The organism is Streptomyces dysideae, from assembly GCF_001514305.1.
Lineage (GTDB): Bacteria > Actinomycetota > Actinomycetes > Streptomycetales > Streptomycetaceae > Streptomyces > Streptomyces dysideae.
This window is the reverse complement of sequence record NZ_KQ949075.1, coordinates 401,922-515,852: the sequence shown is the minus strand read 5'-3', so window position 1 is coordinate 515,852 and position 113,931 is coordinate 401,922. Positions and strand designations below refer to the sequence as shown.

Here is a 113,931-nt window from a genome sequence, read left to right as displayed (position 1 = left end):
CCGGTGCGCACCGCCTCTACCTTCATCTCCGGCAGCCCGCTCTCCCGCCGGTCGACCTTGCCCTGCTGTCCTCCCCCACCGGGCGTGAAGTCCAGGTAGACGACCCCGCGCAGTTCGTCCGAGGCGGCCTTCTTCGCCGCCGCGTACGCGGGTACGGCACCGCCGGGCAGGTCCTTCGGCGGAACCCCGACCAACCCGAGCGCCACCACGTCACCCGGGGACACGCTCGCACTCGTCCGGTACGAGCCGTCCGCCCCCGCCCTCAGCCCCTGGCCGTCGCGCGCCCGGGCCGTCGGATACGCCGACGTGCCCGTGAAGGCGTCGTGCACGGAGACCACCGCCGCGTTCAGCACGCCCTTGTCCGGGTCCTCGTCGTAGGCGAGCCGGAAGACGATGCCCGCGGCGAGGAAGGACACCGCCATCGGCATGAACAGCAGCAGCTTGAAGGCCGTCGCCCAGCGGACCTTCTCCACCAGCACCGCGAGGATCAGCCCGAGGCCGGTCAGCAGGGCCGGTGCCACGACGACCCAGACGGCCGTGTTCCGGACGGCCTTGAGGGTCGCCGGGTCGCGGAACATCTCGGTGTAGTTCTCGCCGCCCACGAAGCGGGTGCCGGACGCGTCGAAGAAGCTGCGCCCGATCGAGAACAGCACGGGGTAGACGACGAGCGCGCCCAACAGGAGCAGCGCGGGCAGGACGAACAGCACGGCCATGATCCGCCCGCGCCGTCGCAAGCGCCGCGCACGGTCGGCGAGCCCGACAGGGGGCGGACTCGTCTCTTTCACAAGCGTCGCGGTCATGGCCGGTCAGCCCTTGTACGCCTTCGCCGCCGCGTCCTCCAGCCGGGCCGCGGTCCCCTTCGGGTCGGACGGGTCGCGCAGGAAGTCCTGGAGCAGCTTCCACTCGCCCGCGCCCTTGGTGCCGCCGAAGGCCGCCGGCGCCTGGTCGGACATGTCGAAGCGGACCGAATCTCCGGCCGTGACAAGGGACTTGGCGGTCGCCCGCGTGACGTCGTCGCCGTACGAGGCGAGGTCGAGCTTCTTGTTCGGGGACAGGAAGCCGCCCGCCTCCGCCCACACGGCCGCGGCCCCGGGGGTCGCGAGGTACTCCAGGAGCTTCATGCCGGCATCGGCGTTCTTGCCGTCCTTCAGGACGACCGCCGCGTCACCGCCGCTGACCACCGGCGCCTCACCGCCGCCGACCGCCGGGAACGGGAAGAAGTTCGCGTCCTCGCCGATCGACTTCCCGAACTGGTCCTTGGCGACCCCGGCGACGAAGTCCCCCTCGTAGACCATGCCGGCCTCGGGCTTGGGCCCGAACACCTTCTCCACCGAGCCCGGGAAGTCGGTGTTGAGGGCCCCCTTCTGGCCGCCGGCTATCAGCTGCTTGTCCTTGAAGAGCTTGCCGAGCGTCGTGAGCGCCTCGACCACGGACGCGTCGGTCCACTTCAGCTGGTGGGCGGCGAGGGCGTCGTACTTCTCAGGTCCGGCCTGGGAGAGGTAGATGTTCTCGAACCAGTCGGTGAGGGTCCAGCCGTCCTGGCCGGCGACCGAGAAGGCGGCGAGTCCGGAGTCGGAGACGGTGTGCCCGGCCTTCAGCATGTCGTCGTACGTCTTCGGCGCCTCGACGCCCGCCTGGGTGAGCGCGTCGGGGCTGTACCAGACCGTCGACTTGTGGGCGGCCTTGAAGTACAGGCCGTACAGCGTGCTGTCGACGCTGCCGTACGTCTTCCACACGTTCGCGTAGTTGGCGTCGACCGACTGCTGCGTCGTCTTCGACAGCGGTTTGAGCCAGCCCTTCTGCGCGAACTGCTGGAGCACGCCGACCTGCGGGACCATCACCACGTCGGGGGCGTTACCGCCCTCGATCTTGCTGCCGACGACGGTGGAGACGTTGTCCCCGGTGGACACGAACTGCGTCTTGGCGCCGGTCTGCTCGGCGAACGCTGCGAGCACCTTCTGGAAGTTCTTCTGCTCACTGCCGGACCAGACACCGGCCACGGTGACCGTCTGGCCGCTGAGCGCCTTGTCACCGCCGCCCGCCTCGACCGGTTCGCCGCCACCGCAGGCGGTCGCGCCGAGAGTCAGGGCGAGGGCGGTGCAGCTGGTGAGCAGGGTCGTACGTCGTTGCATCATCGTTGATGTCCCTTCCGGGGATGGGGAGTTGACGGGTGGGGGTGGGTCAGAGGGTCGTGCCGTCGGCGATCCACCAGGCCGCCGTCGAACCGGGGAGCACCCCGGCCGGGCAGGGGCCGCTGGACAGCAGCGGGGTGCCTGAGACCGGCGCGGGGGTGGGTGCCGTACCGAAGTTGACGGCGCACACGAGGTCGTCGCCGCGGACGAAGGCCAGGACGCCGGGCGGGGTGTCCAGCCAGCGCAGCGCCCCTTCGCCCAACTGGGGCAGTGCGGCGCGGAGTTGGAGGCCGTCGCGGTAGAGGTGCCAGGAGGAGCGGGTGTCGGCGAGGGCCCGGTCGGTGGCGTGCTCTGCGAACCACTCCGGCTGCGGCAGCCACGGCTTGGCACCCTCGGCACCGGAGGTGAAGCCGAAGGGGGACGCCTGCCCCGACCACGGCAGCGGGACGCGGCAGCCGTCACGTATGCGGGCGCGGCTTCCGGTGCGGTGGAAGATCGGGTCGGTGAGCACGTCGTCGGGCAGGTCGACGACCTCGGGCAGCCCCAGCTCCTCGCCCTGGTAGATGTACGCGGCTCCGGGCAGCGCCAGCATCAGCAGCGCGGCGGCGCGGGCGCGGGCGACGCCGAGCCCGCCAGGGGGTGTCTTCTGGATCAGGTCGGCAGGAGGTGGTGGTGCGTTGTGGCCGACCTGAGCGGGGTCTGGTGCGTGCGGCTGCAAGGCGGAGGAGGGCGTCGACGCGGAGCATGGGCAACCGACGACAACGCCGCAGATGTGCGCGCCAGACCTCGCGTCGCCGGCCTGATCCAGAAGACACCCCCTGGCCTCGGTGGCGGGTTCGCCGTAGCGGGTGACGGTGCGGACCTGGTCGTGGTTGTTGAGGACCCAGGTGACCGTCGAGCCCGTGCCGGCTATGTCCTGCATGGCCTCGGAGATGACCTTGCGGAAGGCGTCGGCGTCCCATGGGGCGCCGAGCAGGTCGAAGAAGAAGGCCTGGTGGAGTTCGTCGGCGCGGACGTACTGGGCGTGTTCGCGGGCGGTGGGCACGGACACCTCGCCGACCAGCAGCCGTTCGCGGCCGTCGCGTGCCGTGTACTCCTCGCACACCGCCCGCCAGTGCCGCCACACCTCGTGCACCTCGGGCTGGTTCCAGGCCAGCGGGTTGACCGAGTCGCGGGTGCGGGCGTCGGCCTCCGGGTCCGGGGAGTCGGGCAGCTCCGGGTGCTTGTAGAGGCCGGCGGCGACATCGATGCGGAAGCCGTCGATGCCCCGGTCCAGCCAGAAGCGCAGGACCCGGTCGAACTCGGCGCCGACCTCGGGGTTGCGCCAGTTCCAGTCGGGCTGCTCGGGCGCGAACATGTGCAGGTACCACTGGCCGGGCCGTCCGTCCGCCTCGGTGACCCGGGTCCAGGCCGGGCCGCCGAACATGGAGTGCCAGTTGTTGGGCGGCTCGGTGCCGTCCGGGCCGCGGCCGTCGGCGAAGTGGAAGCGGGTGCGGGCCGCGCTGCCGGGAGCGGAGGCGAGCGCCTCCTGGAACCACGGGTGCTCGCTGGAGCAGTGGTTCGGGACGATGTCCAGGAGCACCTTGATGCCGAGCCGCCGGGCGGCCGCCATCAGCAGCTCGAACTCGGCGAGGTCGCCGAAGAGCGGGTCGACGTCGCAGTAGTCGGCCACGTCGTAGCCGTGGTCGTGCTGCGGCGAGGGGTAGAAGGGGCTCAGCCAGATCCCGTCGACACCCAGCTTCTTCAGATACGGCAGCCCGGCCCTGACCCCGGCGAGATCGCCGATGCCGTCGCCGGTGCTGTCCAGGAAGCTGCGGACGTACACCTGGTAGATCACCGCGTCGCGCCACCAACGGCGGACGGTGTGGGTCTCGTTGATCACCCCATGGACCTGTCTGTGCGAGTGACGGTTATGCATGCATGTTAAGTAGGCATGTCGCACGGGTGTCAACGAGCGGGCAGAAGTTGCCGAGGAGTTGGTCAGTAAAATCCGGACTTATCCGGGCAAGCAGAGCCTCAATGAGACGTCCGCGTTACTTAACAGGTAACTATCGACGGGGAATGGTCGCAAGCTCGCGCGCCAGCCGTCGCACCGCGGCCTCGGGCGTCTCGCGCCCGGTCATCGCGTCGTGCACGACCGCCTGCACCACCAGGCTGACCTGGTCGTAGCGCGGGCTCTTGGGGCGCGGCTCGGCCGTGACCACGCTGGCGCGCAGGGTCGGCAGATACGGGAACTGCCGTATCAGCTCGGGATCTTCGTACAGCGCGGCCCGTACGGGCGGCAGCGCGCCCCGCGTGAGGACCTGGCGCTGGACGGGCTCACTGGTGAGGTACGCGATCAGACGCGCGGCCGACTCGGGGTACCGCGAGTGCGTGCTCACGGCCAGGTTGGAGCCGCCGAGCACACTCGTCCCCGGCCCGTCCGGCCCCGGCAGCGGTACGGCGCCGATCTTGCCGGCGACCGGGGAGCCCTTGGCCGACGCGACGACATAGGCGTACGGCCAGTTGCGGAGGAACAGCAGGCGCCCGTCCTGGAAGGCCTGCTTGGACTCCTCCTCCTTGTACGTCAGCGCCCGCTTCGGTATCCAGCCCTCGCGTACGCCACGCGCCAGGAACTCGATGCCCTCACGGGCGGCCGCCGAGTTCACGGTGACCCGCTCGCCCTCGTCGCCGAGGATCGTGCCGCCCGCCGAGTAGACGGCCTCGGCCGCGTTGACGGTGAGACCCTCGTACGGCAGGAACTGGCCCGCGTAGCCGTCGAGTCCGTACTTCGGGGCGATGGTCTTCGCGTCCCGTTCCAGCTCGGCCCAGGTGCGCGGCGGCGGGAGGCCCTCCTTGGCGAGGATGTCCTTGCGGTAGAGGAGCAGTCCGGCGTTGGTGACGTACGGCACGGCGTACAGCTGTCCTTCGTACGTCGCCGTGTCGACGACCGGTGACAGGAAGGCCTGCTTCGGGACGGCGTCGCGCGGCAGGCGCCGTATCCAGCCCGCCGCGGCGAATTCCGAGGTCCAGTTGACGTCGATGTTGAGGATGTCGAAGCGCCCCCGGTCGCCGTCGCGCAGGTCGGTGATCATCTGCGCGTGGGTCTCGTCGGCGGAGTCCGGGAGTTCGACGAGGGTGACCCTCTCGGCCGGGTGCCTGCGGTTCCAGCCCTCCAGCAGGGGGCCGAGATAGCCGGTGAGGTCACCGGCGGTGGCGAGGGTCAGTGGCCCCCGGCCGCCCGCGGCGCCCTCGTCGGCCCGGGCGCCCGCGGCGACATGACCCGTCAAGATCACGACGAGAACGAGGAGACCCCTACCGGCGGCGTGTATCCACCGCATAGGTTCCTCCTTGCACCCCGGCCCCGGGCACCTTCGCCCGGAGTCAGAGGCCATGTATACCTGTTAGGTATGGGCGATACTAGGGCCTGCGGCACATTACTGAGGATGCGAGGAGGAGAGCACGAGTGCGGCTTGCCCTCCTGGCCCTGCTCGCCCGCGGCCCGGCCCACGGCTACGAGCTCAAGCAGGACCTTGAGCAGACGCTGGGCTCCGCGTACCCTCAGCCGAACGTCGGCCAGATCTACGTGACCCTCGGCCGCCTCGAGAAGCAGGGACTCATCGAGGGCGAGGACGTCGAGCAGTCCAGCCGGCCCAACAAGAAGGTCTACCACCTCACCGACACCGGGCGGGAGGCGCTGCGCGCCTGGTTCGAGGAGCCCGAGGACGAGCCACGGGTGCGGGACGAGTTCTTCATGAAGCTGGCCCTCGCCCCGCAGACCGGTCTCGCCGACCGGATCGCCCTCATCAACAAACAGCGGCGCCAGTACCTCAACACCATGCGCAGTCTGTCGAAGCTGGCCGCCGCCGAAGACCGGGACAACCGCATCGCCCACCTGCTGATTGAGGGCGCGATGCTGCACCTGCAGGCCGACCTCGACTGGCTGGAGCGGTGCCAGGAAGAGCTGGAGGAGCTGGAGTGAGCGCTGGAACGAGCGACCGTCCCGCTCCTGTGCTGCGCGCCGAGGGCCTGGTCAAGACGCACTACGGCGAAGGCGCCCCAGCGCATGCCGTACGCGGGGTCGATCTGTGCGTACGGCAGGGCGAGTTCGTGGCGATCACCGGTCCGTCCGGCGCCGGCAAGTCGACGCTGCTGCACCTGCTGGGCGGGCTGCAGCGGCCGGACAGCGGCAGCCTCCACCTGGACGGTGAGTGCACGGACGCCTACACCGAGTCGCGCTGGGCCGTGGAGCGCAGGAAGCGCATCGGGATCGTCTTCCAGTTCTTCAACCTGGTGTCGAACCTGTCGGTCGCCGACAACGTGGAGCTGCCCGCGCTGCTCGCCGGGGTCCCGCCGAAGCGGGCGCGGGCCGAGCGGGAGGAACTGCTGGCCGAGCTGGGCCTGGCCGGCAAGGAGCGGAGCATGCCGGGCGAGCTGTCCGGCGGCGAGCAGCAGCGGGTCGCCCTCGCCCGCGCCCTGGTCAACCATCCGCCGCTGCTGCTGGCCGACGAGCCCGCGGGCAGCCTGGACAGCAAGGGCACCCGCGAGGTGATGCGGCTGCTGTCCCGCTTCCACCAACGCGGCCAGACCATCCTGCTGGTCACCCATGACGCCCGGCTGGCGAGCGCCGCGGACCGGGTGATCAGCTTCTTCGACGGCCGGATCGCCGACGACGCGGAACTGGACGGCACACCGTCGCACCGCACCGGCATATCCGGGGTGCTGGAGCTCAGGGACTGAGATGCGCCCGTACGACCATTCCGTCGCCGCGCGCGAGCGACAGCCCGAGTGCCGTTCGGCCCCGCGCGGACCAGGAGGCTGAGGCCCGTGCGAGCCACCCTGCGCTGGGCGCACTCCGATCTGCGCACGCACCGCGGCGAGGCCCTGTTCCTGGTGCTCGCCACCGCCGGCATCGTCGCCTCGCTGCTGCTGGCCACGGCGCTCTTCGGATACGCCACCAACCCCTGGCAACGCGTCTTCACCCAGGCGCACGGCGCGCACGTGTGGATCCACACCGGCGAGTCCGCCGAGGCGCGGAAGCTGGCGGGGCTGGACGGCGTCGAGTCCGTCGCCGGCCCCTACCCCACCGCCTCCGCCACCCTCGCCTCCCGCGGCGCCCGCGCCTCCGTCGAACTGCGCGGCACGCCCGAGCGGCCCGGCGTCGGCCGCCCGCTGATCACCTCCGGGCAGTGGCTGGACCCGGCCACCCGCGACGGCGTGGTCCTGGAGAGCCGTCTCGCCCGCGCCCTGCTCGCCGAACCCGGCGACACCCTCACCTTCCCCGGCACGGCCCGGTCGCTGACCGTCCTGGGCGTGGCCGACAGCGCCGAGCCGCGCTACCGCCCGGGCGAGCAGCCAGGGCTGGTCTGGGCCCTCCCGTCCGCCGTGCGCGACCCCGGCGGCCAGGTCACAGGGCTGCGCCTGACCGACCCCGGCGACACGGACTACGCCGTCCAGCGCGCCGTCACCGTGCTGGGCGCCGGTGCGGTCAGCGAGGTCTCCACCTGGCAGCAGGCGCGTGCCGAGGCACAGGGCGACAACCGGCTGCTGGGGCAGGTCCTGGGTCTGTTCGGCCTGGGCGCGCTGGTCGCCGCCGGGCTCGCCGTGCACGGGGCGATCGGCACCCGTATCCGCGGCCATCTGCGTGACATCTCCGTCCTGAAGGCGATCGGCTTCACGCCCGGCCAGGTCGTCCGCGTCTTTCTGCTCCAGCACATCGCCTACGCGCTGCTGGGCGCCGTGGCCGCGGCGGCGCTCACCCAGGCCCTGGGCAGCGGGATCCCCGGACGCCTCGGAGACGCGGTCGGGGTGTGGCAGGGGCTGCCCGGGCACACGGCGGCACTGTTCGCGGTGCCGGTGGCCGCGGTGCTGTTCATCGGGGCGACCACCGGGCTCGCGGCCTGGCGGGCGGGACGCGTGCCTCCGGTACCCGTACCGCGGCCCGCGGCGGCGCCGCTGGGAGGACGGTGGTCGGGAGTGGCACGCCGAGCCCTCGGACTGCGGCCCAACCGTCGGCCGGTCGAGCGACTGTGGGACGTATTGCGCCGGGTCATCGGGCTGCGACCTGCGCCGCAGCCCACCAGCCGATCGTCGGACGGGGCGCACGAGGTCCTTGGCGTTCAGTCCGTTCCTCGGCCGGCCGCACAGCCGACGGGCGCGGTACGCCAGGCCCCCGAACCCCGGCCCACGCCTCGCCCGCCTCGCCCGACCGGTCAGCTGTCCGGTGTGGCGCAGTGGGCGCTCGGGACAGGAGTGCCGCCCGCGCTGGTGCTGGGCTGGCACCAGGCGTTCACGCGACGTCGGCGCTCGCTCGCCACGGTCGCCCGGCTCGCGCTGCCGCTGCTGCTGATCGTGGTGGCGATGAGCGCCTGGACCACCATCGACCGTTTCCACAGCAGCCCCGAGCAGATCGGCCTCCCGACCGCGCTGACCGTCCACGCCGACGCCGGCCTCGGCGACCGGGACACCCGTGCCCTGCTGGAACGCGACCCGCAGGTCGCCGTCGCCCACCCGGGCGTCGAGGTGGCGGCCCTCGTGCCGGGCCAGACGGCCACCATCGCCCTGCGCGGCCTCGGCACCCGCCAGGACCCGTATCCGTACAGCCTCGCCGAGGGCCGCCCCGCCCGTGGCCGCGACGAGGCAGTGGCCGGACAGGGACTGCTCGACCTGTTGGATGTGCGCGTCGGCGACTGGGTGCGGATGACCGTGGGCGACCAGCCGCAGATCCTGCACATCGTGGGCCGCAGCATCGAGCCGGAGAACGCCGGCCGCGTCATCTCCACGTCGCTCGACACCCTCCGCGAGAACGACCCGAAGCTCGCCCCCAGCCTCTACCAGCTCCGGCTGCGCCCCGGCGCCGACCCGCACGAGGTCGCCGACCGGCTGGCCATCGCCGGGCACGGCCACCTGGACGTGCACGCCGTGACCAATCCGGCCGACGGGCTCTCGCCGCTGCGCGGAGTCGTGGTCGGCCTGATCGCCGTCCTCGCCCTCATCGGGCTCATCGAGCTGCTGACCTCGATCGGCGGTGCCGTGCGTGAGGGCGAGCGGGATCTGCTCGCCCTCAAGGCCATCGGCCTGTCCCCGAGCCAGATCACCGCGATCACCGTCACGGCCACCGCCTGCACCACCCTGGCCGCGGTCCTCGTCGGCACGGCGCTGGGCGCACCCCTTGCGCACTGGCTGATCGATGCGCAGGGCAGGTCGAGCGGCATCGGCGCGGGGATCGCGCAGGGTCCGTCGCCCATGCTGCTCGTGCTGTTCGGCGCTGCTGCGGTGCTGGGCGCGGCCGGACTCGCCGCGCTGCCGGCGGCACGTGCGGCCAGGCGTCGGCTCGCGGACACGCTGAGCGCGGTGGCCTGAAACGCGGTGGCCTGACCGGTGCGGCCCTGCGGATCAGCCGCCGTATGGGCCGTGGGGGTTCTGCGGGTTGTACGGGCCGTATGGGTTCTGGGGCCCGGGCGGGTACGGAGTGCCGTAAGCATTTCCTTGCAGCGGGGCGTAGGGATGGCTTGGCGGGGGCCCGTAGGTATTGCCCTGCGGGTTCACCTGCGGCGGGCCGTACGGGTTCACCTGCGGCGGCATGAAGCCGTTCGGCGCGTGCGGCGGCGGTGGAGGGAGCGGCGGCAGGGTGGCCGGGTGGGCCATCAGCCGGATGCCGTAGGTCCGTCTGAGGCGGCCCATCTCCACCAGCGCGATCCACGAGACCGTCGCCGGCGCGCACAGGATGAAGGGGACGCCCAATGCGAGCCCCAGACCGTGCAGGTCGCCCGTGACAAGGTCGGTCAGCGCCATCACCCAGGACGCGGCCATGGCGAGCAGCGGCGGCAGACAGCGGTGCACCACGGCCAGCCCGAAGAAGTTGCCGGAGATCTGGTAGGCACCGGCGATCCCGAACAGGGCCATCCACATGCCCGCGAGCATGAACGGCAGCCTCGCGAGGGTGGGGAGCGGCGCCGACAGGTTGATGAGCCCCATGGTCGCGAGGTCCGCGGCGACCAGCAGCAGAAGCAGCTTGAGCGGGTTGGCGAGCGGCGCCCGCAGCTCGCGCACGGTCCCGGCGCCGGAGCGGCGCCAGAGGTGGAGCATCACGCCGACCACGACGGGAGTGACGCACACCAGGAGCAGACAGGCGACCGCCGCGTTGTCCATCATCTCCGTGAAGGCGAATCCGCCCTCGACGTAGGTGTAGACACCGAGGGCCGCGACCAACCCGGCGATGACACGGAGGTGCTTGAGCCGGTCCAGCGACGGATCCAGCGACGGCGGCACCCAGGCCGGATGGAACAACGCCCGCGCCGCTTTGTGAGGCAACCACAGCATCGACTTGCACTCCCCCGAGTGATCGTTCACATGATCGACGGAGTCTACGGGAAGCGGACGTAACGCGCCGCCCGCTTCCCGTATCCCCGGTCATCAACGGCCGCGCAGCTCCCGGTACTTGGCGACCAGGGCCTGGGTGGACGCGTCCAGGCCGGGCACGTCCGCGCCTTCGGTCAGCGCGGGCTCGACGCGCTTGGCGAGGACCTTGCCGAGTTCGACGCCCCACTGGTCGAAGGAGTCGATGTTCCAGACCGCGCCCTGCACGAACACCTTGTGCTCGTAGAGCGCGACGAGCTGGCCGAGCACCGACGGCGTCAGCTCGCGCGCGAGGATCGTGGTCGTCGGGTGGTTGCCCTGGAACGTCTTGTGGGCCACCAGCTCCTCAGGCACCCCCTCCGCGCGCACCTCGTCCGGCGTCTTGCCGAAGGCCAGCGCCTGCGTCTGGGCGAAGAAGTTCGCCATCAACAGGTCGTGCTGTGCCTTCAGTTCGGCGCTCATCTCGGCGACCGGCTCGGCGAAGCCGATGAAGTCCGCCGGGATCAGCTTGGTGCCCTGGTGGATGAGCTGGTAATAGGCGTGCTGACCGTTGGTTCCCGGCGTGCCCCACACCACCGGACCGGTCTGCCAGTCGACCTCCTGTCCGTCCCGGCCGACGTACTTGCCGTTGGACTCCATGTCCAGCTGCTGCAGGTAGGCGGTGAACTTGGAGAGGTAGTGGCTGTAGGGCAGCACGGCGTGCGACTGGGCGTCGTGGAAGTTGCCGTACCAGATGCCCAGCAGGCCCAGCAGCAGCGGCACGTTGGACTCGGCGGGAGCGGTCCTGAAGTGCTCGTCGACGAGCCGGAACCCGTCGAGCATCTCCCGGAAGCGGTCGGGCCCGATGGCGATCATCAGGGAGAGCCCGATGGCCGAGTCGTATGAGTACCGCCCGCCGACCCAGTCCCAGAACTCGAACATGTTGGCCGTGTCGATGCCGAAGTCGCCGACCTTCTCGGCGTTGGTCGACAGCGCCACGAAGTGCTTGGCGACCGCGTCCTGACCGGCCTTCAGCTCGGTGAGCAGCCAGTTGCGCGCCGAGGTGGCGTTGGTGATCGTCTCGATCGTGGTGAACGTCTTGGAGGCGATGACGAACAGCGTCTCCGCCGCGTCCAGATCGCGGGTGGCCTCGTGCAGGTCGGCACCGTCGACGTTCGACACGAAGCGGACGGTGAGGTCGCGGTCGGTGTAGCTGCGCAGCACCTCGTACGCCATCGCCGGGCCCAGGTCGGAGCCGCCGATGCCGATGTTGACGACGTTCTTGATGCGCTTGCCGGTGTGGCCGGTCCAGGCGCCGGTGCGGACCCGCTCGGCGAAGCCGGCCATCCTGTCGAGGACGGCGTGCACCCCGGGGACGACGTTCTCCCCGTCGACCTCGACCACCGCGTCCCGTGCCGCCCGCAGCGCGGTGTGCAGCACGGCCCGGTCCTCGGTCGTGTTGATCTTCTCGCCGCGGAACATGGCGTCCCGGAGCCCGAACACGTCCGTCGCGGCGGCCAGCTCGCGCAGCAGCCGCAGGGTCTCGTCGGTGACGAGCTGCTTGGAGTAGTCGATGTGGAGGTCACCGACCTGCAGTGTGTAGCCGGCGCCGCGGCCCGGGTCCGCGGCGAACAACTCCCGCAGCTGCACCGCGCCGAGCTCCTCGCGGTGCTTGGCGAGAGCGGTCCACTCGGGCATCTGGTTGAGCCTGGTACGGCCGTCTTGGTTCACTTGGACTTCAGCCTCTTTCCTACTACCTGTCCCTGCTGCGCACCTTGCCCCGCTGCCGGTCCCAACCTAATTGATCAGCGCTGGACATGAGCCGTCGTGGCGTCGTCCGGCGCAACAACAGGTACGTCCGGCTTGCGTGCCGGTATCAACGAGGTGACCGCGAGGGCGAACACCACCGCGGCCAGCAGGGCGGGTGCGTTCAGGCCGTACGCCCCCGCGACGGCTCCGCCGAGGAGGGCGCCGAGCGGGGCGCCGGAGGTGGACGCCGTGCGGAAGGCGGCGGCGATGCGGCCCAGCATGGACTCGGGGCTGCGCTGCTGCATCAGCGTGACCTGGTTGACGTTCCACACCATGCCCATGGCACCGAGCAGCAGCATGCCCACGAGCAGGGCGGCCAGGTGCGGGACGGTCCCCATCAGCACCAGGGACGCCGTCTGGACACTGCCGCCCAGCAGCAGAGCCCGGACCCGCCCGGTCCGCCGTGCGATCCGCTGGGCGAGGAGGCCGCCGGCCAGGCTGCCCGCGGCGTACACGGTCATCGCGGCCGCGTACGCCGCGTTGCCCGCGTGCAGCCAGCCCGTCACATGCAGCACCAGCGTGGCGATCAGGGCGCCCATGCCGATGTTGCACAGCAGGGTGGCCACGCAGACCGCCCGCAGCGCCCGGTCCCGCCACAGCGCGCGCACCCCCTCCCCTGTCTCAGCGCGGAGTGTGCTGCCGGCCGGACGTGGCTCCCGCTCGGGCGGCCGTACCCGCAGGGACGCCACGAGGGCGGCGGCGAGCAGATAGGTGCCCGCGTCGGCCACGAACGGCATCGCCGCCCCGATCGTCAGCAGCAGCGGCACGAACGGCCCGGCCAGCAGGCCGCCGGCCAGCTGCTGCCCGGTCATCAGCCGGGCGTTGGCGCTGCCCAGGGCCTCCTGGGGCACCAGGGAGGGCAGCAGGGCCGTGGCGGCATTGTCGAAGAGAGTCTGGAGGGTGGTCAGCGCGAAGGCCAGTGCCAACAGCAGCAGGATGGAGGCGTGCCCGAGGCCGACGGCGAGCGCGAAGCAGGCGACGAGCATGCCGCGTACCAGATCGACGGCCCACATCGCCCGCCGCTGGTCCACCCGGTCCGCGACGGCCCCACCGATCAGCCCGAAGAGCAGCCAGGGGACGTAACCGCAAGCGGTGACGGAGGCGACGACCAGCGGATCGTCCGTGAGCTGCACGGCGAGGAGCGGCAGCGCCGCCGTGCGCAGCGCGTCGCCGAAGCGTGAGACCACGGCAGCGGTCCACAGCCGCCCGAATCCCCCACGCCACGCGGGCGCATCCACGCCCGCCGCCCCTGCCGTCGCCACACGTCCCCCTCGCGGTTCGTCGATTCACAGAACCGATGAACAAACCGTAGAGGGCGCCACTGACAATCGGCCCCGGAGCGGGGGTCCGCAGGTGCGCGAAACAGCTCCGCCCAGGCACCCTCTCGGTGCCTGGCCGGCTCTCAACTCCTAGATCTCGCCCCGCAGTTTGGCGAGCGCCTCGGCGAGGATCGCCTCGCCGTCCGCGTCGCTGCGCCGTTCCCGTACGTACGCGAGGTGCGTCTTGTAGGGCTCGGTGCGCGGCGGGTCCGGCGGGTTGTCCCGGTCCTGCCCTGCCGGAAAGCCACAGCGCGGGCAGTCCCAGGTATCGGGAACCTGCGCGTCGCTGGCGAAGCTGGGCTGCGTCTCGTGCCCGTTGGAGCACCAGAAGGAGATGCGCAGCCGCGGCGCGGACTCGCCGCGCTCGGCCTCACCCATCGGCCCCGCCCCGACCCGGCTTCCTCGGATCGCGTTGCCACTTGCCACGGTCGTAACTCCCTGCGTGATGGTGCCGCGAAACGAGTCGGCGTTATCGCTTCGCCGCGAGCGCCTCAGTCTACGTAAGGCCCAACGCGCGTCCAGTGATTGGAGTTACAGCCCCCATACCTAGACGCAAGCCCCATGATAGGCCGCGCTCAGCTGCGCGTACCGAACATGGGGCCTTACGTACGGATTGTGCGTGCCGGTCAGTTGTTCACCTTCATCATGATGCCCAGCACGACAATGCACGCGAACCAGAGCAGACCGACCACGACGGTGATCCGGTCGAGGTTGCGCTCGGCGACCGAGGAGCCGCCGACGGACGACTGCATGCCGCCACCGAACATGTCGGAGAGACCGCCGCCCTTGCCCTTGTGCATCAGCACCAGCAGCATCAGCAGCAGGCTGAAGACGATCAGGGCGATCGAGAACCCCATAACCACGGCTGGACCAACTTCCTCGGATCTGGATAGACGACGGGGGCACAGCGCCACCGCTATGCCCCCGCCAGGGTACGACGGATCGCCGCTACCGCATACTCACTGGTCGCGGAAGCGCACGATCTTGACGAACTCGTCGGCGTCCAGCGAGGCACCGCCGACCAGGGCGCCGTCGATGTCGGCCTGCGCCATGATCTCGGCAACGTTGCCGGCCTTGACGGAGCCGCCGTACTGGACGCGGACCTTGTCGGCCAGCTCCTGGGTGTACAGCTCGGCGAGCTTGCCGCGGATGGCGGCGCAGACCTCCTGCGCGTCCTCGGCGCCGCAGACCTTGCCGGTGCCGATGGCCCACACGGGCTCGTAGGCGATCACGACTGACTCGGCCTGCTCGGCCGGGAGGTCCTTCAGACCGCCCTCGACCTGGGCAAGGGTGTGGGAGACGTGGTTGCCCGCCTCGCGGATCTCCAGCTCCTCGCCGACACACAGGATCGGGGTCAGGCCGTGCTTGTAGGCGGCCTTGACCTTGGCGTTGACGATCTCGTCGGTCTCGGCGTGGTACTGGCGGCGCTCGGAGTGGCCGATCGCCACGTACGTGCACTTCAGCTTGGCCAGCATCGGACCGGAGATCTCGCCGGTGTAGGCCCCGCCGTCGTGCGCCGAGATGTCCTGGGCGCCGTACTTGATCTTGAGCTTGTCGCCGTCGACCAGGGTCTGCACCGAGCGCAGGTCGGTGAAGGGCGGCAGGACGGCGACCTCGACGGCCTCGTAGTCCTTGTCGGCCAGGGCGAAGGCGAGCTTCTGGACGTGGGCGATGGCCTCGAGGTGGTTGAGGTTCATCTTCCAGTTGCCCGCCATCAGCGGCGTGCGCCCAGAGAGATTAGATGCAGCCATTAGGGGTCAGTCCTCCAGTGCGGCGAGGCCGGGGAGCGTCTTGCCCTCGAGGTATTCGAGGGAGGCGCCGCCGCCGGTCGAGATGTGGCCGAATGCAGTCTCGTCGAAGCCCAGGATGCGGACGGCCGCGGCGGAGTCGCCACCGCCGACGACCGTGAAGGCCGGGGAGTCGATGAGGGCCTGGGCTACCGCCTTGGTGCCCTCGGCGTAGTCGGGGTGTTCGAAGACGCCCATGGGGCCGTTCCAGAAGACGGTGGCGGCGTCGGCGAGCTTCGAGGCGTACAGCTTGCGGGACTCCGGACCGATGTCCAGGCCCAGCTGGTCGGCGGGGATGGCGTCCGCGGCGACGGTGTTGGGGTTCGCCGGCGCCTTGGTCTTCAGGTCCGGGAACTCGGTGGAGGTCAGCACGTCGACGGGGAGGACCAGCTCGACGCCGTTCTTCTTCGCCCGCTCGATGTACTCCTGGACGACCGGGATCTGGTCCTCCTGGAGGAGGGATGCGCCGACCTCGTACCCCTTGGCCTTGAGGAAGGTGAACACCATGCCGCCGCCGATGAGGAGGCGGTCCGCCTTGCCGAGCAGCTGGTCGATGACGGCGAGTTTGTCGGAGACCTTGGAACCGCCGAGGGCGACGACGTAGGGCCGCTTGACGTCCTCGGTGAGCTTCTTCAGGACACCGACCTCGGTGGCGATGAGGTAGCCGGCGTACTTCGGCAGCCGGGCCGGGAGGTCGAAGACCGAGGCGTGCTTGCGGTGCACGGCACCGAAGCCGTCGCCCACGTACGCGTCGGCGAGTTCGGCGAGCCGGTCGGCGAAGGCGCCGCGCTCGGCGTCGTCCTTGGACGTCTCACCGGCGTTGAAGCGCAGGTTCTCGATGACGGCGACCGAACCGTCGGCGAGGCCGGCGACCGTGGACGTGGCGGACTCGCCGACCGTGTCGGTCGCGAACGCCACGTCGGTGCCGAGGAGTTCACCGAGGCGCGCGGCGGCCGGCGCGAGTGAGAAGGCGGGGTCCGGGGCGCCCTTGGGGCGGCCCAGGTGGGAGGCGACGACCACGCGGGCGCCCGCCTCGGCGAGGGCCTTGACGGTGGGCAGGACGGCGCGGATGCGTCCGTCGTCGGTGATGACGCCGTCGGCCAGCGGGACGTTCAGGTCGGCGCGGACGAAGACCCGCTTGCCGGCGACGCCTTCGGAGAGGAGTTCGTCGATCGTCTTCATGAGTAAGGCTCCTGGGAGGGCTCGTGATCCAAGAGGGCTGATCTGTACGTGAGTCAGGGCTCGGGCAGCGCGTCCCTGCGCTGCCCGAGCCCTGCGATCACATCAAAGTGCCTGCTCTGGTGATCAGAGCTGGTTGCCGACGAAGACCGTCAGGTCGACGAGGCGGTTGGAGTAGCCCCACTCGTTGTCGTACCAGCCGAGGATCTTCACCGACTTGCCCTCCTGGACCATGGTCAGGGAGGAGTCGAAGGTGCAGGACGCCGGGTCGCTGACGATGTCGGAGGAGACGATCGCGTCCTCCGTGTAGGCCAGGTAGCCCTGCAGCTCACCCTCGGAGGCCTTCTTGAACGCGGCGTTGACCTCGTCCTTGGTGACCTCGCGCTCCAGCTCCACGACCAGGTCGGTGGCCGAGCCGGTCGGGACCGGGACGCGCATCGCGATGCCGTCCAGCTTGCCCTTGAGCTGCGGGAGGACCAGGGCGGTGGCCTTGGCGGCGCCCGTGGTGGTCGGGATGATGTTCTCGGCGGCGGCGCGGGCGCGGCGCAGGTCCGAGTGCGGGAAGTCCAGGATGCGCTGGTCGTTCGTGTACGCGTGGACCGTCGTCATCAGGCCCTTGACGATGCCGAAGTTCTCGTCGAGAACCTTCGCCATCGGCGCCACACAGTTGGTGGTGCAGGAGGCGTTGGAGATGACGTGGTGGTTGGCCGCGTCGTACTTGTCCTGGTTGACGCCCATCACGATGGTGATGTCCTCATCCTTGGCCGGAGCCGAGATGAGGACCTTCTTGGCGCCGCCGGTGATGTGCTTCTCGGCGTCGGCCTTCTTGGTGAAGATGCCGGTCGACTCGATGACGATGTCGACGCCCAGCTCGCCCCACGGGATGTCGGCGGGGTTGCGCTCGGACAGGACCTTGATGGTCTTGCCGTCGACGGTGATGGTGTCGGCGGTGTGCGACACCTCGGCCTTCAGGCGGCCGAGGATGGTGTCGTACTTGAGCAGGTGAGCGGTGGTCGCGGTGTCACCCAGGTCGTTGACAGCCACGATCTCGATGTCAGCACCCTGCTCCAGCAGCGCGCGGAAGTAGTTACGACCGATGCGGCCAAAGCCGTTGATGCCTACGCGGATCGTCACGAACCGATCTCCTCGTTGGTACGCCGGTTTCGAGACCGGCGAGCTGTATGGGATGTCCCCGACCGCCTACGACCCTACCTCTCTGAAGCGTCCGGGGTGACATCGAGATGTCCCATACCCGGCAGGGCGGTCCGTACCTGCCAGTAGGGGTACGGACCGCCCAGGCCGGAAGACCCCGTCACTCTTTCTGATTACGGAGAGTCGGCCCCTTGTGACGTCGCCGGATCACCCTTCGAGGGCCATGAGCGCCTTGCCCATCAGGGCCGTGCGGTCGGCCGCCGCGGTGACGTGCTCCAGGCCGAAGCCCAGCAGCACGGTATCGTCCGTGGTGACCGCGCCGTACGTCTGGAACAGCGCTCCGGTGCGCGCCCAGTCCTTGAGGACGGGCGGGCTGCCCGCGGGCGGTCCGGCGACGCTCCAGGCGCCGAGCGAGGTCTCGAAGCCCTCGGTCCCGGTGGCCGTGCCGCCGACGACGAGCGAGGTCTCGTCGGCGAGGACGCCGTGGCCGCCGCTGCCCGGGTCGGTGACATAGCTGATCGAGATCTCGACCGACTTTCCGGCGTACGCGCTCAGGTCGAAGCCGACCTGCTGCCAGCCCGCGGAGGAGCCGGTGAGGGCGTTCCACGAGCCGCTGGTCCCGGTCGCGGTGCAGCCACTGGCCGCCACGGTCAGGTAGTGCGTCAGCCAGGGGTGCCCGGCCGCGTAGTACCCGGCCTCGCATTCCGCCGGCACGGTGGTGCTGGTGGCGCCGCCCGCCTCGGGGAGCGTCGTCCAGTCGTCGGCGCCGGTCGTGTGGGCCTCGACCAGGACGTTGTCGTAGCCGGGCTCGGTGTCCCACAGGAGCTGCGTGCGCAGTGTGGGCTGGTCGGCGGCGCTCACCCCGGTGAGGTCGACGGTGCGGGTGAGGCGCTTGTAGGCGTTGTCGGTGTGGACGGCGGCCGCCATGTAGGAGCCCGCGTACGGGCCGTACGGGTTGACGGTTCCGGCGAACTGGCCCGCGCCCGCACTGGCGAACTGGGGGTAGGTGTCAGCGGGCAGCTCGTCCGACGTCACGCTGTACGTGCCGGCCCGGTCCAGCGGATTGCCGGTGACGTCGCCGAGCGCGCCGGTGAAGCCGCCGAGCTTGCCGGCGCCGGTGAAGCCGGTGGCTCCGGGTGTCGAGGTACGGGTGTAGGCGCCCAGGTAGTACTGGCTGAAGTCGTTGGACAGGGTGCCGCCGCCGAGGTCGACGCTGCCGCCGGCCTGCTCGCCCGCCTCGATCAGCTTGCCGCCCTCGTTGAGGAAGGCACGCAGCTGGAGCTGGGTGGCGACGCCGGGGACGCCGGCGCCTGTGTAGTGGACGACGGTGTCGAAGTGGCTCAGCACGCCGAGCGCGTCGGGTGCGCCCTGGGTGGCGACGTCCCAGACGATGGCCTTGCGGCCGTTGGCCTTGAGCGCGTCGACGTACTTCTGCGCCTGTGTGGCGGTCGCGCCCTCCTCGGCGACCACGAGGGTGCTCGCCTTGGGCCGTTCGGCCACGGTGTAGGTGAAGTGCTCGCTGGAGACCGGCTTTCCCCTCTTCGTCTCGCCGGTGAACCACACCTCGACCTTGTCGCCGGGGTCGCCGTCGGCGGTCCTGGCCCGGTACTCGTCGAAGTAGAGGTTGTCCTCACCGCCGTACGTCTCGCCGCCCTTCCAGTGCCTGAGCGCCATGTCCTCCGTACGGCCGCCGTTGACACGGTACTTGAGCTCCTTGTCGCGCACGGACTTCCGTACGACGACGGAGATCTCCTGGTCCGCGCCGCGGGAGTACGAGGTGGTGAACGCGGCCGGGGTGAAGTCGGCGGCGCTCAGGCCGACCGCGGAGGACGGCCGGTCGGGGTGGGCGGCGGTTTCGGCGACGGAGAGCGCGAACGGGATGTTCTTGGCGAACTCCTGCTGGATCAGCTTCTCGTCGTCCGGGAAGTTGAACACCGACTGGCAGTCGGCCGCGTTCCACTGGTCGTCCGGGTCGAGGCCGGACGCGGTCTGGCAGGTCGACATCTCGGGGGTGAACATCGCCATGCCGTTGACGTTCGAGGCATGGCCGTCGGCCTCGCCGTTGGTGGTGTACAGCTCCGAGGAGACCTGCGGGTGGTAGCCGGGGACCGCGGGGTTGTCCGGGGTGCCGGCGAGCGCCTCGTAGATGACGTCGTCGGGGGTCTCGGTGGCCACCTGCCAGCCGACGCCGTAGAGGATGAGTTCGGCGGCGGAGTGGTAGTTGATGCCGTACTTGAAGCCGATCCGCTTCTCGAAGGCGTCCAGCGCCTGTGTCTCGGGCTCGGAGCCGGGGACCGCGCCGCGGTAGGTCTGGCTGGCGGGGTTGGGGGACGAACCCTCGTTGTCGTAGCCCCACTTGTAGGCGAAGTTGCGGTTGAGGTCGACGCCGTCGCCGGTGCCGATGGTGCCGTCGCCGTTGTTGTCGCGCATGTTCTTGCGCCACAGGCGGGTGTCGGTGTCCTGGAAGGTGTAATCGTAGCCGTCCGGGTTGGCGGACAGGACGAACCACAGTTCGGTGGAGTCGACGACCTTCTTGATGCGCTTGTCGGTCTTGTAGTTGTCGATGTAGTGGTGCATCAGGCGCCGGGTCATCTCCGGCGTGATCCACTCGCGCGCGTGCTGGTTGGAGAGGTAGAGGACGGCTGGCTTGGAGCCGTCCTTGGTCCTCTTCGCGCCCTTGGTGAGTTTCAGGGCGAGGATGTCCTGGCCGTTGACCGTCTTGCCGATGGAGACGACCTTGGTGAGGCCGGGGTTCTGCTGGCCGGTCCTGACGATCTCCTCCTTCAGGCCGCCGCTGCCGCCGTACGGGCGGTAGACGCCCTCGGCGGCGTCCTCGACGCGGTTCTCGGCCTTGGCGGAGAGGGTGTGTTCGGTGAGCTCGACGCCCTTCTTCTCGAGCTTCTCGGCCTGGTCGTCGGTGAGGTAGACCTCGACGGTGGCCGTGCCCTTCTCGGGCGCCTGTTCGCTGAGTTCGTGGCCGTCCTGGCCGGCCGCCAGCAGCAGGGGTACCTGCTGCTTGGTGACTTCCGCGTAGAAGACCTTGACTTCGCCGGGATCGGGAGAGCCCTCGCTCTCCGCCGCGAGTGCGATGGGTGCGAGTGCCGCGCCGCCGATCAGGAGTGCGCCGACAGCGAGGATCGATCTCGCTCTGTGTCTCATGAACCCCCCTAGCAGTTGTCCGCCACAGCAGCGAACAGAAGCCAGGCTCATGACAGTTCATGATCGAGTCAAGGGTGCCCGAAGGACGGAGAACGCCGGTGCCGACCACCCAAGTGGGCGTCGGCACCGGCGTGTTGAGGGACTGTCAGGATCAGCCCGCGAGGTTGTCCGCCATCTCCTCGGTGAGGCTGGACTCGGTGCCCGGGATACCGAGGTCCTGGGCGCGCTTGTCGGCCATCGCCAGCAGACGGCGGATACGGCCGGCGACGGCGTCCTTGGTCAGCGGCGGGTCGGCGAGGGCGCCCAGCTCCTCCAGGGAGGCCTGCTTGTGGTCCATCCGCAGTCGTCCGGCGGCGGCGAGGTGCTCGGGGACCTCCTCACCGAGGATCTCCAGGGCGCGCTGGACGCGGGCGCCGGCGGCGACGGCCGCGCGCGCGGAGCGGCGGAGGTTGGCGTCGTCGAAGTTGGCGAGACGGTTCGCCGTCGCCCGCACCTCTCGGCGCATCCGGCGCTCCTCCCAGGCCAGCACCGACTCATGGGCGCCGAGCCGGGTGAGCAGCGCGCCGATCGCGTCGCCGTCCCGGACGACCACGCGGTCCACGCCGCGCACCTCGCGGGCCTTCGCGGCGATCGACAGCCGGCGGGCGGCGCCGACCAGGGCGAGCGCGGCCTCGGGGCCCGGGCAGGTCACCTCCAGGGAGGACGAGCGGCCGGGCTCGGTCAGCGAGCCGTGCGCCAGGAACGCCCCGCGCCAGGCCGCCTCGGCGTCACAGGTGGCGCCGGAGACCACCTGCGGGGGCAGGCCGCGGATCGGGCGGCCGCGGCCGTCGACCAGGCCGGTCTGCCGGGCCAGCTGGTCACCGCCGGCGACGACGCGCACGACGTAGCGCGAGCCGCGGCGCAGTCCGCCCGGTGCCATCACGATCAGTTCCGAGCTGTGGCCGAAAATCTCCAGGATGTCCCGCTTGAGGCGGCGGGCCGCCATCGCGGTGTCCAGCTCCGCCTCGATCACGATGCGCCCGCTGACCAGGTGAAGGCCGCCGGCGAACCGCAGAATGGCGGAGACCTCCGCCTTCCTGCAGCAGGTCCGGGTGACGGGGAGCCGGGAGATCTCATCCTTCACCGCTGGCGTCATCGCCATGGGCCGATCCTTCCATGCATCCGAAAAATACGGTCGTACGCGGCGGCCAGCAGCTCCGGGTCGTGCCGCGGAGTTCCGTCCCTCCGGGCGACCGGAGCCAGCTCGACCGCGGCACCGAACCGCTTGGCGGCCTCGGTGAGCACATCGCGGTCGGGCACGGCGGCCTCGTCGGCCAGCACCACGTCCAGGGCGAGTTTAGGGGCGTGTCGTCCCAAAACCTCCAAATGACGCTGCGGGGAGAAGCCTTCGGTTTCTCCCGGCTGCGGAGCGAGGTTCAGGGAGAGTACCCGGCGTGCCTTCGTCTGCGTGAGCGCGTCCAGCAGTTCGGGCACCAGCAGATGCGGGATCACCGAGGAGAACCACGATCCAGGTCCGAGGACCACCCAGTCCGCGTCGAGGACGGCGGCGACGGCCTCGGGGACGGCGGGCGGGTCGTGCGGCACCACGTGCACCGACTGCACCTCGCCCGGGGTGAGGGCCACGGTCGCCTGCCCTCGTACGGTGTCGACGTCGTCGGGGCGGGCCGGGTCGTGGCCCTTGACCAGGGCCTGGAGCTCCAGGGGCACGGCGGACATGGGCAGCACCCGCCCGTGCGCGCCGAGGAGCCTGCCGACCAGGTCGAGGGCCTGGACGTGGTCGCCGAGCTGCTCCCAGAGGGCGACGATCAGCACATTGCCGACCGCGTGGTCGTGCAGGTCGCCCTTGGACTGGAAGCGGTGCTGGATGACGCGGGCCCAGGTCTGGCCCCAGTCGTCGTCCCCGCACAGCGCGGCCAGTGCCTTGCGCAGGTCGCCGGGCGGCAGCACGCCCAGCTCGTCGCGCAGGCGGCCGCTGGAGCCGCCGTCGTCCGCCACGGTGACGACGGCGGTGAGGTCGCCGGTGATCCGGCGCAGTGCGGCGAGCGAGGCGGACAGGCCCATGCCGCCGCCCAGGGCGACGACCTTGGGCTGGGCGCCACGGCGGCGTGGTCTGGCGCCGCGGGCCTCGGCGGGCCGGCCGGCGCGTCCCTCGGGCGCCGCCCGGCGCAGTCTGCTCAGCCGCGGACTACGTTCTGTCATTCGCGTCCCATGTCCCGGTGGACGACCACCGTCTCCACGCCCTGGGAGGCAAGGCGGGCGGCGAGCTTCTCGGAGGTGGCGACGGAGCGGTGCTTGCCGCCGGTGCAGCCGACCGCGATGGTCACGTACCGCTTGCCCTCGCGACGGTATCCGGCGGCGATGAGCTGGAGCAGTTCGGAGTAGCGGTCGATGAACTCCTTGGCGCCGGGCTGGTTGAAGACGTACGCCGAGACCTCCTCGTTGAGGCCGGTGAACGGGCGCAGCTCCGGAACCCAGTGCGGGTTGGGCAGGAACCGCATGTCCACGACGAGGTCGGCGTCGACCGGCAGGCCGTACTTGAAGCCGAAGGACATGACGGTGGCCCGCAGCTCGGGCTCCTCCTCGCCGGCGAACTGGGCGTCCATCTTGGCGCGCAGTTCGTGGACGTTCAGGCTGGAGGTGTCGATCACCAGGTCGGCGTCGCCACGCAGCTCGCGCAGCAGTTCACGCTCGGCGGCGATGCCGTCGACGATGCGGCCGTCACCCTGCAGGGGGTGCGGGCGGCGCACCGACTCGAAGCGGCGCACCAGGGCGTCGTCAGAGGACTCCAGGAAGACGATGCGCCGGGTGACGCCCCGGGTGTCGAGGTCGGCGAGGGACTCGCGGAGGTTGTCGAAGAAGCGGCGGCCGCGGACGTCGACGACGACCGCGATCCGGGCGACATTGCCCTGGGAGCGGGCGCCGAGCTCCACCATGGTGGGGATCAGCGCGGGCGGGAGGTTGTCGACGACGAACCAGCCGAGGTCCTCCAGACACTTGGCGGCCGTCGAGCGGCCGGCCCCGGACATGCCGGAGATGATCACCAGCTCGGGGATGGCCGCCTCGGGGACCCCGGCCGTCTCGTTGCCCGTACTCACTTGTGCTCCGTCTTCCTGGCGTGCGTCCTGCTGAGCTTGATCCTCGCCGGTTTCCTCGGGTGTCTGGTCCGGATCGGTTGTGGGCTGTGTCTCGTGCTCGGTCATCTCTCCTGCCCCCGTCGTTCGTCCGGGGCGCCCGCGGACACGGGCTCCCCCGAGGAATCCACCGTCGTACCGGGTTCCTCGTCTTCCATGATCTCTCCAGTCGCCGTGTTCACGGCGGGTGCGGCCGGGGCCGCCCGGGCGAAGGCCGCGGCGATCGTCTCGGCCGTCTTGCGGCCTATGCCCGGGACCTCGCAGATCTGGTCGATTGTCGCGGACCGGAGCTTCTTCACCGACCCGAAGTGCTTGATCAGCGCCTGCTTGCGGGTCTCGCCGAGCCCGGGCACCTCGTCCAGGGGGCCGGCCCGGAAGCGCTTGGCGCGCTTGGCGCGCTGGTAGGTGATGGCGAACCGGTGGGCCTCGTCGCGGACCCGCTGGAGCAGGTAGAGGCCCTCGCTGGTGCGGGGCAGGACGACCGGGTCGTCGTCGCCGGGCAGCCAGACCTCCTCCAGTCGCTTGGCGAGGCCGCACACGGCGATGTCGTCGATGCCGAGCTCGTCCAGGGCCTTCTGGGCGGCCGCGACCTGCGGCTGCCCGCCGTCGACGACGACGAGCTGGGGCGGGTAGGCGAAGCGCTTGGGGCGGCCGTCGTCGTCCTTGAGGCCGTTGGTGAGGACGTTCCCGGAGGCGTCGGTGAGGGTCGTGGCGCCGTCGGTGAGGGTGTTCTCGCCGTCGGCCCACTCGCCGGTCTTCTCCTTCTCGGCGAGGTAGCGCCGGAAGCGGCGGGTGATCACCTCGTGCATGGAGCGGACGTCGTCCTGCCCCTCGAAGCCCTTGATCTGGAAGCGGCGGTACTCGCTCTTGCGCTGCAGCCCGTCCTCGAAGACGACCATGGAGGCCACCACGTCGTCGCCCTGGAGGTGCGAGATGTCGTAGCACTCGATCCGGAGCGGGGCGCTGTCCAGGCCGAGGGCGTCGGCGATCTCCTCCAGGGCACGCGAGCGCGTGGTCAGGTCGGAGGCGCGCTTGGTCTTGTGCAGGGCGAGCGCCTGCTGGGCGTTGCGCTGCACGGTCTCCATGAGGGCCTTCTTGTCGCCGCGCTGCGGGATGCGCAGCGAGACGTTCGAACCGCGCCGCTCGGTGAGCCACTCCTGGACCGGCTCGACCGGGTCGGGCAGGGCCGGGACGAGGACCTCCTTGGGGACGGCGTCGCCCGTCTCCTCGCCGTAGAGCTGCTGCAGCGCGTGCTCGACGAGGGCGGCGGTGGTGATCTCCTCGACCTTGTCGGTGACCCAGCCGCGCTGGCCGCGCACGCGTCCGCCGCGTACGTGGAAGATCTGGACGGCCGCCTCCAGCTCGTCCTCGGCGACCGCGATGAGGTCGGCGTCGGTCGCGTCGGCGAGCACGACCGCGCTCTTCTCCATGGCCTTCTTCAGGGCCTCGATGTCGTCGCGCAGGCGCGCGGCCCGCTCGTACTCCATCTCCTCGGCCGCCGCCGTCATCTGCTTCTCCAGCCGGCGGAGGTACGTCCCGGTCCGGCCGGCCATGAAGTCGCAGAACTCCTCGGCCAGTTCGCGGTGCTCCTCGGCGGAGACACGGTCGACGCAGGGCGCGGAGCACTTGCCGATGTAGCCGAGCAGACAGGGGCGGCCGGTGCGGGCGGCGTTCTTGAAGACACCGGCCGAGCACGTGCGCACGGGGAAGACGCGCAGCAGCAGGTCGACCGTGTCCCGGATGGCCCACGCGTGCCCGTAGGGTCCGAAGTACCTGACGCCCTTCTTCTTGTGCCCCCGCATCACCTGGACCCGCGGGAACTCCTCGTTCATCGTCACCGCGAGATACGGATAGCTCTTGTCGTCGCGGTACTTGACGTTGAACCGGGGGTCGTACTCCTTGATCCAGGAGTACTCCAGCTGCAGCGCCTCGACCTCCGTGGACACCACCGTCCACTCCACGGACGCTGCGGTGGTCACCATCGAACGGGTGCGCGGGTGGAGGCTCGCCAGGTCCTGGAAGTAGTTCGCCAGGCGCTGGCGAAGGCTCTTCGCCTTTCCGACGTAGATCACCCGGCGGTGCTCGTCGCGGAACCTGTACACCCCGGGAGTGTCCGGGATCTGTCCCGGCTTGGGGCGGTAGCTGGAGGGGTCGGCCATGTCTCACACCCTACTGGCGGGGGGTGACAACGCGACGAGGCTGTGGATAACCCCCGGACCGGGGGCGCTCACGGATCGTGCGGGCCGCCTTTTGGAGGGCGACGAGCCGCTGCTGGACGCCGTCGTGCAGATCGTGTTCGATGCGGCGCCGGGAGGCGTCCCCGGCGGCCACCCCGCGTGCGCGTGAGGCGGTCAGCTGGGCACGGCTGTCGGCGTTCGCGACGGCGGTGGCGATGAGTTCGGTGAAGTCGGCCAGGCGTGACTCGGTTCCGCCGGGCAGCGGCGCCAGCAGCGAGGACGCGACGATGACGCCCCACAGGCGGCCGTCGATGATCGGCGCCCCACTCATGCCCCGCCCGGGCCGCACTCCGGGTGCGGGCGGCCTCCCGGGCCGCCGCCCCGCCCTCGTCCACGGTCCCGTGCGCGGCGCCGAGCACGGTCAGGGGGCCGTCGGACTCGTACCGCAGCACGGCCGCCGCTCCCGCGCTCAACAGGTCCCCGACCTCCTCGGCGACCACCGCGAACACCCGCTCCGGTGGATCGCCGGGTGACCTGCTCGCGAGCGGCGGCGTAGATCAGGCCCCCTCAGGGACCGGCCGGGCGCTCCACTGGAGCCAGCGCTCGGTGCGGTCCGCGCGCAGGTAGCGGTTCTCGAACTCGGCCACCTCGACACCTCAGCGTCTCGCCCGGCGGCGCCGGCCCGCAGCGTCTCGTCCATGGTCATCCTGATCTCCACGCACTCCCCCCGAGGACTTCGAGGAACTCGTCGCCGCCGGTCCGGCCCGCGGTCTTCTGTACAAGTCGGCCTGTCCGCCGGTGCGATCAAGGACGTACTGGACAACGATGGTACGTGCGCGGCGAGTTGAGGTCCACGGATCGCGACTCGGCCAGGAGTGCGCCGCTGTTGGGCATCAAGTGTTGTCGGGACTTGGTCAACACGCTTCAATGCGGAGGAACTCGGGGCCGTGAACGACGGCGCACTGATGTGACGACGCCCCCTGCGCCGACGGGGTGGCCCCCCGACAACCCGCGCGAACGGTCTGACCAGCCGATGTGAACAGTCACAGAAAGGCCCCTGCATGCCGCACGCCACACAGCACGCGGACATCGCCGCCGCCAGCACCGCGGAACTGGACACGGCCCTGCGGGGCGGCCCCTTTCACGTCGCCCTGCGCGCCGCCATCGCCGCCCGCGGACTGCCACTGCAGCGCGTGCAGCACCATCTGTCGCGCCACGGCGTCAAGGTCGGTGTGACAAGTCTGAGCTACTGGCAGCAGGGTGCCCGGCGTCCGCAGCGCCCCGAGTCGCTGCGCGCGGTACGGGCGCTGGAGGAGATCCTCCAGCTACCGGAGGAGTCCCTGATCCGGCTGCTCGCCGAGAGCGACGACCACTCCTCCTCCCGGCAGCCCGCCGCCCGCTCCTACCGCTCGCTGGTGGCGGCCTCGGGCGTGCTGGAACGACTGCTGGCCGAGCTGGACTGCCCGGTCGACGGCGGCCTGCACACCCTCGCCCACCACGAGCAGATACGGATCGGGGGGCGCCGCGAGCTGGCGGGGCGCGAGTCGCACCACATCGTGCGCGCCCACCGGGACGGCGTCGACCGCTTCGTGGCCGTCCACCACGGCGACCCCGGGTGCGCGCCCGACCGTATGAGGGTGCACGCCCAGGAGAACTGCCGCACGGGACGCGTCCGGTGGCACCACGACACCGGGACACTCGTCGCCGAGCTGCTCTTCGGCACCCGGCTTCGGGCCGGTGACACCTTCCTCTTCCGCTACGGCGTCGAGGACGGCACGGCGGGGGTGTGCCGCGAGTACGCCCGCGGTTTCGACCTGGCGGGCGGCCAGTACGCGCTCCAGGTGCGGTTCACCGGGAACGCCCTCCCCTTGCGCTGCCACCGCTTCACCCAGCACTCGGCGGCGGCACCCCGTAGCGGCCGCCAGGAACTGGCCCTCAGCGGGCTGCACCACTCGGTCCACCTCGTCGAGCCGCGGATGCGGACGGGGATCGTGGGCATCGGCTGGGAGTGGGAGTGAGCCGGCCTTCCTGACGGCTCAACCGGTGGTCAGGCGGTCGGTCCCACGACGATCTTGCCGTTCTTCTCCTCCACCGACAGCTCCGTCAGCGGCACGGTGGCCGGCGCGCGCAGCACCTCGCCGGTCGTGGCGTCGAACTCGCTGCCGTGGCACGGGCAGATGAGCCTCGTCCCCTCCAGCTTGTTGACGGGGCACCGCGCGTGCGTGCAGAGCGTGCTGTAGGCCTTCAACGAGCCGTTCTCGGCCCGGCTGACCACCACGTTCTGGTCCCGGTACAGCTTGGCGCTCCCCTTGGCGACCTCGCTCCGGGCACCGAGGTCGACCGGCGCGGTCGGTGTCGTCGACGTCTTGTTCTCGCCCGGTGAACACGCGGCGAGGCCGAGCCCTGCGACGGGCGTGAGGGCCGCTCCTCGAAGGACGGTACGACGGCTCGGGGAGGGGCGGCCGGGCATGCGGGTCTCCAATCGGGGTGCTCTGCAGGCCGACCATACCGGCAGGGATCTTTCCGCATTGGGCGGGGTTGGGTGGACGTAAACGCTTGCGCAAGCGTTTACGTCTGGCGTCGGATGGGATACGTTCCGGGCCAGAAGAACCGCGGTGGGCGGGTCTCGGGTGCGGCACAGGGAGGGACGGCATGCCGACCATGGCCGACGTGGCACGGAGCGCCGGTGTGTCTGTGGCGACCGTCTCTCATGTGCTCAACGGCACCCGGCCGGTGCTGGCCCACACCCGCCAGGCTGTACTGGACGCCATCGACGAACTCGGATACACACCGAACACCCTGGCCCGCTCCCTGGTGACCTCCCGCACCCGCTCCATCGGGCTCGCCGTGTCGGCGATCAGCAATCCGTACTTCACGGAGATCCTCCAGGGTGTGGAGGCCGGTGCGCTGGAGCACGGCTACAGCCTCCTCATCGCCGATCCGCACGACGACCCCGAGCACGAACGCAAGGTCGTTCAGCTCCTGCACGAGCGACGGGTGGACGGCCTGATCGTCGCGCCCTCTGCGGACCCGCGTGAACTCCTCGCCTACCTCGGACGCCACAACGTGCCCACTGTGTTCCTCGACCGGATCGTCGGCACCCCGGCGGCGGGCGCCCCGCTCTTCGACCAGGTCTGCGCCGACAGTGCCGAACCGATGGCCAGGGTGGTCACCCACCTCGCCGGGCTCGGCCATCGCCGGATCGCGCTGGTCGCCGGTCTGCCTGGGCTCAGCACCACCAGTGAGCGGATCAGCGGATACCGGCAGGGCCTCGTGGCAGCGGGACTTCCCTACGACGAACGTCTGGTCGTGCACGGCGACTCCGAGGCGGCCGGCGCCGAACGGGCCACCGCCGCTCTGCTCTCCCTCGACGCGCAGCCCACGGCACTCGTCACCGCCAACAACGCGATGACCATCGGAGCTCTGCGCGCCCTGCGCGACCACTGTCTGTCGGTGCCCGGCGGTATGGCGCTGTGCTGTTTCGACGACTTCGCCTGGGCGGACCTGTTCTCCCCCCGGCTCACCGCGATCGCCCAGCCCAGCAAGGAGATCGGCGCCCAGGCGGTGCGGGTGCTCCTGGACCGCCTCGCCGCGCCGGACCGGCCCGCCCGGACCGTGCGCCTTCCCTGCACGTTCGTCCACCGCACCTCGTGCGGCTGCGCCGAGCGTCCGGGACCTCCGGAGCTGTCCGAGAGAGCCATGAAGCCGGCCGGCCCCGAGTCAGGCGTGCAGGATCCGGCGGGGCGTGACCCCGGCCGCGTCCGGCCGTCGGCACAGCCCCTGAAGTCCGCGAAAGGAACCGTCTCGTGATCGTCGTCGCCGGTGAGGCCCTGATCGACCTGGTACCGCAGGGCACGGGCGCCCTCGCGGGTCTGCAGCCGGCGCTCGGCGGCGGCCCGTACAACACCGCCGTGGCTCTGGGCCGCCTCGGCTCCCCCACCGCCTTCTGCTCCCGCACCTCCTACGACGCCTTCGGGGAGGCCCTCCTCGACGGGCTGCGGGGCGCGGGGGTGGACGTGTCGGCGGTGCAGCGCGGCGTGGAGCCGACGACCCTGGCGGTCGCCACGATCGACGCGAACGGCTCGGCCGCCTATTCCTTCTATGTCGAGGGCACCGCCGACCGCCTGTTCACGGCACCCGCGGAGCTGCCCGCCGCAACGCGCGCGGTGTCCTTCGGTACCTGCTCGCTCGTGCTCGAGCCGGGCGCGAGCGCCTACGAGGAGCTCCTGCGGAGCGCCGCCGAGCAGAGTGTGTTCACCGCGCTCGACCCGAACATCCGGGTCGGCCTGATTCCCGACCCGGACGCCTACCGGGCCCGGTTCAAGAGCTGGCTGCCGTCGGTGTCGCTGCTGAAGCTCTCCGAGGAGGACGCGCGCTGGCTGGGCGGCACCCCGCGCGAGTGGCTGGCCGCCGGACCCGCCGCCGTCGTGATCACCCACGGCGGTGACGGACTGACCGCGTTCACCCGGGACGGCAGGGTGTACCCCGTGCCGGGCGAGGAGGTGGACGTGGTGGACACGATCGGTGCCGGCGACACCGTGAACGCGGCGCTGCTGCACGGGCTGTCCGCGCAGGACGCCCTGTCCGCCGAGGCGCTCGTGGGACTGGGCGCCGACGGCTGGACGCGGCTGCTGCGGTTCGCCGCGCGCGCAGCGGCGATCACCTGCTCCCGGGCGGGCGCTGAGCCGCCGTACGCCTCCGAACTGGGGGACATCTAGGGGTCCTTCGCGGACGGGACGGGTCAGGAGGGACCTGGACGGGACGTACGGCAGCGGGGCGCTGTGCCTCTCTTCCGGTTTCCTCTGTTCAGGAGTCAAGGAGCCAGAGCCGCACAGGGACGGGGCGGCTGACTGTGCAACGTGCGGTGCCCCGCGGGGAGTTCCCGCGGGGCGCCGCACTTTTCCGGATTTGTCGAGGCTCGTCGCCCGTGTGTCTCAGGCCTTGCGTGCCCGCGTCGTCTTCTTCGCGGGAACGGCCTTCTTCGTGACCCCGGCCGCCTTGCTGGTGGCGGTGTTGTTGGCGGTCGTGCTCGTGGTGCTTCTGGCCGTGGTGGTCTTGGCCGTCGCCGTCTTCTTCGCCACCGACTTGGCCGCGACCGTCTTCTTTGCCGCCGTCCGACGCGGGGCCCGCACGGAGGACGCGTCGCTGATCCGGTCGGCGCCGAGCGTCTCGCGCAGGAACTTGCCGGTGTGGCTGGCGGGGACCGCGGCGACCTCCTCGGGCGTGCCCTCGGCGATGACGAGGCCACCGCCGGCGCCGCCCTCGGGACCCATGTCGACGACCCAGTCGGCGGTCTTGATCACGTCGAGGTTGTGCTCGATGACGATGACCGTGTTGCCCTTGTCGACCAGACCGGACAGGACCCTCAGCAGCTTGCTGATGTCCTCGAAGTGCAGACCGGTGGTCGGCTCGTCCAGGACGTAGACCGTGCGGCCGGTGGAGCGGCGCTGCAGCTCGCTGGCGAGCTTCACACGCTGGGCCTCACCGCCGGACAGGGTGGTCGCCGACTGGCCGAGACGGACGTAGCCGAGGCCGACGTCGTTGAGCGTCTTGAGGTGGCGGGAGATCGCGGGGACGGCCTCGAAGAAGTCCATGGCCTCCTCGATCGGCATGCTCAGGACCTCGGCGATGGACTTGCCCTTGTAGTGGACCTCCAGGGTCTCCCGGTTGTAGCGGGCGCCGTGGCAGACCTCGCACGGGACGTACACGTCCGGGAGGAAGTTCATCTCGATCTTGATGGTGCCGTCACCGGCGCAGTTCTCGCAGCGGCCGCCCTTGACGTTGAAGGAGAAGCGGCCGGGCATGTAGCCGCGGACCTTCGCCTCGGTGGTCTCGGCGAACAGCTTGCGGATGTGGTCGAAGACGCCGGTGTACGTCGCCGGGTTGGACCGCGGGGTGCGGCCGATGGGCGACTGGTCGACGTGTACGACCTTGTCGACGAGGTCGTCGCCATCCACGCGGGTGTGCCGTCCGGGGACGTTGCGGGCGCCGTTGAGCTCGCGGGCCAGGTGCGTGTACAGGATGTCGTTGACCAGCGTCGACTTGCCGGAGCCGGACACGCCGGTGACCGCGGTGAACACGCCCAGCGGGAAGGACACGTCGATGTCCTGGAGGTTGTTCTCGCGGGCGCCGTGCACCGTGAGCCTGCGGGAGGGATCGTGCGGGCGCCGGATGTCGGGCAGCGGGATGGCCTTCTTGCCGGAGAGGTACTGTCCGGTCTGCGACTCGGTGTTGGCGAGCAGTTCCTTCAGGGAGCCGCTGTGCACGACCTTGCCGCCGTGCTCGCCGGCGCCCGGACCGATGTCGACGACCCAGTCGGCGGTCTTGATGGTGTCCTCGTCGTGCTCGACGACGATGAGCGTGTTGCCCATGTCGCGGAGCCGGACCAGGGTCTCGATGAGCCGGTGGTTGTCGCGCTGGTGCAGGCCGATGGACGGTTCGTCGAGGACGTAGAGGACGCCGACGAGTCCGGAGCCGATCTGGGTGGCCAGGCGGATGCGCTGGGCCTCGCCGCCGGAGAGCGTGCCGGCCGCGCGGTTGAGCGAGAGGTAGTCGAGGCCGACGTCGACCAGGAACCGCAGTCGCTCGTTGACCTCCTTGAGTACACGCTCGGCGATCTTCTTGTCGCGGGCGTTGAGTTTCAGCTCGCCCAGGAAGTCCGCGCAGTCGCTGATGGACATGGCGGCGACCTCGGCGATCGACTTCTCCATGATCGTGACCGCGAGGACGATCGGCTTGAGGCGCGTGCCCTCACAGGTGGGGCAGTGCACCTCACGCATGTAGCCCTCGAAGCGCTCACGGCTGGCGTCGCTCTCGGCCTCGCTGTGCCGACGCTTGACGAAGGGGACGGCGCCTTCGAAGGGCGTGGTGTACACGCGCTCGCGGCCGTACCGGTTGCGGTAGCGGACCTCGATCTGTGTCTTGTGGCCGTGGAGCAGGGCCTTCTTGGCGCGCTGCGGCAAACCTGCGAAGGGGATGTCCGTCCGGAATCCCAGCGCGTCCGCGAGGGCACCGATCAGGCGGCCGAAGTAGTCCTTGGTGTGACCGTGCGACCAGGGGTGGATGGCGCCCTCGTCGAGGGACTTGTCCTCGTCCGGGACGATCAGCTCGGGGTCGACCTCCATGCGGGTGCCGATGCCGGTGCACTCGGGGCAGGCGCCGAAGGGCGAGTTGAAGGAGAAGGAGCGAGGCTCCAGCTCCTCGAAGGACAGGTCGTCGTACGCGCAGTAGAGGTGCTCCGAGTACATGCGCTCGCGCTCCGGGTCGTCCTCGGGGAGGTCGACGAAGTCGAGCACGACCATGCCGCCGGACAGACCGAGGGCGGTCTCCACGGAGTCGGTGAGACGGCGCTTGGCGGAGTCCTTCACCGTGAGACGGTCGATGACCACCTCGATGGTGTGCTTCTCCTGCTTCTTCAGCGTGGGCGGGTTGGAGAGCTGGACGGTCTCGCCGTCCACACGCGCACGGCTGTAACCCTTGGTCTGGAGATCGGCGAAGAGGTCGACGAACTCACCCTTGCGCTCGCGCACCAGTGGCGACAGCACCTGGAAGCGGCTCCCCTCCGGCAGCTCCAGGACCTTGTCGACGATGGCCTGCGGCGACTGGCGCGAGATGGGGCGGCCGCACTGGGGGCAGTGCGGCTTGCCGATGCGCGCGAAGAGCAGCCGCAGGTAGTCGTAGACCTCGGTGATGGTGCCGACCGTCGAGCGCGGGTTGCGCGAGGTCGACTTCTGGTCGATGGAGACCGCGGGCGAGAGTCCCTCGATGAAGTCGACGTCCGGCTTGTCCATCTGACCGAGGAACTGGCGGGCGTACGAGGAGAGCGACTCCACGTAGCGCCGCTGGCCCTCTGCGAAGATCGTGTCGAAAGCCAGGGAGGACTTGCCCGACCCGGACAGGCCCGTGAAGACGATGAGCGAGTCACGCGGCAGGTCGAGCGAGACGTTCTTCAGGTTGTGCTCGCGCGCGCCACGGACGATGAGACGGTCGGCCACGCCGGTCCGCACCTTTCTTGAGAGAAGTGACAGGGGCGAGGCCCCCGTGCTTCTTCAGACTAGGGGGAGCCACTGACAACGCCGGTCGGATTCCCGGATGCGTAAACAATCCCCGGCCATCCAGCATGCCCGACGCCGCTTCCGACCCTATAGCACGCACATTCGATTTACGGCACTCGTTCACCACCTTCACCCAAAGGGGTGGCGGGGCTAGTGTCAGCAGCATGATTGATCACGTTCGTGACCTGGCGTCTGTACGTGACGCGACCGAACGGCTGCTCAGCGCAGTCGCCAAGATGGACAACGCCTCCATGGCCGAGCCATCACGGCTTCCGGGCTGGAGCCGCGGCCACGTCCTCGCCCATCTCGCCCGCAACGCGGACGCCCTCGTGAACGTCCTCGAGGGCCGCCCCATGTATCTCTCCGCCGAGGCCCGGGACGCCGACATCGAGCGGGACGCCCCGCGTCCCCTCGACGTCCAGCTGACCGACGTGCGCGAGAGCGCGGCCCGCTTCCAGGACGCGTGTGACGTGCCGGCGGACTGGTCGCGCACGGTGGAGCTGCGCAACGGGGTCACCGACACGGCGGCCCGGGTGCCGTTCCGGCGGTGGGTGGAGGTGGAGCTGCACCACGTGGACCTCGGGATCGGATACGAGCTGGAGGACCTTCCGGCGGAGTTCGTGGAGCGGGAGATCGACTTCCTCGCCGACCGGTTCAGGGGGCACCCCGACGTGCCGGCCACGAGCCTCACGGACGGCACGCGCGCGTGGGGCACGGGCCGAGAGGCGGGTGCGCCCGAGGTCACCGCCACGGGGTCCGAGCCGGAGCTGCTCGGCTGGCTCGCCGGGCGCCGCGACGGGGCCGCGCTGCGGGTGGCGGGCGGGGCGCTGCCGACGCTGCCGCCCCTGTAGCACGCGGACCGTCCTCGGGCCGCTCCCCCGCTATAGGCTGACGGCCATGACGTACAGCGGACAGGTGACGGTCGGCGGCCCTGCCGACGTGCATGAGCTCAAGGACCTGATGATCACCAAGATCGCGGTCGGCCCGATGAACAACAACGCCTATCTGCTGCGCTGCCGGGCCACCGACGAGCAGTTGCTGATCGACGCCGCCAACGACGCGGAGACGCTGCTCGGCACCATCGGCGACGACGGCATCGCGTCGGTCGTCACCACGCACCAGCACGGCGACCACTGGCAGGCGCTCGCCGACGTCGTCGCGGCCACCGGCGCCCGCACCTACGCCGGCCGCGACGACGCCGAAGGCATCCCCGTACCGACCGACGTCCTGGTCGACGACGGCGACACCATCCGGGTGGGGCGCGTGGAACTCACCGCGCGCCATCTGGTCGGGCACACGCCGGGCTCGATCGCCCTCGTCTACGACGACCCGCACGGGCATCCCCATGTGTTCACCGGCGACTGCCTGTTCCCGGGCGGGGTGGGCAACACCCGTAAGGACCCACAGGCGTTCGCCAGCCTGATCCACGACGTCGAGACGAAGATCTTCGACGCGCTGCCGGACGAGACCTGGGTCTACCCGGGACACGGCAACGACACGACGCTGGGCGCGGAGCGGCCGCATCTGCCGGAGTGGCACGCGCGGGGGTGGTGAGGCCGGCGGGCGTGCGTCATGGTGGCCGACGTGCGGAGGTGAATCGGCGCTCCAGGGGGCGGGTTGCTCCTGCGGGCCGCGCAGTGGGTCGTGCGGAGATCAGCACGCGCTGGGGGCGTGGATCTCGCGCCCCGCGCAGGACTGTGCAGCTCGCGCCCTCGCGGGGTGTGCGCCACTGGCGCGGGGATGCAGCTCACGCGCAGGGCGGGAGATGCTCGCCCTCCGCGTGGCGGGCCCCGCGGGCGCATTGCGCGCACGCCCCGCTCACCCCCTTCGCGCAGGCTCCCTTCCTTTCCGCACGCGGCTCGCTCCCCAACACGCACCCCGCGCATGCCTATCAGTCAGCCTCCAGCGTGGACTTGTGACGTACTCCCCGCGCGAACTCCCGTACAACGCGCCCCGCGCGCACGCCACCCGCGCGCCCCGTGTGAACTCTTCACACACGCCGGTGGCATGCGTGCGCTCCCGTCGCGGGTAGTTGCGCGGTCAACTGGAAGCAGCCCCGCGCAGGAAGACGGCTCCTGAGCGGCATGGGCCGCCGGTCTTTCGATCCCCGCCCTCGACCGGCGGCCCCGGCGGTCGACATGGGGCACGTTCACGAGAATGCAACACGCGTTCCCACTATGCGGACAATTCTCGGCGTGACCTCGACAAACGGGACGGCGGACTGTCAATCTCCCGCCATGCACCTTGCCCCCAGTGCGCTGCGCCGCGCCGTAGCCGCCGCAACGATAGCCCTGCTCGTCACCGCCGTCGGCTGCGCTCCGCAGCCGGAGGAGAAGGCCGCCGAGACGCCTTCCGGGTCGGCCGGGAACAGCTGCGCCAAGGGCAAGTTGGCCACCGAGACGTCCGGCAAACTGACGATCGCCACCGACGAGCCGGCGTACGAGCCGTGGTTCAAGGACGACAAGCCCGCCAACGGCGAGGGCTTCGAGTCGGCGGTCGCGTACGCCGTGGCACAGCAGCTGGGTTACGACAAGAGCGCCGTCGTCTGGCAGAGCGTGCCGTTCAACAAGGCCTTCGCGCCCGGCGAGAAGACCTTCGACTTCGACATCAACCAGGTGTCGATCAGTGACGAGCGCAAGAAGGCCGTGGACTTCTCGGCCGGCTACTACGACGTGCGACAGGCCGTCATCGCACTGAAGGGCTCCAAGGCCGCGAAGGCGACGAGCGTCGCGGACCTGAAGGACACCAAGCTGGGCGCCCAGGTCGGCACCACCAGCCTCCAGTACATCAACGACGTGGTGGAGCCGGCGCAGGAGCCTGCCGCGTACGCCAAGAACGACCAGGCCAAGTCGGCGCTGAAGAACGGTCAGGTGGACGCCATCGTCGTGGACCTGCCGACCGCCTTCTACATCACCGCGGCCGAGGTGACGGACGCGGAGATCGTGGGGCAGTTCGAGAACCAGGGCGGTACGCCGGAGCAGTTCGGGCTCGTGCTCGACAAGGGCAGCGCGCTCACCTCGTGTGTGACGGACGCCGTGGACGCCCTGCGTGAGGACGGCACGCTGGCGAAGCTCGAGAAGCAGTGGCTGTCCGACGCCGTCGACGCTCCGGTACTCAAGTGACCGTCACCAAGGAGGAGTCCGGCCAGGAGGACGCGGACGACAACGGCGACATGTCCGGCGGGGGCGACGGCTACGTCCCGTCCCAGCGGCGGATCGAGCGCGAGCGGTACACACGCGCGCGCGCCCGCCGCGCCACCGCGATCGCCGCCCTGTCGACCCTGGTCACCGGTGTCGTCCTCTACCTGGTCGTCGTCAACGCGCCCGGCTGGCCGCGCACCAAGGAGACGTTCTTCAGCGCGGAGTACGCGCGCGAGGCGTTCCCCAAGGTTCTCGAAGGGCTGTGGCTCAACGTCCGGCTGCTGCTGGTCTGCGGCGTCGCGGTACTGGTCCTCGGCATGCTCATAGCGGTCGCGCGCACGCTGCGCGGGCCGGTGTTCTTTCCCCTGCGGGCACTGGCCGCCGCGTACACCGACTTCTTCCGCGGGCTGCCGCTGATCATCAATCTGATGATCGTGGTCCTGGGGGTTCCGGCTCTGCGCCTGCAGGGCGTGACCGTCGACCCCGTGCTGTTGGGCGGTACGGCGCTGACGCTGACGTATTCGGCGTATGTCGCCGAGGTGTTCCGGGCCGGCATCGAGTCCGTGCACCCCTCGCAGCGCGCCGCGGCCCGCTCGCTGGGCCTCACCAACCGGCAGGCGCTGCGCCATGTGGTGCTGCCGCAGGCCGTGCGCCGTCAGGTGCCGCCGCTGCTGAACGACCTGGTGTCGCTGCAGAAGGACACCGGGCTGGTGTCGATCGGCGGTGCGGTGGACGCCGTACGGGCCGCCGACATCATCGTGGGCCGCAGCCTCAACTACACGCCGTACATCGTCGCGGGCCTGGTCTTCGTGGCGCTGACCATCCCGATGACCCGCTTCACGGACTGGGTGACGGCCCGGATGGACCGCCGTCGCGCCCAGGGAGGTGCACTGTGAGCGACGCCCCTGTGCTGCGCATGGAGTCCGTGCGCAAGACCTTCGGCGACTCGGTCGTGCTGCGGGACGTCGACCTCGAGGTCGCCCCGCACACGGTGACCGCCCTGATCGGCGCGTCCGGATCCGGCAAGTCGACGCTGCTGCGCTGCGCGAACCTCCTGGAGGACATCGACGATGGCGCGATCTGGCTGGACGGCGAGGAGATCACCGACCCGCGCGCCGACCAGGACGCGGTACGGCGCCGTATCGGCGTGGTGTTCCAGGCGTACAACCTCTTCCCGCACATGACGGTGCTGGAGAACATCACGCTCGCCCCGCGCCGCGTGCACGGCGTGTCCCGGGCGGAGGCCGAGGCACGCGCGCGTGAGCTGCTGGAGCGGCTCGGGCTCGGCGGGAAGTCGGGCGAGTACCCGGACCGGCTGAGCGGCGGCCAGCAGCAGCGGGTCGCGATCGTGCGCGCCCTGGCCGTACGCCCCCGGCTGCTGCTGCTCGACGAGGTCACCGCCGCCCTCGACCCGGAGCTGGTGGGCGAAGTCCTCACCGTCGTCCGCGATCTGAAGGACGACGGTATGACGATGGTGCTGGCCACGCACGAGATGGGCTTCGCGCGGGACGTCGCCGACCAGGTTTGTTTTCTGGACGGTGGGGTGGTGCTGGAGCGCGGCACGGCCGAGCAGGTCTTCGGCGATCCACAACAGGAGCGCACGCGGCGTTTCCTGCGGCGGATCGTGGAGGCGGGACGGCTGTAAGGGGCGCCCGCCAGGCCGACGTGACTTACGCCTCGGCCTGCGCCGCCCCGGCCAGTGCCGCGACCCGCTCCACCCCGAACACGTAGCCCTGCACTCCGCACCCCGCGATGACCCCGTCGGAGCGCAGCGAGACATAGGAGTGGTGCCGGAACGACTCCCGCTTGTGGATGTTGGAGATGTGGACCTCCAACACCGGAAGGCCGTCACAGGTGTTGAGCGCATCCAGGATCGCCACAGAGGTGTGCGAGTAGGCACCGGGGTTGATCACGATGCCGCAGTGGTTGAGCCGCGCCTCGTGGATCCAGTCGACCAACTCGCCCTCGTGGTTGGACTGGCGGAAGTCGATGGTGCCGCCGTGCGCGGCCGCGGCCTTGGCGCACAGGGCCTCGACGTCGGCGAGGGTCTCGGAACCGTAGATCTCCGGCTGGCGCTGGCCGAGCAGGTTCAGGTTGGGGCCGTTCAGGATCATGATCGGGGCGTTGGCCAGGGTGCGGGGCACGGTTCCTCCGGTCCGTTCAAGGTGGGCGGCCTGTCGATGACCGCTGCTCAGACCCGGTTTATCACGGTGCGCGGGCCGGTCCACGCGTCCTACCCTCCCGGGATGACCGTGGTCTCGTACCCCCTAAGCCCTCCCCCGGCGACCGCATAGCCGTCATCTCGCCCTCCAGCGACCTGCCCGGGCTCTTCCCGCGCCCCTAGGAACTGGGCCTGGAGCGGCTGCGCAGGGACCACGAGCTCGAACCGGTCGAGTACCCGGCCCGACCCGCAAGATGGGCTCGACCCCGCAGGAGCGGGCCGACGACATCCACACCGCGTTCGCCGACCCCGGCATCAAGGCCGGTCCTCGCGTCGACCGGCGGCGACGACCAGATCACCGTACTGCCACTGCTGGACGGGGAGTTGATCCGGGCGAACCCGAAGCCGTTCCTCGGGATGAGCGACAACACGAACCTCCTCGCGTTCCTGCGCAACACAGGCATCGTCGGCTACCACGGCCCGAACCTGATGCACACCGATCCGCAACTGGCGATCCCCTACGGCGGCATGGTGCGCGTCGACGGACCGGCGCGGCGCATCACCGTCACGTACTGACGAACACAGTCGCCCCGTAACCCACAGTCACCGCGGCCAGTTGACGCGGCATGCACGACGTACGCACCGCAAGGGCGCCCTCCATGCTGCGGCTTGCGGCCGCCTCGCTCGCCGGGACGGCCATCGAGTTCTACGACTTCTTCGTCTACGGGACCGCGGCCGCGCTGGTCCTCGGACCGCTGTTCTTCCCGACGTTCTCACCGCTGGCGGGGACGCTGGCCGCGTTCGGCACGTTCGGCGTGGGGTTCGTCGCGCGGCCGCTGGGGTCGGTGCTGTTCGGGCACATCGGGGACCGGTGCGGGCGACGGCCGGTCCTGGTCGCCTCGTTGCTGCTGACCGGCGCCTCCACCGTTGCGGTCGGGTGCGTGCCGACGTACGACACGATCGGGGTGGCCGCCCCCGTGCTGCTGCTCGTCCTGCGTTTCCTGCAGGGGCTGGGGCTCGGTGGCGAGTGGGGCGGGGCCGTGCTGCTGACCGTGGAGCACGCGCCGGCCGAGCGGCGCGGGCTGTGGTCGAGTTTCCCGCAGATCGGGCCCGCGCTGGGCTTCCTGCTCGCCAATGGGGTCGTGCTGGGGCTGTCGGCGACGCTCACCGACGCGCAGTTCGCCCAGTGGGGCTGGCGGGTGCCGTTCTGGGCGGCCGGGGTGCTCGCCGTGGTGGGGCTGTGGCTGCGGTCGTCGCTCGCCGAGAGCCCCAGCTTCCTCGGCATCGACGACCACGCGCGCGTGCCGCTCGCCGAGGTTGTGCGCGACCACTGGCGGCTGGTGCTGCTGACCGCCGGGGCGCTCGCGGTCGGGTACGCGATCTTCTACGCCGTGACGACCTGGTCCCTGGCGTATGCGACGGAGCGGCTCGGGGTGAGCCGTACCGTCATGCTGACCTGCATCATGGCGGCGGTGCTGGTGAAGGGCTCGCTCACGCCGGTGGCGGCGCTGCTCGGCGACCGGTACGGGCGGCGGCCACTGTGCCTGGCGGGGTGTGCGGCCGCCGCGGTGTGGATGTTCCCGATGGTCGCGCTGTTGGCCACGGGCGAGCCACTGCTGATGTTCCTCGGCTTTCTGGGCGCGATGCTCGCGTTCGTCACCATGTTCGCGGTGATCGCCGCGTATCTGCCGGAGCTGTACGAGCCGCGGGTGCGCTGCACCGGTGCCGCGGTCGGCTACAACCTCGGCGGGGTCGTCGGGGGTGCGCTCACGCCGATCGTGGCGACGGCCCTCGTCGAGCACAGTGGCCGGGTGCCCTGGGGTGTGGGGGCGTATTTGACGGGGATCGCGCTGCTCAGTCTGGGCTGCTTCGCGCTGCTGCCGGAGACGCGTCCGGTGCCGGTGGTCGTGGCGAAGGCGGAGCCGGTCATGGATTGATCGCGAGCTCCAGACACGCGGCGAACAGCACCCGGTGGACGCCGCCTTGGAGCGGTGTGGCCCGCCCGGGCACCACGGTCAGCGAGCTCACCACCACGGTCAGGGCGAGCAGCACCATGTGGGTGGAGTCGAGGCCGAGCACGAGCGGGCCGGAGAGCCAGATGGACGCCGGGGCGACCGCGGGGATGGTCAGCCCGATGCCGGCCATCGCCGAGCCGAGCACGAGGTTGAGGCTGGTCCGTACGCGGTCGTGGCGCGCGGCGCGCAGTGCGGCGATGGTCTCGGGAAGCAGCACCAGCAGGGCGATGATCACGCCGACGACGGCATGCGGCAGCCCGGCGACGTCCACTCCGTACTCGATGGTGGGCGAGACGCCCTTGGCCAGTCCGACCACGCCGATCAGGGTAAGACCCCGTAGCCCGAGACTCGTCAGGGCGGTGCGGGCGGAGGGCGCGTCGGCGTGGTCGGCGGTTATCACCTCGCCCTGGCGGGTGATGGGGAGGAAGTAGTCGCGGTGCCCTACGGTCTGGATCGCCACGAACAGCCAAGGTGGCGACGGTCGCGAGGGCGGCGCCGGTGGTCCAGGGGTTGAAGACCGCCGTACGGTGACGCGGCGAGGCAACCAGCAGGCTCAGACCGACTATGCCGTTACACGTGATCATGACAGCCGCGAAGACGGCCTCCCGGGCGAGGATGGAGCTCTGGTCGCCGCCGTCCGCCATGAGGGGGACGATGAGGGCGACCTCGATGATCGTGACGGCGACGGCGAGCACGAGGGAGCCGAACGGCTTGCCGACCCGGTGGGCGACGACCTCGGCGTGATGGACAGCGGCCAGGACGGCGCCCGCGAGGACGGAGCGTCACCAGCGCGACGACCGCTCCGGGCAGGTCCCATCCCCGGGTGAAGGCCGGCAGGACGACTGCGAGCACCGGCACGAGGGACGTCCACCGGGTGGTGAGTGACCTGAGCCGGTGATCATGGGGGATCGTCGCGGAGCCCCTCGGCCCCGCACTCCGGTCCTGTGGGGCCCGGTCCTGTCGCTTGAGGTCGGGCATGTCGGGCACCTCGCCATCGGTGGGGAGCCGGGACGCCGGAAGCGGCGGTCGGCAGTTCGCCGCACACCGCTCCCGGTGGTGGTTCCCGCTACGTCCGACGCGGTCAGGCCTCGATGCTGTCCTTGGGGGCGCCTTCGCTCCGCTCCTGAGCCGCCTCGGCCGCCGCCTGCTTCTTGGACGCGCGCAGGCTGGTGATCGTGGTGACGATCAGGACCGAGCAGATCACTCCGAGGGACACCGGGATGGAGATCTCGGGGACGTGGACCCCGGACTCGTGCAGCGCGTGCAGCACCAGCTTGACGCCGATGAAGCCCAGGATGACCGACAGGCCGTAGCTGAGGTGGACCAGCTTCTTCAGCAGGCCGCCGATCAGGAAGTACAGCTGCCGCAGACCCATCAACGCGAAGGCGTTGGCGGTGAACACGATGTACGGGTCCTGGGTCAGGCCGAAGATCGCGGGGATGGAGTCGAGCGCGAACAGCACGTCCGTGGTGCCGATCGCCAGCATCACGACCAGCATCGGCGTCATGACGCGCTTGCCGTTCTCCTGGATCCACAGCTTGGTGCCGTGGTACCCGTCGGCGACACCGAAGCGGCGCTCGGCGGCCTTCAGCAGCTTGTTCTCCTCGTACTCCTCGTCCGCCTCGTCGGCCCGGGCCTCCTGGATGAGCTTCCAGGCGGTCCAGATCAGGAAGGCGCCGAAGAGGTAGAACACCCACGAGAAGCTGGCGAGGATCGCGGCGCCGGCGGCGATGAAGATCGCGCGCAGCACCAGGGCTATGAGCACGCCGACCAGCAGAACCCGCTGCTGGTACTGCGAGGGAACCGCGAACTTCGCCATGATCAGGACGAAGACGAAGAGGTTGTCGACGCTCAGCGACTTCTCGGTGATGAAGCCCGCGAAGAACTCGCCGGCGGGCTGGCCGCCGCCGAAGATGAGCAGGCCGAGGCCGAAGAGTCCGGCCAGGACGATCCAGACGATTGTCCAGATCCCGGCTTCCTTGATGGACACGTCGTGCGGTTTGCGGCCGATGAAGAAGTCGACCGCGATCAGGGTGGCAAGGCCCACGATGGTCAGGACCCACAGGGTCACGGAAACATCCACTGCGCCTCCGGCAGTACGTAACGGCAAGTGACCAGCGTCGTCGCGCTGCCGGAGGTCTCTTCCACCCAGGATGGGCCGACGCCCCGGGATCTGGCCTGATCCGTATTGACGGGTACGCCGCAGCAGACAGGGAGTACTCCCCTCCGTGCAAAGAACAGTACCCCAATCACCAAGAAAAGGTAAAGTGATTGGCAAAGGAGAGACCAAATCCCCTGGTCAGAGGGACTTTACGTGTACTTGGTGCGAGCCGTCGCCACCTGGGTGAGCACCTGCTGAAGCACCTGGCTGCCCGGCGGCACGAGCGCGGGCTCGTACGTCCACGCATGCCCCACCCAGGGGTCGGCGAGGTGGTCGTCGGGCACCGGCGTCAGCCGCAGCAGCGAACGCCACAGCGGGTCGAGCAACGGGCCGTAGCCCGCGGCTTCCTCACGATCCGCGACCATCATCAGGTGGACGCCGACGGCGGGGCCCTCGTCGGCGAGGTAACGCAGCTGGGTCACGGCACGGTCGTCGAAGCCGTGCGGGAAGTCGTTGACGATCAGCAGTTGCTCGGCAGTGTCGAAGCCGGGCGGGAGCGAGTCGGCCGCGCCGCCGCGGACCGCCATCTGCACCAGGTCGACGCGCTCGGTGAGCCGCGCCAGGACCTCCGCCACGCCCACCGCGCCCGCCGCGGGCGGAGCCGCGAGCACGCCGGTCCGCACCAGCGGTGCCAGCGCCTGCGCTCCCGAGCCGGCCGGGTCGATGACATGCACGGTGAACTCGCCCGCCGGATAGACCGCGAGCAGCCGGGCCGCGTGCGCCACCGCCGTCTCCATCCCGAGGCGCCGCAGGTCGTGAGAGTCGGTGAAGGAACCGTCGAGCGATCCGGCGCGTCCGCTGTCGATCCACAGGCCGCGCTCGAGCGGCAGCCGGACCAGCAACGGGATACGCAGTTCGGCACTCTCCGGCAGGTGGAGGTCGCCCACGCGCAGGGCCATGGGTATCTCCATCGGCACCCGGTAGCCGTGCCAGACGGGGTTGTCCCAGCGCGCGTACGCCGGTGGCAGCGCGGGTTCGACGACCTCGGACTCGGCGGTGAGCTGGGTGATGTCCCGGTCGAGTGCGGCCCTGGCCTGGTCGACGAGCTGGGCGTGCTTGGCGCGGGCCGCCTCGCGTGCGGCGTCGCCCTGTCCGCCGATCCGGCTGCGCGGGTCGGACAGGACCTGGTCGAGCTCCTTCTCCATACGGGAGTCGGCGAAGTCGACGGCGCTGCGGTAGGCGGCCGTGGTGCGGGCGAGGTCCTCGAACATGCCCCACACCTGGTTGTAGAGCCGCTCGTCCATGGACCAGCCGGTGGCGTCGCCCGCGACGGGCTGCGCGGGCTGTTCGGGCTGGGCCGGGGGCGCGGTCGGCGGGGGCGGCGGCGGAGCGGCGTTCTGCCTGCGCGGGTGGCTGTAGTTGACCGGGCCGCCGGCAGTGGGCGCGGAGGCGTCCGTGGCGCCGGCTCCGCCCGGATACGACGGCTGCGGCGCGGACTGCTCTGGCGTGTCGGGGGCCGGTGTGCCGTACGGCGAGGTCGGCTGCCCGGGCGCGCCCGGTGCCTGGTTGCCGTAGGGCGACGTCGACTGCTGGCCGGCCGGCGGCTCGGTGCCGTACGGAGAGGTCGGCTGGGGTGGTACGCGCCCGGAGGTGCCGTGGGGTGCGGGACCGGCGCTCTGGTCCGGGCCGAGTGCCGGGGCGGTCGTCTGCCGGGAGCGGTCGGTGTCCGGTGTGCGCGGTGGGGGTGCCGGGACCGAGCGGGCCAGGCCCTGGGCCACCGCCTCGTTGATGCTTCCGGCGAGTTGGTGAGCCTCGGGCAGGCCCTGGTCGGTGAAGAGGTCGGCGAGGCCGCCGGCGTATCCTTGGCCGACGGCGCGTACCTTCCAGGCGCCCTGGCGTCGGTAGAGCTCCAGCGCGACGACGGCCGACTCCGCCTCCAGGCCGGTGATGGTGTAGGCGGCGACGCCGGTGCCGTCGAGGCCGGTGACAGTGACGGAGGGGGCGGGGACGGCGCCGAAGCGGGTCGGGCCGCCGGCCCCGGTGGGCAGGGCGAGCAGCACACTGACGCGGTGCACGGCATCCGGCACGGCGTCCAGGTCCACCGCGAGGCGGTGGTCGGCGGCGGCCTGCCGGGAGACCTCCAGGCCCGGCAGGACCGGGGCACCCGGGTGGGCCACCCACTCGGCGCCGTGGACCTTGCCGTGCTCGTCGCCGATCGTGGCTCCGGCCACGATCGGCGCGCCGGCCGAGACCCGGATCTCCAGACGGACCTGGGAGAGCGGGTGGTTCTGCCCCCGCACCAGCTCGGCCGTCATGCCTTCGTCCCCCTGTGTCGCTGTTGTTGTCGTGTGCCGCCCGCCCGGCGGGCCTACAGGTGCGGCAGGATCGCCGGCATCAGGTCCTGGAAGGTGCGGCCGTTGGCCGGGGTGCCGAGGGCCGTCATCGTCCAGCCCGGGCCCGTCCGGTGCACCTTCGCCATGATCTGGGCCGTGTACGCGCCGCCGCCCGCGAGCGTGTACCGGGCGAGCTCCTGGCCGTTGGTCTCGTCGACCAGGCGGCAGAACGCGTTCTGCACTTCCTGGAAGGTCTGGCCGGTGAAGGAGTTCACCGTGAAGACGATCTGGTCGATGTGGACCGGGATGCGCGCCAGGTCGACGAGGATCGACTCGTCATCGCCCTGGCCGACACCGCCGACGAGGTTGTCGCCGGTGTGGCGCACCGAGCCGTCGTCGCTCACCAGGTGGCGGAAGAAGACGACGTCGACCGGCTGCTTGTCCGCGAACAGCACGGCGGAGGCGTCGAGGTCGACCTCCCTCGTGCGCGAGCCGAACAGGCCTCGCCGGGGAGCTGCCTGCCAGCCGAGACCCATGCGCACCGCGGTCAGGCTGCCGCCGTCGCCCTTTTGCAGACTGATGGCCTGACCCTTGGTCATGTTGACGGACACGCGCTGATTCCCCTCTCGAGCTTCCCCTGTTGCCGCGGAGTCCGCGGATGACCAGAACCCTACGCAGGGGCACTGACAGTGTCGTACCCCGGTCCGCGCTTTGTGTCGGTCTTGCAACACAGTGCGTACGGGTCAGGCCAGGCCGGCTTCCTTCATCTGGCGCAGTTCCTTCTTCATCTCGGAGACCTCGTCACGCAGCCGGGCCGCGATCTCGAACTGGAGGTCCGCGGCGGCGGCGCGCATACGCTGCGTCATCTCCTCGATCTGCTCGGCGAGTTCGGCCGCGGGGCGGTCGGTCGGGACCGTCGCCTTGGCCTTGCCCTTGGCGGCCTTGCCGCCTGCCGCCCTGCCGCCGAGGGCGGGCACGGGGGCCTTGGCGCCCTTGCCGTCCTTGGACTTGCGGTAGCCGGAGCCGAGCAGCTGCTCGGTGTCGATGTCCTCGCGGGCGATCTGGGCGACGATGTCGTTGATCTTCTTGCGGAGCGGCTGGGGATCGATGCCGTTCGCCGTGTTGTAGGCGACCTGCTTCTCCCGGCGGCGGTTGGTCTCGTCGATGGCCCGCTCCATCGCCGGCGTGATCTTGTCGGCGTACATGTGGACCTGGCCGGAGACGTTGCGCGCCGCGCGGCCGATGGTCTGGATCAGGGAGGTGCCGGAGCGCAGGAAGCCCTCCTTGTCGGCGTCGAGGATCGCCACCAGGGATACCTCGGGCAGGTCGAGGCCCTCGCGCAGGAGGTTGATGCCGACCAGGACGTCGTACTCGCCGGAGCGCAGCTCGCGCAGCAGCTCGACGCGGCGCAGTGTGTCGACGTCGCTGTGCAGGTAGCGCACCTGGATGCCCAGTTCCAGGAAGTAGTCGGTGAGGTCTTCGGCCATCTTCTTGGTGAGCGTGGTGACCAGGACGCGCTCGTCCTTCTCGGTGCGCTTGCGGATCTCGTGCACCAGGTCGTCGATCTGGCCCTCGGTGGGCTTCACGACAACCTCCGGGTCGACGAGGCCGGTGGGGCGGATGATCTGCTCGACGACGCCGTCCCCGCGGGAGAGTTCGTAGTTCCCGGGGGTCGCCGACAGGTAGACGGTCTGTCCGATGCGCCCCTGGAACTCCTCCCACTTCAGGGGGCGGTTGTCGAGCGCGGAGGGCAGTCGGAAGCCGTGGTCGACGAGGGTGCGCTTGCGGGAGGCGTCGCCCTCGTACATGGCTCCGATCTGGGGCACGGTTACATGCGACTCGTCGATGACGAGCAGGAAGTCGTCCGGGAAGTAGTCCAGCAGGGTGTTCGGCGGGGAGCCGGGCTCGCGGCCGTCGAAGTGCATCGAGTAGTTCTCCACACCGGAGCAGGAGCCGATCTGGCGGAGCATCTCGAGGTCGTACGTCGTGCGCATCCTGAGGCGCTGGGCCTCCAGGAGCTTGCCCTGCTTCTCCAGTTCGGTGAGGCGCTCCCCCAGCTCCTTCTCGATGTCGTTGACGGCCCGCTCCATGCGCTCGGGGCCGGCGACGTAGTGGGAGGCCGGGAAGACGTACAGCTGCTGGTCGTCGCTGATGATCTCACCGGTGACCGGGTGGAGGGTGGACAGGGCCTCGATCTCGTCGCCGAACATCTCGATGCGGACGGCGAGCTCCTCGTAGACCGGGAAGATCTCGATGGTGTCGCCGCGGACGCGGAAGGTGCCGCGGCTGAAGGCCATGTCGTTGCGCGTGTACTGGATGTCCACGAAACGGCGCAGCAGCTCGTCCCGGTCGAACTCGTCGCCGACCCGGAGGGGGACCATGCGGTCCACGTACTCCTGGGGAGTGCCGAGGCCGTAGATGCAGGAGACCGAGGCGACCACGACGACGTCGCGGCGGGTGAGCAGCGAGTTGGTCGCGGAGTGGCGCAGGCGCTCGACCTCCTCGTTGATCGAGGAGTCCTTCTCGATGTAGGTGTCCGACTGCGGGACGTACGCCTCGGGTTGGTAGTAGTCGTAGTACGAGACGAAGTACTCGACGGCGTTGTTCGGCAGCAGCTCGCGGAACTCGTTCGCCAGCTGGGCGGCCAGTGTCTTGTTCGGGGCCATCACGAGCGTGGGCCGCTGAAGCTTCTCGATCATCCACGCGGTGGTGGCGGACTTGCCGGTGCCGGTCGCGCCGAGCAGGACGACGTCCTTCTCACCTGCTTCGATGCGCCGGGCGAGCTCGGCGATGGCCTGCGGCTGGTCGCCGCTGGGCTGGTAGGGGCTGACGACCTCGAAGGGCGCCACCGTGCGTTCGATGTGGGAAACGGGCCGCATGGAGTCCACCGTACGACCCCCCACTGACAATGCGGTCCGATCAGTGGTTCTGCGGGGTGCGGGAGCCGCTGTGGTTGGAGTTCCGGCGGGAGCGGAGCACGGGGCGCCGGGCCGAGTGGGTGCCGACGGGGTGGGCCGGGACGCCCGGCTTGTGCTCGGCGCGGGTCCGGTCGGGTTTCCCCATGACCATCAGCGGGTCGAACATCACCACGACGCCCGCGAGGAGCAGGAAGGCGAGCGGGCCGACCATCATGGGCGCGAGCAGGGCCGCGGGCGAGTCGCCCGCCGAGGTCGCGTCCGTGCCGTGGACATGGACGCTGAGGGCGGCCATGCCGGTGTAGTGCATGCCGCTGACGGCAAGTCCCATGACGAGGCTGGCACCCACGCTCCACAGGAACCCTCTGACCTGTCCGGCCGCCCACAGGGCGGCGGTGGCCGCGCCCATGGCTATGACGACGGAGACGGCGACGGTGAACGTGTTGTATTCCAGCTTGCCGTTGAGCCGCATGCCGGCCATGCCCAGGTAGTGCATCGAGGCGATGCCCAGGCCGGTGATGGTGCCGCCGGTGAACAAGGCAGTTCCGGACGCGCCCTTGTAGCCGACTATGAAGATCCCTACGCCCACCATGACGACGGCGACGGCGAGGCTCGCGAACGTCATGGGTTTGTCGTAGTGGATCGGCGTCTCCTTGACCGTGAACCCCATCATCGCGATGAAGTGCACGGTCCAGATGCCGGAGCCGATGGCCGCCGAGCCGAGGGCGAGCCAGCCTGGTCGCCAGGACTGCGACACGAGCATCGATCTGGTGGTGCAGCGCAGGCCGAGGGCACCACTGAGACAGGCCATGAGGTAGGCCACCAGTGGTGTGACGAGGCCGTAGCTGAATCCGTCGACCGTGCCCTGCATGCGCGGCTGCCCTTCCGACCTCTTGCGTCCCGGAATTCCCTGAAAAGCGCCCCCCTCCCAGGACCGCCCGTGCGGTCAGGGCTGAGGCAGAGAGTATGACCCCCACTGGAATGGTCGAACGATTTTCCGACAAAGAAACACGGCCTTGCCCCAGTTGTGCGGCACCAGTGAGCGGGCCCGGGCAACTCCATTCAACCTGTGGCCATTCTGTACCCCTCTGCCGTTGACCCTCTGCTGTCACAGTTGAGCTTTCCGTGATCGCTCGATGCGAGGAGTACGCATGCACGCACGCGCTGCAGCCGCCACGACCACCGCGCTCCTGGGGACCTCCGCCTTCCTGCTTCCCATCTCCGACGCCTCGGCCGACGTCGCCGACGAGCGGCCTTCGGTCATCGCCCACCGGGGGGCCTCCGCCTACGCGCCCGAGAACACCCTGGCCGCCGTCGACAAAGCGGCCGAGCTGGGCATCCGCTGGGTCGAGAACGACGTCCAGCGCACCAAGGACGGCGAGCTGGTCGTCATCCACGACGACAACCTGAAGCGCACCACCGACGTCGAGGAGATCTTCCCCGAGCGGGCACCGTGGAAGGTGAAGGACTTCACCGCCGCCGAGATCGCCCGCCTGGACGCGGGCAGCTGGTTCGGCCCCGCTTACGCGGGCGCGCGCGTGCCGACTCTGGAGCAGTACATGGACCGGGTGGAGGGTCATCACCAGAAGCTGCTTCTGGAGATCAAGAACCCCGACCTGTATCCGGGCATCGAGCGGCAGACCCTCAAGGTGCTCAGCAACGAGGGCTGGCTCGACCGGCAGCATGTGGCGGGCCGGCTGATCGTGCAGAGCTTCAGCGCGGCCAGTGTGCGGACCGTCCACGACCTGAAACCGGCCGTCAAGACCGGTTTCCTCGGCACGCCGTCGGTCGCTGAACTGGCCGGGTACGCGGCCTTCACGGACCAGATCAACCCCTCGTACAGGTCCCTCTCCATGGGCTACGTCGCGTCCGTCCACGCGTTCACGGGACCGCACGGCAGGCCGCTGGAGGTCTTCACCTGGACCCTCAACGACGCGGACACCGCCCGGCGGGTCGCCGGGTACGGCGTGGACGGCATCATCACCAACACGCCCGACGTGGTGCGGGACGCGCTGTCGGGCGCCTGAGTCCGGGCCACCGGGGAGCCGCCCGCACCGGCTCCCCGGGCGTTGTCAGTGGGGGGCCGTACGGTGGGCGCATGGACAGCCATGGGCAGTACGAGCAGCAGGTTGTGTGGGCGGTGGTGGAGACGGGCATCGGTCCGCTGCTGCTGGCCGCGACCCGCGACGGCCTGGTCAACGTCGTGTTCCACGCGACGGAGAAGGTGCGCGCCAAGACGCTCGAGCGGCTGGCGTCCCGGCTGGGCGGCGAGCCCGTCGAGGCGCCCGGTTCGCCGCTGCTGGCCGAGGCGATACATCAGGTGGAGGAGTACTTCGCGGGTGCGCGCCGTGACTTCGAGCTGCCGCTGGACTGGTCGCTGATCTCGGGCTTCAACCGGCAGGTGCTGCGCGAGCTGGCGTCCGGTGTCCCGTACGGAGCGGTCGTCGGGTACGGCGATCTGGCCGGGCGGGTGGGTCAGCCCGGTGCGGCCCAGGCGGTGGGGACGGCGATGGGTGCCAATCCGCTGCCGGTGGTCGTGCCCTGCCACCGGGTCGTGGAGAGCAACGGCGGCATCGGCGGGTTCGGGGGCGGTCTGGAGACGAAGCGGAAGCTGCTCGCTCTGGAAGGGGTGCTGCCCGAGCCGCTGTTCTAAGGGGTTGGGGGTGCGGGAGGAGAGGGGGAGACTGCCTCCGTGACCACATTTTTCGCTCATGTGTCCACACCCGGGCCGGTGTGCCGTCCGATGGTCGTCGGTCCGGCGCGCCGTACGGCCGGGTGTACGTCGTGATCGCCGTCGAGCGGCAGCCCGTCGCGTCCGTCACGCCGGACGGGCTGCCGGCCCTGCGGCGCCGTACGACGGCGGTGCTGATGGCGACCCAGATTCTCGGCGGGCTGGGCGTCGCCACGGGCATCGCGCTCGCCGCCGTCCTGGCCACCGAGGTCAGCGGCACCGAGTCGCTGTCCGGGCTCGCGCCCACCGCGACCGTCGCCGGTACGGCGGTGCTGTCGATGCCGCTCGCGGCGTTGATGACCGCGCGCGGGCGCCGTCCCGGACTGGTCCTGGCCTATCTGATCGGCGCTGTGGGAGCCGGTGTCGTCGTGGTCGCGGCGAAGTTCGGGAGCTTTCCGCTGCTGCTGTGCGGCATGGCCGCCTTCGGCGCGGCCTCGTCGGCGAATCTCCAGGCGCGGTTCGCGGCCGCCGATCTGGCCGAGCCGGAGCGGTGGGCCCGGGCCATCTCGCTCGTGGTGTGGGCGACCACCATCGGGGCCGTCCTCGGCCCGAACATCTCTGCGCCCGCCGGCCGCAGTGTCACCGGGCTCGGGATCACCGCGGCCGCGGGGCCCTTCCTGTGGGCGGCAGGGATCTTCCTGATATCCGCGGTCGTGGTCGCCGTACTGCTGCGGCCCGACCCGCTGCTGACGGCGCGTGCGCTGGCGCCGGCCGAGGAGCAGTCTCCCGCGGCCCGCTCGCTGCGTGCCGGGATGGCCGCCGTGGCCGCCTCGCCGCGGGCGCGGCTCGCGCTGGTGACGGTGGCCGTGGCGCACACGGCGATGGTGTCGGTGATGGTGATGACGCCGGTCGACCTCGCGCACCACGGCGCGAGTATCGATCTGATCGGGCTGGTCATCAGCGGGCACATCGCGGGCATGTACGCGTTCGCGCCGCTCATGGGCCGGCTGTCGGACCAGCTGGGGCGGATGGCGGGGATAGGGCTGGCCGTGGGGCTGCTGGCCGTCGCGGTGTTCCTCGCGGGTACGGCCGGGGGCAGTCACGGGCAGACCGCCACCGGGCTCTTCGTGCTGGGGCTGGGCTGGTCGGCGGCGCTCGTCGCCGGTTCCGCGCTGCTGACGGACTCCGTGCCGCAGCCCGCGCGGGCCGCCGCGCAGGGGATTTCCGACCTCACCATGAACGCCTCGGCGGGTATCGGCGGTGCGGCCGCCGGACTCGTGGTCGCCCAGGCGAGCTACGCCTGGCTGAACTTCGCCGCCGCGTGTCTGCTCGTGCCGCTGGCGGCGCTGGCGCTGCACACGCGGGGCAGGCGGAGCAAGCGGGAGAGGAACGTACCCGCGAACGGCTGAGCTCGCCGAGCGGCGCTGCGGGGGCGCTTGCGGACCGGGCGGCCGGCGGGCTTTGTGGCCGCCCGCTGATTCCGGTCGTCGCGAAGGCTGGCCGGGAGACGGACGCGGTAGCAGACTCCGCCATGCGCACAGCCGCCGACATCCGACTGGCCTCCGGAAGACCCGGAGCCGAAGGGACGGCGATCACGCATGAGCGGAAACAGGGCAGTGGCGCATCTCAAGCCGGGCCCGGTGGACGTGAGGACCATCGACTACCCGACACTCGAACTCCAGGACGGGCCGGGGGTGGCTCCCGAGAACGTCGGCCGAAAGTGCCGGCACGGGGTGATCCTCAAGGTGCTCGCCAGCAACATCTGCGGCAGCGACCAGCACATGGTGCGCGGGCGGACGACCGCGCCCGAGGGGCTGGTCCTCGGACACGAGATCACCGGAGAGGTCGTCGAACGGGGGGCCGGACGTCGAGACCGTCGACGTCGGCGACATCGTCTCCGTACCGTTCAACATCGCCTGCGGGCGGTGCCGCAACTGCAAGGAGCGCAAGACCGGCATCTGTCTGAACGTCAACCCGGCGCGCCCCGGGGCGGCTTACGGATATGTCGGCATGGGGGGCTGGGTCGGCGGGCAGGCCGAGTACGCCATGGTGCCGTACGCGGACTCCAATCTCCTGAGTTTCCCGGGCCGGGACCAGGCGCGCGAGAAGCTGCTCGACCTGACCATGCTGTCGGACATCTTCCCGACCGGCTTCCACGGTGTGGTCCGTTCGGGCGCCGGGGTCGGCTCGACGGTGTACGTCGCCGGGGCGGGTCCGGTCGGGCTGGCGGCGGCCGCGTCGGCGCAGCTGCTGGGCGCCGCCGTCGTCATCGTCGGCGACCTCAACGCCGAACGCCTCGCCCAGGCGCGGAGCTTCGGCTGCGAGACCGTCGACGTCTCGCGCGGCGGCGTGGACGAGCAGATCGCGCAGATCCTCGGGGAGCCCGAGGTGGACGCCGCGGTCGACGCGGTCGGCTTCGGGGTCCGGGACCACGGTCCGGATGCCGGGGAGGCGCCCGCGACGGTCCTCAACTCGCTGATGGGCATCACGCGCGCGGGCGGCGCGCTGGGCATCCCCGGGCTACGTCACGGACGACCCGGGAGGGGTCGACGAGGACGCGAGGTCCGGGACACTGAAGGTGCGGCTCGGTCTCGGCTGGGCCAAGAGCCACGGCCTCACGACCGGGCAGTGCCCGGTGATGAAGTACCACCGGAGCCTGATGATGGCGATTCTGCACGAGCGCGTGTACATCGCCAGGGCGGTCAACGCGACCGTGATCGGCATCGAGGACGCGCCGCGCGGCTACGCCGAGTTCGACCAGGGCGCCAGCCGCAAGTACGTGCTCAACCCGCACGGCGCGCTGGACGGCGTACAACCCGGGTGAGGCCCCGATGAGGGTGCCCACACGCGCGTGGGCACCCTCGTCGCGCCGGGACAGCAAACCTAGTCGTAGTGCCGGGCCTCGAAGACGTTCCCGTCCAGGTCACGGAAGTAGAAGCTGCGCTTGGCCATGCCGCGGGCGCCGAAGGAGTCGTGGGAGATGTCCGAGACGGGCACCCCGCCTTCCTCCAGGCGTGCGAGCAGGGCGTCGAAGTCGTCGGCGGGCAGGGCCAGGCAGACGTGGTTGACCGGGTGGCCCGCGCTGTCGGCGGCACCGGGGAGCATCTTCATGCGCTCCGCCATGGTGAGCGGCATGAGGTCGAGGATGGTCTCGTCGTTGAGCCGTACGGAGGGGAAGGACACGGTCCCCGCGGCGTAGTCGGTGAGCCGTACGGGCGTCATGCCGACCGTCTTCTCGTAGAAGCCGGCCGACGTCACCGGGTCGCGCACCCAGAGGACGACGTGGTCGAGACGTGAAGTGTTGTCCGTCATGCGTCCCAGGCTGGTGTCGTCCACCACAGGTCGCAAGGGTTTGACCCGGTGCGCCGCCCGCCAGAGATGAGGGAAGAACGACTGACAGGAGGCAGCCGCGTGGTGCTGGTGGTGTCCGAGGAAGTACGTGAGGCGATCGACGCGCGTCGACCGGTGGTGGCCCTGGAGTCCACGATCATCGCGCACGGGCTGCCGCGCCCGCGCAATCTGCAGGTGGCACTGGAGCTGGAGGACGTCGTACGGCGGGAGGGTGCCGTTCCCGCGACGATCGCCGTGCTGGACGGGCGGCCCCATGTCGGCCTGGACAAGGAGCAGCTGGAGCGGATCGCGAACGAGGACGGGATCCGCAAGCTGGGCCACCGTGATCTGCCGCTCGCGGTGGCCTCCGGAGTGAGCGGGGCGACGACGGTGTCGGCGACCGCGCTGCTGGCGGCGCTGGCGGGCGTACGGGTGTTCGCGACGGGCGGGCTCGGCGGGGTGCACCGGGAGTGGACGGTGACGCAGGACGAGTCGGCCGACCTGGGGCTGCTGGCGCGGACGCGGATCACGGTGGTGTGCGCGGGTGTGAAGTCGATCCTGGACGTGCCGGCGACGCTGCAGCGGCTGGAGACGCTGGGCGTCGCGGTGGCCGGGTACGGCACGGAGCGGTTCCCCGGCTTCTACCTGTCCGACTCGGGACACCCGGTGGACTGGACGCTGGACTCGCCGGCTCAGGTGGCGGACGTGATGCGGGCTCAGGACGCGCTCGACGGGCCCGAGTCGGCGCTGATCGTCGCCAACCCCGTGCCGGAGGCGGAGCAACTGGATCCCGAGCTGCACGCGCGTGTGCTCGCCGACGCCCTGCACGCGTGCGAGGAGGAGGGCATCACCGGTCAGGCCGTCACGCCGTTCCTGCTGGACTACCTGGTGCGGCACACCGACGGTGCCTCGCTGAGCGCCAATCTGGCGGCGGTGCGGGGCAACGTACGGCTGGCGGGGCGGATCGCGTCGGCCTGGGCCGGGGTGTGACGACGGGACCGGACGGGGCGCTGCTGGTCGTCGGGGACGTCGTCACGGATGTCGTCGCCCGGCACCGGGGCCCGCTCGCCTCGGGGACGGACACGGCCGCGACGATCCGGACGGTACCGGGTGGCGCGGGCGCCAATGTGGCGTGCTGGGCCGCGCATCGGGGCGGTGCGGAGGTGCGGCTGCTCGGACGGGTGGGCACGGAGGCTGCCGCGTGGCACGAGCGGGAGCTGGCCGCCTGCGGGGTACGGCCCCGGCTCGTCGTCGATCCCAAGGCGCCGACCGGGACGGTGATCTGCCTGGTCGACGGGGGTGCCGCGGCCGAGCGGACGTTTCTCACCGACAGTGGGGCGTCGTTGCGGCTCGACCCCGGGGACTGGTCGGACGCGCTGCTCGACGGGGTGGCGCGGCTGCATCTGTCGGGCTACCTGCTGTTCTCCGAGCCGAGCCGGGCGCTGGTGACGGTGGCCCTGGAGACGGCACGCGCGCGTGGCGTGCCGGTGAGCCTGGACCCGGCGTCGGCGGGCTTCCTCGTGGAGCTGGGCGTCGACCGTTTCCTGGCGCTGGTGGACGGGGTGGACGTCCTGCTGCCCAGCCGTGACGAGGCGTGTCTGCTCACGGGGTTGCCCGATGCGGCGGACGCGGCGGCCAAGCTGAGCCGCCACTTCCCGCTGGTGGTCGCCAAGCAGGGCGCGGCCGGTGCGCTGGTGGCCCGCGCCGGCACTGTGTACGCCCAGGTCCCTGCCGTATCGGCGACACCGAGGGACACGACGGGTGCCGGCGACGCCTTCACGGGCGCGTTCCTCGCCGCCCTGCTCGCGGGCGCCGAGCCCGAGGACGCGGCGCGGGAAGGGTGCCGGGCGGGGGCGTCGGCGGTGGAACGGGTGGGTGGAAGGCCGCCGGTGGTGGGGTGAGGGGCGGGGGCAGGGGGCCGGCGCCGACAGGCGCGGCAAGCACGGGGCAGCGCGTGGCGTGCGGGGTGTGTGACCGGCAGGGCAGCGGTCGGCGGCGTGGCGGCCCGAACATGACGGGGTCTCTGGCCACGGAGAGCGCACGGCAGCCGGGCCACGACACCAGCACTGGTCGGCACCTGGTTCCCAGCACCCAGCCACATCCGGGCCCGCACCGCCCGGCCCCACCACACGCGCCGCCGTCAACTCCCGCCCCGGCCTACCCCTTGCGCCCCCATGCCGAGATCACCGGGACCGTGGCCAGGTCCATGTTGCCGGAGGTGACATTGGTCAGGTGGCGGTCGATGTCCTGGTCGGTGGCCAGGCGTGCCGTGACGAGTTGGTCGCGGAGTTGGCGGATCGTGGCGGACTCCAGGGCGGCGCAGCCGGGTGAGGCGAGCGGGAAGTACGCGTCGGCCTCCACTCGGCGCAGACCGGACTCACGGAGCAGGCGCGGGAGTCTGCGGCCGTAGGAGAGGTCGGTGCCGCGGTCGGCGAGGAGTTTGCGGACGCCGTGCCGGAGGCGGTTGGCCAGTTGCTGTTCCGGGCCGTACTCGTCGGGGCAGGGCAGGGGCTGCAGGTCGAGGTCGGTGTCCTCGATCAGGAGTCGTCCGCCGGGACGCAGGGACTGGACCATCGACCGCAACGCCCGTTCCCGGTCGGGGACATGAACGAGGACGAGCCGGGCGTGGACGAGGTCGAATCCCTCCCCCGGCGCCTGGTCCGCGGCGACGTCGTGGACGCGGACCTCGACCGGCGGGCGGGCGGCCGCAGCGAGGCGGGAGGTGTCGAGGCCGGTCGCGACGACCCTGCCGGTCGGGCCGACCTTCTTGGCCAGCCAGGACACCACGGACGTGCCGCCGGGGCCGACCTCCCAGCAGCGCCAGCCGGGTCCGATGCCGGACCCTTCGAGGTACCGGAACGTCGTGGGGTCGAAGAGGGCGGCGAAGGCATCGGAGTGCCCGCCCGCCTCGGTCTGCCGGTTGTCGAGGAGATACCCGTCGGTTCGCGTCATGCCGCAATCATCCCAGTTGCCCCGCTTGTCCGAAGAGGGCGACGCTCGGCCGGACGGCCGGGAATTCGGCAGGACGGCCCCGGAAGTCCCGTCGTCCACAGGCGGGAACCAAGCGGAACTCGCTGTTCCCACAGGCTTTCCCGCCCCTTTCGCAGACCTGGCAAACTGGCACGCCAGGGCGCAGAGATGTGGCGCGAGGAGATCCACGCAAGGAGATCCAGATGTCCATGGCAGGGAATCTGCGGAAGGTCACGGGCCTCAGCAGGGTCGGCGGCCTCCGCAAGGTGGCACGGCTGGCCCGGCGGCGCCCGCGCGTCGACCTGAGCCATCCGGCCCGGTCCCCGCTGGGCTCCTCGGTGGTCAACTGCGTGGCGTACCGGGACGGTGTGCGGGTCCCGGCGGGCGGTGATCTGGTCGATGCCGTGGAGCGGGTGCGCAAGCACGGCGACGGTTTCGTCTGGCTGGGCCTGCACGAGCCGACGGACCGGGAGTTCGCGGGCATCGCCGAGCTGTTCGACCTGCACCCCCTGGCGGTGGAGGACGCGGTCGAGGCCCATCAGCGGCCGAAGCTGGAGCGCTACGACGAGACACTGTTCGCGGTGTTCAAAACACTCTGCTACATCGAGCACGAGGAGCTCACGGCGACCAGCGAGGTGGTGGACACCGGCGAGATCATGGTGTTCGTCGGCCGGGACTTCGTCATCACGGTGCGGCACGGCCGGCACGGCTCACTGGGCCCGCTGCGCGAGGAGCTGGAGTCCGATCCGGAGCAGCTCGCCAAGGGACCGGCGGCGGTGCTGCACGCGATCGCGGACCATGTGGTCGACGACTACCTGAGCGTCACCGACTCGGTGCAGGGGGACATCGACCAGGTCGAGACGGACGTGTTCGCGGAACATGGCTCGCGGGTCGACCCGGGGCGCATCTACCAGCTCAAGCGTGAACTCCTCGAGCTGAAGCGGGCCGTGGTCCCGCTGAGCCGCCCGCTCGAGGATCTGTCCACCCGGCCGATCCGGGTGGTCGACCCGGAGATACAGGCCTACTTCCGCGACGTGTCCGACCATCTGCTGCGCGCCAAGGAGCAGATAGCGGCCTTCGACGAACTGCTCAACTCGATCCTGCAGGCGCACCTCGCGCAGGTGACGGTCGCGCAGAACGAGGACATGCGGAAGATCACGGCCTGGGCCGCGGTGATCGCCGTTCCGACGATGGTGTGCGGGGTGTACGGCATGAACTTCGACCACATGCCGGAGCTGCACTGGAGGTACGGCTACGGCCTGGTCATAGGTGTGATATCCGTCGCGTGCGTGGTGCTGTACCGCGGCTTCCGGCGCAACGGCTGGCTCTGATCCGTCCCTTGGGCGGGTCCCGGCGTGCCCCGTCCGGCGTGGTCGGCCGGACGGGGGCGGGGTGTGCGTGGTGCGGGGCTTGGCGCGGGGTGAACGAGCAGGGCGGCCCCGGTGACCTGGCCGGTCAGTGCGTCGAGCTCCTGGCGTAGACGCCGTGGGCGAACTCGGCGATCTGGTCGTCCGTCAGATGCTGGGCCAGATCGGCCTCGCTGATCATGCCGACCAGGCGCTTGTTCTCGATGACGGGGAGCCGGCGGATCTGGTTCCCCTCCATCTCCCGCAGCACTTCGCTGACGTCGGCGCTCGCGTCGATCCAGCGCGGGGTGCCCTGGGCCATGTCGCCGGCGGTGACTCGGGCCGGGTCGTGGCCCATGGCCACGCAGTCGACGACGATGTCGCGGTCGGTGATCATGCCGCAGAGCCGTTCGTTCTGGTCGCTGATGGGCAGGGCCCCGACGCCCAGGTCGCGCATCAGCTGGGCGGCGCGGTCCAGGGTCTCGTGGGCGGGGATCCACTGGGCGCCACGGTGCATGATGTCTCCGGCGGTGGTCATGTGGTACCTCCCGGTGCCGGACGGCCGGCGCGGCGCGGAACGCACCGCTAGTCCCGGCGCCCATCATTCTCGCCGCGTCGCCGGAGCCACGCACCCGGAACCCGGCGGTAACGGGCTGCTCCTGCCCATCGCCACGGCGGCACAAGTGGTTGCCGACTCAACCGCTCCACGTCGGCTCAACCGCTCCACGCCGGATGGCGCGGATCGTCGGCGCGCACCAGGACGTCGGCAGTGCCGGCCGGGTCGGTCTCGTGCTCGTAGCGCTCGAAGGCGGGGAGGGTCCAGTGGTCGGTGTCGGGAGTGCGGCGGCGCAGGGCGCCCGGGGAGAGGAGGACGTGGACGGTCAGGTCGAAGGGGAACCAGTGCCGCATGAGGAAGGGACCGTGCAGCAACAGGACACCGCCGGGTGGGAGTTGGGTGTAGGAGCTGCGGGTGGCGCGGTCGGTGACCGGGTCCCACAGGTCGGGCAGGACACGGCCGTCGCCGCCCGGTTCGAGGGGGCCGAAGACCTCGCGCCACAGTGCGCCGGTGTCGAACCAGCCGCTGTAGTACGCCTCGACGTCCTGGTGGCCGTACTCCAGGCGGAGCGAGGCAGGGCGCTGGAAGCCGTCCGTGCCGACGACGAGCGAGGGGCGGCCGCGTATGCGCAGCGCCTCGCGGACGCGTTCGGCGAGGTCGCCCGGGCGGGCCGCCGGGGCGCCGTCGAAGGCGACGCGCGGCCAGGGGCTGCCGTCGGCCGGCTTCAGGTCGAGCAGGCGGTCGGCGAGGAGGTCGCCGAGCCGGTCCCAGGTGATCGCTTCGAGTCGCACACGGCCATCATGCGGCAGGGCGCGGCCGGGGCGTCGTGCTCATGGTCCTGGCGGGCGGCAAGCGGCTGGGGCAGGTGGGTCCCGCTCCAGACGCGGGCGGTGTCGAGGAGGGGGATCAGGGTGCGACCCAGGAGGATGAGGGCGTATTCGACACGGGGCGGGTTCTCGTCGTACGGGGTGCGGGTGAGCAGGCCGTCGCGTTCCATGGCGCGCAGAGTGCCGCTGAGGACCTTGGGCGTGATGGCCGGGAGGGGGACACGGAGTTCGGTGAAGCGGCGGGGGCCGGTTTCGAGGCAGCGGATGACCATCCCGGTCCACTTGCCGCCGCCCGGAAGGGGATCGTGGCGCAGGGGCAGGCGGGATGGGACATGTCGGGGTTCAGGGGCCCGGCCGGGCGCCGCCCGTGGCATCGGGTTCGGAGTCGGTCATCGGTCGAGGCTGGCGCCCGTACCGTTGAAGTAACCGGGATCACTCCTTCTAACGTCCAGGTCAGGCGCCGAAGGGCGGTGTCCGGCAAGGAGGCTGGTCATGGGGGGATCGTCGTCTTCGGCGCCGGTGGGCGGGCCGGGCGGGCGGTGACGGCCGTGGGGCGGGATCCGGAGCGGTAGCAGGCCCTCCCTGCCGGCGGAGGGTGTCACTCGTACGCGGTGACGTGACCGATGCCGGGTCGGTCGCCGGGGTCGTGGGCGGGCAGGTGGCCGCGGTGCACGCGGTGTCGCCGTTCAGTGGGCCGGAGCGGGGGTTCGGCTCGCTCGATCCGGCCTTCTTCGTGAAGGCGGCGGACGCGCTGTTCGGCGGGCTCGGCGCGCAGGGGTCCGGCGGCTCGTCACCGTGAGGTTGTCGCCAACCCGCTCAGGCGGACGAACAGCCGGTGATGGACGATCCGGGGGCGTTCCCGGCGGAGGTACGGCCGTGTGCGCCGGCGCACACGGCAGGCCTGCGGCGGCTACGGCAGGAAGTGGACGGCGCCGTCGACTGGGTCATGCTCACGCCGGGCGGAGGGCTGGCGGCGGGCGGCGCCCGTACGGGGCGTTACCGGCTCGGCGGCGAGCGGGTTCCCGACGGCGTCTCCGACCTGTCGTATGCCGATCTCGCGGTGGCCGTGCTCGACGAGATCGAGATGCCGACGCGGCACCGTATACGCGGTGTCGGTGTTCGATCCGGGCGGACGGTAGTGCCCGGAGGGCTCGATTCCGGCGGGGTCCCCGGGCCCGTCAGGGGGGAATGAACCACGTATGGCAGCCCGTACAACTCCCACGGCCCGCACCGGACTTCTCGTCATCCAGCCCGTCAGGCGGCGGCACTGCACCGAGTGTCACCGAGGGCCGCTGCCGATGCTCGTGCTGGAGGAAGGGGCGCCGCGGTGTCTCGGCTGTGCCGATCTCGGGCATCTGGTGTTCCTGCCGCGCGGGGACACGGCGCTGACGCGCCGGTCGCGGGAGGAGAGCGCGCTGTCGGCGGTGGTCGTGCGGTTCAACCGGCGCCGGGGGCGCTACGAGCGGCAGGGCGTCCTCGTCGAGGAGGCGGGGCTGGCCCGGGCCGAGCGGCGGTGCCTGGCGGACGCGGAGGCGCGACGGCGACGCCGGGTGCGGGACGCGCGGCGGCGGGCGGTCCAGGACGTGCGGTTCGCGGAGGCGTTCGCGGCGGAGATACGGCGGCTGTTTCCCGGGTGCCCGGACGACCGGGCGCGGGACATCGCCGGGCATGCGTCGGTGCGGGGCAGCGGGCGGGTGGGGCGGAGCGCGGCGGGGCGGGCGTTGTCCGAGCGGGCGGTGACGTCGGCGGTGGTGGCGTCCGTACGGCATCTGGACACGCCGTACGACCAGCTGCTGATGAGCGGGGTGCCACGGCATGAGGCTCGGCGGCGGATCGCGGCGGTGGTGGAGGCGACGCTGCGGGGGTGGCGGACGGAGGAGGTGGGGGAGGGGAAAGGGGAGGTGGCGGATGTGCTGAGCGGGCCGGTCTGATGCGAGGCGGGTGGTGAGTGGACGCTCGCGCATGCCCCCGCGACCTTCGGCCATGGTCACCGTTCTCGTACGGGATTTCACTTTTGGTGACGGATGGTGCCGGGCAAGATCTCGGCGGGACCCGGGGGTTGATGTTGACATGATCGATGGACCGTATTTCGTGCTGACGGTGCTGGGTGTGCTGGGGACCGGCCTGGTGGCGGGGGTCTTCTGCGCCTTCTCGACCTTCGTGATGCGTGGGCTCGCCGCGCTGCCGCCCGCGCAGGGCGTCGCCGCGATGAACTCGATCAACGTGGCCGCTGTGCGGCCGCCGTTCATGCTCGTGTTCGTCGGGTCGGCGGTGCTGTGCTCGGTGCTCGCGGTGGTGACGTTCGTGCTGTGGCCGGACGAGGGGCGGGTGGAGCTGCTGCTGGGCAGTGCGCTGTTTCTGTTCGGCTCGTTCGGGGTGACCATGGTCGCGAACGTGCCGCGCAACGACGCGCTGCTCAGGATGGATCCGGGCACTCCGGAGGCGGCCGCGTACTGGCCGACGTACGTCCGCGAGTGGACGGGATGGAATCACGTCCGCATGGTCGCCTCGGCGGCCGCGGCGGTGTCGTATCTTCTGGCCCTCGCCTGAGACCGAGACGGCCCGGAGAAAGCTCTGTCCCGCACTCTGCGCCAGTGGCCGATGAGACGTATCGTGGCCGGAAGAGTGCCGCCCGATGACGCACGGCTCACGTCACACGCGCACATGAGGAAGACGGCCATGGCCGATCCCAAGGGTTTCATGACCACCCCCCGCCAGGACTGGCCCCGCAGGCCGGTCGAGGAGCGGGTCAAGGACTGGGACGAGGTGTACGTCCCCGGGGCGTTGCTGCCCATCATCAGCAAACAGGCCGACCGCTGCATGGACTGCGGTGTCCCCTTCTGTCACGAGGCCTGTCCGCTGGGCAATCTGATCCCCGAGTGGAACGACCTCGTCTCCCGGGAGGACTGGCGGGCGGCGGCGGACCGGCTGCACGCCACCAACAACTTCCCCGAGTTCACCGGGCGATTGTGTCCCGCGCCGTGCGAGGCCGGGTGCGTGCTCGCGATCAACCAGCCGGCCGTCACCATCAAGAACGTCGAGTGCGCCATCGCCGACCGGGCCTGGGAGGAGGGGTTCGCGCCGCCGCGGCCGCCGGACCGGCTGTCCGGGCGGACGGTCGCGGTGATCGGGTCGGGGCCCACGGGACTCGCGGCGGCGCAGCAGTTGACGCGGGCGGGGCACACGGTCGCCGTGTACGAGCAGGACGACCGGATCGGGGGGCTGATGCGGTACGGGATCCCCGAGTTCAAGATGGAGAAGATCCATCTGGAGCGGCGGATCGAGCAGATGCGGGCCGAGGGGACCAAGTTCCGTACCTCCACGGCGGTCGGGCGGGACGTCGGGGCGGCGGAGCTGCGGGCGCGCTACGACGCCGTAGTGATCGCCACGGGCGCGACCGCGTGGCGTGAACTGGACGTACCCGGGCGGGGGTTGGCGGGGATCCAGCAGGCGATGGAGTATCTGCCGCTGGCCAACCGGGTGTGTGAGGGCGACCTGGAGAGGTCCCCGATGTCCGCCGCCGGGAAGCATGTCGTCATCGTCGGCGGCGGTGACACGGGGGCGGACTGCCTGGGCACCGCCGTACGGGAGGGTGCCGCGTCCGTCACCCAGCTGGACATCTACGCCCTGCCCGGCGCCGAGCGCGACGAGGACGCCGAGCCCTGGCCGACGTACCCGAAGATCTACCGGCTGTCGGCCGCGCACGAGGAGGCGCGGGACCTGGGGACGGCGCCCGCCGCGGACGCGGACGCGCGGCTGTTCGCGGCGTCGACGCTGCGTTTCACGGGGGACGCGGACGGGCACGTGCGGTCGCTGCACCTGGTGGAGGTCGACGCGCGGCGCCGCCCGGTACCGGGTACCGGGCGGACGCTTCCCGCCGACCTCGTGCTGCTCGCCCTCGGCTTCTCCGGGCCCGACCGGGGGGACGGGCTGATCGACCAGTTGGGGCTGGGGACGGAGCCGCGCGGGACGATCGCGCGGGACGCGGGGTTCGCCACGAACACCTCCGGCGTCTTCGTCGCGGGGGACGCCGCGCGGGGCCAGTCGCTGATCGTGTGGGCCATCGCGGAGGGGCGGGCGGTGGCGGCGGCCGTCGATCGCCATCTGACGGGGAGTTCGCGGCTGCCGGCGCCGATATCGCCGTATGACCGGCCGATGACTGTGTAGTCGGCGTCGTCGATGGGACGGCCCCGCCGCTAGCGTCGCTCGTCCGTCCCCGCCACCTTGGCCGTTGCCAGTGCCACGGGGTTCCACGTGTTGATCGTGAGGATCAGGGACAGTACGTGCGCCAGTTCCCGTTCCTCGAAGTGGGTCGCGGCCTCCGTGTAGACGTCGTCCGGGACGCCGTCGTCGGCCACCAGGGTCACCGCCTCCGCGAGGGCGAGGGCCGCCTGTTCCTTCTCAGTTAAGGAGCAGCGGCCTCGCACCCGACGGGACCTCTGTGCAGACGGTCCTCTCTCTTGCCCACCTTGCGCACGCCGTGCGTCGTTGGTGTGCATTTGACATCCTCGCCCCCTCAACGGGAGCGATTCCAACCCTGGCGGTTGAGGTTCACGGACACTCGACCGCAGACGCGGTGTTGTCCCGCCGGCAATGTCCTGCCGCGACAGTCGCAACCTATCGCAGGGGGCTGAAGGTCGTACGGCTGCCCATCCGGGACGGGCAGACGCCCAAGCCCGCGCAGGTGCAGCAGTTGCTGAGCGCCGTCGGCGGCGCGGACGGCAAGGTGTTCGTGCACTGCGGTGCAGGAGTCGGCCGTACGGGCACGATGGCGGCCGCCTATCTGGTACAGATCGGGGAACAGTCGTCGTCGGCAGCGGTCCGGCGCAACCTCGCGGTCGGACCGCCGTCGATCGAGCAGATCTACTACGGGCTGAACCTCAGCCCCAGCAAGGCCGAGCAGCCGCCGCTCCCGGTGGTGGCCGTCAGCCGCCTGGTGGACGCGCCCCGGCGCATGTGGTCCTGGCTGTAAGCCAGTTGGTCACGCACCGGAACACAGGGCCCTGACCGCAAGCGAGTTGGTCAGGGCTTCCGCCCCACCGCCCCGTACCCGGGAATGACCCCGTCGTCCTGCCCGGGTACCGCCTCTCCCAGCTCGGGGTGCCACCGGTGCGGCACCTCGACGCCGGGCTCGACGAGTTCGAGGCCGGCGTAGAAGCGGGTGAAGTCGGCGCGGGAGCGCAACGCCAGGGTGACGCCCGCCGCCCTGAGCTTCTCGGTCGCCGCCTTCGACTCCTCGGGGGTGAAGTCGGCGGTCGCGTGACTCATCACCAGGTAGCTGCCGGACGGAAGTTCGGACAGCAGCCGGCCGACCAGCTCGTGCGCGCCGTCCTCGTCGGGGACGAAGTGCAGCAGCGCGATGAGCGAGAGTGCCACCGGCCGGCCGAAGTCCAGGACCTTCCGCGCGCCTTCGACGATGGCGGCGGGGTCCCGCACGTCGGCCTGCAGATACTCGGTCGCCCCCTCGTCCGTGCCGCGCAGCAGGGCCGCCGCGTGAGCCAGCACGATGGGGTCGTTGTCGCAGTAGACGACACGCGCGTCGGACGCGGTCTCCTGGGCGACCTGATGGAGGTTCGGCTCGGTGGGGATGCCCGTGCCGATGTCCAGGAACTGCCGTACGCCCTGCCGGGCGAGCCAGCGGGTGGCCCGGTGCATGAAGGCGCGGTTGACCCGCGCCATCACGGGGACCCGCGGGTCGAGGGCGAGCATCTGGCGCCCCATGGCCTCGTCGACGGGGTAGTTGTCCTTGCCACCGAGGTACCAGTCGTACATCCGCGCGGGATGGGGCCTGCTGGTGTCGATCGCGGTCATGAGGCACTCCGTAAGACACAATGAGTAATCAATTCAGCACCAAGTTAAGAGAGTTGAGCGAGAGAAAAGAGCAACACGTCAGGACAGGAGGAAGTCGGCCTCCCCCGCCTTGGCGCCTTGGATGAACGCGGTCATCTCGTCGGTGGTGTAGATCAGGGCCGGTCCGTCCGGGTCGGTCGACTGGCGGACGGCGATCCGGCCGTCGGCGAGCTTCATCGCCTCCAGGCAGTTGCCGCCGTTGCCGCCGCTCCACGGTTTGTGCCAGCCTTCGCTGCCCAAGTCCCGCGCGGGCATACCGTTGTAGACCTGTTTGCGCGGCTTGATGCGATCCATTCACAGCTCCTTGCGGAGATCCTTGAGGATCTCCTTCGTGCGATGTGCCGTAGCGGCCTGCGCCGCCATGCGGTCCATGACCTCGAGGTGGGTCGCCACCTCGCTGCGCGCGTCCAGGTAGACGGCGCCGGTCAGGTACTCGCTGTAGACCATGTCCGGCAGTTCTGACATGGCAAATCGGAACAGCACGAAGGGCCCGTACGTGCCGGGGTGCGGCCCGTTGCCGAACGGGGCCACCTGCAGCGTCACGTTGGGCAGCTTCGTGGCCTCGAGCAGTCGGTCGATCTGGGCACGCATCACCTCCGGGCCGCCGACCTGGCGGCGCAGCACGGTCTCGTCCATCACGACCCAAAGGCGGGGCGCGTCCTGACGGGTGAGCAGTTCCTGGCGCTGCATGCGCAGCGCGACATGACCCTCGATGTCCTCGGGCTCGGTCTGGCCGATGGCGCCCGACTTCAGCACTCCGCGCGCGTAGTCCTCGGTCTGCAGCAGACCGGGCACGAAGTGCGGCTCGTACGACCGGATCAGGGCGGCCGCGCCCTCCAGGCTGACGTACATCGAGAACCAGCCCGGCAGGATGTCGTGGAACCGCTGCCACCAGCCGGGTTTGTTGGCGTCCTCGGCGAGTTGGACGAAGGCGTAGGCCTCGTCGTCGCAGACGCCGTAGGCCTTCAGGAGCATCTGGAGGTACGGGATCTTGAGCGCGACCTCGGCCATCTCCATACGGCGGACCGTGGCGGGGGCGACGCGCAGGATGCGGGCGGCCTCCTCACGCTTGAGACCGGCACGTTCGCGCAGGTCGAGGAGGCGTCGGCCGAGGACGACCTGACCGACCGTCGGCGCGGACCGCGGCTCGCTCACGCTCCACCTCCCATAAGAGTCCTGACAGCCCGGTCACCAAGGATTCCCGACAGCCCTACGGCGCCATTCGAAGACCTATTCGAAGATCTGGGTGGATCTCCGTCGATCTCAACTGGCGCCGCTGCACGTGCTGTTGCGAGCAGTGTGCCACGGCCTTCCACGGCATCACACGGCACTCTGCAATTTTCAGAGTGACACTTGCCAAGTGTTCACGGCGGGGCGATAGTGGCAAGCGTGATTCCGCCCGCGCCCTTAGGAACAGACGCCGCCGCAGGCCGCTCCGGCCTCGGTGCCGCCACGGGAGCAGGCCCCCTGAGGGCGTCCGCTGCCGAGCGCCGGTTCCGCTTCGAACTGGCTGCCCATCCGGGTTCTCCCGCGCAGGCCAGACGCCTGACAAGGGCGCGGCTGAACGGCTGGTCGGTGTGTGAGGACACCTGCGACTCGGCGGCCCTGGTGGTCTCCGAGCTGGTCACCAACGCCATCGTGCACACCGCGAGCAGCCATATCGTCTGCGAGCTGCACGACGGCGCCGACCTGCTGCGAATAGCGGTGCGCGACGAGGGCTGCGCGCCGGGCGAGCTGGGTGGGCCGCACCCGTCCGGGCCGCGGTCCGAGGAGGAGCGTGGGAGGGGACTGCTCCTCGTCGACGCCCTGTGCCACGCCTGGGGCGCCCTCCAGCACGGTCCCGGCCTACTGGTCTGGGCCGAGCTGCCCCGCGCCGCGGTCCCGTACGGCGATCTGGGCTGGGGTTCCCGCCCGAAACCGGGCCCGGCCGGCGGCTCGGGTGGCGAGCCGGAGGGCCACCACCGCGTGGAGGGCACCCGGTGAGCGCCGCGTCCGGCGGCGGCCAGGTTCTGAGCCTGGACACCCTGGTCCGTCTGGGCCGCGGGCTGCGCACCCCGGGAACACCCCGGCGGCTGGCGGTCCCGGACGGTATGACGGCTCCCCTGGGCTGCGACGCGGTGGCGATGCCCGCCCGATTCGGGCCGCTGGTCCTGCCCCGGCTGCCCCGGGTGGGATGTGTCTACGCCGATGACACGCACTGGTGGTGGATCGTTCCGTCCGACTCCGACTACGCGCTGGAGTGGCCGGCGCCCACGCAGTACGCCACGGGGGCGCTCGTCCCCGACATCCCGCGCCTGATCCACCGGCCGGACGGCACGCTGCCCTACACGCCGCCGATTCCGCTCTATCTGGCGCTGTGCCGGGTCACGGGCACCACACCCTCCTGGTCGCGGCAGGTCAGCGCGTAAGCGCCGCGCAAAGCCCCGGGTGTGCGCCCGCGCGTATCACCCTCCCCGACTCACGCCCTGCCCCGAAGCCGTCCGCCCCGCGATAGTGGCCGTCCGTCCGGGATTGGCGATCGGGGGAGATCGACGGTGGGAAAGAAGCACGACGCGGGCGAGCCCGAGGTGTCCGAGTCGGAGCAGCTGCTCTTCGGTGGCCCGTTGCGCTACGACATGGGGTGGAACCAGCACCGGGACGCCTTCCTGGAGCTGAACTTCCGGGCCATGGTGACCCGGCTGCCGGCCCTGCTGGCGTCCGCCTTCCGGCTCGCCTGGCAGGCCGACCGGGGTGCGGCCCGGGTGGTGCTGGCGGCCGAGGTGGGCCGGGGCCTGGCCCAGGCGGTGAGCCTGCTGGCGGTGAACAGCGTGCTGGGCCGGCTGATCGGCGGCGGCGTACTGGCGGACCGGCTGCGCGGCGCCGTCCCCGCGCTGGCCACGATGGCCGCGGTGATGCTGGTCGCGGCGCTGCTGCGGGCGGCGTCGACGTATGCCACCGGGCGTCTGGAGCCCAAGGTGGAGCGGGTGGCGACGGAGCTGTATCTGGAGCGGGCGGCGGCCGTGGAGCTGGCCGCGATCGAGGACCACGCCTTCCACAAGCTGCTGGACACCGCGCAGTACGGCGCCTCGTCCGCCCGGCGCATGATCGTGTACAGCACCCGGGTGGTGAACGCGTCGATCTCACTGATCGCGGCGGCGGGCGTGCTGACCGTGCTGCACCCGGCGCTGCTCCCCCTCCTCGCCACGATGACCCTGCCCAGCGCCTGGAGCGCCCTGACCATCGCACGGCGCCGCTACGAGTCCTTCCACACCTGGGTGCAGCACGCCCGCGCCGGCCATCTGATCAGCGGCCTGCTGACCGAACCGGCGGCCGCGCCCGAGATCCGCGTGCACGGTGTCGGCCCGTTCCTGCTGCGGCACTACCGGGCGATGTCGGAGACGGCGGAGGCGGAGCAGGAGCGGCTGGCCCGGCTCGCGGCCCGGACCGGCCTGATCGCGGCGGCCTGGACCGGGATCGCGACGGTGGCGACGTACGCGACGCTCGGCGGGCTGCTGCTCGCGGGCGCGATGGCACTGGCGGTGGCCGGTACGGCCGTGATCGCGATCCGGACGGGCTCCTCGAGCCTGGACAGTCTCGTCCTTGAGGTCAACCAGCTCCACGAGGAGGCCCTGTTCGTGGGCGATCTGCAACGCCTGTACGTCGAGGCGGCCGAACGGGCGATCCCGGTCGGCGGGGAACCGCTGCCCGAGGATCCCCGGGAGATCCGCTTCGAGAACGTCACGTTCAGCTACCCGGGCGAGGCCGCCCGCCCCGCCCTGGACGACGTCACCCTCACGCTCCCCCTGGGCCGCATCGTCGCGCTGGTCGGGGAGAACGGCTCGGGCAAGACGACCCTGGTCAAGCTGCTCGCCGGCCTCTACACCCCGGACCGGGGCCGCGTCCTGTGGGACGGCGTCGACGCGGCGACCGCCGACCGGCGCCAGCTGGCCGAACGCATCGCGATGGTGGCGCAGGACTTCAAGCGCTGGCCGTTCACCGCGCGCGTGAACGTGGCCGTCGGCCGTTCCTCGGCTCCCCTCACCGAGGACCGTATGACCGCCTCGCTCGCCGAGGCCGGTGCCGAGGACGTGGTGGCCGACCTGCCGCGTGGCCTGGACACCCTGCTGGCCCGCCAGTTCAACGGCGGGCACGAGCTGTCCGGCGGCCAGTGGCAGCGGCTCGGCATCGCGCGGGCCGCCTACCGGCGCGGCCGCATCCTGATCGTGGACGAGCCGACGGCCGCCCTGGACGCCCGGGCCGAGCTGGAGGTCTTCGAGAAGATCCGCGCCCTGGCCTCCGCGGGGCAGACCGTTGTCCTCATCACCCACCGGCTGGCGTCCGTACGCCACGCCGATCTGGTGCACGTCCTGGACCAGGGCCGGCTCGTCGAGTCCGGTACGCCCGACGAGCTGCTGGCCACCGGTGGCGTCTACGCGGAGCTGTACTCGCTCCAGGCGGAACAGTTCACGACACGGGTGCCGGCGCCGAAGGCCGGCTGAGCTCAGGCCGCCGCGTCCACGGTCACGTCGCCGCGCACGATCACCAGGAACGCGTCCGTCGCGAGGTCCATGACGACCTCGGCGGGCAGCCCTTCCTGCCGCCGCGCCTGCGCGAACTCCTCCGCCGGCCACGATCCGCGCGGTCCGCCTGCGGGAAAGCGCATGAGCACCGTTCGCCCGTTCACCGTGCACCTCCATGTAGCGCTGTACTCAATGAGTTAAACGCCAACGACGGGGTGAACGCCTCGCCAAGTGACGGTACTGAGACGTAGTTGACACTCGTCCACCGCGGAGTGTGAGCAGACTCTCGGCATTTGTCCGTTTAAGGTCACTCTCCGCGTCACTCCTCGTACTCGTCGTGATACCGGATGCGTTCGCTCCCCGCAGGCGCCCCGAGGGCCGACGCGCGCCCCTCGGGCCTCTCCCACTCCTCCTGCCGCCCCAGTGCCGTCAGGTCCAGGAAGCTGGTGGTCGAACCCAGCCCGTCGAGGCCGCGCTCGTAGGTCGAGTAGGTGTGGAACACCCGGTCGTGGTCGCGCAGGAAACAGTTGATGCCCGGCCGCTCGACGGGTTCGCCCTCGTACTCCAGGGTCACCTCGAAGTCGTGGTTGAAATCACTGCCGTAGGACGAGTACCAGGGCACGGTCCAGCCCATGCGCGCCTTGAACGGCAGGATCTTCGGATACGACGCCCGGGACACGGCCGCGAACGTGGTGCCGCGTGCCTCCAGATGGGCCAGGTGCCCGATCTGGTCCAGGAACGCCGAGCAGCTGCGGCAGCCCGTGTCCCACTCGGGGGCGAACATGAAGTGGTGGACGACGAGTTGGTGCCGCCCCTCGAACAGGTCGAGCAGCGTGGCCTTCCCGTCGCCGCCCTCGAAGACGTACTCCGCGTCGACCTCGACCATGGGCAGCCCACGCCGCTCGGCGTTGAGCGCGTCACGCGCGTGTGGCCGCCTTCTCCTTGGCCAGTAACTCCTCGCGTGCCGCGCGCCATTGCCGACGCGAGACGATCTCCGGAAGCGACATGGGTCCCTCCTGCTCCAGTGGTCCGTTCTGGTGGTGACTGGAGCACGGGCGCGGAACTCATCGCCGGTTCGGGAAGATCTTTCGGCGCCTGTCACCGGGGGCACTTCACTGGGAGTACGTCACCGGGAGCGCGAGCAGGCCACGAGCGCGTACGGACGGACGCCACCGTACGTCGCTCTCGCCGAGCACGAGATCCGGGAACCGCTCCAGCAGCGCGGCCAGGGCGATCTCGGTCTCGGCTCGGGCCAGCGGCGCACCGAGGCAGTAGTGGATGCCGTGACCGAGCGCCAGATGGCCGGAGGTGTCGCGGTCGAGGTCGAGGCGGTCGGGGTCGGGGTAGCGGGCGGGGTCGCGGTTGGCGGCGGACGGGGAGAGCAGGACGGTCTCGCCGGCGGGGACGGTGACACCTCCGATGGTCACGTCCTTGGTGGGGAAGCGGCGGATGGCGAGCAGGGCAGGGCCTTCGTAGCGGGCGAACTCCTCGACGGCGCTGGGCAGTCGGGACGGCTCCTTGCGCAGCTGGGCGAGCTGCTCGGGGTGCTCCAGGAGGGCGAGGACCGCGTTCCCGATGAGCTGGACGGTGTTCTCGTATCCGGCGAAGAGGATGAGGAAGGCGAGGGACATCAGCTCGTCCTCGCCGAGCCGGTCGCCCTCGTCCCGTACCGCGATCAGGTCGGAGAGCAGGTCGTCGGCGGGCGCCTCGCGCTTGTCCGCGAGGAGTTCGGTGAAGAAGCCGAGCATCGCCGCAACCGCCTCCTTGGCGGCCCGCGGGCGGGTGGGGTCGGGGGCGACGAGGGTGTCGGTCCAGACCCGGAAGTCACGCCGGTGCCGCTCCGGGACGCCGAGGAGGTCGCAGATGACGGTGATGGGCAGCGGCGCGGCGTAGGAGGCGATCAGGTCGGTGGTGCCCTGCGGGCCGAGGGCGTCGAGGAGATGATCGGCGGTCCGGCGGATGGGCGTACGGAGTTGTTCGACCCGGCGTGGAGTGAAGGCGCGGACGACCAGGCGGCGGATGCGGGTGTGGTCGGGCGGGTCCATGTTGAGGAGGTTGGCGTCGAGAGCCGGTGGCAGGGCGAAGCCCTTGTAGTTGCCCTCCTTCGCACGGCTCTTGTCCAGCGACAGCCGTGGGTCGGCGAGGGCCTCGCGCACGTCGTCGTACCGGGTCACGAGCCAGGCGGGCCGGCCGTCGGTGCCGGCGATGCGGTGCACCGGCGCGGTCTCACGCAGGCGCCGGTAGACGTCGTACGGGTGGTCGATGAGGCCGTCGGCGGGATCCATGGAGATCAGCCTATGTGTCGTAGTCCTGGATCCGCCTGCCGTGGCTGCGGTCCAGCAGGGCGGGCATGCGCTCCCCCAACTCCCGTACGACTGCGGGCACGTCGAGGGTGAGCAGCTCGCGGTCGCGCATCAGGATCCGCCCGTCGACGATGGTCGTGCGGACGTCGGAGGAACGGGCGCTGTGCACGAGGGTGGCGGCGAGGTCGTGGACGGGCTGGGTGTGCGGGCCGGCGAGGTCGACGAGGACGATGTCGGCGCGGCGGCCCGGTGCGATGCTGCCGATGCTGTCACCGAGACCGACGGCGCGTGCGCTCTGCAGCGTGGCGTGGTGCAGAGATTGACGGGACGTCAGCCAGCGCGGATCACCCTCGGTCGACTTCTGGATGAGGGAGGTGAGCGCCATCGACTCCCACACGTCGAGGGAGTTGTTGGAGGCGGCGCCGTCCGTGGCGAGTCCGACGGGGATGCCGATGTCACGCAGGGCGCGGACCGGGGTGGTCGTGGGCCAGGCGAACTTGAGGTACCCGCGGGGTGCGCTGGCGACGGCGACACGGCCGGTGGCGGCGGCCAGGACGGGCAGGTCGCGGTCGAGGATGCCGGTGCCGTGGGCGATGAGGACGTCCGTGTCGAGGATTCCGGTGCGCTGGAGGACCTCGATGGGGGTGACGCCGTGCCGGGCGAGGCTGGTGTCGGCCTGGTCGCGGTTCTCGGAGGCGTGGAGGTGGACGGGCAGGCCGTGCTCGCGGGCCAGTTCGGCAGTGGCGGTGAGGTCTGCGTCGTCGACGGTGTAGGGGGCGTGCGGGGCGAGAGCGGTGGTGATACGGCCGTCGGCACCGCCGCGGTGCCGGAGCGCGAACTCGGCGGACTTCTCCCGCCCTTGGGGCCCCTGGGAGGAGAAGAAGGCCTCGCCGAGATGAGCCCGGATCCCGCACTCGGCGACGACGGCGGCGACCGCGTCCATGGCGAAATAGTGGTCGGCGAAGCAGGTGACGCCCCCGCGGATCATCTCGGCGCAGGCGAGCCGCGCCCCCAACTCCACGTCCTTCTCGGTGAGGTTGGACTCGATGGGCCAGACGACGTCGTTGAACCACTCCTCGGTGGGCAGGTCCTCGGCGACCCCGCGCAGGGTGACCATCGGGGCGTGCGTATGGCAGTTGATCAGACCCGGCATCGCGACCTGGCCACGCGCCTCGAGGCGCTCGGTCGCGGGCAGGTCCTCGGCCTCCGCGCTGCTGATCACCGCGTCGACGACCCCGTCCCGCACGACGATGGCGGCATCCTCGGCGAACCCGATCCGTTCTTGATCGTCGTGCGTGAGAACCGTGCACCGGGTGATGATGAGACCTGCGGGAGAAGGCGTCATGCACGCACCGTACGACGCGGTCGTGCCCTCGGAGGGGGCGAACCACGCATCCCGGCGCGGCTCTGTCCAGGCGGCGCGGGCACGTGCACTCTGGCCTGACCACCGCTCGTCGTACGGCTTCTGGAAGGGGCCCGACATGCTCCTCGGTACCTGGAACCTGGACCGGCCAGGCGAGGGTGGCCGGGCTGTGGACTGTGGGGTCCAAGCCAGGGTGGGTTCTTGGAAGCGGGCCCGAGGGCGTAGCCTGCCCCCGGGCCCTGTGATGCCGCCCATGTCGCACGCCGGCACGCTTGAGGGCTCAGGTCAGTCGTAATGTCGTCGCGTCCTGCCTTTGGACCACCGCACATCGAGCTGTGCGGGCCGGACTTGAACCGGCATTTCGACGTCCTGGGGCCTGAGCCCGGTCGATCCGGCGATCGGCGGCGAATGCTGAGTCTGGAGCGAGAGTCTGAGATTGACCGCGGTCTGTGCCGCGTTGATCACGACGAACTTCAGCTTCAGCTTGCGCTCCTCGCGCACCCCGGCCACCTGGGCCGGGGAGTCTTCGAGACTATCCGACTACTGCGAGTGTTACCCGAACAGGTAGCCGAACACGGCGTCCCCGACCCGCTGGTCGACGACCTCGGTGCCGTTCGCCTCCTCCCGGGCGAACTTCACGGCCTGCTGCAACTTCTCGACCCGGTCGAGGAGTTCGTTGACCCGGCGCGCCGGAAGTGCTCCGGAGAACTTCACGGTCGTCCAGTACCCGACCGGGATGTCCTCGTAGTAGACCTCGACCTGGGCCGGGTGCTTGTCGGTCGCCTCGGCCTTCACATGGTTCCGGGGCACCTTCTTGGTACGCAGCGTCCGCACCGGCTCGGTCTTCCACGCGTCGGTGGACGGGTCCTGCATCCACGACTCGGAGGCGTCGAGGACGGGCAACTTCCGTACGAAGGTGTTGAGATCGACGAGCTGCTTCTCGAGGAAGAGCAGGTAGGACACGGGAGTGTCAGCGATCAGCACACGCCCGTCCACCTCCACGTCCGCACGGGCGGTGCAGTTGGCCCAGTCCTTGGTGGCGGTCACGTCGAAGAGCCGCGTCAGGGTCGCCGCGGTCTCCCGCAGCACGTCCTCGGCCTTCACCTGCACCCGCGTCGACTCGGGCGGCAGCTGCTCGCCCTCCTCGTCCTTCGGCTGGTACGTACGTGAGATTCCGGCCAGCAACGCGGGCTTCTGCAACCCGTGGTGAGCGGCCGTCAGGTCCTGGTGCGCCTTGGACTTGATGCCCTTCTCAACTGCGATGATCTGATTGAGTTTCGCCACGTCAGGAACGCTAGCAGCGTCAATCCCGCCCGGCCGAACGATTAATTCTTGCCTTCGGGTCCGTTCGCAACCCGCTGATGATCCCGTCGCCTTCGCGCAGCCCCGCCCGCTCCAACAACCGCTTCTCATCCGCCGTCCGGCCGGTGCATGGTTGGCCTTCGCGTACGCGAGCGTGGCCAGGGCCGTCCCGTCAGCGCTCGGCGGCGGGGACGCCCAGCTTCTCCGGATAGCCCACCGGCCGTGGCAGCTCGCCCCGCAGCACCTGGTTGACCGCCGGCTCGACCACGACCAAGTAGCTGGGAATCCCGGCGAGATGGAACATCAGCGGCTCCACCACGCACCCCCGTTGAAGACGCCGCCACCCCAGCCGCCGACTTCCGACACCTCGCCCTCCCAGCCGACGGCGCGGAGGTCAGCGGGGTCGAAGGAGCCGCGGTAGTCGACGGCCAGGTCCCAGTCGCTGGCGGGGGTGTGGGATGCAGCGTAGGCAGCCGTGATCCTTGCCTCTCCGCAATTGGGTCCCGGTACCTCATACCTCAGCTCGTCGCCGCCACCCCGAAGTCCGCCCCGGAGATTCCGCCCAGCCCTTCGGCGATCCGCCGCAACGGCTCACGCAGGGCGGCCAGTTCGGTACGCATCGGCTCCGCCTCCGGCCACACCGCCTCGTGGTCGGGCGCGGCGACGTCCGCCGGGCAGCGGGCCTCGTAGGCGGCGAGGAGGGGGTGCCAGCGGCTGGTGAACGGGCGGATGACGTCGTTGATCAGGGTGTACGCCAGGCTCTGCACCGTCGGTGTACCCGTCTCCGCGCCCCGCTCCAGTCCGACGCTGTATGTGTGCAGCGTCGCCCGCGTGAAGTCGATCAGCGACTTCAGGGACGTCAGCGCCTCGCGCAGGCTGCCCGTGCCCGGTGCCAGTTCCTGCACCCCGATGCGGGTGACCAGCTCGACCTGGATGTCGAAGGCGGCCATCCGTTCCGACTCGCTGGGTGCTGCCATGGGAGCCTCCCTCCGGCTACCGGGGAAGGCCAGCGTAACCGGGTCGCGGCGGCCGCACAGGGTACGCAGGGCAGCGTGCCGCAGCGCCTCGGTGCGGGCGGGGGCCGGGTCGTGGTGATGCCAGGCGTGCAGGGTGACCGGGTGGAGGTACCAGCTGCCGTCGGCGTGGGGCGCGAGCAGGCTGCGGACGCGGAGTTCGGCGACGCCGTCGTCGGCACGCCGGTGGGCGACCGCTCTCGGCACCCGGTCGGCGGCGGCCAGCACGCGCTCGGCGTCCTCGACGGTCAGCGGCAGGGGGTGCAGGGCGGCCGCGCAGCGCAGTACGTCGGCGGCGTTCGTCGTGTCGGCGTCGCGCGCGTGGGCGCCCGTCACGTCCTCGTCGGCCAGCGCGTCGAGGAGGGAGGCGCCGCGGGCGTGCAGGCGGCCGTAGAGGGCGGACGGCTGGTGTCCGGCGCGGACGGCACGGCCGAGGAGGGCCAGGGCGAGCGGGTGCCCGTCGACCGCCTCGGCCAGCGCGTCGTCGCCGCCGACGAGCACGCGGGCGTGGGGCGCGTCGAGGGGTCCCAGGTCGACCGGTGTGCCAAGTCCGTCGTAGGCGCGGCTGCGGAGGGTGAAGAGGGTGTGGCCCTGGGGGTGCGGGGCGGCCATCGCCGCGATCTCGCGCGCGGTGAGCCGACCGGTGGGGACGCCGTCGACGATCCAGAGGAACGGTTCGCCGACGTCACCGGCGGTGGCCCGGAGGGCGTCGTCGTACGCCTGCCCGTCCAGCCAGAAGACGCCGCCCGGGTAGGCGGCCCCGAAGCGGACGGCGTACTCCTGGGCGAGCGCGGTCTTGCCGATGCCCGCCATGCCGCGGATCTGCACGGCGTGGGCGGCGGCGCGGCCGGTGACGAGGGGTGCGGCGTGGGCGTGCAGGGCGGAGTGCACCTGCCAGAGCTCGGAGAGGCGGCCGAGGAAGTCGGGGCGCGGTCGCGGCGCGCCCGGGGGACGGCGGCGTACGTCCCGCTCCTGGACGGTGACCGGGCCGGTGAGCCGCGCCACGTGCGCGTGGACGTCGGCCACGAGGGCGGCCAGGTCGTCGGCGGAGGCGTGCCGCGCGTCACGCAGTTCGACGGGGTGGATGTGGCCGGTCCCCGGCTCCGGGTTGACGACCATGACGCGGCGGCGCGGGTCGCCCTCCCCAAGTCCCGCCAGATACGCGGTGGTCAGCTCCCACTGGCAGGCCTCGCGTTCGGGGTAGCCGGTGGAGTAGAACGCCAGCAGGGCCTTGGAGCGGGCCAGTTCGCGGCGGATGGTGTCGCTGATGCCGGCGAAGGACGCGACTCCGGTCTCGTCCGTGAACACCTCGAGCCCGCCGTCGCGCAGCGCACGCGCGAGCGGACGGACCCGCTCCACATCACCGCGGCTGTAGCTGAGGAAGACGTCCCACACGGCGACTTACCCTACTGTGGGTACCGGGGAGGGCGATCATGGCACGCAGACAGCGCAGGCGGCGTGGACCGGGCGGTCCGGCGCAGGTCACGGCGAAGCTGACGATTCCGTTCGTCGGCGAGATATCGGGCACCTGGGAACCGGCCGACGCGGAGCGCAGCGCGGCCTGGGAGCTGTACCTGGAGCTGGTCACGCGCGTGTCCGTCGAGGAGCTCGATCCCGAGGAGGGCTTCCTCCGCGAGGCGTTGTCGTCCCTGTACACCTTCTTCGGGACCACCCGCGAGATCCTCCGCCGCTACGGCCCCGACATAGCCCCGCCCCTGGCCCCCGGCCACGTCAGCTTCGGCGTCCTCGCGGTCACGGTCCTCAACCGTGTCCTGCGGCCGCTCCTCTCACAGTGGCATCCCCGACTGTCCGCGTACGAGTCGCAGCGTCCGACGGGACGCGATCCCGTGGCGTACGAGCGGGCGTGGGAGCACGCCGAGGCCCTGCGCGCCGAGATCACGGCCGTACGCCAGTCACTGGTGTCGCTGGCCCGGACCCTGCAGGAAGTGGCAGGCGTCAGCGACCTGATCGACCTCCCGGCACCCCGGTCGCCACGGTCGCCCGGAACGGGGCACCCCCCCCGCAGGTCAGAGGGGTCCTGACGGTTCCGGGAGTTGAGAGACGCCTCGATCGGGGGCAGCTCCTTCCGGCTGCTTGAGGGCCATTGTCAGTGGCACGCGTTATCAATGAACTCGTCACTCAGCGTAACGACGGGGGATTGTGATGACGCCGTACGAGGGGAACCACGAGGGCCAGGGCGATGCCGGCGCGCAGGGACCGCCGCGCACTCACCTCTCGGCCGCCGGACTGCGCGCCCGTGGCTGGACCCCCGCGATGGTGCGCCAACTGCTTGGTGAACCCGATCTGATGCGCAGCGACCCGCACTTCCCCACCGCCCCGAAGACCCGTCTCTACCTCGTCGAGCGAGTCGAGGCCGCCGAGCGGAGCGAGGAGTTCCGGGCCGTGGCGGCCGCTGCCGCGCGCCGGTCCGCCGGGGCGCGGGCCGCCGCGCTGCGCAGGCGGCGCGCGGTCCTGGCAAGAATCGCGGCGGAGCCCGTCGACATGCCGCGGCTGGCCCCGCGCGAGCTGGCGGCGCTGGCGGTCGAGCACCGCAATCGCCGGGACGAGGAACGGGCGTCCTGGCGCCGGGGGCATGTGGCGGCGCCGGCCACCGTCGCGAGTGCTGAGCCGGGTGCGCTGGAGCGATGGCAGGTCGACTACCTGCGCCATCGGCTGACCCGCTACGACGAGCTCCTCGCCGAGTTGCACGGCAGCACCGGGCGCGCGGCGGCCGAGGAGCTGCTGCGGCGCCGGGTCCACGCGGCCATCGCGGAGGCGTACCCCGAGCTTGCGCAGGAGTGCGAACGGCAGCTGCGCGAACGGGAGTACGGTCCGCCCCGGGGTTGACACAGGGATGACATACCAAGCCCGGAGCGCCGGTCCGGAGGAATTCGGATGCGGACACCGGCGCGGGCACGGATGATCAGGAGGTTGTCCGCCACGCCGCCCCAGGAGTCCGCCCTCGTGATCCGTCGCGTGACCACCCCCGCCCTCTTCCCTCCGCCCACGTACTCCCACGCCTCCGTCGTCGAGGCCGGCACCAAGCTCGCCTTCCTCGCCGGGGCCGTGCCGCTCGACGCCGAGGGGAACCTCGTCGGGGCGGGGGATCCCGTACGGCAGGCCGAGCAGGTGATCGCCAACCTTGAGGAGCAACTGCGGGCGGTCGGCAGCGGCTTGGGGCACGTCCTGTACACCGACGTGTACGTCGTGAGCAGTGAGACCGCGGTGCTGTCCGCCGTCTGGGATGTCGTCGAGGCGTCCGGGCTCAGTGCCGGTCCGCACTCGTCGACGCTGCTCGGAGTGGCCTGCCTGGGGTACACGGGGCAGTTGGTGGAGATCACGGCCACGGCCGTCGTTCCGGAGGAGTCGCGTCCGTGAGGACGGTCGTCCTGCGCCGGGCCGAGGCCGCGGACGCCGAAGCGGTCGCCGGCGTCTGGCTGCGGTCCTTCGCCGCCGCGCTGCCGACCGTCGTCCGGGCCCACTCCGACGACGCGGTGCGCGCGTACTTCCGTGACGTGGTCGTGCCACGGCAGGAGACCTGGGTGGCCGAGGTGCACAGCGCCGTCGTGGGGATGATGGTCCTCGGCGAGGAGTCGTTGGAGCAGCTCTACCTCGCCCCCGCCCAGCGCGGCAGCGGCCTCGGCGACCGCTTCGTGGCACTCGCCAAGGAGCGCTGTCCGGAGGGGCTGAGCCTGTGGACCTTCCAGGTCAACCGGCCCGCCCACCGCTTCTACGAGCGCCACGGCTTCGTCGCCGTCGAGTACACGGACGGCAGCGACAACGAGGAGCGGGAGCCGGACGTGCGGTATGTGTGGCGCCCGTGAGTATCCGGACCGTTATCCCGGCACCCGCCGACCCCACCCCCGCCTCGCAGTACGTGTGGTGCCCGTGATCATCCAAAGCCGCACATTCCGGCGAGCCGGTTATCCCGGCGTCCCCCGCCCCCAGACCCGCCTCTTCGGCACCGGCTTCGCGAAGCTCCCCGCCCGGCTGGTCGTCAGCCCCAGCCCCACCAGCGACTCCGCCAGTTTCACCGCCGCCCCGACCCCGTCGACCACCGGCAGCCCCAGCTTCTCCCCCACCGCCTGCTGCAGCCCGGTCATCCCGGCACATCCGAGGACCAGCACCTCGGCGCCGGCCGCACACGCCCGCTCGGCGGCGGCCAGGAACGCCGCCTCCGTACGGGCCTCGCCCCCCAGGTCGAGGACGTTCAGCCCGGTACCCACCACCGCCGCGCAGTTCCGCCCGACCCCCGCCAGCTCCAGGCTGTCCTCGATCTGCCCGCACGACCGTTCCAGCGTGGTGACGACCCCGTACCGCCGCCCGAGCAGACACGCCAGATGCGCGGCCGCCTCCGTGATGTCGACGACCGGGACGTCCACCAGCTCCCGGACGCCCTCGCGCCCGTGCTCCCCGAAGCCGGCCATGACCACGGCGTCGTACGCGGGTCCTTCGTACGTCCGCAGCGCGTCGAGGACGGCCGCCGCCGACAGGTAACTGTCCAGCCAGCCCTCCGCCGACTCGGGCCCCCACGCGGGGGTCAGCCCGGTCACGGTGGTGCCCGGGCCTGCGGCGGCCCGGGCACCTCGTACGATCTCTTCGGTCATCTCCTGCGTGGTGTTGCAGTTGGTGACGACGATGCGCACGCCGCTCATACCTCCACGGGCTTCTCAGGGGTGACCACGGCGTCCTCCGCACGCTCGGACCGGCACAGCAGCACATACAGCCCGGCCCCCAGGGCCGTACCGATGAACCACGAGTACGGTGCCACGTCGCTGAAGGTCTTCACCAGGGCGAGTACGGCCGCGACACCCGCCGCCGGCAGGAACGCCCACAGCGCCTTGGGGTTGACGCCCTTGCGGTAGTAGTAGGGGGAGCCGGGCCGGGCGTCGAACAGCTCGTCCACGTTCACCCGGCCGCGCTTGACCCAGTAGTAGTCGACCATGATCACGCCGAACAGCGGGCCCAGGAAGGCGCCGAGGCCGCCGAGGAAGTAGTTGACGACCGTGGGGTTGGAGAAGAGGTTCCACGGGGTCACCACCAGCGCGGCCACCGTGCTGATCATGCCGCCGACCTTGAAGGTGATCTTCTGCGGCCAGACGTTGGCCAGGTCGTACGCCGGGGAGACGAAGTTGGCGACGATGTTGACGCCCATGGTGGCGATGGCGAAGGTCAGCGCGCCCAGCACCAGCACCCAGGTGTTGCCGATCTCGGCCACCAGGTAGGCCGGTTCGGTGATGGCCTTGCCGAAGACCTCGATCGAGCCGGCCGTGACGATGACCGAGACGACCACGAACGCCGTCGAGTTGATGGGCAGGCCCCAGAAGTTGCCGCGCCGGACCGTCTTGTAGTCGGGCGAGAAGCGCGAGAAGTCGCAGAAGTTGAGCATCAGCGTGCCGTAGGTGGCGAGGATCAGCCCGATCGCGCCGAACCACTGCCGCCACTGCTCACCGACGGAGACCGGGTTCGGGGTCGAGGTGAGCGAGATCGTCCAGCCGGCCTTGGCGAGGATCCACACGGCGAGCGCGATCATGACGAGCCAGATCGCCGGCCCGCAGAAGTCCTGGAACTTCCGCACCGACTCCATGCCCTGGCTGATGATCGCCGCCTGGATCAGCCACAGCGCGACGAAGGTCATCCAGCCGAGCCCGTGCAGGCCCAGGAAGGAGTTGTGCGTCCAGGACTCCAGCCCGGGCCAGGCGGCCAGCAGCATGATGTTGACCGCCACGGACGCGAGGTAGGTCTGGATGCCGTACCACATGATGGCGATCACGGCCCGGATCAGCGCCGGGATGTTGGCGCCCCAGACGCCGAAGCTGATGCGGCTGACGACGGGGAACGGGACGCCGTGGCGCTGGCCGATCTTCCCCATCCAGTTCATGCCGATGTAGATGATCACGAAGCCGACGAGCAGGGACGTGAAGACCTGCCACACGTTCATGCCGAGGACCAGCAGGCCGGCCGCGAACGTGTAGTTGCCGAGGTTGTGGACGTCGGACATCCACATGGCGAAGAGGTCGAAGACCTTCCAGTTGCGCTTGCCCGCGGGCGCGAGGTCTTCGTTGGTGAGCCGGGGATCGGGGACGAACTCCGGTGTACTGGTGGCTTCGGCATGATCGGCGAGGGACACGGGGCCTCCAGGAGCAAGGGGGACCTAGAAGGGAGCGGAGGGCTGCAGCCATTTGGTTTGGTATACCAAACAGCCGTAATGGTCCTCCCGTCAACCGTTCCGACCGATGTCGCCTTTGTTAACGCTCCGTAAAACACACCTGAGTCGGCGAAGATGGGCTTCATGAGCTCCACGACGAAGATCGAACCCCTCGGCGCCGTCCGCGAGCGCGTCCTGGCCACCCTCCGGCAGGAGATCATCGCGGGCCGCCTCCGCCCGGGCGACCGGCTCGTCGAGCGGGAGCTGGCCGACCGCTTCGGGGTCTCCCGGGTACCGGTCCGCGAGGCGATCCGCGCACTGGTCGCCGAGGGGTTCGTCCACTTCGAGACGCCACGCCGCACGGTCGTACGACGACTGACCCCGAACGACGTCAGGGAACTGTTCGAGCTGCGCGAGGCACTGGAGGTCTACGCCGCCGGGCTCGCCGCGTCGAAGGCGACACCGGCCGACCTGGCCGAGGTCGAGGAGCTCCTGGAGCGCGCGGCCGTCGCGACCGAGGCCGGGGACGCCGAAGTGATCACGGACGTCAACAGCCGTCTGCACGACCGCATCGTGGCCATGGCGGGCAACAGCCTGCTGATAGCCGCCCTCGAACCGGTCGCCGGCCGGCTGCGCTGGATGACCCGGCGCAACGAGGAGTGGCCCCAACTACTGGTGGAACACCGCGAGTTGTACGAGGCGATCGCCTCCGGCGACCCGGAACGGGCCCGCGCGCACGCGCTCACCCACGTGCGGACCAACTACCGGTCGACGGTACGGCAGTTGTTCGAGGACGCCGAGTAAGTCTCCTAGCGCACCGCGTACTTGTCCGTCGCCGCCACGAGCGCCGCCGCGACACCCGGCGCGCCCGCGTTGTGGCCGACGTCGTCCACGACGACCAGCTCACTCCCGGGCCAGGCGTGCCGGAGCCGCCAGACGACGCCGAGCAGGTTCCCGAAGTCGAGGCTGCCCTGCACCAGCGTGCCCGGGATGTCCTTCAGCAGCGGCGCGTCCCGCAGGACCACGCCCTCGTCGTTGCCCTCGCCCAGGAAGTGGTCGTTGCCGAAGTAGTGCGTGACAGTGCGGGCGAAGGCCATACGGAACCTCGGGTCCTCGTACCGCGGGACGGACCGCGGCGGCGCGGGAACGCAGGCCGTCTCCCAGTCCGTCCAGGCCCGCGCCGCCCGCGCCCGCACCTCGGGATCGGGCGACTCGATCAGCCGGTTGCAGGCGGCGGCGAGGTCGCCGTCCCGCTCGTCGGCGGGCAGTTCCGCCAGGAACCGTTCGAAGGCCTCCGGGAAGATCTGCCCAAGTCCCCTGGTCAGCAGGGCCACTTCGGCACTCGCCGCGGTCGCGACCCCGGTCAGCACCAGCTCGGACACGACTGCCGGATGCGTCTGCGCGTACCGCAGCCCCAGCACCGACCCCCATGACACGCCCCACACCAGCCACCGCTCGATCCCCAGATGCCGCCGCAGCAGCTCCAGATCGGCGAGCAGATGAGCGGTCGTGTTCACGCTCATGTCCGTGTCGTACACGCTCGCGTGCGGCGTCGAACGCCCGCACCCGCGCTGGTCGAGCAGCACGATCCGGTACGCGGCGGGGTCGAACAGCCGCCGGAAGTACGGCGTGCAGCCGGATCCCGGCCCGCCGTGCAGCACCACCGCCGGCTTGCCCCGCGGGTTTCCGCAGGTCTCCCAGTAGACGCGGTTGCCGTCACCGGCGTCGAGCATGCCGTGGTCGTACGGTTCGATCTCCGGGTAGAGAGCCATCAGGGCACCGTAACGCCCGGACGTCCGTCCCGTCGCCTCAATTCCCGGCCCCCGGCCCCGCCGCCTCCGCCGCCGTGCGCAGCACCTCGCGCAGCATCGCGGGCGTCAGCCGCCCGGTGAAGGTGTTCCGCTGGCTGACGTGGAAGCACCCGAAGAGGTCGATCCCGTCGAGCGGAACCCGCACCCCGTGCCCGAAGGCGGGCCGCGGCCTCGGCACGCTCCACCCCGCCTCCGCCAGCGCGGGCAGCGTCGCCTGCCAGCCGAAGGCGCCCAGGACGACCACCGCCCGCAGGGTCGGCCGCAGCAGCCGCAGCTCCCGCACCAGCCAGGGCCGGCAGGTGTCCCGCTCCCCCGGGGTGGGCTTGTTGGCGGGCGGGGCGCAGTGCACGGGCGAGGTGACGCGGACGCCGTACAGCTCCAGACCGTCATCCGCCCCGACGGAGGTGGGCTGCGACGCCAGACCCACGTCGTACAGCGCCTGGTACAGCACGTCTCCCGACCGGTCCCCGGTGAACATCCGCCCGGTCCGATTGCCGCCGTGCGCCGCCGGGGCGAGCCCGACGATCAGCAGCCGGGCGTCCGGCGGCCCGAAGCCCGGCACCGGCCGCCCCCAGTACGTCTGGTCGGCGAAGGCGGTACGCCTGGTACGGGCCACCTCCTCACGCCAGGCCACCAGCCGCGGGCAGGCCCGGCAGCCCGCGACCCGCCGGTCGAGATCGGCCAGTGCGTCCATGGCACCACCGTAGAGCCGGGCCATGAGTGCCGGGAAATTCCCCCGGTGCACCTGGTCCGGGGGATTAAGGTCGAGGCATGGCTTCCGAGGGTGACCAGGACAGGAACGGCGGGACGGCCGGCGCTCAGGACGCCGTCGATGCGAAGACGGCCGACGACAAGGACACGGCTGTGGACCCGAAGATCGCCGCCGCTGTGGCCGCCGCCGAGGCCGCCGGGCCGCAGAGCGGCGAGACCGTGCGCATCGACAGCTGGATCTGGGCCGTACGCCTGGTCAAGACCCGCTCCATCGGCGCCACCGCCTGCAAGGGCGGCCATGTGCGCGTGAACGGCGAGCGGGTCAAGCCCGCCCACACCGTGCGCGTCGGCGACGAGGTCCGGCTCCGGCACGAGAACCGGGAGCGGATCGTCATCGTCAAGCGCCTGATCCGCAAGCGCGTCGGCGCCCCGGTCGCGGTCCAGTGCTACGTCGACAACTCGCCGCCCCCGCCACCGCGCGAGGCCGCCGCCCCGGCCGGCATCCGCGACCGCGGCGCGGGCCGGCCGACCAAGCGGGACCGCCGGGAGCTGGAACGCCTGCGCGCGCTGCGCGGACTCGGCGGACCGGGGCAACCCGGCGGTGGACGTCCCGAGGTTCACTGACCGGACCGTCGTCGGACCAGTCGCAGCAGATCCGCGTTGTGCCCGCGCCGCGCGTACGCGACGAGGGCGAGCGGCACGATCAGGATGAGCGGTGTGGCCGCGTTCTCGCCCTCGAAGACCGTGACCTGGACGACGAACGCGCCCACCATCAGCGCGCTCAGCGCCACCGCGGACACCGACTGCAGCACCGGGATCAACAGGGCGATCGCACCGGCCAGTTCGAGGACACCGATGGTGTACATCCCCGCGCTGCCCCAGCCCATCTCGTCGAAGCCCTCGGCGGCCGAGGGGTGTGCGATCAGCTTGGGCAGGGCGCTCGCGATCGCGTAGAACAGGGCGAGCAGCACCTGCAGGCCGCGCAGGGCGACACGGGCGCGGCGGCCACGGGCGGTCGCGGGCTCGGCGACGACGGTGCCGGACCTGAGCGGGGCGGTGGTCTCGGACATGAGGGTCTCCTGTGGGAAGCGGTCCGTGGTGCTGTCACAGGGATGGACCGGGGCATGCTCCGGAACTCATCGCCGTACGCCGGAATTTCACTCGCGACCGCCGAACGGGAACCACCCGTGCCCGATGTACCAGTGCCCTCCCGCCCGCAGATGGTCCCCCACGGCCCGCTCCACCGCCGTACGCCGCGGCAGCTCCTGGACCGGCAGCTCCGGGTCGCCGAACACGAACTGGACGGGCTCGGTGTCGGTCGGCTCGGCGTCCGCGCGGGAGATCCGGAACCGCTCCTGGAAGCGCACGATGTTGGAGTCCGCCGTCAGGTACCGCTTCAACTGCCCGTCCAGCAGCCAGGAGTGGCAGACCACCGCCGGGAAGGACTCCTCCGGATAGTGCAGGGCGAAGAACTCCCGGGCCAGCACCAGGGACCGGTCGCAGGCGGCCGGGGACAGCGGGCCGTGGAAGTCGGGGACGTGCAGGTTCAGACAGGGCTCCCCCGGCGCCAGGTCCAGCCCGGCCGCGGCGAGCCCCGGCGCCGAACGCCGCCCCAGCCGCGCCCGCTCGAACTGCAGCCGCCCCAGCTGGTACAACTCACCGCGGAAGTGATGGGCGAGCCACCCCGGGGCCTGTACGCCGACCAGGCCGTACCGCCTGCGATGCACGGCCATGTTCCGTCCGAGATCGGCGAGGGTACGCCGGGAGACGTCGGCGGGGATGCCACGCTCGCGGTGGTACGTGCGTGTGTAGGGCAGCGCCGCGACGAACACGTACACGGGGAAGCAGCGCTGCAGGGCGCCCGACGCCCAGTCGAGCCCGGACAAGTCGGCCGGGCCGTCGCCGATCTCCCCGACGCCCCGGACGAGCTCGTCGACCGACGCCTCCAGGAACCGCAGCAGCTCCGGGTCGTCCGTCACCCGTCGGCGCATCCGTACGAGTTCGTTGATGTCCTCGTGCGGTATCGCGAGGTCCAGCAGCACCTCGGCCAGCTCATCGCCATACGGCAGCACGCGCGTCCCCCTGTTCAGACCCCTTTGTGAACGTCCGCAACGAAGAGTACGTTCCGAAGCAGGAGTAGTGGTCCCGATGCGTACGGGCAGTGAGCCGGCGACAGCGCGCAGTGCACTGCGGCTGCGGTTCTGGCTGAGCCTGTGGGGGCTGCTCTGGGCGACCTTCGGGACGGCCGCGTTCACGCTCGCCGGACGGCCCGGGTGGGCCGCCGCCTGCGGGGTGCTGTGGCTGGTCGTCACCATCGACATGGCCATGATCCTCAGACACATCCGCCAGGGCCCGCACTACCAGCCGGGCCGTGACGTCCCGCCGTACCGCCCGATCGAGGACCATCCCTACCGTCCACCGGAGGACCGGAGCCCTTAGGGCCTGTCCGCCGCTCAGGAGCCGAACCGGGCCGCCTTCAGGTACTCCGGGTTCGGGTCCAGCGCGGCCGCCAGACGGAAGTGCCGCTTGGACAGGTCGTGCCGCCCCTGGCGCTCGTAGGTGCGGGCGAGCGCGAAGTGCGCGAACGCGTTGTCCGGCTCGCGCTCCAGGACGATGGTGAACTCCAGCTCGGCGGGCCGCAGTTGCGCGCCCGCGAAGAAGGCCCGCGCGCGCAGCAGCCGGGCCGCGGTGTTCTCCGGGTGCGCGGCGATGACCTCGTCGAGCAGCTTCACCGCGCCCCGCGGATCACGTGCGGCGAGCAGATGCTCGGCGGCACGGAAGTCGATGACATGGGTCTCCGGAGTACGTCCGGTCGAACCGCTGGTCTCGGGCACGGCAGAGTCCTTCCCTCACTGGAAGGGTTCAACGCCCCTCCTGGGGACGCTATTCCTGAGGCCGCCGGGGCTCCTGGGACGCGTGTGCCCTGCGTACGAGCTCGTCCCATACGTCCCTCACACGCCGCCGGAGGTCTTCCAGCGGTACGTCGTTGTCGATGACGACGTCCGCGATCTCCAGGCGCTTCTCGCGGGTCGCCTGCGCGGCCATACGCGCGCGTGCGTCCTCCTCGGTCATGCCGCGCAGCCGGACCAGCCGGTCCAGCTGGGTCTCAGTGCCGGCGTCGACGACGACCACGACGTCGTACAGCGGTGCGAGGCCGTTCTCCGTGAGGAGCGGGACGTCATGGACGACGACGGCGTCCTCGGCGGCGGCCTGTTCGAGCTCGCGGGAGCGGGCGCCGACCAGGGGGTGCACGATCGAGTTCAGTACGGCGAGCTTGTCCGGGTCGGCGAAGACGATGGAGCCGAGTCGGGGCCGGTCCAGGCTGCCGTCCGGGGCGAGCACCTCCTCGCCGAAGGCCTCGACGACCGCGGCGAGCCCGGGGGTCCCGGGCGCGACGACCTCGCGCGCGATACGGTCCGCGTCGATCAGCACGGCCCCGCACTCGACGAGCAGCCGCGACACCTCGCTCTTGCCGGCGCCGATGCCACCGGTGAGGCCTACCTTCAGCATGAGCGGAAGCTTAGGCCCTGCCACTGACATCAACACCCGGCAGGCCTGATCGGCCCTCAGCCCTCGCCCTCCCGCTCCGCCAGGAACCGCTCGAACTCCTGCCCGATCTCGTCCGCGGACGGGATCTCCACCGGCTCGGCGAGCATGTTGCCCCGGGTCTCCGCGCCCGCGGCGGCGTCGTACTGGTGCTCCAGGCCCTGGACGAGCGCGGTGAGTTCCTCGTCGCCCTCCTGGATCTGCCGGTCGATCTCGGTCTGTGTGCGGTGCGCGTCCGTGCGCAGGGCGTGTGCGATGCCCGGCAGGACCAGTCCGGTGGCCGCCGTGATGGACTCCAGGACGGTCAGCGCCGCGTCCGGGTAGGGCGAGCGGGCGATGTAGTGCGGGACGTGCGCGGCGACGCCCAGGACGTCGTGTCCGGCCTCCATGAGGCGGTACTCGACGAGCGCCTCGGCGCTGCCGGGTACCTGCGCCTCCTCGAAGGGGCTGCGGTGGCCCGGGACGAGGTCGTTGCGGTTGCCGTGCGGGGTCAGGCCCACGGGTCGGGTGTGCGGGACGCCCATGGGGATGCCGTGGAAGTTCACCGACAGACGGACGCCGAGCCGCTCCACGATCTGCTGGACAGCCGCGGCGAAGCGCTCCCACTCCACGTCCGGTTCGGGCCCGGACAGCAGCAGGAAGGGCGCGCCGGTGGCGTCCTGGACGAGCCGCACCTCGATCGTGGGCTCCTCGTAGTCGGCCCAGGCGTCGCGCTTGAAGGTCAGCAGCGGGCGGCGGGCCCGGTAGTCGACGAGCCGGTCGTGGTCGAACCGTGCGACGACCTGGTGGGGCAGCGAGTCGAGGAGCCGGTCGACGATCTGGTCGCCGGTTTCGCCCGCGTCGATGTATCCGTCGAAGTGGTAGAGCATGACAAGACCGGCCGATTCCTGTGCGAGCGCCATGTCGACGACAGCCAGGCCCTTCGGCTCCCATGCGTACAAACCCTGCGGATCAAGCACTGTGACCGCTCCTCCTCGTGTTCGTACTGCACAACGTGGTGCAGACCGAGGGCATTCCCATCGGACGCCCCGAACACGTCTGAGGGGCCGTACCTTTCCAGGTACGGCCCCTCAGTCAGGAGCTACAGCTCAGTGAGCGTTCAGCTCTGGCCACCGGCCAGCTTCTCGCGGAGCGCGGCGAGCGCCTCGTCCGAAGCCAGGGCACCGGAGGTGTCCGCGCCCTCGGAGGAGTACGAACCGCCACCGGAGGCGGCCGGAGCGGCAGCCTCGCCACCCTCGGCGGCAGCGGCAGCGTCGGCCTCGCGGGACTTGATGACCTGCTGCTGGTGCTGCTCGAAGCGGGTCTGCGCCTCGGCGTACTGGCGCTCCCACTCCTCACGCTGCTTCTCGTAGCCCTCGAGCCAGTCGTTGGTCTCGGGGTCGAAGCCCTCGGGGTAGATGTAGTTGCCCTGGTCGTCGTACGACGCGGCCATGCCGTACAGGGTCGGGTCGAACTCGACCGAGGCCGGGTCGGCACCGAAGGACTCGTTGGCCTGCTTCAGCGAGAGGCTGATGCGACGGCGCTCGAGGTCGATGTCGATGACCTTGACGAAGATCTCGTCGTTGACCTGGACGACCTGCTCCGGGATCTCCACGTGGCGCTCGGCCAGCTCGGAGATGTGGACCAGACCCTCGATGCCCTCGTCCACGCGGACGAACGCACCGAACGGAACCAGCTTCGTGACCTTGCCGGGCACGACCTGGCCGATCTGGTGGGTGCGGGCGAACTGCTGCCACGGGTCTTCCTGGGTCGCCTTCAGCGACAGGGAGACACGCTCGCGGTCCATGTCGACGTCGAGGACCTCGACGGTGACTTCCTGGCCGACCTCGACCACCTCGGAGGGGTGGTCGATGTGCTTCCAGGACAGCTCGGAGACGTGGACCAGACCGTCGACGCCACCCAGGTCCACGAAGGCACCGAAGTTGACGATCGAGGAGACGACGCCGGAACGGACCTGACCCTTCTGGAGGGTCGTGAGGAACGTCTGGCGGACCTCGGACTGGGTCTGCTCCAGCCAGGCACGGCGGGACAGGACCACGTTGTTGCGGTTCTTGTCCAGCTCGATGATCTTCGCCTCGAGCTCCTTGCCCACGTACGGCTGGAGGTCGCGAACGCGGCGCATCTCGACGAGGGAGGCCGGCAGGAAGCCACGGAGGCCGATGTCGAGGATGAGACCACCCTTGACGACCTCGATGACGGTACCGGTGACGATTCCGTCTTCTTCCTTGATCTTCTCGATCGTGCCCCAGGCACGCTCGTACTGAGCGCGCTTCTTGGACAGGATGAGGCGGCCTTCCTTGTCCTCCTTCTGGAGGACCAGGGCCTCGATCTCATCGCCCACGGCGACGACCTCGTTCGGGTCGACGTCGTGCTTGATGGAGAGTTCGCGGCTCGGGATAACGCCTTCGGTCTTGTAACCGATGTCGAGCAGGACCTCGTCCCGGTCGACCTTCACGATGACGCCGTCGACGATGTCGCCGTCGTTGAAGTACTTGATCGTCTCGTCGATCGCGGCGAGGAAAGCTTCCTCGTTACCGATGTCGTTGACCGCTACCTGCGGGGTGGTTGCGGTGGTCTCGGTGCTGCTCGTCATGTGGGAAAGGGCTCCGGTACGGACATTGAAGTCGTAGGTACTGCTACGCCGGGAGCCCGTATCGCTCTGAAGAAGCCGGACAGCCTAGGAAGCGCCCCACCGACACTGGTGGTGGCGCCTCGACAACCGAGGGGACATACAACAGATGCGAGCGCAGCCTGCTACGTCTGAGGTGCGCAGGCCCGCAGCGCAACTTGTAGCATACGGGGGCAGCCGGGCAGGGTCAATGCGCGAAGGCGCACACCCGGGGCGGATCGCCGCATTCCCGGCACAAGAACTGTCTCTTGAGGCCACGCGGCCCCAAGACACCCCTCTTGTGACACCAAGGGGACAGGGCGTCGCCAGAGAAGGTGACGGAAGAGTACGACGAGGGAGCCGATCATCCAAGAGCCCGAATCCTCCGAGGCCGCGTTCGAGCCGGAGGCCACCCGACGCGCCGCCGGTGTCGCGGAGAGCTCCCGGGCGAACCGGGGCTGGTGGGACCGCAACGCGGACGAGTATCAGGTCGAACACGGCACGTTCCTCGGCGACGACCGGTTCGTGTGGGGTCCCGAGGGCCTCGACGAGGTCGAGGCGGAGCTCCTCGGTCCGCCGGAGGAGCTGAAGGGCAGGAACGTCCTGGAGATCGGCGCCGGCGCGGCCCAGTGCTCGCGCTGGCTGGCCGCGCAGGGTGCCCGTCCGGTCGCGCTCGACATCTCCCACCGCCAGCTGCAGCACGCGCTCCGCATCGGCGGATCGTTCCCTCTGGTGTGCGCGGACGCGGGTTCGCTGCCCTTCGGGGACGCCTCCTTCGACCTGGCGTGTTCGGCGTACGGGGCGCTGCCGTTCGTCGCGGACCCGGTGCTGGTGCTGCGCGAGGTGCGCCGTGTCCTGCGCCCGGGCGGGCGGTTCGTGTTCTCGGTGACGCACCCGATCCGCTGGGCGTTCCCGGACGAGCCCGGCCCGGAGGGGCTGAGCGTCTCGGGCTCGTACTTCGACCGCACGCCGTACGTCGAGCAGGACGACCAGGGCCGCGCGGTCTACGTCGAGCACCACCGGACGGTCGGCGACCGGGTGCGGGACGTCGTGGCGGCGGGCTTGCGGCTGGTGGACCTGGTGGAGCCGGAGTGGCCGGCCTGGAACACGGCCGAGTGGGGCGGCTGGTCGCCGTTGCGCGGGCATCTGATCCCGGGGACGGCGATCTTCGTGTGCGAGCGGGACTGAGGCGACCGTAAGGACTGCACGCGCGCGTGGGCGCGTTTTCGCGTGCACGCGCGCGTAGGGGGCGGTTTCCCAGGCGTACGACACTAGGGGCGTGATCCGTTACGACGCTCTGGACGCGCTGCCCGTACGCACCGCCCTGCCCGGTCTGACCGATGCCCTGGAGGGGCACGGCACCGCCGTGCTGGTCGCGCCGCCCGGCACCGGCAAGACGACGTTGGTGCCGCTGGCGCTGGCGGGGCTGCTCGGTGAGGGGCAGGCCCGGCGGGTCGTCGTCGCCGAGCCGCGGCGGATCGCGGCCCGGGCCGCCGCGCGGCGGATGGCGTGGCTGCTGGGCGAACAGGTCGGCCGGAGCGTCGGGTACACGGTGCGCGGGGAGCGGGTCGTCGGGCGGCACGCACGCGTGGAGGTCGTCACGACCGGTGTGCTGCTGCAACGGCTGCAGCGCGACCAGGAACTGGCGGGCGTGGACGTGGTGGTGCTCGACGAGTGCCATGAGCGGCATCTGGACGCGGACACGGTGGCGGCGTTCCTGTGGGACGTGCGGGAGACACTGCGGCCGGAGCTGCGGCTGGTGGCGGCGTCGGCGACGACGGACGCGGAGGGCTGGGCGCGGCTGCTGGGCGGGGCGCCGGTGGTCGCGGCGGAGGGTGTCTCGCACCCGGTGGAGGTGGTGTGGGCGCCGTCGGCCCGTCCGGTGCGGCCGCCGCACGGGATGCGGGTCGACCCCGCGCTGCTGACGCACGTGGCGTCGACGGTCCGGCGGGCGCTGGCGGAACGGTCGGGGGACGTGCTGTGTTTCCTGCCGGGCGTCGGGGAGATCGCGCGGGTCGCCGGGCAGCTGGGTGAACTGGGCGGTGTGGAGGTGCTCCAGGTGCACGGGCGGGCGCCGGCGGCCGTGCAGGACGCGGTGCTGGCCGGCGGGGCGCGGCGCCGGGTGGTGCTGGCGACGTCGGTGGCGGAGTCGTCGCTGACGGTGCCCGGGGTGCGGGTGGTCGTCGACTCCGGGCTGGCCCGGGAGCCTCGGGTGGATCACACGCGGGGGCTGAGCGCGTTGGCGACGGTCCGGGCGTCGCAGGCGGCCGGGCGGCAGCGGGCGGGGCGGGCCGGGCGTGAGGCGCCGGGTGCGGTGTACCGCTGCTGGGCGGAGGCCGAGGACGCGCGTCTGCCGCGTTTTCCGTCTCCGGAGATCAAGGTGGCCGACCTGACGACGTTCGCGTTGCAGGTGGCGTGCTGGGGAGATCCCGAGGCGGGCGGGCTGGCGTTGCTGGACGCGCCGCCGGGCGGGGCGATGGCGGCGGCCCGGTCGGTGTTGTCGGCGATCGGGGCGGTGGACTCCGTCGGGCGGGCCACGGAGCGGGGTGGGCGTCTGGCTCGGCTGGGGTTGCATCCCCGGCTGGGGCGGGCGTTGTTGGATGCGGCTCCGTTGGTCGGTGTAGAGCGGGCCTCGGAGGTTGTCGCGTTGTTGAGCGAGGAGGCGCCGCGGGAGTACGGGGATGATCTGGCGGCTGCTCTGCGGGGTGCGCGGCGTGGGGGTGACGCCTATGCGACGCGGTGGCGTGCTGAGGCGCGGCGGCTGCGGGCCGTCTCGACGGACATTTCCCACCCGCACACCCGTGGCTGTCTTCCGGTGGAGGTGAACGTCGAGGTCTCGGCGGGTGCCGTAGCCGACGATGCGGCCGGCGGCGTGGGCCCGTCGCGGGCGACTCGGTGGGCCACCGCCGGGGAGGACAGCCTCGTAGGACTCGTTGCCGCTCTGGCCTTCCCCGAGCGTGTCGCCAAAGCCGACGGCGGTTCCTACCTCATGCTCTCCGGGACCCGCGCCGAGGCCGGGGACGGTAGCGGGCTGCGCGGAGCCCCCTGGATCGCCGTGGCCGTGGCCGACCGCCCCGTCGGGAAGGGGCACGCGCGTGTGCGGCTCGGGGCCGTGGTCGACGAGGAGGTCGCGCGGTTCACGGCGGGGGCGCTGCTCGACGAGCGGGACGAGGTGCACTGGGTCGACGGAGACGTCGTCGCGCGGCGCGTGGAGCGGCTGGGAGCCGTTGAGCTGGCGGTGCGGCTGATCAGAAACCCCGACCCCGTTCTCGTACGCGACGCGCTTCTCGAGGGGCTGCGGCGCGAGGGGTTCCGTCTGTTGCGCTGGTCCGCCGACGCCGGCGTACTGCGGCAGCGGCTCGCGTTTCTGCGTCTGCGGCTCGGTGAGCCCTGGCCCGATGTGTCCGACGACGCCCTCCACGCGCGCGTGGACGAGTGGCTGGAGCCCGAGCTCGGGCGGGCCCGGCGGCGTGCCGATCTCGCGCGGATCGACGCGGGCGGCGCGCTCGGCCGGCTGCTGCCCTGGGCGTCCGGGGAGGCGGCGCGGCTGGACGAGCTCGCGCCGGAGCGGATCGCCGTGCCCAGTGGGTCCAGGATCCGGATCGACTACGGCAATCCCGAACAGCCTGTTCTCGCCGTGAAGTTGCAGGAGATGTTCGGGCTGGCGCAGTCGCCGTCCGTCGCGGGCGTGCCGCTGCTCGTGCATCTCCTCTCCCCCGCCGGGCGGCCCGCCGCCGTCACCGCCGACCTCGCCTCCTTCTGGAAGGACGGCTACAAGGGCGTACGGTCGGAGCTGCGCGGCCGTTATCCGAAGCATCCGTGGCCCGAGGACCCGGCCGCCGCCGAGCCGACCCGGTACACCAACGCTCGGCTCAGGCGCTGACCGGCTCGGGTTCGGCGGACTCGGCGGGTCGCGGGTCCGCCGGGCGGCGGCTTCTCGCCTCCAGGTAGAGGGAGAGGGCCAGGAGCAGGCCGCCGAGCAGCAGGAAGCCCCAGGGCAGGTACGACGTCATCAGCAGGACCAGGACGCGCTGGGAGTTGACCAGGTTCACGGTGTGGTCGATGTAGTCCTCGCGCATCTTGACGTGGCCCGCGAACGCCGTCACCTTGTCGCGGTCGCCGAGGAGGGTGCCGCCGCGGAGTTCCTCCTTGTGGATCTCCTCGCCGTAGACGGGGGCGCCGGTGACCGGTTCGACCCAGAACTTGCGGACCGTGGTGTACCAGCGGGTCGTGCCGGTCTTGGCGACGGACTCCGGTGTGATGCCCTCGACGGGCATCGTCTTGGGGAGTTTCACGTTGGTCCAGGGGATGGTCTGCTCGAAGTAGTAGACCTCTACGCCGCGGAAGTCCTGGGTGCCCCGGTAGTGGATGGGGGCGGTCACGCGGGCCTGGGCGTCGAAGTACTCGTAGTCCCGTTTCTCCGTCAGGAACGGCCATTTGAACTCGATGCCCTCGCGCCTGACCGGGTCGCCGTCGACCATCTCGCCGGTGGCGTGGACGGGTTCCTGGGTGTGGGCGTCGAAGATGTACCGCTCGGGGATCCTGGAGACCATCTTGCCGTCGGGGCCGACGACGTACGACAGGCCGTCCCAGACGACGACGTCGCGGCCCGCGGTCTTCTCGATCTTCTCGGAGGCCTCGACGTTGCCCTTGAGGGTCTGCACGATGGTGACCTTGGAGACCTTCTTCGCCTTCATCGTGCCGTAGTCGAGGAGGGTGGCGTCCTTCGCCTCCAGGACCATGTCCTGGTACTGGCCGGCGGGGATCTTGGCGAGGCGGGGGAAGGCGTACCAGCGCAGCATCGGGGACAGCGCGGCGAAGAACACGGCGAGGGCGAGCAGGATCAGACTGGCCTTGCGGCGCATGTCGGGCTCCCTCCCGGGCGGTTACGGGTGTGCCGGCACCGTCGTCAGCAGCGGCTTGGGGGACGTCTCGCCCGCCGGGGTGCCGAGGGCGGTGAGCGTGAGGACCAGGGCGAGCGCGACGGCGAGACCGGTCGCGGCGGCGATCAGGGCGCGCATACGGGCCTCCCGGAGCCGGCACTGGAACTGATGCATCGTCAGGTTCGGCACCGTAGCAACGGGCGGGTGAGATGAGAACAGGTCGCGCACACAACGGCGGCGCCCCTCGGCCGAGGGGCGCCGCCGTTGTCGTACGGAGGACTACGCGCTGGGGCTCGACGACTCCGACTCGGTCGGGCTCGGCGACTCCGTCTCGGTCGGGCTCGGCGACGACTCGGCCGCGGCGACGGTCAGTTCGACCGTCAGGGTCGCGCCGCCCGCGGTGTTGATGCGGAGCAGGAACGTGCCGGTGGTGTCGTCGGCGTACAGCTTCGGGAGCTTCAGCAGACCGTTCGCGTCCGTCTTCAGGCCGGTGAGGGTGCGGACGGTCTTGCCGTCGGCGTCCTGGAAGTAGGGGCCCTTGTCGTTCTCGGCGGGGTCGTCGGCCGACTTGATGAGCGTGGCGGTGGCGGCGACGCCGTCCGCGGCGGCGCCCTTGTAGGTGGCCTTCACCTCGACCTGGTCGGCGAACTCGCCACCCGGGACGCAGGTCAGCGCGGTGTCACTGGTGCGGGCCAGGGTGTCGGCGGCGCGCTCGGTGACGGTGGCGGTGTAGTCGAGGCCGACGATCATCCGGCCGACGACGGTGGCGCGGACGGTGACGTCGCCGGTCTTCTCACCGGCGCGCAGGGCGGGCGCGACGGCCACGCCGGAGCTGTTGGTGACGACCGTGGCGACGTTCTCGCCGCTGGTGAAGGTGGTGTCCGTCTCGCCGACGACGGTGAAGCGGACCCGGACCTTGGCGACGGCCTTGCCGCCCTCGGTCTCGGCGCGGGTGCTGATCCGCTGGGTGAACGCGTCGCCCGCCATGGCGGTGAGCTTCGCGGTACCGGCGTCCTCCAGGTGGTCCACCGTGTCGGTGGGCGTCGGTGTGGGAGTGGGAGTGGGCGTCGTCGGGGTGGTGGGCGAGCCGGAGCCGGGCGGTGTCGGGCTCGTGGCGCCACCGCCGGGCGTCTGGGGCTCGGGACTGGGGGTCGGCTTGTCCGCGGCGGGCGGCGTGGGGGACGGCTTGGGGCTCGCCCCGGTGGTGTTGTCGCTGCGGTTGTCGGGCAGGGTGCCGGTGCCGTCCGGGATCTCGTGGGTGCCCCTGCGGTAGTACTCCAGCCACGACAGGACGGTGTTGAGGTAGTCCTGGGAGTTGTTGTAGCTGAGGATCGCGCGGTTGAGATCGGCCGTGGTGGACAGGTCCCAGCCGAAGCGGCACAGGTAGTGGCCGGCGGCGAGCGCGGCGTCGTAGATGTTGTTGGGGTCCTTCTTGCCGTCACCGTTGCCGTCACGGCCGGCCCACGCCCAGGTGGACGGGATGAACTGCATGGGCCCGACGGCACGGTCGTAGGCGCTGTCCCCGTCGAAGGCGCCGTCGTCGGTGTCGCTGATGTTCGCGAAGCCGACGCCGTTGAGCTGCGGGCCGAGGATCGGCGAGATCGTGGTGCCGTTCGCGTCGACGCGGCCGCCGCGGGCCTGGCCGGACTCGACCTTGCCGATGGCGGCGAGCAGTTCCCAGGGCAGGTTGCAGCCGGGCTTGGCGTCCTGCAGCGCGGTGGCGGCCTTCTTGTAGGCGTCGAGGACGGTGGCGGGTATGCCGGATTCGGTCGCGCCCAGGGCGGTGGACGGGCCGGTGGTCGGCGAGGGGCTCGGGCTGGGGCTGTTGAGCGGCGGCAGGTCCGTGTAGTACGGCGAGTTGCCGGTCGCGCTGTCGTCGGCGACTGCGTCGGGGGTCGGCTGGGCGCCGGCGGGGGTCTGTCTGCCCTGGTCGTCGACCGACACCCCCGGAGCCTGGGACGCGGACAGCGCCGCGACCGCGGCGGCGGCCACGGCTGTCGTCGCGGCCCCCTTGCGCAGCCTCCTGCCGAATTGCGCCGCCATAGAGTGAACCCCTCCCATGGACGCGCCCCGGGGCGCCCGTCTCTGTCTGCTGTGCTCGCCCTGTTGTGACGATCGGCCCGCCGCCAGGGTTGCCCCCGAGGTGACCCAGGCGACCCTACGACAACTTCCTTTGCAGGGGCACCCGTTCGTGCCCGATTTCTACCACTTGGCGGTCAGCGATACTGAGCGGCACCAGCATCCGCCGCGAGGAGACCCGTTGCCGTTCACCCTGAGTCATGCGGCGGCGGTACTGCCCGCCGTACGCACCGACGGAACCGGCCGGGCCCGCCTGGTGCCCGCCGTACTGGTGGCAGGTTCCTTCGCTCCTGACATGACCTACTACGCGGCGAGTGTCCTTTCCGGGGCGATGGAGTTCGGCGACGTGACGCACTCCTTCCCGGGCGTGTTCACGGTGGATGTCGTGATCGCCTGGGCGCTGGTGGGCGTATGGCTGCTCATCCGCGAGCCGTTGGTGGCGCTCCTGCCGGGCGCGCGGCAGGGACGGGTGGCCGCACTGCTGCGCTGCGGAACGCCACGCGCGCGCATACGGCCGACGTCGGTGCTCTGGTGGTACGTCTCGGCCGCCCTCGGCGCCCTCACGCACGTCGTCTGGGACGCGTTCACGCACCTCGACCGGTGGGGGATGCGGGTCTTCCCCGTCCTGGGCCGGGAGGTGGCGGGCTCCCCTCTGTACTGGTACCTGCAGTACGGCGGTTCGGCGGTGGCCGCGGTCGTGATCGCCGCGTTCGTGGCCGTGGCGCTACGGCGGGCGCCCGCAGCCCCGCCGGTGGGGGTGCCGGCGCTGTCGGTACGGGACCGGTGGTGGGCCGGCGCGGTGATCGGCGGGTGCGCGACGGTGGCGGCGGTGCAGCGGTTGACGCGCTGGTGGGACTACTGGGGGTCCACGGCGAAGCCCTGGGAGGTCATCCCGACGCTGTGCTTCGGCGCGGGCGCGGGACTGGTCCTGGGGGTGCTGGTGTACGCCGTGGGCGTCAGGGTGTGGCGTCCGGTCCCGGTCCCTGACAGTTCGGGTTCGGATGCGGACGCGGCCGGGACACGGCCGAGCCGTCCGGCCGCTCGCTGAGGGCGCCGGCGACGAACACGGTGACGGGCCCTGCGGGGCGTGACCGTGGGAGCCGGTTGAGGGCGAGCGCCAGACAGCCACGGGCGAGGTCGGCCCACAGGCGCCGGCGGAGCGGTGCGGGGCCGGGGCGCCGACGCCGGAGGGACGTCATCAGGTCGGTGGGGATGCGGGCGGTGCTTGCGCCGGCCGCGAAGACCGGAACCGACGGGGACGGCAGGGTGGGGACGGCACCGACGTGCGCGTCCGCGAGGGCCGGGGCCGTCCGGCGGTGAAGCGTGCGTATACCCATGCCCGCATCTTTACGGGCGCCCGGGACGGGGGGCGCCTTCGCGGGGGCCACGCGGGTGACGGGTCCTCCGGGGGTGGGGTGGGGGTTGTGCGGGTGGGTGGGGTGGCCGGCAGGGGGTGCGGTGGGGTGGGCACCGCCGGTGGGGCGCCGTGGGATTGCGCGCCGTTGCGGCGGCATGGGGAGGCGGCGGGCGGACGGCTGTGACGGCCGGTGCGTCCCAACAGGCAGCGGGAGGACTCGGCACCGCCGGACCACGCAACGGTGGTTGCTCACCATCGCGGCGAAATTTGCCCGGCCCCCAAGAACCGCCGTCACGGCGAGCAGCCGCTGCCGCGTGACCCGGCCGAGCCGAACCAGCCGGACCCCTGCGACACCCACCCCGACGGCACCCGCCGAGACCCCGCGGGCCGCGCACCGGCGGCTACTGCGCAGGCCTCGACCGGCGACAACCGAGGCGGGCGCACCCTGGGCGGCAGCCGTGGAGGGACAGCCGTCGGCGGGAGCCACGGGCGGCAGCCAAGCGGGGCGTACCCCGCTTGACTGCCGGTCACGGATCTGCGGCCCGACCGCCGGAGGCTGGTGCCCCGGCAGGCAGCGTTTGCCCGTCAAGGAGCGGCGTCCGGTGCGTGCTCTCGGCGCGCCGGACACCGCGGGCACCGCACAGGACTTTCGAAACACCCCCTAGTGCGCTGCCGACTCCCAGTCCGGGCCCACGCCCACCGAGACGTCCAGCGGAGCGCGGAGGTGGACGGCGTTCGCCATTTCGCGGCGGACCAGTTCCTCCGCGGCCGCCCGCTCGCCGGGGGCGATTTCCAGGACGATTTCGTCGTGGACCTGGAGGAGCATGCGGGACTCCAGCTGCGCCTCGCTCAGGGCCCGGCCCACGTTGAGCATGGCGATCTTGACGATGTCGGCGGCCGTGCCCTGGATGGGGGCGTTCAGCGCCATCCGCTCGGCTGCCTCACGGCGCTGGCGGTTGTCGCTGTTGAGGTCGGGGAGGTAGCGGCGGCGCCCGAAGAGCGTCGCCGTGTAGCCCGTCGCCCGCGCCTCGTCCACGGCCCGGCGCAGATAGTCGCGTACGCCGCCGAACCGCTCGAAGTACGTGTCCATCAGGGCACGCGCCTCGCCCGCGTCGATGTTCAGCTGCTGGGAGAGGCCGAAGGCGGACAGGCCGTACGCCAGGCCGTACGACATCGCCTTGATCTTGCGTCGCATCTCCGCGTCCACGGCCGAGCGGTCGACTGCGAACACCTGGGAGGCGACTGTGGTGTGCAGGTCCTCACCGGAGGTGAACGCCTCGATCAGGCCCTCGTCCTCGGACAGGTGGGCCATCACGCGCAGTTCGATCTGGCTGTAGTCCGCGGTCATCAGCGACTCGAAGCCCTCGCCGACCACGAAGCCCCGGCGGATCGCGCGGCCCTCGTCCGTGCGGACGGGGATGTTCTGCAGGTTCGGGTCCGTCGAGGAGAGCCGTCCGGTCGCCGCCACCGTCTGGTTGAAGGTGGTGTGGATACGGCCGTCCGTCGCGATGGTCTTGATCAGGCCCTCGACCGTCACGCGCAGCTTCGCCTGTTCGCGGTGGCGGAGCATGATGACCGGCAGTTCGTTGTCGGTCTGGCCGGCCAGCCAGGCCAGTGCGTCGGCGTCCGTCGTGTAGCCGGTCTTCGTCTTCTTCGTCTTGGGCAGGCCCAGTTCGCCGAAGAGGACTTCCTGGAGCTGCTTGGGCGAGCCCAGGTTGAACTCGTGCCCGGCGGCCGCGTGCGCCTCCTTCACGGCCTGCTGCACGGCGCCCGCGAACATCTGCTCCATGGCCTCCAGGTGGGCCCGGTCGGCCGCGATGCCGTGCCGCTCCATCCGGGCCAGCAGCGCGGAGGTGGGCAGTTCCATGTCCCCGAGGAGATCCGCCGCGCCGACCTCCTGGAGACGGCCCCCGAAGGCCTCGCCCAGGTTGAGGACGGCGCGGGCCTGGATCATCAGCGCCTCGGCCTCGGCACCGTCGTCCGCGCCGAAGGCCAGCTGGCCGTCGGCCGCCGCGGCGGGGGCCAGCTCACGGTGCAGATACTCCAGGGACAGGGCGTCCAGGTCGAAGGAACGCCGGCCGGGCTTCACCAGGTAGGCGGCGAGGGCCGTGTCCATGGTCACCCCGGCGACGGTCCAGCCGTGCTCGGCGAAGACCCGCATCGCGCCCTTGGCGTTGTGGAAGACCTTCGGCCTGTCCGCGTCGGCCAGCCAGGCCGCGAACGCCCTCTCGTCGGCCTCGTCCAGCTGCGACGGGTCGAACCAGGCGGCCGCGCCCCCGCCCGCGGCGAGCGCGACCTCGGCCACCGAGCCGGTGCCCAGCGCCCAGGTGTCGACCGTGGCGACGCCGAGGACCTCGCCGCCGTGCTCGGTGAGCCACGGCGCCAGCTCACCCGTGCCGAGCACGGTGCCGTCGATCTCGACGCCGTCCGTGACGATCGGGGTCTCCTCGGCCTCCTCGGCGCCCGGGTCGACGGCCAGCAGCCGCTCCCGCAGTGAGGGGTTGCGGATCTCCAGGGTGTCCAGGACCACCGCGACGGCCTTGCGGTCGTACGGCGCGCGCTCCAGGTCGGTGACGGTCTTCGGCAGGTCGACGGTGCGCACCATCTCGGTCAGCCGGCGGTTGAGCTTGACGGCCTCCAGGTGGTCGCGCAGGTTCTGCCCGGCCTTGCCCTTGACCTCCTCGACCCGCTCGACGAGGTCCGCGAACGACCCGAACTGGTTGATCCACTTCGCGGCCGTCTTCTCCCCGACCCCGGGGATGCCCGGCAGGTTGTCGGACGGGTCGCCGCGCAGCGCCGCGAAGTCGGGGTACTGGGCGGGCGTCAATCCGTACTTCTCGACGACCTTCTCCGGAGTGAACCGGGTCAGCTCCGAGACGCCCTTCGTCGGATACAGCACCGTCGTGTGCTCGCTGACCAGCTGGAAGGAGTCCCGGTCGCCGGTGACGATCAGCACCTCGAAGCCCTCTGCCTCGGCCTGCGTGGCCAGCGTGGCGATCACGTCGTCGGCCTCGAAGCCGTCGACCGCGAACCGCGACACGTGCATCGCGTCGAGGAGCTCGCCGATCAGCTCGACCTGGCCCTTGAACTCGTCCGGCGTCTTGGAGCGGTTCGCCTTGTACTCCGTGAACTCCTCGGAGCGCCAGGTCTTGCGGGACACGTCGAAGGCCACCGCGAAGTGCGTGGGCGCCTCGTCCCGCAAGGTGTTGGCCAGCATCGACGCGAAGCCGTAGATCGCGTTCGTCGGCTGGCCGGTCGCGGTTGTGAAGTTCTCCGCGGGCAGCGCGAAGAACGCGCGGTAGGCCAGTGAGTGCCCGTCCATGAGCATCAGGCGGGGCCGGTCGCCGCCGGAGGTGTTGTCGGTCTTCTTCGATGCTGTCTCTGCCACGCCCCCGATCCTGCCACGCGCCACTGACAGTCGGCCCCCATCGGGGGTTCCGGCCGCCCGCGACCACGGCTGCCGCCCCGCAACCATGGCTGCCGCCCCATGACCGTCGTGTCAGTGCCGCGTGCGAGGATCGGAGATGTACCTCACACGCACATGTGTACGCGACAGGAGAGTGCGCGATGGCAACGAAGCCGCCCCAGGGTGATCCGGTTCAGGACGCACCGCAGGTCGACGAGCCGAAGCACGCGGCGGCGGGCTTGCCGGCCATCGGGCACACCCTGCGCATGGCGCAGCAGCAGATGGGCGTGAAGCGCACGGCGCTGACGCTCCTGCGCGTCAACCAGAAGGACGGCTTCGACTGCCCGGGCTGCGCCTGGCCGGAGCCGGACCACCGGCACAAGGCGGAGTTCTGCGAGAACGGCGCGAAGGCGGTCGCCGAGGAGGCCACGCTGCGCCGGGTCACCCCGGAGTTCTTCGCCGCGCACTCCGTCGCGGACCTCGCCACCCGCAGCGGCTACTGGCTGGGCCAGCAGGGCCGCCTCACGCACCCCATGTATCTCCCCGAAGGGGGAGACCGCTACGAGCCGGTGACCTGGGAGCGGGCCTTCGACATCATCGCCGAGGAGATCACCGCCCTCGCCTCCCCCGACGAGGCCCTCTTCTACACCTCGGGCCGCACCAGCAACGAAGCGGCCTTCCTCTACCAGCTCTTCGCCCGCGAGCTCGGCACCAACAACCTGCCGGACTGCTCGAACATGTGCCACGAGTCGTCCGGCTCGGCCCTGTCCGAGACCATCGGCATCGGCAAGGGCAGCGTCCTGCTCGAGGACCTCTACAAGGCCGACCTGATCGTCGTCGCCGGACAGAACCCCGGCACCAACCACCCGCGCATGCTGTCGGCCCTGGAGAAGGCCAAGGCGAACGGCGCGAAGATCATCAGCGTCAACCCACTGCCCGAGGCGGGCCTGGAGCGCTTCAAGAACCCGCAGACCCCGCAGGGCATGCTCAGGGGCGCCGCCCTCACCGACCTGTTCCTGCAGATCCGCATCGGCGGCGACCAGGCCCTCTTCCGCCTCCTCAACAAGCTGATCCTCGACACGGAGGGCGCCGTCGACGAGGAGTTCGTCCGCGAGCACACCCACGGCTACGAGGAGTTCGTGGCCGCCGCAGACGCCGCCGACTGGGACGAGACCCTGACGGCGACCGGCCTCACGCGCGCGGAGATCGAGGAAGCCCTCGCCATGGTCCTCGCCTCGCAGCGCACGATCGTGTGCTGGGCGATGGGCCTGACCCAGCACAAGCACTCCGTGCCGACCATCCGCGAGGTGGTCAACTTCCTCCTCCTGCGTGGCAACATCGGCCGCCCCGGCGCGGGCGTGTGCCCCGTCCGTGGCCACTCCAACGTCCAGGGCGACCGCACGATGGGCATCTTCGAACGCCCCGCTCCCGCCTTCCTGGACGCCTTGGAGAAGGAGTTCGGCTTCGCACCCCCGCGCGAGCACGGCTACGACGTCGTGCGGGCCATCCGCGCCCTGCGTGACGGCGAGGCGAAGGTCTTCTTCGCGATGGGCGGCAACTTCGTCTCGGCATCCCCCGACACGGACGTCACGGAAGCGGCCATGCGCCGGGCCCGCCTCACGGTCCACGTCTCGACGAAACTCAACCGCTCGCACGCCGTGACAGGCGCCCGCGCCCTCATCCTCCCCACCCTCGGCCGCACCGAGCGCGACCTCCAGAGCAGCGGCGAACAGTTCGTCACGGTCGAGGACTCCATGGGCATGGTGCACGCCTCCAGGGGCCGCCTGGATCCGGCGAGCAGCCATCTCCTGTCCGAACCGGCCATCGTCTGCCGCCTGGCCCGCCGCGTACTCGGCGAGAACACGGTCGTGCCGTGGGAGGAGTTCGAGAAGGACTACGCCACGATCCGCGACCGCATCTCGCGGGTGATCCCCGGCTTCGAGGACTTCAACGCGCGAGTGACTGGTTCTGCTGGTCGCCCTGGCGGCTTCGCCCTCCCCCACGCCCCCCGAGACGAGCGCCGCTTCCCGACGGCCACCGGAAAGGCCAACTTCACGGCGGCACCGGTCGAGTACCCGGCACTCCCCGCGGGCCGCCTGCTCCTGCAGACCCTGCGCTCGCACGACCAGTACAACACCACGATCTACGGCCTGGACGACCGCTACCGGGGCATCAGGAACGGCCGCCGCGTCGTCCTCGTGAACCCCGAGGACGCGCAGGCCCTGAGCATGGCGGACGGCTCGTACGTGGACCTGGTCAGCGAGTGGAAGGACGGCATCGAGCGCCGGGCTCCCGGCTTCCGCGTCGTCCACTACCCCACGGCCCGTGGCTGCGCGGCCGCGTACTACCCGGAGACCAACGTCCTCGTCCCCCTCGATGCCACCGCTGACACCAGTAACACCCCGGCCAGCAAGTCCGTGGTCGTACGTCTGGAACAATCGTCCACCGACTGAGCGTTTGCTCAGCGAGCGACTGATCACGACGAACGGAGCCGGGCCCCATGGGCGAGCAGCAGCACGTGAAGTTCCCGCAAGAGGTCATCGACGAGTACGCCTCGCTCGGCGTCGACCTCCCCGCTCTGTTCTCCGCCGGACACCTCGGGACGCGGATGGGCGTGCAGATCGTGGAGGCCTCGGCGGACCGGGTCGTGGGCACGATGCCGGTCGAGGGCAATACCCAGCCCTACGGCCTGCTGCACGGCGGCGCGTCTGCGGTGCTGGCCGAGACGCTGGGCTCCGTCGGTTCGATGCTCCACGGAGGCAGCACCAAGATCGCGGTCGGCGTCGACCTGAACTGCACGCACCACCGGGGAGTGCGGTCCGGACTGGTGACCGGGGTGGCCACGCCGGTGCACCTGGGCCGGTCCACGGCGACGTACGAGATCGTGATCAGCGACGAGGAGAACCGCCGCGTGTGCACCGCCCGGCTCACCTGCCTGCTGCGCGACGTGCGCCCGGGCGACGGCGAACATGTCCGCGCCGCGAGCTGATCAACGCCAGGACACTCGTAGGAAGCACATAGGGAAAACCCTGGAGCGGCGGCCACGCCCTTGTCGCGGCCGCCCCCACAGCGCTTCACTGGCGCTGCCCCACCCCCACAGGAGAACCCCGTCCCACTGTGTCCCACCTGTAGAAGGGTTTCTCTTGACCGCCCTACGCGCTTCCGCCGTCACCGCCGCGGCCTGCGCCGCCGTGCTCGCCACCGCGCTGCCGTCCTCGGCCATCAACTCCTACAACGCGACGCCCGCCCCCGAGCGCACCGAGGTCGGCGCACTCGTCGCCACCTGGGACAACGACGGCGATCCCACGACCCCCGACCGGGTCGACTGGGTCTGCTCCGGCACCATGATCGACGCGGACACCTTCCTGACCGCCGCGCACTGCACCACCGACTGGCCGGACAACGTGCGGTTCTACGTGTCCCTCGACCAGGACGTACAGGCCGGCCTCGACGCCGCCGCGCAGAAGTACCCCGGCGACCCCGCCGCCCAGGCGAGGGCCGTGGCCGTCCAGGGCACCGCCCACAGCCACCCCGGCTTCCCGGGACCCGCCTCCGACACCCACGACATCTCGGTCGTCGAACTCCCCGCACGCCAGGTCGAGGCCCGCTGGACCTTCACCCCGGCCGCCCTGCCCACCGCCGACCAGCTGGGCGCGCTCGGACCGCAGGGGCTGAACTCCACCGACTGGTTCGTCGCCGGATACGGCACCCAGGAGGCCCAGCGCGGCCCCGGTGGCCACACCCACCCCGGCGGCGGCGTCCGTATGAAGGCACCCGTCACCTACGACGCCCTCAACAACTCCTGGGTCCGCCTGGCGATGACCGCACCACAGGGCAACGGCGGCGCCTGCTACGGCGACTCCGGCGGCCCCAACTTCGCGGTGATCGGAGGCAGGAACGTCCTCGCGGCCACCACCATCACCGGCGACAGCGCGTGCTACGCGACCAACGTGACGTACCGCCTGGACACCCCGGCCGCCCGCGCCTTCCTCACCCCGTTCGTCGCCCTGCCCTGACCGCACGGTGCCAGCGGGCCCGGGACTCGACCGTCCTACGACGTTGATCCCGGGCACCCGGCGGCCTAGCGTCAAGGCATGACAACGGGAGGAGCCCTCCGGCGGGGGGCAACGCTCGGCTTCGGGCTCGGGCTGGCGCTCCTGACCGGCGGCCTGACCACCGGGTGCGGTGGATCCGGCACGAAGGACGCGGCGACGGGCACGGGGGCGGCCGGCTCCGCCTCGCCGTCCTCCGGGGCCACGCCGCCCGAGGACCTGTGCGCGCGCATCGTCGCGTACTGGTCCCGGGAGGTGCTGGACGACAACACCTACGGCGACTACCAGTCGATGGGCCTGTCCAACGGGCAGTACGAGATCCTCAGGGACGTCGTGGACGCCGCCCGCGCCGAGCGGCGACGCAACGGTGACAAAGCGGCGGAGCAGCTGATCGACCGCGAGGCGCGTGCGGGCTGTGAGGACTGGTACCGCACCGGCGGCCCGACCGACGGGCCGTGGCAGTGAGCGGCGTCGGCCCTGTCGAGCCCGGTGAGGGCACGCGCGCGTGGGACGCCCCCGAGCCCGGCGCCCCCCTGCTCGCCGCTCCTCGGCGCGGACGCCTGGCGCGGCTGTACGCCCGCCGGCGCCGCAGCGTCCTCGTCACGGCGATCGCCGCCGTCCTCCTCGCGGGCGGCGGCTACCTCTACGCGACGCGGCCGCAGGAACCGCCGCCGGCCGCCGCGGTGTACCCCTCCCTGGTGGTCGACGTCGGCTACCTCGGCGAGGAGCCCTTACCCGCCGGCGCTTCGCGTGGGGCCTTCAGCTTCGCGGTGAAGGTCACGACGCATTCCGGCCCTCCGGTCACCGTGCTGCGCGTCACCCAGCCCTACTCCGGCATTTCTCTTTCATCAGCCCCGCGTCTGCCCGTCCGGACCGCTGCCGGCTCCTCCCACAAGATCGTCATCACCATGCATGTGACGGAATGTGCGAATGTGCCGCAGAACGCCGGGCTGCCTTTCCTGGACGTAACTCTGCGTAATACGCGCGCAATGCAGGTTCACAGTTTCATCCTGGGTGAGCGCTATGCGCACGACCTCTCAGAGGCCCTCCGAACCTACTGCGGCAGCGAGGCCGCGTCAGGAGTGTAAGTCGGAAACACTCCTGAAATCATTACGGCGCGTCCTGCAGGTTCTCACTATGTGGACCGGACGAATCGGCCGGAATTCTGCTCATTCACCCGCTGAGTACCGCTCTGCATTACCTCGTGTCATAACAAGAGCGTCACAGCCTTGACCAGACCCTCCTCCACGTTCCCTACACACGCTTAGAGTCACGCCCAGTCACCGCGCCACCGGAATCAAACCATCTTCGGCCCAGCGCTCGACTCGGCCCGTTCCACGAGGAAGGGCCGTGCCAGGGAAAGGACTGCTGATCGTGCGTCAACGTTCGCTCATCGCCATCACCGCCGCGCTGGCGGCGGGAGCACTCACCCTCACCGCCTGCGGCTCGCGCGACGATGACAGCGGCTCGGACTCCGGCGGTGGCACCACCGTCGTCATCGGCGTCGACGCCCCGCTGACCGGCGACCTGTCCGCGCTGGGCCTCGGTATCAAGAACTCCGCGGACCTCGCAGTCAAGACGGCCAACAAAGACAAGGTCGTCGACGGCATAACCTTCAAGATCGAGGCCCTTGACGACCAGGCACAGCCCTCCGCGGGTCAGCAGAACGCCACGTCGTTCGTCGCCAACAAGGACGTCCTCGGCGTCGTCGGCCCGCTGAACTCCTCGGTCGCCGAGTCCATGCAGAAGGTCTTCGACGACGCCAAGCTCGTCGAGGTCTCCCCCGCCAACACCGGCCCCGCCCTGTCCCAGGGCGCGGACTGGCAGACCAACAAGGTCCGCACGTACAAGTCCTACTTCCGCACCGCGACCACGGACGCCATCCAGGGCCCGTTCGCAGCGCAGTACGTCTTCAACGACGCCAAGAAGAAGAACGTCTTCGTCATCGACGACAAGAAGACGTACGGCGCCGGTCTGGCCGGCACCTTCACCGACGAGTTCAAGAAGCTCGGCGGCAAGGTCGTCGGCACCGAGCACATCGACCCCGACACCAAGGACTTCTCCGCGGTCGCCACCAAGGTGAAGAACTCCGGCGCGGACGCCGTCTACTACGGCGGCGAGTACCCGCAGGCCGGCCCGCTGGCCAAGCAGATCAAGGACGCAGGCGCCAAGATCACCTTCGCCGGTGGCGACGCCATCTACAGCCCCGAGTACATCAAGCTGGCGGGTTCCGGCAGCAAGGGCGACATCTCCACCTCCGTCGGCGCTCCCATCGAGGAGCTCGCCTCCGCCAAGGAGTTCATCGCCAACTACGAGGCCGAGGGCTACAAGGAGGCCTACGAGGCCTACGGCGGCTACGCCTACGACTCGGTCTGGGCGATCATCGAGGCCGTCAAGAAGGTCGTCGAGGACAACGACGGCGAACTTCCCAGCGACGCCCGCGCCAAGGTCACAGAGGCCGTGCAGAACGTGTCCTTCGACGGTGTGACCGGCAAGGTCTCCTTCGACGAATACGGCGACACCACCAACAAGCAGCTCACCGTCTACTCCGTCGAGAACGGTGTCTGGACCCCAGTGAAGTCCGGCACCTACACGGGCTGACCCACACCCGCACCACTCATGAGCCGCGCGGGGCGCTGCACCACTGGCGCCCCGCGCGGACTCGTCCGGTCACATCCCTCGACTATCCGAACGTCTCGGAGGACATGCGGTGAACGAACTGCCGCAGCAGCTGGTCAACGGCCTGCTACTGGGATCCATGTACGGGCTGGTCGCCATCGGCTACACGATGGTCTATGGCATCGTCCAGCTCATCAACTTCGCCCACGGCGAGATCTTCATGACCGGAGGCTTCGGCGCTCTCACGGTCTATCTGTACGTGCTGCCCAACGGCACATCCATGTGGGTCGCACTGCCACTGATGCTCCTCGGCGCGATCATCGTCGCCACCACGGTCGCCGTGGGCGCGGAACGGTTCGCCTACCGCCCGCTGCGAGGCGCACCACGCCTCGCTCCCCTCATCACCGCCATTGGTCTCTCCCTCGCCCTCCAGCAAGCGGTATGGGCCTGGTACCCGGACGCCAAGGAATCCATCAACTTCCCGCAGATCGACGGCGGACCCTTCGAAGTCGGCAACGTCACCGTCCAGACCGGTGACATCTTCCTGCTGATCGCCGCCCCCATCAGCATGGCGGTCCTCGCGTACTTCGTCCTCAAGACCCGCACCGGACGCGGTATGCAGGCCACCGCCCAGGACCCCGACACCGCAAAACTCATGGGCGTCAACACCGACCGCATCATCGTGATCGCCTTCGCTCTCGGCGCCGCGTTCGCCGCCATCGGAGCCGTCGCCTACGGCCTGAAGTACGGCCAGGTCCAATTCCGCATGGGCTTCATCCTCGGCCTCAAGGCCTTCACCGCCGCCGTCCTCGGCGGCATCGGCAACATCTACGGCGCCATGCTCGGCGGCCTCGTCCTCGGCGTCGCCGAGGCACTGTCCACGGCCTACATCTCCGACATCCCCGGCATGGAGCAGTTCGGAAGCCAGTCCTGGGCCAACGTCTGGGCGTTCGTACTCCTCATCCTCGTACTCCTCTTCAGGCCCCAGGGCCTGCTGGGCGAGCGCGTGGCGGACAGGGCGTGACACCGATGACCACACAGACCAGCGCTCCCCAGACCCCCAGCACCCCCTCCGCCGGCACCCCCACCGGCCTGATCGGCATCCCGCCGCGCATCGGCCGCGCCCTCGCCACCGGCGGCGGCATCCTCACCGTCATCTCCACCTTCCTCGCCTGGACCTGGACTGCCGCATTCCCCGGCGACCTCACCGTCTACGGCTACCCCGGCGGACTCCAGGTCCTCGTCCTCATCGGCGGCGCCCTGACCACGCTGTTCGGCCTCGCCTCCTACGGCGTCAAGGGCCTGCGCTGGCTCGTACCCGCCGGCGCCGACAGCGCCATCAAGCTGGCCGCGCTCGCCGCCTTCGCCACCGCCTGGTACACGATCATCGCCATCAGCACCAAGCTCGGCGGCGTCGTCAACCTCGAACCCGGCGGCTGGATCGTGGCCATCGCCACCCTCGCCACCCTCCTCGGCGCGCTCTCCCTGCCCTTCAACCGGCCGGAACCCGACCCGATCGACCCCGAGGACACCGGCTGGGAACAGTTCCGCCACAACGCACGGCACACCGTCTCCGTCGTCAAGGCCGCCCTCGCCACAGGCACCACCACCCCTGCCCGAAAGCTGCCCGCGTACGCCGAGATCCTGATCATCGTCGCCGCGCTCGCCATCGGCCTCACCGTCTTCACCTACGGCATCGGCACCGAATACGACGAACTCTTCGTCGGCTTCCTCATCACCGCCGGTTTCGGCTTCGCGGCCATCGCCAAGACCGGACTCGTGGGCCGCATCTCGGCGATCACCGCCAAGCACCGCAACGTGACCATGATCGGCGCATTCGTCGCGGCCGCCGCCTTCCCCTTCACCCAGTCCGACGACCGGTACGCGACCATCGGCGTCTACATCCTCATTTTCGCCACCGTCGCCCTCGGCCTGAACATCGTCGTGGGCCTCGCCGGCCTCCTCGACCTCGGATACGTCGCCTTCCTCGGTGTCGGCGCGTACACCGCGGCCATGGTCTCCGGCTCCCCCTCCTCACCGTTCGACATCCAACTGCCGTTCTGGGCCTCCGCCCTCCTCGGCGGAGCGGTCGCCATGGTCTTCGGCGTCATCATCGGCGCCCCCACCCTGCGACTGCGCGGCGACTACCTCGCCATCGTCACCCTCGGCTTCGGTGAGATCTTCCGCATCGCCGTCCTCAACCTGGACGGCACCTCCGGCCCCGACATCACCAACGGCTCCAACGGCATCTCGTCGATCCCGAACCTCAACATCCTCGGCTTCGACTTCGGCCAGGAACACAGCATCGCCGGATTCACCATCGCCCGGTTCGCCAACTACTTCCTGCTGATGCTCGTCATCACTCTGGTCGTGGTGGTCGTCTTCCGACGCAGCAGCGACTCCCGCATCGGCCGCGCCTGGATCGCCATCCGCGAGGACGAGACAGCCGCCCTCGCCATGGGCATCAACGGCTTCCGCGTCAAGCTCATCGCCTTCGCCCTCGGCGCCACGCTGGCCGGCCTCGCCGGTACCGTCCAGGCCCACGTCACCTACACCGTGACCCCCGAGCAGTACCAGTTCGCCCACGTCGTCCCGCCCAACTCGGCCTTCCTGCTCGCAGCAGTCGTCCTCGGCGGCATGGGCACCATCAGCGGCCCCCTCGTCGGCGCCGCACTGCTCTACCTGATCCCGGCCAAGCTCCAGTTCCTCGGCAACTACCAGCTCTTCGCCTTCGGCCTCGCGCTCGTCCTGCTGATGCGCTTCCGCCCGGAAGGCCTCATCCCGAACCGGCGCCGCCAGCTCGAATTCCACGAAGACGCGGAAGCGCCCACAGTCCTCAGCAAGGCAGGGGTCTGACCACGATGACAACCGACACCACCATCAAGGACGACGCCCCCGGCTCCGCCGCCCCCGGCGAGACCGTCCTCGACGCACGCGGCGTCACCATGCGCTTCGGCGGCCTCACGGCCGTCCGCAACGTCAACCTCACCGTCAACAGCGGCGAGATCGTCGGGTTGATCGGCCCCAACGGCGCCGGCAAGACCACCTTCTTCAACTGCCTCACGGGCCTCTACATCCCCACCGAGGGCGAAGTCCGCTACAAGGGCAACGTCCTGCCGCCCAAGTCCTTCAAGGTCACCGCGGCCGGCATCGCCCGCACCTTCCAGAACATCCGCCTGTTCGCCAACATGACGGTCCTGGAGAACGTGCTCGTCGGCCGCCACACCCGCACCAAGGAGGGCCTCTGGTCCGCGCTCCTGCGCGGCCCGGGCTTCCACAAGGCCGAAGCCGCCTCCCGCGAACGCGCCATGGAGCTCCTGGAGTTCGTCGGCCTGGCAAGCAAGGCCGAACACCTCGCCCGCAACCTCCCCTACGGCGAACAGCGCAAGCTCGAGATCGCGCGAGCCCTGGCCAGCGAGCCGGGCCTGCTCCTCCTCGACGAGCCGACGGCCGGTATGAACCCCCAGGAGACCCGGGCCACCGAAGAGCTCGTCTTCGCCATCCGCGACAAGGGCATCGCCGTCCTCGTCATCGAGCACGACATGCGGTTCATCTTCAACCTCTGCGACCGCGTCGCCGTCCTCGTGCAAGGCGAAAAGCTCGTCGAAGGCGACAGCGCCACCGTCCAGGGCGACGAACGCGTCATCGCCGCCTACCTCGGCGAACCCTTCGAGGACTCCCCCGGCGACGAGGAAATCGCCGAAGTCGAGGCCGCCGAGGCGAAGGCCGACACCACGACGGACGCCGCGCCCGGCAAGGAGAACGACCGATGACCGCACTGCTCGAAGTCGAAGACCTCCG

103 protein-coding genes and 5 pseudogenes (2 of these 108 running past the window's edge) are annotated in these 113,931 nt (G+C 70.7%); 50 read left to right on the top strand and 58 right to left on the bottom strand.

The window, feature by feature from the left end; translation table 11 throughout:
- The 4 genes from AQJ91_RS02310 to AQJ91_RS02290 all read right to left on the bottom strand — a co-directional run.
- Positions 1 to 800: the 5' portion of an ABC transporter permease gene (locus AQJ91_RS02310; protein ID WP_067015421.1), read on the bottom strand. 556 nt of this gene lie to the left of the window's left edge; only the first 800 of its 1,356 coding nucleotides appear in the window; the start codon lies at positions 798 to 800; its stop codon lies beyond the left edge, outside the window.
- A 6-nt stretch (positions 801 to 806) separates the two neighbouring features.
- On the bottom strand, positions 807 to 2,135 hold the full coding sequence (locus tag AQJ91_RS02305; protein WP_067015418.1) for an ABC transporter substrate-binding protein: 1,329 nt from the start codon (positions 2,133 to 2,135) through the stop codon (positions 807 to 809).
- A 46-nt stretch (positions 2,136 to 2,181) separates the two neighbouring features.
- Positions 2,182 to 4,050, bottom strand: a complete 1,869-nt coding sequence (locus tag AQJ91_RS55100; protein ID WP_234381780.1) for a glycoside hydrolase family 13 protein — start codon at positions 4,048 to 4,050, stop codon at positions 2,182 to 2,184.
- A gap of 130 nt (positions 4,051 to 4,180) precedes the next feature.
- Positions 4,181 to 5,452 carry an ABC transporter substrate-binding protein gene (locus tag AQJ91_RS02290; RefSeq protein WP_067015415.1) on the bottom strand — a complete coding sequence of 424 codons (1,272 nt, stop codon included), beginning with the start codon at positions 5,450 to 5,452 and terminating at the stop codon, positions 4,181 to 4,183.
- A 125-nt stretch (positions 5,453 to 5,577) separates the two neighbouring features.
- Between AQJ91_RS02290 and AQJ91_RS02285 the strand changes: the two genes are divergently transcribed.
- The 3 genes from AQJ91_RS02285 to AQJ91_RS02275 all read left to right on the top strand — a co-directional run bounded on the left by AQJ91_RS02285 (position 5,578) and on the right by AQJ91_RS02275 (position 9,473).
- On the top strand, positions 5,578 to 6,093 hold the full coding sequence (locus tag AQJ91_RS02285) for a PadR family transcriptional regulator (protein ID WP_067015411.1): 516 nt from the start codon (positions 5,578 to 5,580) through the stop codon (positions 6,091 to 6,093).
- Complete coding sequence (locus AQJ91_RS02280; protein WP_067015408.1) at positions 6,090 to 6,851, top strand: ABC transporter ATP-binding protein; 762 nt, start codon at positions 6,090 to 6,092, stop codon at positions 6,849 to 6,851. Before AQJ91_RS02285 ends, AQJ91_RS02280 begins: the two co-directional genes overlap by 4 nt.
- A gap of 87 nt (positions 6,852 to 6,938) precedes the next feature.
- Positions 6,939 to 9,473: an ABC transporter permease gene (locus AQJ91_RS02275; protein ID WP_067015405.1), complete on the top strand. Its 2,535-nt coding sequence runs from the start codon at positions 6,939 to 6,941 to the stop codon at positions 9,471 to 9,473.
- Between the two features lie 33 nt (positions 9,474 to 9,506).
- On the opposite strand, the gene AQJ91_RS02270 is transcribed toward AQJ91_RS02275, so the two are convergent.
- The 14 genes from AQJ91_RS02270 to AQJ91_RS58075 all read right to left on the bottom strand — a co-directional run bounded on the left by AQJ91_RS02270 (position 9,507) and on the right by AQJ91_RS58075 (position 26,492).
- Entirely contained in the window at positions 9,507 to 10,433 is a 927-nt protein-coding gene (locus AQJ91_RS02270; RefSeq protein ID WP_067015402.1) for a proline-rich domain-containing protein, read from the bottom strand.
- A gap of 93 nt (positions 10,434 to 10,526) precedes the next feature.
- Positions 10,527 to 12,179, bottom strand: coding sequence for a glucose-6-phosphate isomerase (pgi, locus tag AQJ91_RS02265; RefSeq protein WP_067015399.1), 1,653 nt, complete (start codon positions 12,177 to 12,179; stop codon positions 10,527 to 10,529).
- A gap of 74 nt (positions 12,180 to 12,253) precedes the next feature.
- Positions 12,254 to 13,519 (bottom strand): MFS transporter, encoded by a 1,266-nt coding sequence (locus AQJ91_RS02260; RefSeq protein WP_407696810.1) that lies wholly within the window; start codon positions 13,517 to 13,519, stop codon positions 12,254 to 12,256.
- Positions 13,520 to 13,666: 147 nt separating this feature from the next.
- Positions 13,667 to 14,002: an RNA polymerase-binding protein RbpA gene (locus AQJ91_RS02255; RefSeq protein ID WP_003957010.1), complete on the bottom strand. Its 336-nt coding sequence runs from the start codon at positions 14,000 to 14,002 to the stop codon at positions 13,667 to 13,669.
- Positions 14,003 to 14,202: 200 nt separating this feature from the next.
- Positions 14,203 to 14,433, bottom strand: a complete 231-nt coding sequence (secG, locus tag AQJ91_RS02250; RefSeq protein ID WP_016826779.1) for a preprotein translocase subunit SecG — start codon at positions 14,431 to 14,433, stop codon at positions 14,203 to 14,205.
- A gap of 102 nt (positions 14,434 to 14,535) precedes the next feature.
- Positions 14,536 to 15,291 carry a triose-phosphate isomerase gene (gene tpiA, locus AQJ91_RS02245; RefSeq protein WP_407696817.1) on the bottom strand — a complete coding sequence of 252 codons (756 nt, stop codon included), beginning with the start codon at positions 15,289 to 15,291 and terminating at the stop codon, positions 14,536 to 14,538.
- 42 nt (positions 15,292 to 15,333) lie between these two features.
- On the bottom strand, positions 15,334 to 16,545 hold the full coding sequence (locus AQJ91_RS02240) for a phosphoglycerate kinase (RefSeq protein WP_067015390.1): 1,212 nt from the start codon (positions 16,543 to 16,545) through the stop codon (positions 15,334 to 15,336).
- A gap of 123 nt (positions 16,546 to 16,668) precedes the next feature.
- A complete protein-coding gene (gap, locus tag AQJ91_RS02235; protein ID WP_067015387.1) occupies positions 16,669 to 17,676 on the bottom strand; it encodes a type I glyceraldehyde-3-phosphate dehydrogenase in 1,008 nt (335 codons plus the stop codon).
- Positions 17,677 to 17,901: 225 nt separating this feature from the next.
- Positions 17,902 to 20,853, bottom strand: coding sequence for a M14 family metallopeptidase (locus AQJ91_RS02230; RefSeq protein WP_067015383.1), 2,952 nt, complete (start codon positions 20,851 to 20,853; stop codon positions 17,902 to 17,904).
- Between the two features lie 151 nt (positions 20,854 to 21,004).
- Positions 21,005 to 21,994 carry a DNA-binding protein WhiA gene (whiA, locus tag AQJ91_RS02225; RefSeq protein WP_067015380.1) on the bottom strand — a complete coding sequence of 330 codons (990 nt, stop codon included), beginning with the start codon at positions 21,992 to 21,994 and terminating at the stop codon, positions 21,005 to 21,007.
- Positions 21,985 to 23,052, bottom strand: coding sequence for a gluconeogenesis factor YvcK family protein (locus tag AQJ91_RS02220; RefSeq protein WP_067015377.1), 1,068 nt, complete (start codon positions 23,050 to 23,052; stop codon positions 21,985 to 21,987). The genes whiA and AQJ91_RS02220 overlap by 10 nt, the downstream gene beginning before the upstream one ends.
- On the bottom strand, positions 23,049 to 24,053 hold the full coding sequence (gene rapZ, locus AQJ91_RS02215; protein WP_067015373.1) for an RNase adapter RapZ: 1,005 nt from the start codon (positions 24,051 to 24,053) through the stop codon (positions 23,049 to 23,051). Before rapZ ends, AQJ91_RS02220 begins: the two co-directional genes overlap by 4 nt.
- A complete protein-coding gene (gene uvrC, locus AQJ91_RS02210; protein ID WP_067015369.1) occupies positions 24,050 to 26,143 on the bottom strand; it encodes an excinuclease ABC subunit UvrC in 2,094 nt (697 codons plus the stop codon). Before uvrC ends, rapZ begins: the two co-directional genes overlap by 4 nt.
- A 10-nt stretch (positions 26,144 to 26,153) precedes the next feature.
- Positions 26,154 to 26,492, bottom strand: coding sequence for a histidine kinase (locus tag AQJ91_RS58075; RefSeq protein WP_067015366.1), 339 nt, complete (start codon positions 26,490 to 26,492; stop codon positions 26,154 to 26,156).
- On the opposite strand from AQJ91_RS58075, the gene AQJ91_RS58070 reads away from it, so the two are divergent.
- Both AQJ91_RS58070 and AQJ91_RS02195 read left to right on the top strand, forming a co-directional pair.
- On the top strand, positions 26,491 to 26,694 hold the full coding sequence (locus AQJ91_RS58070) for a hypothetical protein (RefSeq protein ID WP_067015362.1): 204 nt from the start codon (positions 26,491 to 26,493) through the stop codon (positions 26,692 to 26,694). The genes AQJ91_RS58075 and AQJ91_RS58070 overlap by 2 nt on opposite strands.
- A 528-nt stretch (positions 26,695 to 27,222) precedes the next feature.
- The gene (locus AQJ91_RS02195; RefSeq protein WP_067015359.1) at positions 27,223 to 28,179 is read left to right on the top strand and encodes a hypothetical protein; all 957 of its coding nucleotides are present in this window, start codon (positions 27,223 to 27,225) and stop codon (positions 28,177 to 28,179) included.
- Positions 28,180 to 28,208: 29 nt separating this feature from the next.
- Here AQJ91_RS02195 and AQJ91_RS02190 read toward each other — a convergent pair whose 3' ends face one another.
- The gene (locus tag AQJ91_RS02190; RefSeq protein ID WP_067015356.1) at positions 28,209 to 28,631 is read right to left on the bottom strand and encodes a Rieske (2Fe-2S) protein; all 423 of its coding nucleotides are present in this window, start codon (positions 28,629 to 28,631) and stop codon (positions 28,209 to 28,211) included.
- Between the two features lie 182 nt (positions 28,632 to 28,813).
- Here AQJ91_RS02190 and AQJ91_RS02185 point away from each other — a divergent pair, with 182 nt between their 5' ends.
- Both AQJ91_RS02185 and AQJ91_RS02180 read left to right on the top strand, forming a co-directional pair.
- Positions 28,814 to 29,971 (top strand): LacI family DNA-binding transcriptional regulator, encoded by a 1,158-nt coding sequence (locus AQJ91_RS02185; protein ID WP_067015353.1) that lies wholly within the window; start codon positions 28,814 to 28,816, stop codon positions 29,969 to 29,971.
- Positions 29,968 to 30,879, top strand: coding sequence for a carbohydrate kinase family protein (locus AQJ91_RS02180; protein ID WP_067015350.1), 912 nt, complete (start codon positions 29,968 to 29,970; stop codon positions 30,877 to 30,879). Before AQJ91_RS02185 ends, AQJ91_RS02180 begins: the two co-directional genes overlap by 4 nt.
- 216 nt (positions 30,880 to 31,095) lie before the next feature.
- On the opposite strand, the gene uvrA is transcribed toward AQJ91_RS02180, so the two are convergent.
- Positions 31,096 to 34,155: an excinuclease ABC subunit UvrA gene (gene uvrA, locus AQJ91_RS02175; protein ID WP_067015346.1), complete on the bottom strand. Its 3,060-nt coding sequence runs from the start codon at positions 34,153 to 34,155 to the stop codon at positions 31,096 to 31,098.
- A gap of 224 nt (positions 34,156 to 34,379) precedes the next feature.
- Here uvrA and AQJ91_RS02170 point away from each other — a divergent pair, with 224 nt between their 5' ends.
- The 5 genes from AQJ91_RS02170 to AQJ91_RS02150 all read left to right on the top strand — a co-directional run bounded on the left by AQJ91_RS02170 (position 34,380) and on the right by AQJ91_RS02150 (position 39,000).
- On the top strand, positions 34,380 to 35,066 hold the full coding sequence (locus AQJ91_RS02170) for a maleylpyruvate isomerase family mycothiol-dependent enzyme (RefSeq protein WP_067015343.1): 687 nt from the start codon (positions 34,380 to 34,382) through the stop codon (positions 35,064 to 35,066).
- A 46-nt stretch (positions 35,067 to 35,112) separates the two neighbouring features.
- A complete protein-coding gene (locus AQJ91_RS02165; protein WP_067015340.1) occupies positions 35,113 to 35,769 on the top strand; it encodes an MBL fold metallo-hydrolase in 657 nt (218 codons plus the stop codon).
- Between the two features lie 683 nt (positions 35,770 to 36,452).
- A complete protein-coding gene (locus AQJ91_RS02160; protein WP_067015337.1) occupies positions 36,453 to 37,337 on the top strand; it encodes an ABC transporter substrate-binding protein in 885 nt (294 codons plus the stop codon).
- Positions 37,334 to 38,251 carry an amino acid ABC transporter permease gene (locus AQJ91_RS02155; protein WP_067015334.1) on the top strand — a complete coding sequence of 306 codons (918 nt, stop codon included), beginning with the start codon at positions 37,334 to 37,336 and terminating at the stop codon, positions 38,249 to 38,251. The genes AQJ91_RS02160 and AQJ91_RS02155 overlap by 4 nt, the downstream gene beginning before the upstream one ends.
- 20 nt (positions 38,252 to 38,271) lie before the next feature.
- Positions 38,272 to 39,000 carry an amino acid ABC transporter ATP-binding protein gene (locus tag AQJ91_RS02150; RefSeq protein WP_067016109.1) on the top strand — a complete coding sequence of 243 codons (729 nt, stop codon included), beginning with the start codon at positions 38,272 to 38,274 and terminating at the stop codon, positions 38,998 to 39,000.
- 25 nt (positions 39,001 to 39,025) lie between these two features.
- Here the strand turns inward: AQJ91_RS02150 and aroQ are convergent, their stop codons facing one another.
- Positions 39,026 to 39,499: a type II 3-dehydroquinate dehydratase gene (gene aroQ / locus AQJ91_RS02145; protein WP_067015331.1), complete on the bottom strand. Its 474-nt coding sequence runs from the start codon at positions 39,497 to 39,499 to the stop codon at positions 39,026 to 39,028.
- A gap of 102 nt (positions 39,500 to 39,601) precedes the next feature.
- Between aroQ and AQJ91_RS48605 the strand changes: the two are divergent.
- Both AQJ91_RS48605 and AQJ91_RS02135 read left to right on the top strand, forming a co-directional pair.
- Positions 39,602 to 40,008 (top strand): annotated as a pseudogene (locus tag AQJ91_RS48605) (LD-carboxypeptidase); the annotation flags it as partial.
- A gap of 167 nt (positions 40,009 to 40,175) precedes the next feature.
- Complete coding sequence (locus AQJ91_RS02135; protein ID WP_067016106.1) at positions 40,176 to 41,453, top strand: MFS transporter; 1,278 nt, start codon at positions 40,176 to 40,178, stop codon at positions 41,451 to 41,453.
- On the opposite strand, the pseudogene AQJ91_RS02130 reads toward AQJ91_RS02135, so the two are convergent.
- The 6 genes and pseudogenes from AQJ91_RS02130 to AQJ91_RS02105 all read right to left on the bottom strand — a co-directional run bounded on the left by AQJ91_RS02130 (position 41,443) and on the right by AQJ91_RS02105 (position 49,751).
- A pseudogene (locus tag AQJ91_RS02130) lies at positions 41,443 to 42,389 on the bottom strand (calcium:proton antiporter). The gene AQJ91_RS02135 and the pseudogene AQJ91_RS02130 overlap by 11 nt on opposite strands.
- Positions 42,390 to 42,612: 223 nt before the next feature.
- Complete coding sequence (locus AQJ91_RS02125) at positions 42,613 to 43,614, bottom strand: TerC/Alx family metal homeostasis membrane protein (protein ID WP_199847824.1); 1,002 nt, start codon at positions 43,612 to 43,614, stop codon at positions 42,613 to 42,615.
- A gap of 227 nt (positions 43,615 to 43,841) precedes the next feature.
- The gene (locus AQJ91_RS02120) at positions 43,842 to 45,947 is read right to left on the bottom strand and encodes a TerD family protein (protein WP_067015325.1); all 2,106 of its coding nucleotides are present in this window, start codon (positions 45,945 to 45,947) and stop codon (positions 43,842 to 43,844) included.
- A 53-nt stretch (positions 45,948 to 46,000) separates the two neighbouring features.
- A complete protein-coding gene (locus AQJ91_RS02115; protein WP_067015322.1) occupies positions 46,001 to 46,576 on the bottom strand; it encodes a TerD family protein in 576 nt (191 codons plus the stop codon).
- Positions 46,577 to 46,708: 132 nt separating this feature from the next.
- Positions 46,709 to 48,844: an excinuclease ABC subunit UvrB gene (uvrB, locus tag AQJ91_RS02110; protein ID WP_067015319.1), complete on the bottom strand. Its 2,136-nt coding sequence runs from the start codon at positions 48,842 to 48,844 to the stop codon at positions 46,709 to 46,711.
- A gap of 40 nt (positions 48,845 to 48,884) precedes the next feature.
- Positions 48,885 to 49,751, bottom strand: coding sequence for an MHYT domain-containing protein (locus AQJ91_RS02105; protein WP_067015316.1), 867 nt, complete (start codon positions 49,749 to 49,751; stop codon positions 48,885 to 48,887).
- A 280-nt stretch (positions 49,752 to 50,031) separates the two neighbouring features.
- On the opposite strand from AQJ91_RS02105, the gene AQJ91_RS02100 reads away from it, so the two are divergent.
- The 4 genes and pseudogenes from AQJ91_RS02100 (at position 50,032) to fdhA (ending at position 54,375) form a co-directional block, all read left to right on the top strand.
- Positions 50,032 to 50,907 (top strand): glycerophosphodiester phosphodiesterase, encoded by an 876-nt coding sequence (locus AQJ91_RS02100; RefSeq protein WP_067015313.1) that lies wholly within the window; start codon positions 50,032 to 50,034, stop codon positions 50,905 to 50,907.
- Between the two features lie 71 nt (positions 50,908 to 50,978).
- Positions 50,979 to 51,533: a methylated-DNA--[protein]-cysteine S-methyltransferase gene (locus AQJ91_RS02095; RefSeq protein ID WP_067015310.1), complete on the top strand. Its 555-nt coding sequence runs from the start codon at positions 50,979 to 50,981 to the stop codon at positions 51,531 to 51,533.
- Positions 51,534 to 51,664: 131 nt separating this feature from the next.
- The gene (locus tag AQJ91_RS02090; RefSeq protein WP_067016101.1) at positions 51,665 to 52,960 is read left to right on the top strand and encodes an MFS transporter; all 1,296 of its coding nucleotides are present in this window, start codon (positions 51,665 to 51,667) and stop codon (positions 52,958 to 52,960) included.
- Between the two features lie 189 nt (positions 52,961 to 53,149).
- Positions 53,150 to 54,375, top strand: a pseudogene (gene fdhA / locus AQJ91_RS58065) (formaldehyde dehydrogenase, glutathione-independent).
- A gap of 59 nt (positions 54,376 to 54,434) precedes the next feature.
- On the opposite strand, the gene AQJ91_RS02080 reads toward fdhA, so the two are convergent.
- Positions 54,435 to 54,863 (bottom strand): VOC family protein, encoded by a 429-nt coding sequence (locus tag AQJ91_RS02080; protein ID WP_067016098.1) that lies wholly within the window; start codon positions 54,861 to 54,863, stop codon positions 54,435 to 54,437.
- A 99-nt stretch (positions 54,864 to 54,962) separates the two neighbouring features.
- Here AQJ91_RS02080 and AQJ91_RS02075 point away from each other — a divergent pair, with 99 nt between their 5' ends.
- Both AQJ91_RS02075 and AQJ91_RS02070 read left to right on the top strand, forming a co-directional pair.
- Positions 54,963 to 55,871 (top strand): pseudouridine-5'-phosphate glycosidase, encoded by a 909-nt coding sequence (locus tag AQJ91_RS02075; protein ID WP_067015306.1) that lies wholly within the window; start codon positions 54,963 to 54,965, stop codon positions 55,869 to 55,871.
- On the top strand, positions 55,868 to 56,782 hold the full coding sequence (locus AQJ91_RS02070; RefSeq protein WP_067015303.1) for a carbohydrate kinase family protein: 915 nt from the start codon (positions 55,868 to 55,870) through the stop codon (positions 56,780 to 56,782). Before AQJ91_RS02075 ends, AQJ91_RS02070 begins: the two co-directional genes overlap by 4 nt.
- Before the next feature lie 256 nt (positions 56,783 to 57,038).
- Here AQJ91_RS02070 and AQJ91_RS02065 read toward each other — a convergent pair whose 3' ends face one another.
- The gene (locus tag AQJ91_RS02065) at positions 57,039 to 57,833 is read right to left on the bottom strand and encodes a methyltransferase domain-containing protein (protein WP_067015294.1); all 795 of its coding nucleotides are present in this window, start codon (positions 57,831 to 57,833) and stop codon (positions 57,039 to 57,041) included.
- 221 nt (positions 57,834 to 58,054) lie between these two features.
- Here AQJ91_RS02065 and AQJ91_RS02060 point away from each other — a divergent pair, with 221 nt between their 5' ends.
- Complete coding sequence (locus tag AQJ91_RS02060; protein WP_067015292.1) at positions 58,055 to 59,182, top strand: magnesium and cobalt transport protein CorA; 1,128 nt, start codon at positions 58,055 to 58,057, stop codon at positions 59,180 to 59,182.
- 124 nt (positions 59,183 to 59,306) lie between these two features.
- On the opposite strand, the gene AQJ91_RS02055 is transcribed toward AQJ91_RS02060, so the two are convergent.
- The 3 genes from AQJ91_RS02055 to AQJ91_RS48600 form a co-directional block, all read right to left on the bottom strand.
- Positions 59,307 to 59,735 carry a CBS domain-containing protein gene (locus tag AQJ91_RS02055; protein WP_067015290.1) on the bottom strand — a complete coding sequence of 143 codons (429 nt, stop codon included), beginning with the start codon at positions 59,733 to 59,735 and terminating at the stop codon, positions 59,307 to 59,309.
- Positions 59,736 to 59,911: 176 nt separating this feature from the next.
- Complete coding sequence (locus AQJ91_RS02050) at positions 59,912 to 60,544, bottom strand: nucleoside/nucleotide kinase family protein (RefSeq protein ID WP_067015288.1); 633 nt, start codon at positions 60,542 to 60,544, stop codon at positions 59,912 to 59,914.
- A complete protein-coding gene (locus AQJ91_RS48600) occupies positions 60,478 to 60,852 on the bottom strand; it encodes a winged helix-turn-helix transcriptional regulator (RefSeq protein WP_234381778.1) in 375 nt (124 codons plus the stop codon). Before AQJ91_RS48600 ends, AQJ91_RS02050 begins: the two co-directional genes overlap by 67 nt.
- A 344-nt stretch (positions 60,853 to 61,196) precedes the next feature.
- Between AQJ91_RS48600 and AQJ91_RS54295 the strand changes: the two genes are divergently transcribed.
- From AQJ91_RS54295 to AQJ91_RS02020, 5 genes are all read left to right on the top strand, one after another.
- Entirely contained in the window at positions 61,197 to 61,379 is a 183-nt protein-coding gene (locus AQJ91_RS54295) for a hypothetical protein (RefSeq protein ID WP_199847822.1), read from the top strand.
- Between the two features lie 36 nt (positions 61,380 to 61,415).
- Positions 61,416 to 61,772, top strand: coding sequence for an NAD(P)-dependent oxidoreductase (locus AQJ91_RS54290; RefSeq protein ID WP_199847821.1), 357 nt, complete (start codon positions 61,416 to 61,418; stop codon positions 61,770 to 61,772).
- 7 nt (positions 61,773 to 61,779) lie between these two features.
- Complete coding sequence (locus AQJ91_RS02030; protein ID WP_079084619.1) at positions 61,780 to 62,511, top strand: DUF2293 domain-containing protein; 732 nt, start codon at positions 61,780 to 61,782, stop codon at positions 62,509 to 62,511.
- A gap of 139 nt (positions 62,512 to 62,650) precedes the next feature.
- Positions 62,651 to 63,130 (top strand): anthrone oxygenase family protein, encoded by a 480-nt coding sequence (locus AQJ91_RS02025; protein ID WP_067015276.1) that lies wholly within the window; start codon positions 62,651 to 62,653, stop codon positions 63,128 to 63,130.
- Positions 63,131 to 63,259: 129 nt separating this feature from the next.
- The gene (locus AQJ91_RS02020; protein WP_067015270.1) at positions 63,260 to 64,747 is read left to right on the top strand and encodes a glutamate synthase subunit beta; all 1,488 of its coding nucleotides are present in this window, start codon (positions 63,260 to 63,262) and stop codon (positions 64,745 to 64,747) included.
- A 29-nt stretch (positions 64,748 to 64,776) separates the two neighbouring features.
- On the opposite strand, the gene AQJ91_RS48595 is transcribed toward AQJ91_RS02020, so the two are convergent.
- Entirely contained in the window at positions 64,777 to 65,190 is a 414-nt protein-coding gene (locus AQJ91_RS48595; protein WP_407696816.1) for a carboxymuconolactone decarboxylase family protein, read from the bottom strand.
- On the opposite strand from AQJ91_RS48595, the gene AQJ91_RS02015 reads away from it, so the two are divergent.
- Positions 65,160 to 65,552, top strand: a complete 393-nt coding sequence (locus AQJ91_RS02015; protein WP_324617966.1) for a protein-tyrosine phosphatase family protein — start codon at positions 65,160 to 65,162, stop codon at positions 65,550 to 65,552. The two genes, AQJ91_RS48595 and AQJ91_RS02015, sit on opposite strands and share 31 nt — an antisense overlap.
- A gap of 50 nt (positions 65,553 to 65,602) precedes the next feature.
- Here the strand turns inward: AQJ91_RS02015 and AQJ91_RS02010 are convergent, their stop codons facing one another.
- From AQJ91_RS02010 to AQJ91_RS02000, 3 genes are all read right to left on the bottom strand, one after another.
- Positions 65,603 to 66,391, bottom strand: coding sequence for an SAM-dependent methyltransferase (locus AQJ91_RS02010; RefSeq protein ID WP_067015268.1), 789 nt, complete (start codon positions 66,389 to 66,391; stop codon positions 65,603 to 65,605).
- Positions 66,392 to 66,469: 78 nt separating this feature from the next.
- Positions 66,470 to 66,724, bottom strand: coding sequence for a DUF397 domain-containing protein (locus tag AQJ91_RS02005; RefSeq protein ID WP_037668646.1), 255 nt, complete (start codon positions 66,722 to 66,724; stop codon positions 66,470 to 66,472).
- Positions 66,725 to 67,585: a helix-turn-helix domain-containing protein gene (locus AQJ91_RS02000; RefSeq protein ID WP_067015266.1), complete on the bottom strand. Its 861-nt coding sequence runs from the start codon at positions 67,583 to 67,585 to the stop codon at positions 66,725 to 66,727.
- A 225-nt stretch (positions 67,586 to 67,810) separates the two neighbouring features.
- Here AQJ91_RS02000 and AQJ91_RS01995 point away from each other — a divergent pair, with 225 nt between their 5' ends.
- The 3 genes from AQJ91_RS01995 (at position 67,811) to AQJ91_RS01985 (ending at position 70,908) form a co-directional block, all read left to right on the top strand.
- Positions 67,811 to 68,413 carry an ATP-binding protein gene (locus tag AQJ91_RS01995; protein WP_067015264.1) on the top strand — a complete coding sequence of 201 codons (603 nt, stop codon included), beginning with the start codon at positions 67,811 to 67,813 and terminating at the stop codon, positions 68,411 to 68,413.
- The gene (locus AQJ91_RS01990) at positions 68,410 to 68,838 is read left to right on the top strand and encodes a hypothetical protein (protein ID WP_067015262.1); all 429 of its coding nucleotides are present in this window, start codon (positions 68,410 to 68,412) and stop codon (positions 68,836 to 68,838) included. The genes AQJ91_RS01995 and AQJ91_RS01990 overlap by 4 nt, the downstream gene beginning before the upstream one ends.
- Positions 68,839 to 68,964: 126 nt before the next feature.
- Positions 68,965 to 70,908 (top strand): ABC transporter ATP-binding protein, encoded by a 1,944-nt coding sequence (locus tag AQJ91_RS01985; protein WP_067015256.1) that lies wholly within the window; start codon positions 68,965 to 68,967, stop codon positions 70,906 to 70,908.
- Positions 70,909 to 70,910: 2 nt separating this feature from the next.
- On the opposite strand, the gene AQJ91_RS01980 is transcribed toward AQJ91_RS01985, so the two are convergent.
- The 8 genes and pseudogenes from AQJ91_RS01980 to AQJ91_RS01950 all read right to left on the bottom strand — a co-directional run bounded on the left by AQJ91_RS01980 (position 70,911) and on the right by AQJ91_RS01950 (position 78,305).
- Positions 70,911 to 71,093, bottom strand: coding sequence for a hypothetical protein (locus AQJ91_RS01980; RefSeq protein ID WP_067015255.1), 183 nt, complete (start codon positions 71,091 to 71,093; stop codon positions 70,911 to 70,913).
- A 155-nt stretch (positions 71,094 to 71,248) separates the two neighbouring features.
- Positions 71,249 to 71,936, bottom strand: a pseudogene (locus AQJ91_RS01975) (DUF899 domain-containing protein).
- A gap of 105 nt (positions 71,937 to 72,041) precedes the next feature.
- On the bottom strand, positions 72,042 to 73,214 hold the full coding sequence (locus tag AQJ91_RS01970; RefSeq protein WP_067015254.1) for a cytochrome P450 family protein: 1,173 nt from the start codon (positions 73,212 to 73,214) through the stop codon (positions 72,042 to 72,044).
- Between the two features lie 10 nt (positions 73,215 to 73,224).
- The gene (locus tag AQJ91_RS01965; protein ID WP_067016095.1) at positions 73,225 to 74,577 is read right to left on the bottom strand and encodes an amidohydrolase; all 1,353 of its coding nucleotides are present in this window, start codon (positions 74,575 to 74,577) and stop codon (positions 73,225 to 73,227) included.
- A gap of 303 nt (positions 74,578 to 74,880) precedes the next feature.
- Positions 74,881 to 75,096 carry a hypothetical protein gene (locus AQJ91_RS01960; RefSeq protein WP_234381777.1) on the bottom strand — a complete coding sequence of 72 codons (216 nt, stop codon included), beginning with the start codon at positions 75,094 to 75,096 and terminating at the stop codon, positions 74,881 to 74,883.
- Between the two features lie 51 nt (positions 75,097 to 75,147).
- Positions 75,148 to 75,879, bottom strand: a complete 732-nt coding sequence (locus AQJ91_RS01955; protein WP_067015253.1) for a DUF7873 family protein — start codon at positions 75,877 to 75,879, stop codon at positions 75,148 to 75,150.
- Positions 75,880 to 75,898: 19 nt separating this feature from the next.
- A pseudogene (locus AQJ91_RS48590) lies at positions 75,899 to 76,353 on the bottom strand (nucleotidyltransferase domain-containing protein); the annotation flags it as partial.
- Between the two features lie 62 nt (positions 76,354 to 76,415).
- Positions 76,416 to 78,305 (bottom strand): toll/interleukin-1 receptor domain-containing protein, encoded by a 1,890-nt coding sequence (locus tag AQJ91_RS01950; protein ID WP_067015252.1) that lies wholly within the window; start codon positions 78,303 to 78,305, stop codon positions 76,416 to 76,418.
- Positions 78,306 to 78,343: 38 nt separating this feature from the next.
- Between AQJ91_RS01950 and AQJ91_RS01945 the strand changes: the two genes are divergently transcribed.
- From AQJ91_RS01945 to AQJ91_RS01930, 4 genes are all read left to right on the top strand, one after another.
- The gene (locus tag AQJ91_RS01945) at positions 78,344 to 78,952 is read left to right on the top strand and encodes a hypothetical protein (protein WP_067015251.1); all 609 of its coding nucleotides are present in this window, start codon (positions 78,344 to 78,346) and stop codon (positions 78,950 to 78,952) included.
- Between the two features lie 121 nt (positions 78,953 to 79,073).
- On the top strand, positions 79,074 to 79,757 hold the full coding sequence (locus AQJ91_RS01940; protein WP_234381776.1) for a hypothetical protein: 684 nt from the start codon (positions 79,074 to 79,076) through the stop codon (positions 79,755 to 79,757).
- Between the two features lie 117 nt (positions 79,758 to 79,874).
- Positions 79,875 to 80,288, top strand: a complete 414-nt coding sequence (locus AQJ91_RS01935; RefSeq protein WP_067016086.1) for a RidA family protein — start codon at positions 79,875 to 79,877, stop codon at positions 80,286 to 80,288.
- Entirely contained in the window at positions 80,285 to 80,734 is a 450-nt protein-coding gene (locus AQJ91_RS01930) for a GNAT family N-acetyltransferase (RefSeq protein WP_067015250.1), read from the top strand. Before AQJ91_RS01935 ends, AQJ91_RS01930 begins: the two co-directional genes overlap by 4 nt.
- A 99-nt stretch (positions 80,735 to 80,833) precedes the next feature.
- On the opposite strand, the gene AQJ91_RS01925 is transcribed toward AQJ91_RS01930, so the two are convergent.
- Both AQJ91_RS01925 and AQJ91_RS01920 read right to left on the bottom strand, forming a co-directional pair.
- Positions 80,834 to 81,556, bottom strand: coding sequence for an aspartate/glutamate racemase family protein (locus AQJ91_RS01925; protein ID WP_067016083.1), 723 nt, complete (start codon positions 81,554 to 81,556; stop codon positions 80,834 to 80,836).
- 5 nt (positions 81,557 to 81,561) lie between these two features.
- Positions 81,562 to 83,040 carry an NCS1 family nucleobase:cation symporter-1 gene (locus tag AQJ91_RS01920; RefSeq protein WP_067015249.1) on the bottom strand — a complete coding sequence of 493 codons (1,479 nt, stop codon included), beginning with the start codon at positions 83,038 to 83,040 and terminating at the stop codon, positions 81,562 to 81,564.
- 162 nt (positions 83,041 to 83,202) lie between these two features.
- Here AQJ91_RS01920 and AQJ91_RS01915 point away from each other — a divergent pair, with 162 nt between their 5' ends.
- Complete coding sequence (locus AQJ91_RS01915) at positions 83,203 to 83,862, top strand: GntR family transcriptional regulator (protein WP_067016080.1); 660 nt, start codon at positions 83,203 to 83,205, stop codon at positions 83,860 to 83,862.
- Positions 83,863 to 83,867: 5 nt separating this feature from the next.
- On the opposite strand, the gene pip is transcribed toward AQJ91_RS01915, so the two are convergent.
- Both pip and AQJ91_RS01905 read right to left on the bottom strand, forming a co-directional pair.
- Positions 83,868 to 84,830, bottom strand: a complete 963-nt coding sequence (gene pip / locus AQJ91_RS01910) for a prolyl aminopeptidase (RefSeq protein WP_067015248.1) — start codon at positions 84,828 to 84,830, stop codon at positions 83,868 to 83,870.
- Between the two features lie 37 nt (positions 84,831 to 84,867).
- Entirely contained in the window at positions 84,868 to 85,563 is a 696-nt protein-coding gene (locus tag AQJ91_RS01905; RefSeq protein WP_067016077.1) for a uracil-DNA glycosylase, read from the bottom strand.
- A 77-nt stretch (positions 85,564 to 85,640) separates the two neighbouring features.
- Between AQJ91_RS01905 and AQJ91_RS01900 the strand changes: the two genes are divergently transcribed.
- Complete coding sequence (locus AQJ91_RS01900; RefSeq protein WP_067015246.1) at positions 85,641 to 86,204, top strand: RNA-binding S4 domain-containing protein; 564 nt, start codon at positions 85,641 to 85,643, stop codon at positions 86,202 to 86,204.
- Here AQJ91_RS01900 and AQJ91_RS01895 read toward each other — a convergent pair.
- Both AQJ91_RS01895 and AQJ91_RS01890 read right to left on the bottom strand, forming a co-directional pair.
- A complete protein-coding gene (locus tag AQJ91_RS01895; RefSeq protein WP_067015243.1) occupies positions 86,198 to 86,650 on the bottom strand; it encodes a DoxX family protein in 453 nt (150 codons plus the stop codon). The genes AQJ91_RS01900 and AQJ91_RS01895 overlap by 7 nt on opposite strands.
- 87 nt (positions 86,651 to 86,737) lie before the next feature.
- Complete coding sequence (locus tag AQJ91_RS01890; RefSeq protein ID WP_067015240.1) at positions 86,738 to 87,652, bottom strand: acyltransferase domain-containing protein; 915 nt, start codon at positions 87,650 to 87,652, stop codon at positions 86,738 to 86,740.
- A gap of 76 nt (positions 87,653 to 87,728) precedes the next feature.
- Here AQJ91_RS01890 and AQJ91_RS01885 point away from each other — a divergent pair, with 76 nt between their 5' ends.
- A complete protein-coding gene (locus tag AQJ91_RS01885) occupies positions 87,729 to 88,019 on the top strand; it encodes a DUF6343 family protein (RefSeq protein WP_067015237.1) in 291 nt (96 codons plus the stop codon).
- Positions 88,020 to 88,033: 14 nt separating this feature from the next.
- Here AQJ91_RS01885 and AQJ91_RS01880 read toward each other — a convergent pair whose 3' ends face one another.
- The 4 genes from AQJ91_RS01880 to rpsA all read right to left on the bottom strand — a co-directional run bounded on the left by AQJ91_RS01880 (position 88,034) and on the right by rpsA (position 91,719).
- Complete coding sequence (locus AQJ91_RS01880) at positions 88,034 to 88,414, bottom strand: tetratricopeptide repeat protein (RefSeq protein WP_067015234.1); 381 nt, start codon at positions 88,412 to 88,414, stop codon at positions 88,034 to 88,036.
- Between the two features lie 49 nt (positions 88,415 to 88,463).
- Positions 88,464 to 89,090 carry a dephospho-CoA kinase gene (coaE, locus tag AQJ91_RS01875; protein WP_067015229.1) on the bottom strand — a complete coding sequence of 209 codons (627 nt, stop codon included), beginning with the start codon at positions 89,088 to 89,090 and terminating at the stop codon, positions 88,464 to 88,466.
- Between the two features lie 56 nt (positions 89,091 to 89,146).
- Positions 89,147 to 90,085 (bottom strand): PAC2 family protein, encoded by a 939-nt coding sequence (locus AQJ91_RS01870; protein ID WP_067015222.1) that lies wholly within the window; start codon positions 90,083 to 90,085, stop codon positions 89,147 to 89,149.
- Between the two features lie 140 nt (positions 90,086 to 90,225).
- The gene (gene rpsA, locus AQJ91_RS01865; protein ID WP_067015219.1) at positions 90,226 to 91,719 is read right to left on the bottom strand and encodes a 30S ribosomal protein S1; all 1,494 of its coding nucleotides are present in this window, start codon (positions 91,717 to 91,719) and stop codon (positions 90,226 to 90,228) included.
- 381 nt (positions 91,720 to 92,100) lie between these two features.
- Between rpsA and AQJ91_RS01860 the strand changes: the two genes are divergently transcribed.
- Complete coding sequence (locus AQJ91_RS01860) at positions 92,101 to 92,922, top strand: class I SAM-dependent methyltransferase (RefSeq protein ID WP_067015216.1); 822 nt, start codon at positions 92,101 to 92,103, stop codon at positions 92,920 to 92,922.
- A gap of 91 nt (positions 92,923 to 93,013) precedes the next feature.
- Positions 93,014 to 95,617 carry an ATP-dependent helicase HrpB gene (hrpB, locus tag AQJ91_RS01855; protein WP_067015211.1) on the top strand — a complete coding sequence of 868 codons (2,604 nt, stop codon included), beginning with the start codon at positions 93,014 to 93,016 and terminating at the stop codon, positions 95,615 to 95,617.
- On the opposite strand, the gene AQJ91_RS01850 is transcribed toward hrpB, so the two are convergent.
- The 3 genes from AQJ91_RS01850 to AQJ91_RS01845 all read right to left on the bottom strand — a co-directional run bounded on the left by AQJ91_RS01850 (position 95,607) and on the right by AQJ91_RS01845 (position 98,660).
- Entirely contained in the window at positions 95,607 to 96,599 is a 993-nt protein-coding gene (locus AQJ91_RS01850; RefSeq protein ID WP_067015209.1) for a cell envelope lipid trafficking protein PgfA, read from the bottom strand. The genes hrpB and AQJ91_RS01850 overlap by 11 nt on opposite strands.
- 21 nt (positions 96,600 to 96,620) lie before the next feature.
- Positions 96,621 to 96,755, bottom strand: a complete 135-nt coding sequence (locus AQJ91_RS51745; protein ID WP_107120235.1) for an SPW_0924 family protein — start codon at positions 96,753 to 96,755, stop codon at positions 96,621 to 96,623.
- A gap of 141 nt (positions 96,756 to 96,896) precedes the next feature.
- Positions 96,897 to 98,660, bottom strand: coding sequence for a lytic transglycosylase domain-containing protein (locus AQJ91_RS01845; protein WP_067015207.1), 1,764 nt, complete (start codon positions 98,658 to 98,660; stop codon positions 96,897 to 96,899).
- 217 nt (positions 98,661 to 98,877) lie between these two features.
- On the opposite strand from AQJ91_RS01845, the gene AQJ91_RS01840 reads away from it, so the two are divergent.
- Positions 98,878 to 99,744, top strand: a complete 867-nt coding sequence (locus AQJ91_RS01840) for a DUF4184 family protein (protein WP_067015204.1) — start codon at positions 98,878 to 98,880, stop codon at positions 99,742 to 99,744.
- 970 nt (positions 99,745 to 100,714) lie between these two features.
- On the opposite strand, the gene polA is transcribed toward AQJ91_RS01840, so the two are convergent.
- Positions 100,715 to 103,441 carry a DNA polymerase I gene (polA, locus tag AQJ91_RS01830; RefSeq protein WP_067015198.1) on the bottom strand — a complete coding sequence of 909 codons (2,727 nt, stop codon included), beginning with the start codon at positions 103,439 to 103,441 and terminating at the stop codon, positions 100,715 to 100,717.
- 179 nt (positions 103,442 to 103,620) lie between these two features.
- Between polA and AQJ91_RS01825 the strand changes: the two genes are divergently transcribed.
- The 10 genes from AQJ91_RS01825 to AQJ91_RS01780 all read left to right on the top strand — a co-directional run.
- On the top strand, positions 103,621 to 105,912 hold the full coding sequence (locus AQJ91_RS01825; RefSeq protein ID WP_067015195.1) for an FdhF/YdeP family oxidoreductase: 2,292 nt from the start codon (positions 103,621 to 103,623) through the stop codon (positions 105,910 to 105,912).
- 47 nt (positions 105,913 to 105,959) lie between these two features.
- Positions 105,960 to 106,448: a hotdog fold thioesterase gene (locus tag AQJ91_RS01820; RefSeq protein ID WP_067015192.1), complete on the top strand. Its 489-nt coding sequence runs from the start codon at positions 105,960 to 105,962 to the stop codon at positions 106,446 to 106,448.
- A gap of 154 nt (positions 106,449 to 106,602) precedes the next feature.
- Complete coding sequence (locus AQJ91_RS01815; RefSeq protein ID WP_067015189.1) at positions 106,603 to 107,475, top strand: trypsin-like serine protease; 873 nt, start codon at positions 106,603 to 106,605, stop codon at positions 107,473 to 107,475.
- A gap of 78 nt (positions 107,476 to 107,553) precedes the next feature.
- Positions 107,554 to 107,976: a hypothetical protein gene (locus AQJ91_RS01810; RefSeq protein WP_067015187.1), complete on the top strand. Its 423-nt coding sequence runs from the start codon at positions 107,554 to 107,556 to the stop codon at positions 107,974 to 107,976.
- Positions 107,973 to 108,599, top strand: a complete 627-nt coding sequence (locus AQJ91_RS01805) for a Tat pathway signal sequence domain protein (protein WP_067016075.1) — start codon at positions 107,973 to 107,975, stop codon at positions 108,597 to 108,599. The genes AQJ91_RS01810 and AQJ91_RS01805 overlap by 4 nt, the downstream gene beginning before the upstream one ends.
- Before the next feature lie 286 nt (positions 108,600 to 108,885).
- Positions 108,886 to 110,112, top strand: coding sequence for a branched-chain amino acid ABC transporter substrate-binding protein (locus AQJ91_RS01800; protein ID WP_067015185.1), 1,227 nt, complete (start codon positions 108,886 to 108,888; stop codon positions 110,110 to 110,112).
- 109 nt (positions 110,113 to 110,221) lie between these two features.
- The gene (locus tag AQJ91_RS01795; RefSeq protein WP_067015178.1) at positions 110,222 to 111,154 is read left to right on the top strand and encodes a branched-chain amino acid ABC transporter permease; all 933 of its coding nucleotides are present in this window, start codon (positions 110,222 to 110,224) and stop codon (positions 111,152 to 111,154) included.
- 5 nt (positions 111,155 to 111,159) lie between these two features.
- A complete protein-coding gene (locus AQJ91_RS01790) occupies positions 111,160 to 112,986 on the top strand; it encodes a branched-chain amino acid ABC transporter permease (RefSeq protein WP_067016072.1) in 1,827 nt (608 codons plus the stop codon).
- 5 nt (positions 112,987 to 112,991) lie between these two features.
- Positions 112,992 to 113,903: an ABC transporter ATP-binding protein gene (locus tag AQJ91_RS01785; protein WP_067015173.1), complete on the top strand. Its 912-nt coding sequence runs from the start codon at positions 112,992 to 112,994 to the stop codon at positions 113,901 to 113,903.
- Positions 113,900 to 113,931: the 5' end (the start) of an ABC transporter ATP-binding protein gene (locus tag AQJ91_RS01780; RefSeq protein ID WP_067015170.1), read on the top strand. Its footprint extends 685 nt past the window's final position; the window shows 32 of its 717 coding nt (coding positions 1-32); the start codon lies at positions 113,900 to 113,902; its stop codon lies off the right edge, out of view. The genes AQJ91_RS01785 and AQJ91_RS01780 overlap by 4 nt, the downstream gene beginning before the upstream one ends.

Coding starts and splice junctions, on each gene's coding strand:
- AQJ91_RS02220 (WP_067015377.1), bottom strand. CDS start 23,052: ATGACAGAACGTAGTCCGCGGCTGAGCAGACTGCGCCGGGCGGCGCCC.
- AQJ91_RS01845 (WP_067015207.1), bottom strand. CDS start 98,660: ATGGCGGCGCAATTCGGCAGGAGGCTGCGCAAGGGGGCCGCGACGACA.
- AQJ91_RS01945 (WP_067015251.1), top strand. CDS start 78,344: ATGGCACGCAGACAGCGCAGGCGGCGTGGACCGGGCGGTCCGGCGCAG.
- AQJ91_RS01850 (WP_067015209.1), bottom strand. CDS start 96,599: ATGCGCCGCAAGGCCAGTCTGATCCTGCTCGCCCTCGCCGTGTTCTTC.
- AQJ91_RS02120 (WP_067015325.1), bottom strand. CDS start 45,947: ATGACGGCCGAGCTGGTGCGGGGGCAGAACCACCCGCTCTCCCAGGTC.
- AQJ91_RS02080 (WP_067016098.1), bottom strand. CDS start 54,863: ATGACGGACAACACTTCACGTCTCGACCACGTCGTCCTCTGGGTGCGC.
- uvrC (WP_067015369.1), bottom strand. CDS start 26,143: ATGGCCGACCCCTCCAGCTACCGCCCCAAGCCGGGACAGATCCCGGAC.
- rpsA (WP_067015219.1), bottom strand. CDS start 91,719: ATGACGAGCAGCACCGAGACCACCGCAACCACCCCGCAGGTAGCGGTC.
- AQJ91_RS58075 (WP_067015366.1), bottom strand. CDS start 26,492: ATGAGTGGGGCGCCGATCATCGACGGCCGCCTGTGGGGCGTCATCGTC.
- AQJ91_RS02290 (WP_067015415.1), bottom strand. CDS start 5,452: ATGCGGTGGATACACGCCGCCGGTAGGGGTCTCCTCGTTCTCGTCGTG.
- AQJ91_RS02195 (WP_067015359.1), top strand. CDS start 27,223: ATGCCGCACGCCACACAGCACGCGGACATCGCCGCCGCCAGCACCGCG.
- AQJ91_RS02105 (WP_067015316.1), bottom strand. CDS start 49,751: ATGCAGGGCACGGTCGACGGATTCAGCTACGGCCTCGTCACACCACTG.
- coaE (WP_067015229.1), bottom strand. CDS start 89,090: ATGCTGAAGGTAGGCCTCACCGGTGGCATCGGCGCCGGCAAGAGCGAG.
- AQJ91_RS02165 (WP_067015340.1), top strand. CDS start 35,113: ATGACGTACAGCGGACAGGTGACGGTCGGCGGCCCTGCCGACGTGCAT.
- AQJ91_RS02055 (WP_067015290.1), bottom strand. CDS start 59,735: ATGACCACCGCCGGAGACATCATGCACCGTGGCGCCCAGTGGATCCCC.
- AQJ91_RS01825 (WP_067015195.1), top strand. CDS start 103,621: ATGGCAACGAAGCCGCCCCAGGGTGATCCGGTTCAGGACGCACCGCAG.
- AQJ91_RS02020 (WP_067015270.1), top strand. CDS start 63,260: ATGGCCGATCCCAAGGGTTTCATGACCACCCCCCGCCAGGACTGGCCC.
- AQJ91_RS01895 (WP_067015243.1), bottom strand. CDS start 86,650: ATGTCCGAGACCACCGCCCCGCTCAGGTCCGGCACCGTCGTCGCCGAG.
- AQJ91_RS01885 (WP_067015237.1), top strand. CDS start 87,729: ATGCGTACGGGCAGTGAGCCGGCGACAGCGCGCAGTGCACTGCGGCTG.
- AQJ91_RS02270 (WP_067015402.1), bottom strand. CDS start 10,433: ATGCTGTGGTTGCCTCACAAAGCGGCGCGGGCGTTGTTCCATCCGGCC.
- AQJ91_RS01785 (WP_067015173.1), top strand. CDS start 112,992: ATGACAACCGACACCACCATCAAGGACGACGCCCCCGGCTCCGCCGCC.
- AQJ91_RS02100 (WP_067015313.1), top strand. CDS start 50,032: ATGCACGCACGCGCTGCAGCCGCCACGACCACCGCGCTCCTGGGGACC.
- AQJ91_RS02150 (WP_067016109.1), top strand. CDS start 38,272: ATGGAGTCCGTGCGCAAGACCTTCGGCGACTCGGTCGTGCTGCGGGAC.
- AQJ91_RS01810 (WP_067015187.1), top strand. CDS start 107,554: ATGACAACGGGAGGAGCCCTCCGGCGGGGGGCAACGCTCGGCTTCGGG.
- AQJ91_RS55100 (WP_234381780.1), bottom strand. CDS start 4,050: ATGCATAACCGTCACTCGCACAGACAGGTCCATGGGGTGATCAACGAG.
- AQJ91_RS01905 (WP_067016077.1), bottom strand. CDS start 85,563: ATGGACGCACTGGCCGATCTCGACCGGCGGGTCGCGGGCTGCCGGGCC.
- AQJ91_RS02095 (WP_067015310.1), top strand. CDS start 50,979: ATGGACAGCCATGGGCAGTACGAGCAGCAGGTTGTGTGGGCGGTGGTG.
- AQJ91_RS02230 (WP_067015383.1), bottom strand. CDS start 20,853: ATGAGACACAGAGCGAGATCGATCCTCGCTGTCGGCGCACTCCTGATC.
- AQJ91_RS02005 (WP_037668646.1), bottom strand. CDS start 66,724: ATGGATCGCATCAAGCCGCGCAAACAGGTCTACAACGGTATGCCCGCG.
- AQJ91_RS48600 (WP_234381778.1), bottom strand. CDS start 60,852: ATGGTCATCCGCTGCCTCGAAACCGGCCCCCGCCGCTTCACCGAACTC.
- pip (WP_067015248.1), bottom strand. CDS start 84,830: ATGGCTCTCTACCCGGAGATCGAACCGTACGACCACGGCATGCTCGAC.
- AQJ91_RS02185 (WP_067015353.1), top strand. CDS start 28,814: ATGCCGACCATGGCCGACGTGGCACGGAGCGCCGGTGTGTCTGTGGCG.
- AQJ91_RS02160 (WP_067015337.1), top strand. CDS start 36,453: ATGCACCTTGCCCCCAGTGCGCTGCGCCGCGCCGTAGCCGCCGCAACG.
- AQJ91_RS01915 (WP_067016080.1), top strand. CDS start 83,203: ATGAGCTCCACGACGAAGATCGAACCCCTCGGCGCCGTCCGCGAGCGC.
- AQJ91_RS01900 (WP_067015246.1), top strand. CDS start 85,641: ATGGCTTCCGAGGGTGACCAGGACAGGAACGGCGGGACGGCCGGCGCT.
- tpiA (WP_407696817.1), bottom strand. CDS start 15,291: ATGGCGGGCAACTGGAAGATGAACCTCAACCACCTCGAGGCCATCGCC.
- AQJ91_RS51745 (WP_107120235.1), bottom strand. CDS start 96,755: ATGCGCGCCCTGATCGCCGCCGCGACCGGTCTCGCCGTCGCGCTCGCC.
- AQJ91_RS02010 (WP_067015268.1), bottom strand. CDS start 66,391: ATGACCGCGATCGACACCAGCAGGCCCCATCCCGCGCGGATGTACGAC.
- AQJ91_RS02190 (WP_067015356.1), bottom strand. CDS start 28,631: ATGCCCGGCCGCCCCTCCCCGAGCCGTCGTACCGTCCTTCGAGGAGCG.
- AQJ91_RS01970 (WP_067015254.1), bottom strand. CDS start 73,214: ATGGATCCCGCCGACGGCCTCATCGACCACCCGTACGACGTCTACCGG.
- AQJ91_RS02240 (WP_067015390.1), bottom strand. CDS start 16,545: ATGAAGACGATCGACGAACTCCTCTCCGAAGGCGTCGCCGGCAAGCGG.
- AQJ91_RS02030 (WP_079084619.1), top strand. CDS start 61,780: ATGGCAGCCCGTACAACTCCCACGGCCCGCACCGGACTTCTCGTCATC.
- AQJ91_RS02065 (WP_067015294.1), bottom strand. CDS start 57,833: ATGACGCGAACCGACGGGTATCTCCTCGACAACCGGCAGACCGAGGCG.
- AQJ91_RS02170 (WP_067015343.1), top strand. CDS start 34,380: ATGATTGATCACGTTCGTGACCTGGCGTCTGTACGTGACGCGACCGAA.
- AQJ91_RS01820 (WP_067015192.1), top strand. CDS start 105,960: ATGGGCGAGCAGCAGCACGTGAAGTTCCCGCAAGAGGTCATCGACGAG.
- whiA (WP_067015380.1), bottom strand. CDS start 21,994: ATGGCGATGACGCCAGCGGTGAAGGATGAGATCTCCCGGCTCCCCGTC.
- AQJ91_RS01940 (WP_234381776.1), top strand. CDS start 79,074: ATGACGCCGTACGAGGGGAACCACGAGGGCCAGGGCGATGCCGGCGCG.
- AQJ91_RS02305 (WP_067015418.1), bottom strand. CDS start 2,135: ATGATGCAACGACGTACGACCCTGCTCACCAGCTGCACCGCCCTCGCC.
- AQJ91_RS02025 (WP_067015276.1), top strand. CDS start 62,651: ATGATCGATGGACCGTATTTCGTGCTGACGGTGCTGGGTGTGCTGGGG.
- AQJ91_RS58070 (WP_067015362.1), top strand. CDS start 26,491: ATGCCCCGCCCGGGCCGCACTCCGGGTGCGGGCGGCCTCCCGGGCCGC.
- secG (WP_016826779.1), bottom strand. CDS start 14,433: ATGGGGTTCTCGATCGCCCTGATCGTCTTCAGCCTGCTGCTGATGCTG.
- AQJ91_RS01790 (WP_067016072.1), top strand. CDS start 111,160: ATGACCACACAGACCAGCGCTCCCCAGACCCCCAGCACCCCCTCCGCC.
- AQJ91_RS02135 (WP_067016106.1), top strand. CDS start 40,176: ATGCTGCGGCTTGCGGCCGCCTCGCTCGCCGGGACGGCCATCGAGTTC.
- rapZ (WP_067015373.1), bottom strand. CDS start 24,053: ATGACCGAGCACGAGACACAGCCCACAACCGATCCGGACCAGACACCC.
- uvrB (WP_067015319.1), bottom strand. CDS start 48,844: ATGCGGCCCGTTTCCCACATCGAACGCACGGTGGCGCCCTTCGAGGTC.
- AQJ91_RS02060 (WP_067015292.1), top strand. CDS start 58,055: ATGTCCATGGCAGGGAATCTGCGGAAGGTCACGGGCCTCAGCAGGGTC.
- AQJ91_RS01965 (WP_067016095.1), bottom strand. CDS start 74,577: ATGACGCCTTCTCCCGCAGGTCTCATCATCACCCGGTGCACGGTTCTC.